Source organism: Sphingobium terrigena (assembly GCF_003591655.1).
Lineage (GTDB): Bacteria > Pseudomonadota > Alphaproteobacteria > Sphingomonadales > Sphingomonadaceae > Sphingobium > Sphingobium terrigena.
The window spans coordinates 1-110,110 of the sequence record NZ_QVRA01000008.1 but is presented as its reverse complement, the minus strand read 5'-3'; the positions used below and the strand labels follow the sequence as shown (position 1 = coordinate 110,110).

General features: G+C 64.8%; 114 protein-coding genes, 2 tRNA genes and 1 riboswitch (1 of these 117 cut by a window edge). Of the genes, 67 read left to right on the top strand and 49 right to left on the bottom strand.

Annotated features, from left to right (window positions below; translation table 11 throughout):
- From D0Z70_RS11025 to cobA, 7 genes are all read left to right on the top strand, one after another.
- On the top strand, positions 1-563 hold the 3' portion of the coding sequence (locus D0Z70_RS11025) for a CmpA/NrtA family ABC transporter substrate-binding protein (protein ID WP_119746277.1). Its footprint begins 652 nt before the window's first position; the window shows 563 of its 1,215 coding nt (coding positions 653-1,215); its start codon lies beyond the left edge, outside the window; its stop codon occupies positions 561-563.
- 213 nt (positions 564-776) lie between these two features.
- Positions 777-2,021 carry a nitrate/nitrite transporter gene (locus D0Z70_RS11020; RefSeq protein WP_119746275.1) on the top strand — a complete coding sequence of 415 codons (1,245 nt, stop codon included), beginning with the start codon at positions 777-779 and terminating at the stop codon, positions 2,019-2,021.
- Positions 2,022-2,109: 88 nt separating this feature from the next.
- Positions 2,110-3,330 carry an alginate export family protein gene (locus D0Z70_RS11015; RefSeq protein WP_119746273.1) on the top strand — a complete coding sequence of 407 codons (1,221 nt, stop codon included), beginning with the start codon at positions 2,110-2,112 and terminating at the stop codon, positions 3,328-3,330.
- Positions 3,331-3,533: 203 nt separating this feature from the next.
- Positions 3,534-6,056, top strand: a complete 2,523-nt coding sequence (gene nirB / locus D0Z70_RS11010) for a nitrite reductase large subunit NirB (RefSeq protein WP_119746271.1) — start codon at positions 3,534-3,536, stop codon at positions 6,054-6,056.
- Positions 6,057-6,061: 5 nt separating this feature from the next.
- Entirely contained in the window at positions 6,062-6,397 is a 336-nt protein-coding gene (gene nirD / locus D0Z70_RS11005) for a nitrite reductase small subunit NirD (protein ID WP_119746269.1), read from the top strand.
- A 119-nt stretch (positions 6,398-6,516) separates the two neighbouring features.
- A complete protein-coding gene (locus D0Z70_RS10995; RefSeq protein ID WP_119746267.1) occupies positions 6,517-9,126 on the top strand; it encodes a nitrate reductase in 2,610 nt (869 codons plus the stop codon).
- Entirely contained in the window at positions 9,113-9,895 is a 783-nt protein-coding gene (cobA, locus tag D0Z70_RS10990; protein ID WP_119746265.1) for a uroporphyrinogen-III C-methyltransferase, read from the top strand. Before D0Z70_RS10995 ends, cobA begins: the two co-directional genes overlap by 14 nt.
- An 80-nt stretch (positions 9,896-9,975) precedes the next feature.
- On the opposite strand, the gene mobA is transcribed toward cobA, so the two are convergent.
- Positions 9,976-10,497, bottom strand: a complete 522-nt coding sequence (gene mobA, locus D0Z70_RS10985; protein ID WP_119746263.1) for a molybdenum cofactor guanylyltransferase — start codon at positions 10,495-10,497, stop codon at positions 9,976-9,978.
- 45 nt (positions 10,498-10,542) lie between these two features.
- On the opposite strand from mobA, the gene D0Z70_RS10980 reads away from it, so the two are divergent.
- The 7 genes from D0Z70_RS10980 to D0Z70_RS10950 all read left to right on the top strand — a co-directional run bounded on the left by D0Z70_RS10980 (position 10,543) and on the right by D0Z70_RS10950 (position 19,814).
- Positions 10,543-11,445, top strand: a complete 903-nt coding sequence (locus D0Z70_RS10980) for a LysR family transcriptional regulator (RefSeq protein WP_119746452.1) — start codon at positions 10,543-10,545, stop codon at positions 11,443-11,445.
- A gap of 99 nt (positions 11,446-11,544) precedes the next feature.
- Complete coding sequence (locus tag D0Z70_RS10975) at positions 11,545-11,997, top strand: formate dehydrogenase subunit gamma (RefSeq protein ID WP_119746261.1); 453 nt, start codon at positions 11,545-11,547, stop codon at positions 11,995-11,997.
- A complete protein-coding gene (locus D0Z70_RS10970; RefSeq protein ID WP_119746258.1) occupies positions 11,994-13,628 on the top strand; it encodes a formate dehydrogenase beta subunit in 1,635 nt (544 codons plus the stop codon). The genes D0Z70_RS10975 and D0Z70_RS10970 overlap by 4 nt, the downstream gene beginning before the upstream one ends.
- Positions 13,625-16,471: a formate dehydrogenase subunit alpha gene (gene fdhF / locus D0Z70_RS10965; protein ID WP_119746256.1), complete on the top strand. Its 2,847-nt coding sequence runs from the start codon at positions 13,625-13,627 to the stop codon at positions 16,469-16,471. Before D0Z70_RS10970 ends, fdhF begins: the two co-directional genes overlap by 4 nt.
- Positions 16,472-16,481: 10 nt before the next feature.
- Complete coding sequence (locus D0Z70_RS10960; protein WP_119746450.1) at positions 16,482-16,715, top strand: formate dehydrogenase subunit delta; 234 nt, start codon at positions 16,482-16,484, stop codon at positions 16,713-16,715.
- Positions 16,712-17,506 (top strand): formate dehydrogenase accessory sulfurtransferase FdhD, encoded by a 795-nt coding sequence (gene fdhD / locus D0Z70_RS10955; protein WP_119746254.1) that lies wholly within the window; start codon positions 16,712-16,714, stop codon positions 17,504-17,506. The genes D0Z70_RS10960 and fdhD overlap by 4 nt, the downstream gene beginning before the upstream one ends.
- A 70-nt stretch (positions 17,507-17,576) precedes the next feature.
- Positions 17,577-17,797: riboswitch (cobalamin riboswitch) on the top strand.
- A gap of 172 nt (positions 17,798-17,969) precedes the next feature.
- A complete protein-coding gene (locus tag D0Z70_RS10950) occupies positions 17,970-19,814 on the top strand; it encodes a TonB-dependent receptor plug domain-containing protein (protein ID WP_119746252.1) in 1,845 nt (614 codons plus the stop codon).
- A gap of 37 nt (positions 19,815-19,851) precedes the next feature.
- Here the strand turns inward: D0Z70_RS10950 and D0Z70_RS10945 are convergent, their stop codons facing one another.
- Complete coding sequence (locus D0Z70_RS10945; protein WP_119746250.1) at positions 19,852-20,655, bottom strand: ABC transporter substrate-binding protein; 804 nt, start codon at positions 20,653-20,655, stop codon at positions 19,852-19,854.
- 119 nt (positions 20,656-20,774) lie between these two features.
- Here D0Z70_RS10945 and D0Z70_RS10940 point away from each other — a divergent pair, with 119 nt between their 5' ends.
- Positions 20,775-21,770 (top strand): FecCD family ABC transporter permease, encoded by a 996-nt coding sequence (locus D0Z70_RS10940; protein WP_119746248.1) that lies wholly within the window; start codon positions 20,775-20,777, stop codon positions 21,768-21,770.
- Positions 21,764-22,552: an ABC transporter ATP-binding protein gene (locus D0Z70_RS10935; RefSeq protein ID WP_119746246.1), complete on the top strand. Its 789-nt coding sequence runs from the start codon at positions 21,764-21,766 to the stop codon at positions 22,550-22,552. The genes D0Z70_RS10940 and D0Z70_RS10935 overlap by 7 nt, the downstream gene beginning before the upstream one ends.
- Positions 22,553-22,636: 84 nt before the next feature.
- Here the strand turns inward: D0Z70_RS10935 and D0Z70_RS10930 are convergent, their stop codons facing one another.
- Positions 22,637-23,842, bottom strand: coding sequence for a penicillin-binding protein activator (locus D0Z70_RS10930; protein WP_119746244.1), 1,206 nt, complete (start codon positions 23,840-23,842; stop codon positions 22,637-22,639).
- A gap of 11 nt (positions 23,843-23,853) precedes the next feature.
- On the opposite strand from D0Z70_RS10930, the gene rsmI reads away from it, so the two are divergent.
- The 4 genes from rsmI to D0Z70_RS10910 all read left to right on the top strand — a co-directional run bounded on the left by rsmI (position 23,854) and on the right by D0Z70_RS10910 (position 26,887).
- On the top strand, positions 23,854-24,696 hold the full coding sequence (gene rsmI / locus D0Z70_RS10925) for a 16S rRNA (cytidine(1402)-2'-O)-methyltransferase (protein WP_119746242.1): 843 nt from the start codon (positions 23,854-23,856) through the stop codon (positions 24,694-24,696).
- Complete coding sequence (locus D0Z70_RS10920; protein ID WP_239018877.1) at positions 24,693-25,061, top strand: YraN family protein; 369 nt, start codon at positions 24,693-24,695, stop codon at positions 25,059-25,061. Before rsmI ends, D0Z70_RS10920 begins: the two co-directional genes overlap by 4 nt.
- Before the next feature lie 134 nt (positions 25,062-25,195).
- Positions 25,196-26,170 carry a glutathione synthase gene (gene gshB, locus D0Z70_RS10915; RefSeq protein ID WP_119746446.1) on the top strand — a complete coding sequence of 325 codons (975 nt, stop codon included), beginning with the start codon at positions 25,196-25,198 and terminating at the stop codon, positions 26,168-26,170.
- A 117-nt stretch (positions 26,171-26,287) separates the two neighbouring features.
- Positions 26,288-26,887 (top strand): DedA family protein, encoded by a 600-nt coding sequence (locus D0Z70_RS10910; RefSeq protein ID WP_119746240.1) that lies wholly within the window; start codon positions 26,288-26,290, stop codon positions 26,885-26,887.
- On the opposite strand, the gene D0Z70_RS10905 is transcribed toward D0Z70_RS10910, so the two are convergent.
- Positions 26,884-27,777: a tyrosine recombinase XerC gene (locus D0Z70_RS10905; RefSeq protein ID WP_119746238.1), complete on the bottom strand. Its 894-nt coding sequence runs from the start codon at positions 27,775-27,777 to the stop codon at positions 26,884-26,886. The two genes, D0Z70_RS10910 and D0Z70_RS10905, sit on opposite strands and share 4 nt — an antisense overlap.
- 249 nt (positions 27,778-28,026) lie before the next feature.
- Here D0Z70_RS10905 and D0Z70_RS10900 point away from each other — a divergent pair, with 249 nt between their 5' ends.
- Genes D0Z70_RS10900 through nadA form a run of 3 tightly spaced genes read left to right on the top strand, consistent with a single transcriptional unit; the run spans position 28,027 to position 30,626 of the window.
- Complete coding sequence (locus D0Z70_RS10900) at positions 28,027-28,902, top strand: MBL fold metallo-hydrolase (RefSeq protein WP_119746236.1); 876 nt, start codon at positions 28,027-28,029, stop codon at positions 28,900-28,902.
- Positions 28,887-29,606 carry a DUF4230 domain-containing protein gene (locus tag D0Z70_RS10895; protein WP_119746234.1) on the top strand — a complete coding sequence of 240 codons (720 nt, stop codon included), beginning with the start codon at positions 28,887-28,889 and terminating at the stop codon, positions 29,604-29,606. Before D0Z70_RS10900 ends, D0Z70_RS10895 begins: the two co-directional genes overlap by 16 nt.
- Positions 29,607-29,639: 33 nt before the next feature.
- Positions 29,640-30,626, top strand: a complete 987-nt coding sequence (gene nadA / locus D0Z70_RS10890) for a quinolinate synthase NadA (RefSeq protein ID WP_119746232.1) — start codon at positions 29,640-29,642, stop codon at positions 30,624-30,626.
- 1 nt (position 30,627) lies between these two features.
- Here the strand turns inward: nadA and D0Z70_RS10885 are convergent, their stop codons facing one another.
- Both D0Z70_RS10885 and D0Z70_RS10880 read right to left on the bottom strand, forming a co-directional pair.
- Entirely contained in the window at positions 30,628-31,017 is a 390-nt protein-coding gene (locus D0Z70_RS10885; protein ID WP_119746230.1) for a type II toxin-antitoxin system VapC family toxin, read from the bottom strand.
- Positions 31,014-31,262 (bottom strand): type II toxin-antitoxin system Phd/YefM family antitoxin, encoded by a 249-nt coding sequence (locus D0Z70_RS10880; protein WP_119746228.1) that lies wholly within the window; start codon positions 31,260-31,262, stop codon positions 31,014-31,016. Before D0Z70_RS10880 ends, D0Z70_RS10885 begins: the two co-directional genes overlap by 4 nt.
- Positions 31,263-31,346: 84 nt before the next feature.
- Here D0Z70_RS10880 and nadC point away from each other — a divergent pair, with 84 nt between their 5' ends.
- Both nadC and D0Z70_RS10870 read left to right on the top strand, forming a co-directional pair.
- Complete coding sequence (gene nadC / locus D0Z70_RS10875; RefSeq protein ID WP_119746226.1) at positions 31,347-32,195, top strand: carboxylating nicotinate-nucleotide diphosphorylase; 849 nt, start codon at positions 31,347-31,349, stop codon at positions 32,193-32,195.
- Positions 32,188-32,892: a ribonuclease T2 family protein gene (locus D0Z70_RS10870; protein WP_119746224.1), complete on the top strand. Its 705-nt coding sequence runs from the start codon at positions 32,188-32,190 to the stop codon at positions 32,890-32,892. Before nadC ends, D0Z70_RS10870 begins: the two co-directional genes overlap by 8 nt.
- A 3-nt stretch (positions 32,893-32,895) precedes the next feature.
- Here the strand turns inward: D0Z70_RS10870 and D0Z70_RS10865 are convergent, their stop codons facing one another.
- The 5 genes from D0Z70_RS10865 to D0Z70_RS24910 form a co-directional block, all read right to left on the bottom strand.
- Positions 32,896-33,318: a DUF4112 domain-containing protein gene (locus D0Z70_RS10865; RefSeq protein WP_119746222.1), complete on the bottom strand. Its 423-nt coding sequence runs from the start codon at positions 33,316-33,318 to the stop codon at positions 32,896-32,898.
- A 26-nt stretch (positions 33,319-33,344) separates the two neighbouring features.
- The gene (locus tag D0Z70_RS10860; RefSeq protein ID WP_119746220.1) at positions 33,345-34,841 is read right to left on the bottom strand and encodes an ABC transporter substrate-binding protein; all 1,497 of its coding nucleotides are present in this window, start codon (positions 34,839-34,841) and stop codon (positions 33,345-33,347) included.
- Between the two features lie 63 nt (positions 34,842-34,904).
- Entirely contained in the window at positions 34,905-36,503 is a 1,599-nt protein-coding gene (locus tag D0Z70_RS10855) for an ATP-binding protein (protein WP_119746218.1), read from the bottom strand.
- Entirely contained in the window at positions 36,472-37,176 is a 705-nt protein-coding gene (locus tag D0Z70_RS10850; protein WP_119746216.1) for a response regulator transcription factor, read from the bottom strand. Before D0Z70_RS10850 ends, D0Z70_RS10855 begins: the two co-directional genes overlap by 32 nt.
- Entirely contained in the window at positions 37,173-37,403 is a 231-nt protein-coding gene (locus D0Z70_RS24910; protein WP_182913928.1) for a hypothetical protein, read from the bottom strand. Before D0Z70_RS24910 ends, D0Z70_RS10850 begins: the two co-directional genes overlap by 4 nt.
- Positions 37,404-37,443: 40 nt before the next feature.
- Here D0Z70_RS24910 and D0Z70_RS10845 point away from each other — a divergent pair, with 40 nt between their 5' ends.
- The 3 genes from D0Z70_RS10845 to D0Z70_RS10835 all read left to right on the top strand — a co-directional run bounded on the left by D0Z70_RS10845 (position 37,444) and on the right by D0Z70_RS10835 (position 40,462).
- Positions 37,444-39,048, top strand: a complete 1,605-nt coding sequence (locus D0Z70_RS10845; protein ID WP_119746443.1) for a phosphoenolpyruvate carboxykinase — start codon at positions 37,444-37,446, stop codon at positions 39,046-39,048.
- Between the two features lie 115 nt (positions 39,049-39,163).
- Positions 39,164-39,481, top strand: coding sequence for a hypothetical protein (locus D0Z70_RS10840; RefSeq protein WP_119746441.1), 318 nt, complete (start codon positions 39,164-39,166; stop codon positions 39,479-39,481).
- Positions 39,482-39,643: 162 nt separating this feature from the next.
- Positions 39,644-40,462 (top strand): ferredoxin--NADP reductase, encoded by an 819-nt coding sequence (locus D0Z70_RS10835; RefSeq protein WP_119746439.1) that lies wholly within the window; start codon positions 39,644-39,646, stop codon positions 40,460-40,462.
- Between the two features lie 155 nt (positions 40,463-40,617).
- Here D0Z70_RS10835 and D0Z70_RS10830 read toward each other — a convergent pair whose 3' ends face one another.
- Both D0Z70_RS10830 and D0Z70_RS10825 read right to left on the bottom strand, forming a co-directional pair.
- Complete coding sequence (locus D0Z70_RS10830; protein WP_119746214.1) at positions 40,618-42,447, bottom strand: DUF885 domain-containing protein; 1,830 nt, start codon at positions 42,445-42,447, stop codon at positions 40,618-40,620.
- A gap of 85 nt (positions 42,448-42,532) precedes the next feature.
- A complete protein-coding gene (locus tag D0Z70_RS10825) occupies positions 42,533-42,994 on the bottom strand; it encodes a hypothetical protein (RefSeq protein ID WP_119746212.1) in 462 nt (153 codons plus the stop codon).
- A 75-nt stretch (positions 42,995-43,069) separates the two neighbouring features.
- Here D0Z70_RS10825 and D0Z70_RS10820 point away from each other — a divergent pair, with 75 nt between their 5' ends.
- Both D0Z70_RS10820 and D0Z70_RS10815 read left to right on the top strand, forming a co-directional pair.
- Positions 43,070-43,297 (top strand): DUF4160 domain-containing protein, encoded by a 228-nt coding sequence (locus D0Z70_RS10820; protein WP_182913927.1) that lies wholly within the window; start codon positions 43,070-43,072, stop codon positions 43,295-43,297.
- Positions 43,294-43,746 (top strand): DUF2442 domain-containing protein, encoded by a 453-nt coding sequence (locus D0Z70_RS10815; RefSeq protein ID WP_119746209.1) that lies wholly within the window; start codon positions 43,294-43,296, stop codon positions 43,744-43,746. The genes D0Z70_RS10820 and D0Z70_RS10815 overlap by 4 nt, the downstream gene beginning before the upstream one ends.
- A gap of 166 nt (positions 43,747-43,912) precedes the next feature.
- Here the strand turns inward: D0Z70_RS10815 and D0Z70_RS10810 are convergent, their stop codons facing one another.
- From D0Z70_RS10810 to D0Z70_RS10800, 3 genes are all read right to left on the bottom strand, one after another.
- Entirely contained in the window at positions 43,913-44,983 is a 1,071-nt protein-coding gene (locus D0Z70_RS10810) for a type I restriction endonuclease (protein ID WP_119746207.1), read from the bottom strand.
- Positions 44,984-45,121: 138 nt separating this feature from the next.
- Entirely contained in the window at positions 45,122-45,559 is a 438-nt protein-coding gene (locus D0Z70_RS10805; RefSeq protein WP_119746205.1) for an NfeD family protein, read from the bottom strand.
- 169 nt (positions 45,560-45,728) lie between these two features.
- Positions 45,729-46,700: an SPFH domain-containing protein gene (locus D0Z70_RS10800; RefSeq protein ID WP_119746435.1), complete on the bottom strand. Its 972-nt coding sequence runs from the start codon at positions 46,698-46,700 to the stop codon at positions 45,729-45,731.
- A 77-nt stretch (positions 46,701-46,777) separates the two neighbouring features.
- Here D0Z70_RS10800 and D0Z70_RS10795 point away from each other — a divergent pair, with 77 nt between their 5' ends.
- Positions 46,778-47,593 carry an HpcH/HpaI aldolase/citrate lyase family protein gene (locus D0Z70_RS10795; protein WP_119746203.1) on the top strand — a complete coding sequence of 272 codons (816 nt, stop codon included), beginning with the start codon at positions 46,778-46,780 and terminating at the stop codon, positions 47,591-47,593.
- Positions 47,594-47,603: 10 nt separating this feature from the next.
- Here D0Z70_RS10795 and D0Z70_RS10790 read toward each other — a convergent pair whose 3' ends face one another.
- The 4 genes from D0Z70_RS10790 to D0Z70_RS10775 form a co-directional block, all read right to left on the bottom strand.
- Positions 47,604-49,037: an AcvB/VirJ family lysyl-phosphatidylglycerol hydrolase gene (locus D0Z70_RS10790; RefSeq protein WP_119746201.1), complete on the bottom strand. Its 1,434-nt coding sequence runs from the start codon at positions 49,035-49,037 to the stop codon at positions 47,604-47,606.
- A gap of 99 nt (positions 49,038-49,136) precedes the next feature.
- Positions 49,137-51,701 carry a bifunctional lysylphosphatidylglycerol flippase/synthetase MprF gene (gene mprF / locus D0Z70_RS10785; protein ID WP_119746199.1) on the bottom strand — a complete coding sequence of 855 codons (2,565 nt, stop codon included), beginning with the start codon at positions 51,699-51,701 and terminating at the stop codon, positions 49,137-49,139.
- 7 nt (positions 51,702-51,708) lie between these two features.
- The gene (locus D0Z70_RS10780; RefSeq protein ID WP_119746197.1) at positions 51,709-52,116 is read right to left on the bottom strand and encodes a DUF2147 domain-containing protein; all 408 of its coding nucleotides are present in this window, start codon (positions 52,114-52,116) and stop codon (positions 51,709-51,711) included.
- Positions 52,117-52,119: 3 nt separating this feature from the next.
- Positions 52,120-52,854, bottom strand: a complete 735-nt coding sequence (locus tag D0Z70_RS10775; protein WP_239018876.1) for a virulence factor — start codon at positions 52,852-52,854, stop codon at positions 52,120-52,122.
- A 130-nt stretch (positions 52,855-52,984) separates the two neighbouring features.
- On the opposite strand from D0Z70_RS10775, the gene D0Z70_RS10770 reads away from it, so the two are divergent.
- The 3 genes from D0Z70_RS10770 to D0Z70_RS10760 are packed head-to-tail and all read left to right on the top strand — an operon-like array spanning position 52,985 to position 55,428.
- Positions 52,985-53,404, top strand: coding sequence for a PDZ domain-containing protein (locus D0Z70_RS10770; RefSeq protein ID WP_119746193.1), 420 nt, complete (start codon positions 52,985-52,987; stop codon positions 53,402-53,404).
- Positions 53,373-54,053: a winged helix-turn-helix domain-containing protein gene (locus tag D0Z70_RS10765; RefSeq protein ID WP_119746191.1), complete on the top strand. Its 681-nt coding sequence runs from the start codon at positions 53,373-53,375 to the stop codon at positions 54,051-54,053. The genes D0Z70_RS10770 and D0Z70_RS10765 overlap by 32 nt, the downstream gene beginning before the upstream one ends.
- Positions 54,054-54,063: 10 nt before the next feature.
- Complete coding sequence (locus tag D0Z70_RS10760) at positions 54,064-55,428, top strand: sensor histidine kinase (RefSeq protein ID WP_119746189.1); 1,365 nt, start codon at positions 54,064-54,066, stop codon at positions 55,426-55,428.
- A 91-nt stretch (positions 55,429-55,519) separates the two neighbouring features.
- Here D0Z70_RS10760 and D0Z70_RS10755 read toward each other — a convergent pair whose 3' ends face one another.
- Both D0Z70_RS10755 and D0Z70_RS10750 read right to left on the bottom strand, forming a co-directional pair.
- Positions 55,520-55,702 carry a hypothetical protein gene (locus tag D0Z70_RS10755; protein ID WP_119746187.1) on the bottom strand — a complete coding sequence of 61 codons (183 nt, stop codon included), beginning with the start codon at positions 55,700-55,702 and terminating at the stop codon, positions 55,520-55,522.
- A 177-nt stretch (positions 55,703-55,879) separates the two neighbouring features.
- Positions 55,880-55,970 (bottom strand) — tRNA-Ser (locus tag D0Z70_RS10750).
- A 93-nt stretch (positions 55,971-56,063) separates the two neighbouring features.
- Here D0Z70_RS10750 and D0Z70_RS10745 point away from each other — a divergent pair.
- From D0Z70_RS10745 to D0Z70_RS10715, 7 genes are all read left to right on the top strand, one after another.
- A complete protein-coding gene (locus tag D0Z70_RS10745; RefSeq protein ID WP_119746185.1) occupies positions 56,064-56,954 on the top strand; it encodes a peptidylprolyl isomerase in 891 nt (296 codons plus the stop codon).
- 58 nt (positions 56,955-57,012) lie between these two features.
- Positions 57,013-58,128, top strand: coding sequence for an alanine dehydrogenase (gene ald, locus D0Z70_RS10740; RefSeq protein WP_119746183.1), 1,116 nt, complete (start codon positions 57,013-57,015; stop codon positions 58,126-58,128).
- A gap of 230 nt (positions 58,129-58,358) precedes the next feature.
- Entirely contained in the window at positions 58,359-59,189 is an 831-nt protein-coding gene (locus D0Z70_RS10735; RefSeq protein WP_119746181.1) for a sulfite exporter TauE/SafE family protein, read from the top strand.
- Positions 59,190-59,385: 196 nt separating this feature from the next.
- Positions 59,386-60,099 carry a response regulator transcription factor gene (locus D0Z70_RS10730; protein WP_119746433.1) on the top strand — a complete coding sequence of 238 codons (714 nt, stop codon included), beginning with the start codon at positions 59,386-59,388 and terminating at the stop codon, positions 60,097-60,099.
- A 7-nt stretch (positions 60,100-60,106) separates the two neighbouring features.
- Positions 60,107-61,459, top strand: coding sequence for a sensor histidine kinase (locus D0Z70_RS10725; RefSeq protein ID WP_119746431.1), 1,353 nt, complete (start codon positions 60,107-60,109; stop codon positions 61,457-61,459).
- A complete protein-coding gene (locus tag D0Z70_RS10720) occupies positions 61,452-62,018 on the top strand; it encodes a hypothetical protein (protein ID WP_119746179.1) in 567 nt (188 codons plus the stop codon). Before D0Z70_RS10725 ends, D0Z70_RS10720 begins: the two co-directional genes overlap by 8 nt.
- Before the next feature lie 122 nt (positions 62,019-62,140).
- Positions 62,141-62,509: a hypothetical protein gene (locus tag D0Z70_RS10715; RefSeq protein WP_119746177.1), complete on the top strand. Its 369-nt coding sequence runs from the start codon at positions 62,141-62,143 to the stop codon at positions 62,507-62,509.
- Positions 62,510-62,540: 31 nt separating this feature from the next.
- On the opposite strand, the gene D0Z70_RS10710 is transcribed toward D0Z70_RS10715, so the two are convergent.
- The gene (locus D0Z70_RS10710; RefSeq protein ID WP_239018874.1) at positions 62,541-63,731 is read right to left on the bottom strand and encodes a phospholipase D-like domain-containing protein; all 1,191 of its coding nucleotides are present in this window, start codon (positions 63,729-63,731) and stop codon (positions 62,541-62,543) included.
- A gap of 119 nt (positions 63,732-63,850) precedes the next feature.
- On the opposite strand from D0Z70_RS10710, the gene rpoZ reads away from it, so the two are divergent.
- Positions 63,851-64,195, top strand: coding sequence for a DNA-directed RNA polymerase subunit omega (gene rpoZ / locus D0Z70_RS10705; protein WP_026002539.1), 345 nt, complete (start codon positions 63,851-63,853; stop codon positions 64,193-64,195).
- A 137-nt stretch (positions 64,196-64,332) separates the two neighbouring features.
- On the opposite strand, the gene D0Z70_RS10700 is transcribed toward rpoZ, so the two are convergent.
- The 4 genes from D0Z70_RS10700 to D0Z70_RS10685 all read right to left on the bottom strand — a co-directional run bounded on the left by D0Z70_RS10700 (position 64,333) and on the right by D0Z70_RS10685 (position 68,042).
- On the bottom strand, positions 64,333-64,923 hold the full coding sequence (locus D0Z70_RS10700; RefSeq protein WP_119746173.1) for a histidine phosphatase family protein: 591 nt from the start codon (positions 64,921-64,923) through the stop codon (positions 64,333-64,335).
- Positions 64,924-64,927: 4 nt separating this feature from the next.
- Entirely contained in the window at positions 64,928-65,734 is an 807-nt protein-coding gene (gene kdsB / locus D0Z70_RS10695) for a 3-deoxy-manno-octulosonate cytidylyltransferase (RefSeq protein WP_119746171.1), read from the bottom strand.
- Positions 65,731-66,690 carry a KpsF/GutQ family sugar-phosphate isomerase gene (locus D0Z70_RS10690; RefSeq protein WP_420820379.1) on the bottom strand — a complete coding sequence of 320 codons (960 nt, stop codon included), beginning with the start codon at positions 66,688-66,690 and terminating at the stop codon, positions 65,731-65,733. Before D0Z70_RS10690 ends, kdsB begins: the two co-directional genes overlap by 4 nt.
- A 350-nt stretch (positions 66,691-67,040) precedes the next feature.
- Positions 67,041-68,042, bottom strand: a complete 1,002-nt coding sequence (locus D0Z70_RS10685) for an NAD-dependent epimerase/dehydratase family protein (RefSeq protein WP_119746427.1) — start codon at positions 68,040-68,042, stop codon at positions 67,041-67,043.
- Positions 68,043-68,214: 172 nt separating this feature from the next.
- On the opposite strand from D0Z70_RS10685, the gene D0Z70_RS10680 reads away from it, so the two are divergent.
- Both D0Z70_RS10680 and D0Z70_RS10675 read left to right on the top strand, forming a co-directional pair.
- Positions 68,215-69,357, top strand: coding sequence for a GNAT family N-acetyltransferase (locus tag D0Z70_RS10680; RefSeq protein WP_119746168.1), 1,143 nt, complete (start codon positions 68,215-68,217; stop codon positions 69,355-69,357).
- Complete coding sequence (locus tag D0Z70_RS10675) at positions 69,354-70,223, top strand: cupin domain-containing protein (RefSeq protein ID WP_119746165.1); 870 nt, start codon at positions 69,354-69,356, stop codon at positions 70,221-70,223. The genes D0Z70_RS10680 and D0Z70_RS10675 overlap by 4 nt, the downstream gene beginning before the upstream one ends.
- Here the strand turns inward: D0Z70_RS10675 and D0Z70_RS10670 are convergent.
- From D0Z70_RS10670 to D0Z70_RS10660, 3 genes are read right to left on the bottom strand one after another with little or no spacing between them, the layout of a single operon-like run.
- Positions 70,201-71,271, bottom strand: coding sequence for a GNAT family N-acetyltransferase (locus D0Z70_RS10670; protein ID WP_119746163.1), 1,071 nt, complete (start codon positions 71,269-71,271; stop codon positions 70,201-70,203). The two genes, D0Z70_RS10675 and D0Z70_RS10670, sit on opposite strands and share 23 nt — an antisense overlap.
- Positions 71,272-71,316: 45 nt before the next feature.
- On the bottom strand, positions 71,317-71,682 hold the full coding sequence (locus tag D0Z70_RS10665; protein WP_119746161.1) for an Mpo1-like protein: 366 nt from the start codon (positions 71,680-71,682) through the stop codon (positions 71,317-71,319).
- A gap of 58 nt (positions 71,683-71,740) precedes the next feature.
- Positions 71,741-72,730, bottom strand: coding sequence for a serine hydrolase (locus tag D0Z70_RS10660; protein WP_119746159.1), 990 nt, complete (start codon positions 72,728-72,730; stop codon positions 71,741-71,743).
- Between the two features lie 95 nt (positions 72,731-72,825).
- Here D0Z70_RS10660 and ung point away from each other — a divergent pair, with 95 nt between their 5' ends.
- From ung to D0Z70_RS10645, 3 genes are all read left to right on the top strand, one after another.
- Entirely contained in the window at positions 72,826-73,512 is a 687-nt protein-coding gene (gene ung, locus D0Z70_RS10655; protein ID WP_119746157.1) for a uracil-DNA glycosylase, read from the top strand.
- Positions 73,509-73,697 (top strand): hypothetical protein, encoded by a 189-nt coding sequence (locus D0Z70_RS10650; protein ID WP_119746155.1) that lies wholly within the window; start codon positions 73,509-73,511, stop codon positions 73,695-73,697. The genes ung and D0Z70_RS10650 overlap by 4 nt, the downstream gene beginning before the upstream one ends.
- A gap of 197 nt (positions 73,698-73,894) precedes the next feature.
- Positions 73,895-74,293, top strand: a complete 399-nt coding sequence (locus tag D0Z70_RS10645) for a hypothetical protein (RefSeq protein ID WP_119746153.1) — start codon at positions 73,895-73,897, stop codon at positions 74,291-74,293.
- A gap of 49 nt (positions 74,294-74,342) precedes the next feature.
- Here the strand turns inward: D0Z70_RS10645 and D0Z70_RS10640 are convergent, their stop codons facing one another.
- The 3 genes from D0Z70_RS10640 to D0Z70_RS10630 are packed head-to-tail and all read right to left on the bottom strand — an operon-like array spanning position 74,343 to position 76,180.
- Entirely contained in the window at positions 74,343-74,894 is a 552-nt protein-coding gene (locus tag D0Z70_RS10640) for an LptA/OstA family protein (protein WP_119746151.1), read from the bottom strand.
- Positions 74,894-75,541 (bottom strand): LPS export ABC transporter periplasmic protein LptC, encoded by a 648-nt coding sequence (locus tag D0Z70_RS10635; protein WP_119746149.1) that lies wholly within the window; start codon positions 75,539-75,541, stop codon positions 74,894-74,896. Before D0Z70_RS10635 ends, D0Z70_RS10640 begins: the two co-directional genes overlap by 1 nt.
- A 21-nt stretch (positions 75,542-75,562) precedes the next feature.
- Positions 75,563-76,180 carry a ribonuclease D gene (locus tag D0Z70_RS10630; protein ID WP_119746147.1) on the bottom strand — a complete coding sequence of 206 codons (618 nt, stop codon included), beginning with the start codon at positions 76,178-76,180 and terminating at the stop codon, positions 75,563-75,565.
- Between the two features lie 239 nt (positions 76,181-76,419).
- Between D0Z70_RS10630 and D0Z70_RS25665 the strand changes: the two genes are divergently transcribed.
- A complete protein-coding gene (locus D0Z70_RS25665) occupies positions 76,420-77,268 on the top strand; it encodes a cold-shock protein (RefSeq protein WP_119746145.1) in 849 nt (282 codons plus the stop codon).
- 454 nt (positions 77,269-77,722) lie between these two features.
- Here the strand turns inward: D0Z70_RS25665 and D0Z70_RS10620 are convergent, their stop codons facing one another.
- Entirely contained in the window at positions 77,723-78,361 is a 639-nt protein-coding gene (locus tag D0Z70_RS10620; RefSeq protein ID WP_119746143.1) for a hypothetical protein, read from the bottom strand.
- A 110-nt stretch (positions 78,362-78,471) separates the two neighbouring features.
- Positions 78,472-79,881 (bottom strand): helix-turn-helix domain-containing protein, encoded by a 1,410-nt coding sequence (locus D0Z70_RS10615; protein WP_119746141.1) that lies wholly within the window; start codon positions 79,879-79,881, stop codon positions 78,472-78,474.
- A gap of 141 nt (positions 79,882-80,022) precedes the next feature.
- Here D0Z70_RS10615 and D0Z70_RS10610 point away from each other — a divergent pair, with 141 nt between their 5' ends.
- Positions 80,023-80,217, top strand: coding sequence for a hypothetical protein (locus D0Z70_RS10610; RefSeq protein ID WP_119746139.1), 195 nt, complete (start codon positions 80,023-80,025; stop codon positions 80,215-80,217).
- Between the two features lie 141 nt (positions 80,218-80,358).
- On the opposite strand, the gene D0Z70_RS10605 is transcribed toward D0Z70_RS10610, so the two are convergent.
- The 4 genes from D0Z70_RS10605 to D0Z70_RS10590 all read right to left on the bottom strand — a co-directional run bounded on the left by D0Z70_RS10605 (position 80,359) and on the right by D0Z70_RS10590 (position 85,764).
- On the bottom strand, positions 80,359-81,357 hold the full coding sequence (locus D0Z70_RS10605) for an inorganic phosphate transporter (protein ID WP_119746137.1): 999 nt from the start codon (positions 81,355-81,357) through the stop codon (positions 80,359-80,361).
- Positions 81,358-81,378: 21 nt separating this feature from the next.
- Positions 81,379-82,494 carry a DUF47 family protein gene (locus D0Z70_RS10600; protein ID WP_119746135.1) on the bottom strand — a complete coding sequence of 372 codons (1,116 nt, stop codon included), beginning with the start codon at positions 82,492-82,494 and terminating at the stop codon, positions 81,379-81,381.
- A 74-nt stretch (positions 82,495-82,568) separates the two neighbouring features.
- The gene (locus D0Z70_RS10595; RefSeq protein ID WP_119746133.1) at positions 82,569-84,680 is read right to left on the bottom strand and encodes a TonB-dependent receptor domain-containing protein; all 2,112 of its coding nucleotides are present in this window, start codon (positions 84,678-84,680) and stop codon (positions 82,569-82,571) included.
- Positions 84,681-84,852: 172 nt separating this feature from the next.
- The gene (locus D0Z70_RS10590) at positions 84,853-85,764 is read right to left on the bottom strand and encodes a LysR family transcriptional regulator (protein WP_119746425.1); all 912 of its coding nucleotides are present in this window, start codon (positions 85,762-85,764) and stop codon (positions 84,853-84,855) included.
- Between the two features lie 110 nt (positions 85,765-85,874).
- On the opposite strand from D0Z70_RS10590, the gene D0Z70_RS10585 reads away from it, so the two are divergent.
- A tRNA-Gly gene (locus D0Z70_RS10585) sits at positions 85,875-85,948 on the top strand.
- A gap of 17 nt (positions 85,949-85,965) precedes the next feature.
- Here the strand turns inward: D0Z70_RS10585 and D0Z70_RS10580 are convergent.
- Positions 85,966-86,955 carry a LacI family DNA-binding transcriptional regulator gene (locus tag D0Z70_RS10580; RefSeq protein WP_119746423.1) on the bottom strand — a complete coding sequence of 330 codons (990 nt, stop codon included), beginning with the start codon at positions 86,953-86,955 and terminating at the stop codon, positions 85,966-85,968.
- A 96-nt stretch (positions 86,956-87,051) separates the two neighbouring features.
- Between D0Z70_RS10580 and D0Z70_RS10575 the strand changes: the two genes are divergently transcribed.
- The 6 genes from D0Z70_RS10575 (at position 87,052) to D0Z70_RS10550 (ending at position 92,755) form a co-directional block, all read left to right on the top strand.
- Positions 87,052-87,243: a DUF4169 family protein gene (locus D0Z70_RS10575; RefSeq protein ID WP_119746131.1), complete on the top strand. Its 192-nt coding sequence runs from the start codon at positions 87,052-87,054 to the stop codon at positions 87,241-87,243.
- A gap of 144 nt (positions 87,244-87,387) precedes the next feature.
- The gene (locus D0Z70_RS10570) at positions 87,388-88,317 is read left to right on the top strand and encodes a hypothetical protein (protein ID WP_239018873.1); all 930 of its coding nucleotides are present in this window, start codon (positions 87,388-87,390) and stop codon (positions 88,315-88,317) included.
- A 143-nt stretch (positions 88,318-88,460) separates the two neighbouring features.
- On the top strand, positions 88,461-89,678 hold the full coding sequence (locus tag D0Z70_RS10565) for an argininosuccinate synthase (RefSeq protein WP_119746127.1): 1,218 nt from the start codon (positions 88,461-88,463) through the stop codon (positions 89,676-89,678).
- 216 nt (positions 89,679-89,894) lie between these two features.
- Positions 89,895-90,554 carry an EF-hand domain-containing protein gene (locus tag D0Z70_RS10560; RefSeq protein ID WP_119746421.1) on the top strand — a complete coding sequence of 220 codons (660 nt, stop codon included), beginning with the start codon at positions 89,895-89,897 and terminating at the stop codon, positions 90,552-90,554.
- A gap of 132 nt (positions 90,555-90,686) precedes the next feature.
- The gene (locus tag D0Z70_RS10555) at positions 90,687-91,406 is read left to right on the top strand and encodes a response regulator (protein ID WP_119746124.1); all 720 of its coding nucleotides are present in this window, start codon (positions 90,687-90,689) and stop codon (positions 91,404-91,406) included.
- A complete protein-coding gene (locus D0Z70_RS10550; protein WP_182913936.1) occupies positions 91,406-92,755 on the top strand; it encodes a sensor histidine kinase in 1,350 nt (449 codons plus the stop codon). The genes D0Z70_RS10555 and D0Z70_RS10550 overlap by 1 nt, the downstream gene beginning before the upstream one ends.
- Before the next feature lie 36 nt (positions 92,756-92,791).
- On the opposite strand, the gene D0Z70_RS10545 is transcribed toward D0Z70_RS10550, so the two are convergent.
- The 5 genes from D0Z70_RS10545 to pyrE form a co-directional block, all read right to left on the bottom strand.
- The gene (locus D0Z70_RS10545) at positions 92,792-93,874 is read right to left on the bottom strand and encodes an AI-2E family transporter (RefSeq protein WP_119746120.1); all 1,083 of its coding nucleotides are present in this window, start codon (positions 93,872-93,874) and stop codon (positions 92,792-92,794) included.
- Positions 93,875-93,896: 22 nt separating this feature from the next.
- Positions 93,897-94,769: a signal peptidase I gene (gene lepB, locus D0Z70_RS10540; protein ID WP_182913926.1), complete on the bottom strand. Its 873-nt coding sequence runs from the start codon at positions 94,767-94,769 to the stop codon at positions 93,897-93,899.
- Between the two features lie 35 nt (positions 94,770-94,804).
- Positions 94,805-95,206: a holo-ACP synthase gene (acpS, locus tag D0Z70_RS10535; RefSeq protein ID WP_119746116.1), complete on the bottom strand. Its 402-nt coding sequence runs from the start codon at positions 95,204-95,206 to the stop codon at positions 94,805-94,807.
- A gap of 160 nt (positions 95,207-95,366) precedes the next feature.
- Positions 95,367-96,095, bottom strand: a complete 729-nt coding sequence (locus D0Z70_RS10530) for a pyridoxine 5'-phosphate synthase (protein ID WP_119746114.1) — start codon at positions 96,093-96,095, stop codon at positions 95,367-95,369.
- Positions 96,096-96,099: 4 nt separating this feature from the next.
- Entirely contained in the window at positions 96,100-96,681 is a 582-nt protein-coding gene (gene pyrE, locus D0Z70_RS10525; protein WP_119746419.1) for an orotate phosphoribosyltransferase, read from the bottom strand.
- A 283-nt stretch (positions 96,682-96,964) separates the two neighbouring features.
- On the opposite strand from pyrE, the gene coxB reads away from it, so the two are divergent.
- From coxB to D0Z70_RS10480, 10 genes are all read left to right on the top strand, one after another.
- On the top strand, positions 96,965-97,966 hold the full coding sequence (gene coxB / locus D0Z70_RS10520; protein WP_119746112.1) for a cytochrome c oxidase subunit II: 1,002 nt from the start codon (positions 96,965-96,967) through the stop codon (positions 97,964-97,966).
- A gap of 18 nt (positions 97,967-97,984) precedes the next feature.
- A complete protein-coding gene (gene ctaD / locus D0Z70_RS10515; protein WP_119746110.1) occupies positions 97,985-99,679 on the top strand; it encodes a cytochrome c oxidase subunit I in 1,695 nt (564 codons plus the stop codon).
- An 89-nt stretch (positions 99,680-99,768) separates the two neighbouring features.
- Positions 99,769-100,677, top strand: a complete 909-nt coding sequence (locus tag D0Z70_RS10510; protein ID WP_119746108.1) for a heme o synthase — start codon at positions 99,769-99,771, stop codon at positions 100,675-100,677.
- Positions 100,674-100,811: a hypothetical protein gene (locus D0Z70_RS24905; protein WP_182913925.1), complete on the top strand. Its 138-nt coding sequence runs from the start codon at positions 100,674-100,676 to the stop codon at positions 100,809-100,811. The genes D0Z70_RS10510 and D0Z70_RS24905 overlap by 4 nt, the downstream gene beginning before the upstream one ends.
- Positions 100,811-101,386, top strand: coding sequence for a cytochrome c oxidase assembly protein (locus tag D0Z70_RS10505; RefSeq protein ID WP_119746106.1), 576 nt, complete (start codon positions 100,811-100,813; stop codon positions 101,384-101,386). The genes D0Z70_RS24905 and D0Z70_RS10505 overlap by 1 nt, the downstream gene beginning before the upstream one ends.
- A 44-nt stretch (positions 101,387-101,430) precedes the next feature.
- On the top strand, positions 101,431-102,261 hold the full coding sequence (locus D0Z70_RS10500) for a cytochrome c oxidase subunit 3 (protein ID WP_119746104.1): 831 nt from the start codon (positions 101,431-101,433) through the stop codon (positions 102,259-102,261).
- A gap of 87 nt (positions 102,262-102,348) precedes the next feature.
- On the top strand, positions 102,349-102,747 hold the full coding sequence (locus D0Z70_RS10495; protein ID WP_182913924.1) for a DUF983 domain-containing protein: 399 nt from the start codon (positions 102,349-102,351) through the stop codon (positions 102,745-102,747).
- Positions 102,744-103,379 (top strand): SURF1 family protein, encoded by a 636-nt coding sequence (locus D0Z70_RS10490; protein WP_119746100.1) that lies wholly within the window; start codon positions 102,744-102,746, stop codon positions 103,377-103,379. The genes D0Z70_RS10495 and D0Z70_RS10490 overlap by 4 nt, the downstream gene beginning before the upstream one ends.
- 44 nt (positions 103,380-103,423) lie before the next feature.
- Positions 103,424-104,824, top strand: coding sequence for a threonine synthase (gene thrC / locus D0Z70_RS10485; protein ID WP_119746098.1), 1,401 nt, complete (start codon positions 103,424-103,426; stop codon positions 104,822-104,824).
- 111 nt (positions 104,825-104,935) lie between these two features.
- The gene (locus D0Z70_RS10480; protein ID WP_119746096.1) at positions 104,936-105,805 is read left to right on the top strand and encodes a class I SAM-dependent methyltransferase; all 870 of its coding nucleotides are present in this window, start codon (positions 104,936-104,938) and stop codon (positions 105,803-105,805) included.
- Between the two features lie 2 nt (positions 105,806-105,807).
- Here D0Z70_RS10480 and D0Z70_RS10475 read toward each other — a convergent pair whose 3' ends face one another.
- On the bottom strand, positions 105,808-106,554 hold the full coding sequence (locus tag D0Z70_RS10475) for a glutaminyl-peptide cyclotransferase (protein WP_119746094.1): 747 nt from the start codon (positions 106,552-106,554) through the stop codon (positions 105,808-105,810).
- Entirely contained in the window at positions 106,551-107,291 is a 741-nt protein-coding gene (ygfZ, locus tag D0Z70_RS10470; RefSeq protein WP_119746092.1) for a CAF17-like 4Fe-4S cluster assembly/insertion protein YgfZ, read from the bottom strand. The genes D0Z70_RS10475 and ygfZ overlap by 4 nt, the downstream gene beginning before the upstream one ends.
- 149 nt (positions 107,292-107,440) lie before the next feature.
- Here ygfZ and D0Z70_RS10465 point away from each other — a divergent pair, with 149 nt between their 5' ends.
- Positions 107,441-108,772: a dihydroorotase gene (locus tag D0Z70_RS10465; RefSeq protein WP_119746417.1), complete on the top strand. Its 1,332-nt coding sequence runs from the start codon at positions 107,441-107,443 to the stop codon at positions 108,770-108,772.
- Positions 108,773-108,861: 89 nt separating this feature from the next.
- Here the strand turns inward: D0Z70_RS10465 and rarD are convergent, their stop codons facing one another.
- Both rarD and D0Z70_RS10455 read right to left on the bottom strand, forming a co-directional pair.
- On the bottom strand, positions 108,862-109,728 hold the full coding sequence (gene rarD, locus D0Z70_RS10460; protein ID WP_275402212.1) for an EamA family transporter RarD: 867 nt from the start codon (positions 109,726-109,728) through the stop codon (positions 108,862-108,864).
- Between the two features lie 32 nt (positions 109,729-109,760).
- Positions 109,761-109,982: a hypothetical protein gene (locus D0Z70_RS10455; protein ID WP_119746088.1), complete on the bottom strand. Its 222-nt coding sequence runs from the start codon at positions 109,980-109,982 to the stop codon at positions 109,761-109,763.
- Positions 109,983-110,110 lie beyond the last annotated feature (128 nt).

Sequence of the window (110,110 nt, the reverse complement as noted above, 5' to 3'; positions counted from 1 at the left end):
TTCGCGAATCCTGGCTGGAGGAAAATCCGCACGCCGTCGACCGGCTGCTGCGCGCGCTGGTGCGCGCGGCGGCGTGGTGTGATGACCCGGCGCACAGGGATGACCTTGCCAATCTGCTCGCCCGGCCGGATTATGTCGATCAGCCTGCCTATCTGATTGAACGCGCGCTGTCGGGCGGCATCGTCGCGCGGGCGGGGGAGCCGCCGATCGTCAGCCCGGATTTCATGCTGTTCGGGCGGGAAGCGACGCCCTTCCCCTGGCGCAGTCAGGCGCTGTGGATCTATTCGCAACTGGTGCGCTGGGGCATGGTCGATCATGATGCCGCCACCGCGACACGGGCGGGAGCAGTGTTCCGTCCCGACATATTCCGCCGCGCACTGGCCGACAGCAATGTGCCGATGCCTGGCGCCAGTATGAAGCTGGAAGGGGCGGTCGCATCGCCATTGGCGGTCGGATCGCGCCGGGGCGAACTGACGCTGGGACCGGACAGCTTCTTCGACAAGCGGGTGTTCGACCCGGAACGAATCGATGACTTTCTGAGCGGCTTTGCGCCGCTGCGTTGATTTGGCGCGAAAAATTGTGCCTTGCAACATGACGCGAATCGCGAGATAAGATTGTAACCGCGCGACGATGCGCGTTTGACAGGAATGCGCCATCCCAAGGTCGGGACCGTCATTCCGACCTATCATACAGCAAAGCCGCTGACCGGACTCCCCATCGGGTGATGTCCGGCCTGCGGCTTTTTTTGTTCATTTTCGAGTCTGGGATGACCTATCATGGCAACTGCTTATTGGGATGGCGACAAGGAGGGTGAACTGGCCCCCGCCACGACCAGCTTCTGGAAGGCCGGCCACACGCCGACGCTGATCGCGGCCTTTCTCTATTTCGACCTGGCCTTCATGGTGTGGGTGCTGTTGGGGCCGCTTGCCCCGATGATCGCCAAGACGCTGATGCTGACGCCGGCCGAAAAGGGGCTGATGGTCGCCACGCCGACGCTGATGGGCGCGCTGCTGCGCGTCGTCAACGGCCTGCTGGTCGACCGCATCGGTCCCAAATTGTCGGGCGCGATCAGCCAGGTGATTGTCATCATCGGCCTGTTCACCGCCTGGGCCATGGGCATCGACAGTTTTGAAGGCACGCTGGCGCTGGGCGTCGTGCTGGGTTTTGCCGGGGCGAGCTTTGCGATTGCGCTGCCGCTCGCCAGCCGCTGGTATCCCGCCGAGCATCAGGGCAAGGCGATGGGTCTGGCGGGCATGGGCAATTCGGGTACCGTCCTGGCCGCCCTGTTTGCGCCGGGTCTGGCCAAATTGTTCGGCTGGAACGCGGTGCTGGGCCTCGCCTGCATCCCGCTCAGCATCGTTTTCGTCATCTATATGATCATGGCGAAGGACGCGCCCAACGCGCCGCAGCCCAAGAAGATGATCGATTATTTTCAGCCGCTCAAGCAGGCAGACGCCTGGCTGCTCATGGCCTTCTATGCCGTGACTTTCGGTGGCTTTGTCGGCCTGGCAGCCAGCCTGCCGATCTATTTCACCGACCAGTTCGGCCTGACCCCGGTAATGGCGGGCTATTGCACCGCAGGCTGCGTGTTCGCCGGGTCGCTGGTCCGTCCGATGGGGGGGGCGCTCGCCGACAGGATTGGCGGGGTTAAGGCGCTGATGATCGTCTATGTCGTGGCCGCAATTGCGCTGGCCGGTGTTGCTTTCGCCACTACGCTGGTGACGGCTCTTGGCCTCTTCGTCCTCGCCATGCTGGCGCTGGGCACAGGCAACGGGTCGGTATTCCAGCTGGTGCCGCAGCGGTTCCAGGCGGAAATCGGCGTGATGACCGGTCTGGTCGGCATGGCAGGCGGCATTGGCGGCTTCTATCTCGCCAGCTCGCTGGGCTTTGCCAAGCAGCTGACCGGCAGCTTTTCGGCCGGGTTCCTGATCTTTGCCGGGCTGGCGGTCATCGCCTTTGCAGGCCTTGCGATGGTCAAGGCCCGGTGGCGCGCGACCTGGAGCACGGGCGCCCGCATCTGATTAGAGTTTGGAGGGGCGGGGGCGGACCTTTACAGCAAGGCCGCCTCCTTAAATTGGTCGCAACATCATCCGAGGGGGGATGACTATCATGAAGTATCTATACGCAACGGCGGCCACATTGGTCGCCGCAGGGACCGCCATGTCCACGGCCCAGGCCCAGGACATCAAGCTCAAGCCAGTGGCCGAAGCGCGGTTGCGCTACGAACATGCCGATCAGGAAGGGCTGGCCACGGAAAAGTCCGACGCGCTGACCATCCGCGCCCGCGCCGGGCTGGTCGCGACCAGCGGGGCTTTGAGCGCCACGGTGATCGGGCAGGGCAATCTGGCAGTCGTCGACAAATATTTTGACGGGCTGAACGGGGCCGCGACCCGGCCGATCGTCGCCGATCCTGAAAATATCGCGCTCTATATCGCGCAGCTCCAGTACAAGACCAAGACGGTCACATTGACCGGCGGCCGGCAGAAGATCGCGCTGGATGACGAGCGTTTTGTCGGCAATGTCGCCTTCCGCAACAATGGCCAGACGTTCGACGCGGTGCGGATGGAACTCACCCCGGCAAAGGGGCTGAAACTGGACGTATCCTACGCCTGGAGCGTGCGCACCATCTGGGGCTTCCAGGGCAAGGGCGCACGGCAGCAGGCGGTGAGCGGCGACAATATTTTCGCCAACCTCTCTTATGTTACGCCGGTCGGCACGCTGACGGGCTTTGCCTATCTGGTCGATCAGGATGAAGCGGCGATGCAGGCCTACCGCCTGTCGAGCCAGACCTATGGTGTGCGGCTGGCCGGGACGCAGCCTTTGTCCAAGGTGGCGAAACTCTCCTATCAGCTGAGCTATGCCAGGCAGGCTGACCATCATGCCAACCCCAATAATTACAGCGCGGACTATTGGCTGGCGGACGCGACGCTGGATGTGAAGGGCTGGAAACTCAACGCCGGTTATGAAGTGCTGGGGGCCAGCAGCGGCGCGCCTTTTACCAGTTTCCAGACGCCGCTCGGCACCAATTTCAAGTTTCAGGGCTGGGCAGACAAGTTCCTGACGACGCCGGGGAACGGCATCCGCGACCTTTATGTCGGCGGGGGCTATGGCTGGAAACAGCTCGGCCCGCTCTCCGCTGTCGCGCTCCAGGTCGTCTGGCACCGTTTCGACAGCGACCGGCTGGACCAGCATTATGGCGACGAAATCAACCTTATCGCATCCGCGAAGGTGAAGAAGACGGCGCTGTCCGTCCGCTACGCCAAATATGATGCCAAGACGATGGCCACGGACACGCAGAAATTGTGGCTTCAGGCCGACTGGGCTTATTGATTGATCACGAACGGAATCGCTTGAGCCGTCAGGCGATTCCGTTTATGGTGCATTGCAAGAGGGCGATGTTGCCCTTCCAACCATAGCCGAAGCGATCCAGGGACGGATCGGCAAGGCGACTATGATGGCAAAGCCGCCATCCTGACTTTCGGTTCTCACCGGGGGTCAGGATGGCGGCTTTTTTGTTTTCCGGAGTGACGAGGATGGAATTTCAGGACGGATTGAGTCCGGTGACGGACAGCGAGGAGGAAATCCTCGTCCCCGCCGATGACGTGCGCGAACATCTGGTGGTGGTCGGCAACGGCATGGCCGGATGCCGCGCGGTCGAGGAATTGCTGGCGCGCGATGCCGGGCGTTATCGCGTCACCATCTTCGGCGCCGAACCGCATGTGAATTATAACCGGATCATGCTGTCCCCGGTGCTGGCGGGCGAAAAGACGTTTGATGACATCATCATCAACGACCGCGCCTGGTATGATGATAATGGCATCACGCTGATCACGTCCGATCCGGTGTCGGCGATCGACCGCACCCACAAGAGCGTCACGAGCCAATCGGGTCGCACCATCGGCTATGACAAGCTGCTGATCGCCACGGGGTCCGATCCGTTCATCATCCCGGTGCCCGGCAAGGATCTGCCCGGCGTCATCAGCTTCCGCGATATGAAGGATGTCGATTCGATGCTCGCGGCGGCTGAGGCGGGCAAGGCTGTGGGCGGTGGCGAAGCCGTGGTGATCGGCGGTGGGCTGCTGGGGCTGGAAGCGGCGCATGGCCTGACCCTGCGCGGCATGAAGGTGACGGTGCTGCACATCATGCCCACGCTGATGGAAAGGCAGCTCGATGAAGCCGCCGCCTGGCTGCTCAAGAGCGCGCTGGAAGGGCGGGGCCAGACGATCCTGACCGGTGCCGACACCGCCGAAGTATATGGGCAAGGCAAGGTCGAGGGCGTGCGCCTGAAGGATGGCACGCAAATCCCGGCCAGCCTGGTGGTGATGGCGGTCGGCATCCGCCCCTCGGTCGCGCTGGCGCGCGAGGCGGGTCTGGATGTCGGACGCGGCATCAAGGTCGACGACCATATGGTCACCAGCGATGCCGACATATTGGCCGTGGGCGAATGCGTCGAGCATGACGGCAATGTCTATGGTCTGGTCGCGCCGCTGTGGGACATGTGCCGCAGCCTGGCCGATGGCCTGACCGACCGGCATACGGGTTACAAGGGCAGCGTCACCTCCACCAAGCTCAAGGTCGCGGGTCTGGACGTCTTTTCCGCAGGGGACTTTTCCGGCGGCGAAGGCTGCGAGGATATCGTCCTGCGCGATGCGTCGCGCGGCGTGTACAAGCGGGTCGTGGTGAAGGACGACAGGGTCGTCGGCGCGGTCCTCTATGGCGATACGGCTGATGGCGGCTGGTATTTCGATCTCTTGAAGCGCGGCGAAAATGTCGCCGACATTCGCGACCTGCTGATCTTCGGCCAAGCCTTCGCCTCTGGAGGAGGCGCGATGGACCCTAAGGCGGCCGTTGCAGCGCTCTCGGATGATGCCGAGATTTGCGGCTGCAACGGCGTCAGCAAGGGCCAGGTCGTCGCCTGCATCGAAAAGGGGGCGTGCAGCCTGGACGCGGTGCGCGCGGGCTGCAAGGCTTCGGCCAGTTGCGGCAGCTGCACGGGTCTTGTGGAAAATATCCTGGCGCTGACGCTGGGGGACGATGTCCAGTCCGGCCCCAGGACGATGTGCAAATGCACCAGTTTCGGCCATGACGATGTCCGCCGCGAAATCGTGGCGCAGGATATGCGGTCGATCCCCGAAGTGATGCAGAAGCTGCACTGGTCCACGCCCGATGGCTGCTCCTCCTGCCGCCCTGCGCTCAATTACTATCTGCTGTGCGCGCTGCCCGGCGTCTATGTCGATGATCAGCAGAGCCGCTTCGTCAATGAACGGATGCACGCCAATATCCAGAAGGATGGCACTTATTCGGTCGTCCCGCGCATGTGGGGAGGCCTGACCAACCCGCGTGAATTGCGCGCGATCGCAGATGTGGTCGAGAAATATGACGCGCCGATGGTCAAGGTCACCGGCGGCCAGCGGCTCGACATTTTCGGCATCAAGAAGGAAGATCTGCCCGCCGTCTGGGCGGATCTGAACGCGGCGGGCATGGTGTCCGGCCACGCCTATGGCAAGTCGCTGCGGACGGTCAAAACCTGTGTCGGGTCCGAATGGTGCCGCTTTGGCACGCAGGATAGCACCGGCCTTGGCGTCAAGACCGAGCGGATGACCTGGGGGTCGTGGATGCCGCACAAGTTCAAGATCGCCGTGTCGGGCTGCCCGCGCAATTGCGCAGAAGCGACGATCAAGGATTTCGGCATCGTCTGCGTCGATAGCGGCTATGAACTGCATGTCGGCGGCAATGGCGGCATCCATGTTCGCGTCACTGACCTGCTGTGCAAGGTATCGACCGAGCAGGAAGCGCTCGATTATTGCGCGGCCTTCACCCAGCTCTACCGCGAGGAAGCGCGCTATCTGGAGCGCACCGCGCCGTGGATCGAGCGGGTCGGGGTCGACTATGTAAAGCAGCGGATCGTCGAAGATGATACCGGTCGCGAAGCGCTGCGCGCCCGCTTCCTGTTTTCGCAGCAGTTCATGCAGGACGATCCCTGGGCGGAGCGGGCGGCAGGTGCCAATAGCGACCTGCACCAGCATCTCGACCCTATCTCCATCGCGGCGGAGTGAGACATATGACCGACTGGATCGACATCGGCACGCTGGCCGACATTCCGCAGCGTGGTGCGCGCACCGTTCAGATTGGTGGCGAGAAAGAGATTGCGGTGTTCCGCACCGGCGACGACCAGATATTCGCGCTGGTCAATGAATGCCCGCACAAAAAGGGGCCGCTGAGCCAGGGCATCGTCCATGGCCACAGCGTCGCCTGCCCGCTGCACAATTGGAATATCGCTCTCAAGACCGGCGAAGCGCAGGGCGAGGATAAAGGCTGCACCCCGACGATCGCGGTGAAGCAGGAGGATGGCCGCATCCTGATCGCCCGGCCGGTAGCGACGAAGGCGGCGGCGTGAGGAAGCGCAACCAAAAGCCCCTCCCCTTCAGGGGAGGGGTTGGGGTGGGGGCGTGCTTCAGGCGCTGCGCTCGATGGATAGCCCCCACCCCCGTCCCCTCCCCTGAAGGGGAGGGGTGAATGGTAGATTCGATCCGCACCACCTGCGCCTATTGCGGCGTCGGCTGCGGCATCGCGGCGACGCCGACGGGTGGCCGCGCCGTGACGATCAGGGGGGATGAGGCCCATCCCGCCAATGCGGGCAAGCTCTGTTCCAAGGGCACGCATCTGGGCGAGACGGTCGGGCTGGAAGTCCGCCTGCTCCATCCCATGATCGGCGACAAGCGCGCCAGTTGGGACAAGGCGCTCGATCTGGTGGCGAAACGCTTTGCCGACACGATCGCCAGACATGGTCCCGACAGCGTCGCCTTCTATGTCTCCGGCCAGATATTGACCGAAGATTATTATGTCGCCAACAAGCTGATGAAGGGCTTTATCGGGTCGGCCAATATCGACACCAACAGCCGCCTGTGCATGTCGAGCGCGGTCGCCGGGCATAACCGGGCCTTTGGCGAAGATGTCGTTCCCGCCAGCTATGACGATCTGGACGAAGCGGACCTGATTGTCCTCATTGGGTCCAACACCGCCTGGTGCCACCCGATCGTCTATCAGCGGATACAGGCCGCCCGCGCCGCGCGCGGCACCAAGCTGGTGGTGATCGACCCGCGCCGCACCGAAACTTGCGAGGGCGCGGACCTGCATCTGGCGCTGCGGCCCGGCAGCGACGTCGCGTTGATGAACGGGCTGCTCGCCTGGATGGATCAGGGCAAGCTGCTGGACGCGGACTTTTTGGCGCGCAGCGTCAATGCGCCCGAAGGCTTCTGGGACCATATCCGCACCGGCCATGACCTGTGGACCACGGCCAGGGCGTGCGATGTCTCGCCCGCCGCGCTCCAGCAATTTTACGAACTGTTCGCCGCGACCCCGCGCACTGTCACCATGTTCAGCCAGGGGATCAACCAGTCGATCCGCGGCACGGATCAGGTCAATGCGATCATCAACGTCCATCTCGCCACCGGTCGTATCGGCAAGCCGGGCGCGGCGCCTTTCTCGATCACCGGCCAGCCCAACGCCATGGGAGGGCGCGAAGTTGGCGGCCTTGCCTCCACGCTGGCGGCCCATATGGATTTCGCACCGGACAATGTCGCGCGCGTGGGCCGTTTCTGGGCCGCGCCGACGATGGCGACCAAGCCGGGGCTGAAGGCCGTCGATATGTTCCGCGCCATCAACGAAGGCCGGATCAAGGCTTTGTGGGTGATGGCGACCAATCCTGCCGTGTCGCTGCCCGACGCCAACCGCGTCCGCGAAGCGCTGGAGAAGGTCCCTTTCCTCGTCGTGTCGGAGGTGATGGCCACCACCGACACCAGCGTCCACGCCCATGTCCGCCTGCCCGCCGCGGCCTGGGGCGAAAAGGACGGCACCGTCACCAATAGCGACCGCACGATCAGCCGCCAGCGCGCGCTGCTGCCGCTACCCGCCGAAGCCAAGCCCGACTGGTGGATCGTCACCGAAGTGGCCCGCCGTATGGGGTGGCGCAACGCCTTCGCCTATGATCGTCCCGCCGACATCTGGCGCGAACATGCGCGCCTGACCGCCTATCAGAATGACGGCGCGCGGCTACTGAACCTGCGCGCGCAGGCAACGCTGGGCAATGATGCCTATGAGGCGATGGCACCGTTCCGCTGGGGTGACACACCCTTTGCCGACGGGCGTTTTTCGACGCCCGATGGCAAGGCGCGGCTGTTGCCGGTCAGTCAAATGGATGTGCAGGGTCCGCTCAAGGACTGGCCGATGACGCTCAACACCGGGCGCTATCGCGACCAGTGGCACACGATGAGCCGCACTGGCCTCAGCCCCAAACTGGCGCGCCACCGGGAGGAGCCACTGGTCGAGGTTCACCCGCAAGACGCAGCCGCATTGGGCATTACCGATGGCGATCTGGCGCGCGTATCGACGCCGCAGGGCGACAGCCTGTTCCGCGCGCGGATCAGCGATGGCCAGCGTCCCGGCGAGGTGTTTACCCCGATCCACTGGACCGACCAGCAATCGACCGGCGGCCGCACCGGCCTGTTGCCGCGCCCGCTGGTCGATCCCCATTCGGGCCAGCCGGGGTTCAAATCCACCCCCGTCCGGGTCGAGAAGGTCGCCACCGAATGGAAGGGCTTTCTGATCCTGCGCGGGCCGGACCCCGTCCGCGTGCCATGCCTGTGGGCCACGCGCATCACCGTGCCGGGCGGCGCGCTCTATGAAGTCGCGGGCAATGGCGATCCGGCGCGGCTGGAAGCGTGCCTGCCCAAGGGCGACCGGGTCGAGGCGATCGACATGACGCGCGGCACCCGCCGCGTCGCGATCATCCGCGATGGAAAGCTGGCAGGGGTGCTGATCGTCACCCGCAGCGGCATATTGCCGACCCGCGACTGGCTGATCGGCCAGCTGGCGGTCGAAAGCGTCGGCGCATCGGTGCTGGCCGCGCGCGGGCCGGGCAATCAGCCCGACAAGGGCGCGATCATCTGCGTCTGCTTCGATATTGGCCTGAACAACATCGTCACGGCCATTCGCGAACAGCGGCTGGTCGATGTTCCCGCGATCGGTGCCGCTTTGGGGGCGGGGACCAATTGCGGGTCATGCCGTCCCGCGCTGGCCAACATATTGGCGCAGGCCCAACAGGAGACGCTCCATGCAGCCGAATGAATTGATCGCGCGGGGACAGGTGTGGCTGGTGGGCGCGGGGCCGGGCGACCCGGACCTGCTGACGCGCAAGGCGGAGAAGCTGATCGCCGCCGCCGACATCGTCTTTTACGATGCGCTGGTCGGGCGGCAAGTGCTGGACCTGATCCCCGCCGGGGTCGAGCGGGTGAGCGTGGGCAAACGCTCCGGGCGGCATAGCAAGCAACAGGAGAGCATCAATGACCTGTTGCTGGCAGCTGCCCGTGCGGGCAAGCGGGTGGTGCGGCTGAAGGGCGGCGATCCGTCGATATTTGGGCGGTCGGCGGAGGAAAAGGACCATCTGGGCGAGGCTGGCATAGATGTGCGCATCTGCCCCGGCATCACCACGGCGAGCGCGGCGGCGGCGAGCGGCCATGCCTCGCTCACCCTGCGCGGCAAGGCGCGCGGGCTGACTCTGGTGACGGCGCATCTGAAGGCGGGCGAACCGTTGAAACTCGACTGGGATGCGCTGGCGCGGCCGGGCGGGACGATCGGCATCTATATGGGCCGCGCGGCGGCGGGCGAGATTGCGCGCAACCTGATCGCGGCAGGGCGCGACCCGGAAACCCCGGTGATGGTGGCGGTCAATGTCTCGCTGCCCAGCGAACGGCTTATTCGTGGGAAGCTGTCGGCGCTCGCCTTTCTGGTGCAGACGATCAGCGACGAAGACCCCACCCTGCTGCTGATCGGGGAGGCTGTGGCGGGGACGCGCGTGCCTGTGGAAATGGCGGCGAGTGTGGCGCTGCCATTCTGACCTGATCCCATGTGTTCCCGCGCAGGCGGGAATCCAGTTGCAACGTCGGGACTGGGTTCCCGCCTGCGCGGGAACACGGGTCACAACCCCGCCAGATCCTCCGGCCGGTTGATATTGGGCAACACCAGCCCCGGCATCTCCACCACCCGCGCGCCGATGCGGTCGAGCCAGCCATGGATGGAGCGATTATTGTCCGCCGCCAGATGGGCGTCGAGTTCAGGCGCGAGAGATGCAGGCCACCAGCCGAGCAGTTGCTGACCCTTCAATATCGCCGCGCCCGTCCCCATCAGCGCCGCTGGCAGCTCCGCCGGATAGAGTGGCATGTCGCACCCCGTCGTCAAAACCCCCGCAAAGCCATGGTTCTGCGCATGATGCAGCGCGGCGTTCAGCCCGCCCAGCGGTCCCATGTCCGGCGCGGGCCGATCGGCCAGGCCATCGTCCCGCCCGCAAATCACGACCTGCGCGACATGGGGCGCAAGGCCCGCAACCGCATGGTCCAGCAAGGTCCGCCCGTCCGCCATCACGGCCAGCGCCTTGTCACTGCCAAAGCGGCTGGACCGGCCCCCCGCCAGCACCGCGCCCAATATAAGCTGTTCCGTCATGATGCTTCCTTGATAGCGCCCCTCTATCAGCCCTATAGCAAAGAGATGCAGACCCGCCTTGTCGAATATTTCCTGGCGCTGGAGCGTGAAGGCCATTTTGCGCGGGCGGCGGCGCTTTGCCATGTGTCGCAGCCCACATTGTCGGCGGGCATTGCTACGCTGGAATCGCAGCTGGGCAAGCGGCTGATCCGGCGCGACCGCAAATATGCCGGATTGACGCCGGAGGGCGAGGCGATTTTGCCATGGGCGCGGCAATTGGTCGCGGCGGCCGAAGCGCTGGGACAGGCGGCGGAAACGGCACGCGGGCCACTCAAGGGCGAGTTGCGGCTGGGGGCGATCCCCGCCGCCATGCCCGCGATCGGCTGTCTGGCGACCGCGATGCTGGAACGACATCCAGGGCTGAATATCTCCGTCCGCGCGCTGACGTCGCGCCAGATCGAGCGTGAACTGGCCGCGTTCGAGCTGGACGCGGGCCTCACCTATCTGGATTTCGAGCCGCCCGCCCATGCGCTGTCGGTGCCGCTCTATGCCGAGCGGGCGATGCTGGTGAGCGCGGTGGATGGCGTGCCGATTCCTGCTGTCGTCGATTGGGCCGACCTGGCCAGCCTGCCGCTCTGCCTGTTGCATCAGGGGATGCAGAACCGGCGGATATTGGACGCGCGGCTGGCCGATCGTGGGCTTGCGCTGCGGCCCTTGGTCACCGCCGACTCCTATGTCGCGCTGTTGGGGCTGGTGCAGCAGGGGCGGCTCTGTTCGATCATTCCCGACAGCCATGCCGCCTTGCTGGACGGTCTGCGCTGGGCGCGCACGACGCCACTGCCGGACATGGGGGAGGGCAGCCGGGTGGGCGTGATCGTGTCGGACAGCGCGCCGATGGGGCCGCTGGCGCAGGCGGTGCTGGCGGTGGCGCGCGGGTTGCGCCTGCCGCCCGGCTTCGGATCGCTTTGATAGAGTATCTCTATCAAGCATCGCTGGCTTCGATTTGACCGGCGCGCCCCGCTGCCGCACTATCCCGTCAAAATTGCGGCCATAAGGCAGGGTATCGGGATGGACGAGTTTATCGAAGGCTGGACGGCGCGCCACGGCGCGACGCGCGACCAGTTGCTGCCCCTGCTGCACGCAGTGCAGGAAGAGGCTGGCTATGTTCAGGACGCTGTCGTGCCGCTGATCGCCCGCGCGCTGAACCTGTCGCGCGCTGACGTGCATGGCGTCGTCACCTTCTACCATGATTTCCGCCGGACGCCTGCGGGCCGCCATGTCGTCAAGCTGTGCCGGGCCGAAAGCTGCCAGGCGCGCGGCGGCGCGGCGATCGAGGCAGCGGCGGCGCAACGGCTGGGCGTGGCGATGGGGGAGACGCGCGGCGATGGCGCGGTCAGTCTGGAGCCGGTCTATTGCCTGGGCCTGTGCGCGGTCGGCCCCAATGCGCTGGTCGATGGTCGCCCCATGGCGCGGATCGACACGGCCGCGCTGGATCGGATCGCAGCGGAGGTGGCGGCATGAAAATTTATGTGAGCCGCGACATGGCATCGGTCGCTTTGGGCGCGGATGATGTCGCGCAGGCTTTTGCCGACGCCGGGTGCGAGGTAATCCGCACCGGATCGCGCGGGCTGTTCAGCATCGAACCTTTGGTCGAGGTAGAGACGGCGGACGGCCGCATCGGCTATGGTCCGGTGGGGCCGTGGGACGTCGCGGCGGTGCTGGATGGCAGCCACCCCAACCGGCTGGGACCGGTCGATCAACTCTCCTTCTTCGCCGGGCAGCAGCGCTTCACCTTTGCCCGGTGCGGCGTGATCGATCCGGTCAGCCTGACCGACTATGCGGCGAAGGACGGCTGGAAAGGGCTGGACGCGGCGCGGGCGCTTGCACCCCAGGCCGTGGTCGATGCGGTCAAGGCGTCGGGCCTGCGCGGGCGCGGCGGGGCGGGCTTCCCGACCGGCATCAAATGGCAGACGGTGCTGGATGCGCCTGGTGCGCAAAAATATATCGTCTGCAACGCTGACGAGGGCGACAGCGGCACCTTTGCCGACCGGATGCTGATGGAGGGCGATCCCTATTGCCTGATCGAGGGCATGGCGATTGCCGCCCATGCCGTGGGCGGAACCCAAGGCTATATCTATATCCGCTCCGAATATCCCTTCGCGATCTACACGATGCGGCTGGCGATCGAGCGTGCGGCGCATCTGATCGCGCCCTTCACGCTGGAGGTGCGTGAGGGCGCGGGTGCCTATGTCTGCGGCGAAGAAACGGCTTTGCTCGATTCGATCGAGGGCAAGCGCGGCCAGGTGCGTGCCAAGCCGCCCTTGCCTGCGCTCAAAGGATTGTTCGGCCAGCCGACCGTCATCAACAATGTGCTGAGCCTTGCTGCCGTGCCGTTCATTTTGGCCGAAGGGGCAGAGGCCTATGCGGCGGTTGGCTTTGGCCGGTCGCGCGGGACGATGCCGGTGCAGCTGGCGGGCAATGTGCGGCATGGCGGGCTCTATGAAATCGGCTTTGGCATTACGCTGGGCGAACTGGTGAACGATATTGGCGGCGGCACCGCGAATGGCCGACCGGTCCGCGCAGTGCAGGTGGGCGGGCCGCTGGGTGCCTATTTCCCGCCAAGCATGTTCCATCTGCCGTTCGATTATGAAAGCTTCGCCGCTGCGGGTGGCCTCATCGGCCATGCCGGGATCACGGTGTTCGACGACAGCGTGGACATGGCGCATATGGCCCGCTTCGCCATGGAATTCTGCGCGGCGGAAAGCTGCGGCAAATGCACGCCCTGCCGCATCGGATCGACGCGCGGGGTGGAGATTGTGGATCGGATCATGGCGGCGCGGCCAACTCCCCCATCCGTCATGCCAGCGAAGGCTGGCATCTCACTTCCTGAAGGTGGCGCGGAAGAAAAGAGGGATCCCAGCCTTCGCTGGGATGACGGGGGTTTGAGCAAAGCCCTCTATTCCCGTTCCCCCGCCCGGATCGACACCTCGCTCGACGCGCAAACCACGCTGCTGCGCGACCTGTGCGATACGATGAAATATGGGTCGCTCTGCGCGTTGGGGGGCTTCACCCCCTATCCGGTGCTGAGCGCGCTCGATTATTTCCCAGAGGATTTTGGTGCGACCGCACCCATCAAGGAAGCTGCGGAATGACTTATACCCGCGAAACCGACCATGGCACCCCGGCAGCAATTGCGACCGGCAAGTCCGTCACCCTGACCATCGACGGGCAGGCCGTCACCCTGCCCGAAGGCACCAGCATCATGCGGGCCGCGTCGCTGCTGGGCGGTTCCATCCCCAAACTCTGCGCGACCGACAGTGTCGAGAGTTTCGGCTCCTGCCGCCTCTGCCTGGTCGAGGTGGAGGGGCGCAACGGTTATCCCGCCTCCTGCACCACCCCGGTGGCCGAGGGCATGGTCGTGCGCACCCAGACCGATCGGCTGAAAAAATTGCGGCGCGGGGTGATGGAGCTGTATATCTCCGACCATCCGCTCGACTGCCTGACCTGCGGCGCGAATGGCGACTGCGAATTGCAGGATCAGGCGGGCGCGGTCGGCCTGCGCGACGTGCGCTATGGCTATGATGGCGCGACCAATATGGGGCAGGCCAAGGACCAGTCGAACCCCTATTTCGATTTCGATCCTTCCAAATGCATCCTCTGCTCCCGCTGCGTGCGGGCCTGCGACGAAGTGCAGGGGACGTTCGCGCTGACGATCGAGGGGATGGGGTTCGATTCCAAAGTCTCCGCGTCGCAGGGCGAGGGATTTCTGGGGTCCGAATGTGTCTCCTGCGGTGCCTGCGTGCAGGCCTGCCCCACCGCATCGCTGATCGAAAAGAAGGTGGTCGAGGTCGGCACCCCGGACCGCGCCGTCGTCACCACCTGCGCCTATTGCGGCGTCGGCTGCACCTTCCGCGCCGAAATGCGGGGCGAGGAACTGGTGCGCATGGTGCCGTGGAAGGACGGCAAGGCCAATCGCGGCCATAGCTGCGTCAAGGGCCGCTTCGCCTGGGGCTATGCCCAGCATCAGGACCGCATCCTCAACCCGATGATCCGCGCGTCGGTGAGCGAACCGTGGCGCGAAGTGTCGTGGGACGAGGCGATCGCCTATACCGCGTCAGAATTCCGCCGCATCCAGGCCAAATATGGCACCCGCTCCATCGGCGGCATCACGTCCAGCCGTTGCACCAACGAAGAAACCTTCCTGGTCCAGAAGCTGATCCGGCAGGGCTTCGGCAATAATAATGTCGATACCTGCGCCCGCGTCTGCCACTCGCCGACCGGCTATGGTCTCAGCCAAACTTTTGGCACATCGGCAGGCACGCAGGATTTCGACAGCGTGATGCAGGCGGACGTGATCCTGGTCATCGGCGCGAACCCGACTGACGGTCACCCCGTATTCGCCAGCCGCATGAAAAGGCGGTTGCGCCAAGGGGCCAAGCTGATCGTCATGGACCCGCGCCGCACCGATCTGGTCAAATCCCCCCATGTCGAGGCGGACCATCATCTGCCCTTACGCCCCGGCACCAATGTCGCGATGCTGACCGCGATGGCGCATGTGATCGTGACCGAGAAGCTCTATGACGAGGCGTTCATCCGCGAACGCTGCGACGGGCAAGAATTTGCCGACTGGGCGGATTTTGTCTCCCAACCCGCCCGCTCGCCCGAAGCGATCGAGCCGCTGACCGGCGTGAAGGCGGACGAGGTGCGCGCCGCCGCCCGGCTCTATGCCACAGGCGGCAATGGCGCGATCTATTATGGCCTTGGCGTGACTGAGCATAGTCAGGGGTCATCGACTGTGATGGCCATCGCCAACCTCGCCATGGCGACCGGCAATGTCGGGCGAGAGGGCGTGGGCGTGAACCCGCTGCGGGGCCAGAATAATGTGCAGGGCGCCTGCGACATGGGCAGCTTCCCGCATGAATTTTCCGGCTACCGCCATGTGTCGGACACAGCCACGCGCAGCCTGTTTGAGCAGGCCTGGGGCGTGACGCTGGACGCCGAGCCGGGGCTGCGCATCCCCAATATGCTCGACGCCGCGACCGACGGCACGTTCAAGGGGCTGTTCGTGCAGGGCGAGGATATTCTCCAGTCCGATCCCAACACCCATCATGTCGCGGCGGGCCTTGCGGCGATGGAGTGCGTCGTGGTGCAGGACCTGTTTCTCAACGAAACCGCCAATTACGCCCATGTCTTTCTGCCCGGTTCGACCTTCCTGGAAAAGGACGGCACCTTCACCAACGCCGAACGCCGCATCCAGCGGGTGCGCAAGGTGATGGCGCCCTTGAACGGTTATGCCGACTGGGAGATCGTGCAACTGGTCGCCAACGCCATGGGCCTGAACTGGACCTATGATCACCCCTCCCAGATCATGGACGAGATTGCGGCGCTCACCCCCACCTTTGCCGGTGTCCATTATGACCGGCTGGAGGCGGAAGGATCGCTGCAATGGCCCGCCAATGACGCGGCGCCGGACGGCACGCCGACGATGCACATCGGCGGCTTCGTGCGGGGCAAGGGCAAGTTCGTCGTCACCGACTATGTCCCGACCGATGAAAAGACCGGCCCGCGCTTCCCGCTGCTGCTGACGACCGGGCGCATCCTGTCGCACTATAATGTCGGCGCGCAGACGCGGCGCACCGCCAACACCGCCTGGCACCCGGAGGACCGGCTGGAAATCCATCCGTCGGACGCCGAGAATCGCGGGATCAAGGAGGGCGACTGGGTTGCGCTGAAGAGCCGCGCCGGGGAAACCACCCTGCGCGCGCAAGTGACTGAGCGGGTTGCGCCGGGCGTGGTCTATACCACCTTCCACCACCCCGAAACGCAGGCTAATGTCATCACCACCGACTATAGCGACTGGGCGACCAACTGCCCGGAATATAAGGTGACGGCGGTGCAGGTCATGCCATCCAACGGGCCGAGCGACTGGCAGCGCGACTATGCCGATCAGGCCAAGATGAGCCGCCGCATTGCACCGCTCGAAGCAGCGGAATAGGGTGGCGGGCATGAGCGATGAAACCGAAGTCATGTCCACTGGCGACCGGCTGATCTATATGGCCAACCAGATCGCCCGCAATCTGGCGGCGCAGGGCGAGGGTGAGGCCGTGGCGTCCACCGCCAGCCATATCGCCAAATTCTGGGACCCGCATATGCGCGCGCGGATCGTGGCGCTGTCGGCCGAGCGGCCCGACGCGCTGTCGCCGATCGCGGCGCAGGCCGTGCGCGCGATCAGCGCTTGAGGCAGGCCAGCGACACGCTATCCTTCACCCGCCTGACCCCCGATGGACAGGGTGAGGGGGGCGAACGGATGCTGGCCGACGAAGTGCCGGTCGCGATCGAATTTAACGGCATTGGCTATGCCGTGCTGATGGCGACGCCGACCGATATTGGTGATCTGGTGCTGGGCTTTGCGCTAGCGGAACGGCTGATCGGACCGGACAATGCGCCGTTTGATGTCGATGTTCATGAAACCGCGCAAGGCATGGTCGCCCGCGCCACCCTGCCGCCATCACGGACGGACCTGCTACTGGATAGGGTGCGACACCGGGCGTCGGACTCATCTTGTGGCATATGCGGTATCGAAAATCTGGAACAGGCGATCCGGCCCCTGCCACAGGTAGCGGCGCGCTCGCGCGCCGACCGGGGTGCGATCTTTCGTGCGCTGGACGGGCTGGCACAGCATCAGCCGCTCAATGCCGCCACCGGCGCGGCCCATGCTGCCGCGTGGGTCAGCGCGAACGGGGCGATCCGTCTGGCGCGGGAGGATGTCGGGCGGCACAATGCGTTCGACAAGCTGATCGGCGCGATGAAGCGGGTGGGTGCGGACTGGGATGGCGGCTTTGCCCTGCTGTCGTCGCGCTGTTCCTACGAACTGGTCGAGAAAGCGGTGCTGAGCCAATGCCCCCTGCTGGTGACGATTTCCGCCCCCACCAGGCTGGCGGCAGAGCGCGCGGCGGCGGCGGGATTGCCGCTGGTAGTGCTGGCACGGCCTGATGCACTGTTGCATCAGGGCAACGCACCGCTGGCGTAGCGCAACTGGCCGCTTGGCATCGCGGTGCCTTTCCCCTAGAGCGCGCGGCGTGAGGGGGGCTAGGCTTTCCTTGCAGCTAGATCGCGCCGGTGTCCCTTTAGGGACTTAAAATGGGAATGCGGTGCGGGCGTGCAAGCGCCCAATTCCGTGGCTGTCCCTGCAACTGTAAGCGGTGAGCATGATGCACGCGGGTCGCAAGACCCGGCCACTGGACAGCCTATGTCTGGGAAGGTCCGTGCGTCATTGCCCTGACCCGCGAGCCAGGAGACCTACCGGCGTCTGGTCGCTCTTGCCCTGATCCAGGGGATGGTCATGGCACGGTGGTTTTCCGTCGAGCGACGCTGTGCGGCCGGGGCCGCATCGTGCTGTGCGGCGGGGGCTGGCGTTTGTCCCGCATCATGGCGCGACCGTTTGCGCGGACGCCCTGGCCTTGAAGTCGCATCCAGACGCTCAGGGTTACACTATGTTCAAAACAGGGATTTCTTTCATCGCGCTGCTGGCGGCAACGCCAGCTCTGGCGCAGGACGATAATATCGTCGTCACCGCGTCGGGCATCGAACAGTCGCGGGACGAGGTGGGGCAGGCGATCACCGTCATCGACGCGCAGACCATCCAGACGCGGCAGGCGGTCGATGTGGTCGATCTGCTGGCGACGACGCCGGGGGTGCGCTTCAACCGCAACGGTTCCACCGGTGGCGTGACCGGCGTGTCGCTGCGCGGCGCGGAAACGACGCAGACATTGGTGCTGATCGACGGGGTGAAGGTCAACGACCCCAGCGGCATTGGTGACGGCTATGATTTCGGCCATTTGCTGACCGGCAATATCAAGCGGATCGAGGTGCTGCGCGGTTCCAACTCGGTGGTGCATGGCAGCCAGGCGATCGGCGGCGTGGTCAATATCATGACCGGCGTGCCCGCCGACGGCTTCGGCGCCAACGCCTCGGTTGATTATGGATATAGCGATACGCTGAATGCGAAAGCAGATGTTTCCGGCACCAGCGGCATTGCGTCGGGTGGGGTGGGCGCGGCTTACTTCCGCACTGACGGCATTTCCTCGGCGGCGGGCGGCACGGAGAAGGATGGCTATGAAAATATCGCCACCAATGCCCGGCTGAAACTGGCGTTCAGCGATGCGCTGAGCCTGGACCTGCGCGGCTATTATATCCATGCGGATCTGGACTATGACAGCTTCTTCGGCGCGCCTGCCGACAGCAGCGATGTGAGCAAGCTCGACCAATATGTCGGCTATGCGGGCCTCAACCTCGCCCTGCTCGACGGCAAGCTGACCAACCGCGCGGCGGTCACTTATCTGCGCAACGACCGCGACTATTATTTCGTGCGCGGCACCGATCCTGACTATGGCTATTCCGGCACCAACCTGCGCTTCGACTATGAAGGCGTCTATGCCCCGGTCGATCAGGCCAAGCTGGTGTTCGGCTATGAACATGAGCGGCCCGATTATGATTTCTTCGGCTTCGGCAGCACGTCGACGGCGAAGATCAACATCGACAGCGTCTATGCCCTGGCGATCGTCAAACCCTTCACCGGCCTGTCCGTCACTGGCGGGGTGCGGCATGACGATCATAGCCAGTTTGGCGGCGCGACCACATTTGGCGCGAACGCAAACTACACGCCGAACGCTGGCGCGACCAACATCCGCCTGAGCTATGGCGAAGGGTTTAAGGCACCCTCGCTCTATCAGCTTTACGACATGTTCAGCGGCAACAGCGCGCTGCGTCCCGAACGCTCGAAAAGCTATGATGTCGGTTTCGACCAAAGCCTGGACGGTGGGCGAGCGACAGTGTCGGTCACGGCGTTCCTGCGCAATACCACCGACCAGATCAATTATGACAATGCGACCTTCAGCTACAGCAATCTGGACCGCACCCGCGCAAAGGGTGTGGAAGCCAGCATCGCCTTAAAGCCGGTGGACGCGCTGACGGTGACCGGCAGCTATAGCTATGTAGATGCGCGCGACCGGTCGGCGGGATCGGTCAATTTTGGCAGGCGTCTTTTGCGACGTGCGGCCAATGCGGTCAGCGTCTCAGCCGACTATGTGTGGTCTTTTGGCCTGTCGACCGGGGCTACCCTGACCATGGTGAGCGATAGCGACGACCTGAATGCCAGCCGGAGCCGGATCAAGCTCGACGGCTACGCGCTGGCCGGATTGCGCGCTTCGCTGCCGCTGGGCGAGCATCTCGAAGTCTATGGCCGCATCGACAATCTGTTCGATGAAGCCTACGCCACCGCCTATGGCTATGGCGTCTATGGCCGCTCCGCCTTTGGCGGCGTGCGTGTCCGCTTCTGATATGGCACAAGGGGGGACGGGCGCGCAGCCCGTTCCTTCATTTCGGCGCGTTCAGCCGCGTCGTGATCGCCCGCGCGGCCAGCACATAGGCGGGGCCGCCGCACACCGTCCAGCTTTGCGGCAGGCTGATGCGCGGGATGCTCTTGATCGCGGGATGCTGGAGCATCTCGGTCCCCTGATCGACGACCGCTTCGCTGCCGCTTTCGACGATCAGCCAGTCGGGCCGCGCCGCGACCATCGCCTCCAGCGGCACCTGCGCCAGCGCGGGCTTGCCGAGTTTTGCGGCCAGGTTGGTCAGCCCCATCCGGCGTATCAGGTCATCGACCAATGTGCCGGTGCCGGTCATGTAACCGCGCCGCTGATAATAGGCCGCCACGCCGCTACGCTTTGCTTTGGGCAGTGCCGCCAGATCGCGGTGCATCTGCGCGATCAGCCTTTCGCCCCGGTCAGGATGCCCGACCGCACGCGCCACCTGCCGTATCTGGTCCAGGATCGCGCCATAGCTGTCCGCACTGGCCAGGCCCAGCGTGGTCCATTGCCCCGGCGGCGCACCGGCGACCATATTCGGCCCGATGGGATAGCCCAATATCAGGTCGGGCCGGATCGCCAGCACCTCCTCCGAAGCGCGCCGCAGCACACGATAGGCCCGCGCCTTGTCCGCCGCCGCCGACAATTCAGGATCGCGCGCATTGCTGCTGAGCGCGGCGATCTGAGCGGGATCGGCCAACGCGACCAGATATTGGTCGGCGCAGACATTCAGCGACACGATCCGACGCGGCGTTGCGTGTGCCGTGCCGGAGAGTGTCAGGGCGGCAATGGCGAGGGTCAGCGGACGGATCATCGAGCCTGTCTTGTAGTAGGACGTGTTCCCGCGACGGCGGGAACCCAGTCCCGCGCTCAGAACTGGGTTCCTGCCTTCGCAGGAACACGTCGCTTTGCCAACCGCCAAGGCGCGCGTCCATGACCCCCCGCCGTCCCCCCCTGCTCATCCCGATCCTGCTGTTGCTCCTCGTCGCCGCAGCGCTCGGTTCAGTGATGCTGGGCGCGGTTGCGATCAGTCCGGCACGGATCTGGGCGGTGCTGACCGGGGGCGGGGACGACGTCGCCCGTGCCATCATCATCGACCTGCGCCTGCCGCGGATGCTGCTCGGCCTGCTGGTCGGTGCGATGCTGGGGCTGTCGGGCGCGGCGTTGCAGGGCTATTTGCGCAATCCGCTGGCCGAACCCTCTGTGCTGGGCGCGTCCAATGCGGCGGCCTTGGGCGCGGTGTGCGCGCTCTATTTTGGTTTGAGTGCCCTGCACCCGCTGATCCTGCCGCTGCTGGCGATCACCACGGCCCTCATCGCGATTGCCGGGCTGTTCCTGCTCGCCGGACCATCGGAAAGCCCGCTGACGTTGATCCTTGCCGGGATTGCCGTCGCGACGCTGGCGGGCGCGGGGATCAGCCTGTCGCTCAACCTGTCGCCCAATCCCTTTGCGGCGATGGAGATTATGAGTTGGCTGATGGGCAGTCTGGAAAATCGCAGCTATGTCCATGTCAGTGTCGCCTTGCCCTGCATCGCGATCGGCGCGACTTTGTTGCTGGCCGACGGGCGGACGCTGGACGCGCTGACGCTGGGGGAGGAAGGCGCGCAGGCGCTGGGCGCGAACCTCAACGCTGCGCGATTGCGGATGATGCTGGGCGTCGCCATCGGCGTGGGTGGCGCGGTGGCGGTGTCGGGGGCGATCGGTTTTGTCGGCCTGATCGTCCCGCATATCGTCCGCCCGCTAACCGATCGTTCGCCCTCGGCGGTGCTATGGCCGTCGCTGCTCGGCGGCGCGGTGCTGCTCACGCTGGCGGACATTGGCGTGCGGCTCATTCCGTCGGTCAATGAATTGAAGCTCGGCGTCGTCACCGCAATGCTGGGCGTGCCGGTGTTCCTGATCCACCTGATGCGGGAGCGAAGGCTATGGTGAGTCTGACGGTAGAAGGGCTGTCGGTCCGGCTTGGCCGTCATGCGGCGGTGCGCGATGTGAGCGTGACGCTGGCACCGGGCCAGCTGGTCGGCATCATCGGACCCAATGGCGCGGGCAAATCGACGCTGATCCGGGCGATGCTGGGGCTGGCCAGGCCGCAGGCGGGCCGGGTGCTGATCGACGGGCAGGATGTCGCGCGGATCGACCGGCGGAGCATCGCGCGCGCCATCGCCTATCTGCCACAGGGCCAGACATTGCACTGGCCGCTCAGCGTCGAGCGGCTGGTGGCGCTGGGGCGGTTGCCGCATCTGGGGCCACTCTCCCGCCTGTCGGACGAAGATGAGGCGGCGGTCGAGGCTGCGATGGCGCGGGCTGATGTGCTGCATCTGAAAGGCCGGATCGCCACCGAATTGTCGGGCGGGGAGCGGGCGCGGGTGCTGCTGGCGCGGGCGCTGGCGGTCGGCGCGCGGGGGCTGATCGCCGATGAGCCACTCGCGGCGCTGGACCCCGGCCACCAGATCGACGTGATGGATCTGTTGCGCGACGAGGCGCGGGGCGGGGCGCTGGTGGTGACGGTGCTGCATGACCTCAGCATGGCGGCGCGCTGGTGCGACCGGCTGCTGCTTATGGACGGTGGCGCGCTGGTCGCGGACGGCGCACCGATGGACGTGCTGACCGAGCAGGCGCTTGCCCATGTCTATGGCATTACCGCCTGCATTGATCCGGGTAATGGCTGGCCGCTGATCCTGCCGACCGGGCGGGTGAATACGCGCCGTATATAAGTACCGTTCGCCCTGAGCCTGTCGAAGGGTTCTTCTTCTTGAGAAGAAGGACAAGGCTTCGACAGGCTCAGCCCGAACGGGGATTTATTCCGCGAAGCTGCGAGGCGCTGGGGCGACCACGGTGACGCTGCCAGCCCCCACTTCGGACACTTCCAGCGCGCGTTCAGCGATGCCGGTGCGACCAAAACGGAACGCGCCGTCAATGCCGGAAAAGCCGCCCGAATCGCGCAGGCGCGCGGCCGGGAAGGGGCTGCCCGGCTTCCAGTCCTGCGCGATTCGCACGGTCAGCAGCACCGAATCATAGCCGAGCGAGGACAGGCGGAAGGGCGACGTGCCGTAACGGGCGCGATATTTGCCCGCGAGCTGGCCGTAGAGCGTGTCCGACACGCTGGCGAACCAGGCGCCGCGTAGCACTGGGCTGGCGGCCAGCGTGCCTTCGGTATTCCAAAGTTCCGTGCCGAGCAGCCGCGCAGTCGCACCGCCATTTTTGCGCACGATCGGCGCGACCTGGAGCGCGACCTTGCCGCTGTCGGCGATCAGCAGCGCGTCATAGCTGGAGGACGCCTGCAATTTCTTGACCGCTGCGGTGATCGAAGCGGGGCTGCGGTCGAAATTCTGCATCGACACGACCGTGCCGCCCGCCTGCTCGACCGCGCGCAGCAGCGCATTGCCCGCGCGTTCGCCATAGGTGCCGCGCGGGATGAGCGCGGCGAAGCGCGACAGCCCCTTGTCGCGGGCGAAACCGACGACCCGCTCGATCGACTGATTGGGGTTATAGCCCATGATATAGACGCCGCTGCCCGCTGCGCTGGCGTCGTTGGAGAAGCTGATCACCGGCACATTGGCGCGCGCCGCGATCGGCCCGATGATGCGGGCATCCTCGGCCAGCAAGGGGCCAAGGATCAGGCGGTTGCCTTCGGCCAGCGCGCGGTTCGCCGCCGCTGCTGCGCCAAGCGCCGTGTCATAGGTGGTGATGCGGATCTTGTCGGTTTTGGTGTCCATCAGCGCCAGCGTGGTCGCGTTGGCGATCGACTGGCCGACCCCGGCATTGGGACCGCTCATCGGCACCAGCAGCGCGACGCGGTGGCGTAGCGTGTCGGTCGGCAGGCCCTGGGTCACGTCCGGGCCGCTTGGCCCAACCGGGCCGGTCGGGGTGGTGGGTGCCGGTCCCTTGGGCACGATCGACTGGCAGGCGGCGAGCAGCAATGTACCCGCTGCAAAGGCGATTCGCGCGCCACGCTTCAATGAAGCGAACAAGTCCGCTTGCCGGGAGGCATCCGTCTCTGTCATCTGGCGTCCTTATGGAAACTCAATCTTCGGGTCTTGAACCTGGGCTTTATATCGTCGCGGGGCCGATCGGCAACCTTGGTGACCTTACCCCGCGCGCGGCGGAGGTGCTGCGGCTGGCGGATGTGGTCGCCGTGGAAGATACACGGGTGAGCGCGCGGCTGTTGCGCCATGCAGGGTCTGATCGGCCGATGCTGCCCTATCATGACCATAGCGGCGAAAATGTGCGGGCGCGGCTGGTGGAGCGGATGGCGGGCGAGTCGGTCGCCCTGCTGTCGGACGCGGGGACGCCGCTGATTTCCGATCCGGGCTATAAGCTGGTGCGCGATGCGCGGGCGGCGGGGCGGCGGATCACGACCCTGCCCGGCCCCAGCGCGGCGATTGCGGCGCTGACGCTGTCGGGCCTGCCGACCGATCGCTTCCTGTTCATGGGCTTCCTGCCGAGCAAGGCCAAGGCGCGCGGCGATGCGCTGGACGAGGTGGCCGGGCTGCGGGCGACTCTGGTCTTTTACGAAAGCGGCCCGCGCCTGTCGGAAAGCCTGTCCGCCATGGCCGCCCATCTGGGCGACCGGGAGGCGGCGGTCAGCCGGGAAATCAGCAAGACATTCGAGGAAACCGCCTGCGGGACGCTCACTGCATTGTCGGCGCGCTATGCCGATGCGCCGCCCAAGGGGGAGATTGTCGTGACGGTCGGCCCTCCGGGCGAAGCGCCACCCGCCAGTGCGGAGGATGCCGACGCGGCGTTGCTGGAGGCGCTGACCCGACTGTCGGTGTCGAAGGCAGCGGGAGAGGTGGCGAAGAAACTGGGGCTGGACCGGCGGACGCTCTATGACCGGGCGACGGAATTGAAGGGGTGAAGCGCCCAATTCCTGCCAGACCGGCCGCCGAACGACGCGGGCGTCAGGCCGAACGGATCGCTGCCTGGTGGCTGCGCTTGAAGGGCTGGCAGATTGTCGGGCGGCGGATGCGCACGCCAGCGGGCGAGGTCGATCTGGTCGCGCGCAAGGGCGCGATGCTGGCCTTTGTCGAGGTGAAGGCCCGCGCCACGGCGGCGGAACTGGACCTGGCGATCGACGAGCGGCGATTGCGCCGGGTCGCGGCAGCGGCGGAAATTCTCTGGCATGATCTGGGCAAAGCGGGGGACGATATGCGAATCGACGTCATCCTCCTTGCGCCGGGCCGCGCGCCACGCCATCTGGCCAATGTCTGGCATGGGGGGTGATGTGCCTCTCCCCAAAACCGTTCGGGCTGAGCGAAGTCGAAGCCCTCGCCTGAGCGCCAGCGAAGGCAAAGCACCTCGCTAACGCTCGGCGGAGCCCTTCGACTTCGCTCAGGGCGAACGGAAAAGGAATGAAGATGACCGAACTGAACCCCCTGACCGTCGCCGTGCAGATGGACCCGATGGAGGGCATCAAGATTGCGGGCGATTCGACCTTTCACATCATGCTGGCGGCGCAGGCGCGGGGACACAGGCTCTACCATTATCTCGCCCCGGACCTGACCTATCGCGATGGCCGGGTGCTGGCCAAGGCGCGGCCCGTGAAGGTCCAGAAGGTGGATGGCGACCATTTCGCTTTTGGCGAGGCGGAGATGCTGGATCTGGGCCGCGACGTCGATGTCGTGCTGATGCGGCAGGATCCGCCCTTTGACCTGAGCTACATCACCGCCACCCATTTGCTGGAGCGGGTGCAGGCCGAAACGCTGGTGGTCAATGATCCCGCCAGCGTCCGCAATGCGCCGGAAAAGCTGTTCGTGCTGGACTATGCCCGCTTCATGCCGCCGACGATGATCACCCGTGATCTGGCCGAAGTGCGCAGCTTCCTGGCCCAGCATGGCGAGATTGTGGTCAAGCCGCTTTATGGCAATGCGGGTAACGCCGTGTTCCATGTCGATGCCAAAGGATCAAATCTTTCCGCACTGGTGGAAATCTTCAACGCGTCATGGGTTGAGCCATTCATGGTACAGGCCTTCATCCCCGGCGTCGCCCAAGGCGACAAGCGTATCGTGCTGATCGACGGAGAGGTTGCGGGCGCGATCAACCGGATTCCAGGCGCGGGTGAGATACGTTCCAATCTGGCGGTTGGCGGTTCGGCGGCCAAGACCGTGCTGACCGACAAGGAACGCGAAATCTGCGCCGCGATGGGACCGGAACTCAAGGCGCGCGGCCTGCTGTTCGTAGGGATTGACGTGATCGGCGGTGAGTGGCTGACCGAGATCAACGTGACCTCGCCCACCGGCATCGTGGCGATTGATGCCTTTGACGGCACCGATACGGGCGGGCTGATCTGGGACGCGATCGACGCCCGGCTGGCGGCGCGGGCGGCGGCTTGATTTTGCTTCACAATCGTCATGCCAGCGGAGGCTGGCATCTCTCTTCTGTCTCCGCCGTGGGTAAGAAAAACGAGATCCCGGCCTTCGCCGGGATGACGGGGCGGGGATATTGAATCCATGACCGACTGGGTTCTCCGCCTGATCGACGCGGGCGGCTATTGGGGCATTTTCGCGCTGATGGTGCTGGAAAATGTCTTTCCGCCGATCCCGTCCGAACTGATCATGGGCATTGGCGGTATCCGCGTGGGGCAGGGCCGGATGGCGATGGAGTGGTTGCTGTTGGCGGGGACGCTTGGCACCACGGTCGGCAATTATTTCTGGTATATGGTTGGCCATGTGCTGGGCTTTGGCCGGCTGAAGCCACTGGTCGACCGCTATGGCCGCTGGGCGACGCTGGAGTGGCGCGACGTTGAGGCGCTGGACCGATTGTTCGGCAAATATGGTCAGATCGTCGTGTTCGTGTTTCGCTTCATGCCCGCGCTGCGCACGATGGTGTCACTGCCCGCCGGACTGTTCCGCATGGGGCATATGAAGTTTCTGGCGTGGACCGCGGGCGGCGCGCTGATCTGGAACATCATCCTGGCCTATGCCGGGTTCGTGCTGGGCAAGAATTTCAGCGAGATCGATAAGTATATCGGCCCCGCCGCGACGATATGCGTCGTGGGGGCGGTGCTGGTCTATCTGTGGCGGCTGGCGACCTGGCGGCCTAAGGGTTAGGCTCTGGGATGGGCGTTGCGATAGACGTCCATAAGATGCGCGGCGTCGACCTGGGTATAGACCTGGGTGGAGGACAGGCTGGCATGGCCCAGCAGCTCCTGCAGACTGCGCAAGTCCGCGCCGCGGCCCAGCAAATGGGTGGCGAAGCTGTGGCGCAGCGCGTGGGGCGTGGTGCGATCCGACAGGCCCAGGCGTCCGCGCGCGCCCTGCACCGCGCGGCGGATGAGGGCGGGGGAGAGCGGGCCGCCGCGTGCGCCGCGAAACAGCATCTCGTCGCGGGTCATGGGGTAGGGGCAAAGCGCCACATAGGCGTCGATCGCGGCGCTGACCTGTGGCAGCAGCGGGACGACGCGCATCTTGTTGCGCTTTCCCGTGACGCGCAGGGTTTCGCTTAAGGGCAGCACCGCGCCGGTCAGGCCCATCGCTTCGCCGATGCGCAGGCCCGCGCCATAGAGCAGCAGCAGCACCGCCCAGTCGCGCGCGCCGATCCACGGTTCGCGTGCGCCCTCGGCAATGTCCTGCGCCAGTGCGACGGCTTCGTCGGGGGAGATGGGGCGGGGCAGGCCGCGCTTGGTGCGCGGACCTTTGAGCAGCGGGACGCGGGCTTCCTCGCCCCCGATGAAGTGCAGGAAACCGCGCACGGCGGACAGTTCGCGCGCTGCCGACAAATTGCCGATCCCGTCCATCCGCCGCGCGGTGAGGAAGGCGCGCAAGTCGGCCTGGCTGATCTGCGCCAGCAGCGCGGCGGTGACTTGCTCGCCATGATGCGACTCCAGAAAGGCGACCAGCCGCTCTGCGGTCGCGACATAGGCGCGCACCGTATGGGTCGATCGCCGCCGGTCGAGGCTGAGATGATGACGCCAGCGTTCGATAAGGTCTGGGGAGGGCATTTGGTCAGTCTAGGACAGGCGCGGAAAAATAGGAAATGGCGGGCTTAACTTCGCATATTTCCCGGTGAATGCGACATAAAAGAACAATCTTGGGTCATTTTATGACTGTGCTGAGAGGTCTGGAACTGCCGGGTTAGAGGCAGGCCGGGGCCAACGATGGGAAAGAGCCGTAGCGACAGCATAGCAGCAACCGGGCCGATAGGACAGGCGCGGCCTTGAAATCCGGCAGGAAATGGGCACATGGGAAGCATGGCACCCCCTTTTGATCTGGCCGACCTGCCGACCGGCGTGGCGATGCCGCTGTCGCCGCTGGTCGCCCGCGTGCTGGCGCCCAATCCGTCGCCCTTCACCTTTACCGGCACCCAGACCTATGTGGTCGGGGCGGGCGACGTGGCGGTGATCGATCCCGGCCCGGACGAGGCGGACCATCTGGCGGCGCTGATGGCGGCGATTGCGGGGCGGCCTGTCGTGGCGATCGTCTGCACCCATACCCATCGCGACCATAGCCCGGCAGCGCGCCCCTTGAGCGCCATGACCGGCGCGCCGGTGATCGGCTGCGCGCCGCTGACGCTGGACGATGACGGGCCGCGCGCCGATGCGGCGTTCGATGCGGCCTATCGCCCCGACCGGGTGCTGGCTGATGGCGAGCGGCTGACGGGCGAGGGCTGGACATTGGAGGCGGTGGCGACGCCGGGGCATACGTCCAATCACCTCTGCTTTGCGCTGGTCGAGGAACAGGCGCTGTTCACCGGCGATCATGTCATGGGCTGGTCCACCAGCGTGATTTCCCCGCCCGATGGCGACATGGCCGATTATATGCGCTCGATGCAGCGGCTGCTGGAGCGCGAGGACGCGGTCTATTATCCCGCCCATGGCGAGCCGATCGACAATCCGCAGCGGCTGGTGCGCGGCATGATGGGGCATCGCAAGCAGCGCGAGGGGCAGATATTGCGCTTTCTGGAGCGCAATGGCGACAGCGTCATCCCCGACATGGTGGCCGAAATGTATAAGGGCGTCGATCCGCGCCTGCACCCCGCAGCCGGGCGATCGGTGCTGGCGCATCTGATCGACCTTGATCAGCGCGGGATCGTGCGCGCGGCGGACGGCCTGTGGCAGATGCGCTGAAACGCTATGCCGGGCCGGTTGCGGCCGGGCTGGTCCTGCTGTTCGTGGCCGGAGCGATGTGGCTGGGCTGGCAGCGCTATGACCGCGATTATGTCGTGGCGGTGGAGGAGGACGGGTCTGCCGTCACCAAGGTGATCGCGGCCAAGCTGTCCGGGGTTAGCAGCCTGAAAGTGTCCGAACTCAACGGCACGATCCAGAGCAGCGCGCAGGATGTGCGCGGCTTTGGTCTGCTGAAATCCGATCAGGTCGTCAAAATGCCCTTCTCGGTCGATTATTTCGTCGATGTGAGCAAGCTGGACGCGGGCGATCTGGAATGGAACGGGCAGACCCGCACGCTGATCGTCAACGCGCCCGACGTGATGCCGGGCAAGCCCAATGTCGATGAGAGCCGCCGCACTTTGGTGCAGACCAACGGCCTGTTCGTCACCCGGCAGGCGAGCGAGGCGCTGAGCCGCCGCGTGTCCGCCCATGCGCAGAGCCGCGCGCTGGCGACGGCGCGCTCGCCCGAACGCATGGCGCAGGCGCGCGATTATGGTCGCGCGGCGATCGGCAAGCTGATGACGGCGCCGCTCACCGCGGCGGGCTATGGCGATGCGCGGGTGATCGTCACCTTTCCGCCGGAACGAAAGGGGAGGAAGGACGAGCGGTGGGACGTGACCACGCCGATCAACGAGGTGCTGGCCAACCGGCAACGGCAGCGTTAGGGCGCTCATCAGGGACCGAGGAGTTTTAGGCATATGAACGCTTTTACCGGCATTCCGCAGGGCACCGACCTGCGCGCAGAGATTGAGCGGCTGCGCAAGGAGCGTAACGCCGTGATCCTGGGTCATTATTATCAAAGCCCTGAAATTCAGGACCTGTCCGATTTCGTCGGCGATTCGCTGGAACTGTCGCGCAAGGCGGCGGAGACGGACGCGGACGTGATCGCCTTTTGCGGTGTGCGCTTCATGGCGGAGACGGCCAAGATATTGTCGCCCGACAAGATCGTCGTGCTGCCGGATATGGATGCGGGCTGTTCGCTGGAGGACAGCTGCCCGCCCGCCCAGTTCAAGGCGTTCCGCGAGGCGCATCCTGATCATATTGCGCTCAGCTACATCAACTGTTCGGCCGAGGTGAAGGCGTTGTCCGACATCATCGTGACATCCTCCTCCGCTGAAAAGATATTGTCGCAGATCCCGAAGGATCAGAAGATCATCTTCGGGCCTGACAAGCATCTGGGCGGCTATCTGAAGCGCAAGCTGGGCCGCGACATGCTGCTGTGGCCGGGCGTGTGCATCGTGCATGAGGCGTTCAGCGAGACCGAGCTGCTGAAGCTCAAGGTGCAGCACCCCGACGCGCCGATCGCCGCGCACCCGGAATGTCCGCCCTATATCGTCGATCATGCCGATTATGTCGGATCGACCAGCGGCATCCTCGACTTCGCCAAGACGATGCCCGGCGACACGCTGATCGTCGCGACCGAACCGCATATCATCCACCAGATGGAAAAGGCGGTGCCGGAAAAGACGTTCATCGGCGCGCCCGGTGCGGACGGCAACTGCAACTGCAATATCTGCCCCTATATGGCGCTCAACACGATGGAGAAGCTGTACCTCGCGCTGCGCGATTTGCAGCCGCGCATCGAAATGGACGAGACGCTGCGGCTGGGCGCGAAGAAGAGCCTGGACCGGATGCTGGAAATGGCGAGTGCGACGGTGGGGTTGGGGGATTTGGGCGCGCGATAGGTCAGTCCCAAAGGGTTGTGCAGGGGAAGGCAACGAAGGCTGGGTCGCGCGTGAGCAGCGTGAGGCCTTCCAGTTCCGCTTGTGCGGCAAGCAGCCGATCGAACGGGTCTCGATGCTGGGCATCATAAGTGCCTGCCCTAACGGCGTGGGCCATTGTCACGTCCAACGCGACAAAGCCTTCGTTCGCGACCGCCGCCTCGAAGCCGTCGATCGGGACAGGCAGTTCCAGCCGCCCGCTGCGATATTTGGTGGCAATTTCCCATCCTGTGGCGGCGCTGACGAAAATGTCATTCATCGGATCACTCAGCAACGCGTGCGCGCGCGTGCCCAGAATCAACCGATATTGCGCCCACCACCAGATCAGGCCGTGGGTGTCGAGCAGCAACCTCAATCGTCGCGGCCTTCCCAGAGACGCAGCTCTTCTTCGGGCAGGGGATCGAAAAAGGCGGAATCATCTACAGTGAACATGCCTTTGAACCGACCGGCCTGCCGTTTTGGCCGTTCCTGCGGGATCGGAACCATTTTCGCGTAGGGCGTGCCTGCCTTGGCAATGATGATTTCCTCGCCCGCGCGGACGCGGTCCAGCAGCTTGGAGAGGTGCGTCTTGGCATCATGGACGTTAAAGATCGCGTTCATGGCAACAGAGTGGACTAACATAGTGGACTAAGTCAAGATCGGAATGGGTTGCGACGTCCCCGGTATCGCGGTTAGAGCGTGACCATGACCTTCTCCCTCCCCCATTTCGACCTTGCCGCTTTCGTTGCTTCCACCCTCGCCGAAGATCTCGGCCCGGACGGGCGCGATGTCACCAGCGAGGCGGTGATTCCGGCTGACGCGATGTTCGACGGGGTGATGGACACGCGCGATGCGGTGACGCTGGCGGGGTTGCCGGTGGCGGTGGCGTTTTTTCGCGCGCTTGATCCTGATGTGGTGATTGAACAACTGCGTCAGGATGGGGATCAGGTTGCGGCCGGGACCGACATTTTGCGGATTCGTGGGAAGGCGCGGGCGATGCTGACGGCGGAGCGGTCGGCGCTCAATACGGTCCAGCATCTGAGCGGCATCGCGACGATGACGCGGGCCTATGTCGATGCGATCGCCGGGACGGGCGCGACGCTGCTCGACACGCGCAAGACCATTCCGGGGCTGCGTGTCCTTGAGAAATATGCGACGCGGATGGGCGGGGCGACCAATCATCGCATGGGGTTGTGGGACGCGGCGATGATCAAGGATAATCATGTCGCGGTGGCCGGGTCGGTCGGCGAAGCGGTGTGCCGCGCGGTCGCTGCCGGGGTACAGCAGATCATTGTCGAGGTGGACCGGATCGACCAGATCGAACCAGCGCTGGCCGCCGGGGCGACGCATTTGCTGCTCGACAATATGGATGCGGCGATGCTGCGTCAGGCGACGGCATTGGTCGCCGGGCGGGTGCCGACCGAGGCGTCGGGCGGGGTGACGCTGGAGACGATCCGAGCGAAGGCGGCAACCGGCGTCACCTATATCAGCGTCGGGCGGCTGACCCAGTCGGCCCCTGCGGCGGACATCGGGCTGGATTTCGCTTATGCTTGAGCGGCTGGTCGTGCTGGCGCTGATCGCGATGCCGGGGACGGCGCTGGCGCAGTCGACCCAGTGCAGCCCGCCCGCGCGGATCGAACGGCCCGACATTGAAGGGCCGAGTGCCAAGGAACCCCGGCGCATCCTGCCGATCGGCAGCTATACGCTGGCGCTCAGCTGGTCGCCGCAATATTGTTCGACAGCAAAGGGTGGCCGCAGCGCGCTCCAGTGCGGGGGGCGCAATGGCCGGTTCGGCTTTACCCTGCATGGCCTGTGGCCCGATGGTTTTGGCAAGAAGTGGCCGCAATATTGCCGCGCGGCCGATTTGGTGCCGCGCGCGGTGATCCGGGACAATCTGTGCGCGACGCCATCGGTCCAGCTGATTCAGCATGAATGGGCCAAGCATGGCACCTGCATGACGAGCAAGCCGGCGCAATATTTCGACCGGTCGCGCGCCCTTTACCAGTCGATCCGCTATCCCGACATGGGGGCGCTGGCGCGGACCAGGAATTTGACCGTGGGGCAGTTCGCGCAAGCCTTCGCGCGCGCCAATCGGGGGTTGAAGCCGGACATGCTGCGCGTCACGACGATGCGGGACAATTGGTTGAGCGAAGTGTGGCTGTGCATGGACCGGGCGATGAAATTTGCCCGTTGTCCGCGGCACCAGGGGGGGGCGCCGGTCGCAAGCTATGTGCGGATTGCGCCCCGCTAATCGCTAGCCGTCGATCGTCACGGTCGAGGGATGATGCTTGTCCAGATGCTTGCGGATGATGCGCAGGTTGCGGCTGTTCGATCGGAAGGCAAAGTCGAACAGGTCGCCGACCAGCGGGATGGCGCCCAGCAGCGTGTCGATCCCGACATTGGCGGACATGCGGGTCAGCTGCCATTTCGACATGCCCAGATTGCGCGCTTCCCAGACCATCCATATGCCCATCGATGCGGTGATGACGTCGCCAATCACCGGCAACAGCCCGATGATGCTGTCCATACCGACCGGGCGGTTGATGCCAGGAACGACGAACAGCCGCTCCAGCACCTCCTCCATCGTTTCGACGCGACGGCGCACCGAAGCAGGGTCGCGGCCAAAGCCCGGCATGGCGCGGGCATCGGCCTTTGCGGGATCGGGCGAAATCGGCATGGGCAAGGCGTCTCCTGTTACCAACTCTAATTGGTGCGGCGGAACAGATGGTTCAATGGGTGGCGCGCGCGGGGCGAGGGGAGGAAGCCGTTGAGCCGCTTGGACACGAGCGACCAGCGGATCGGTGCGCCAAGCGGGATATAGCCATTATGCGCGACCATCAGTGCTTCGGCCTCGGCGATGCGGGCGGTGCGTTCCTCTGCTGAGCTGGCTAGGCTTGCCGCCTGAAGCTGGGCATCGGCTTCATTGCTGCAATGGATTTTGCGGGCGCAGCCAACCCGGCCGAGATACCAGAGCGCGCTGTCATAGGCGGCGACTTCGTCGATCAGCCGCAGGTCGGCGTCGCTGGTGAGGGGGACGCGGCGGACGGCCAAGCCGATTGCGCCAAGATCGCGGCGCAGCAGCCCGAACAGCAGGGTCGCGCCCGGACCCTGCGGCAGGGCGATGCGCAGCGGCGGCGGGTCGCCATGCTGGTCGCGCCAGATAGCCACAGCCGCACTCGCCCGACCGCGCCTCCCATCCAGCGACAGCGCGGCCCACTCCGGCTCGGTCGGTGGACGGCCAAGGTCAAGCTGGTCGGGGACGATGCGGTTGCTGGTTGCCCAGCCGCCGATCGGCAGCAGGGCGGGAATCTGGCTGCGGTCGATCGCCATGTTGATCGCGGCGCGCACCCCGTCATCGTCCAGCAATCGGCCCCGGCCGGTCACCGCCAGTCCCAGCAAGCCCTGCACCGGATCGGCCCGCACCGCATCGCGATCAATCCCCGCCGGCACGAGCAGCGGCAGGTCGGCGAGGCGTCCGCCCAGCACCAGCGCGGCCTGGCGTTCGCGGAAGCGTATGATCGCCAGCGCAGCCCGTTCGGAACGCACGACGCGCGTCTGCCAGGCGGGGACCGGCGTGTCTTCCGGCTCGTCTCCGCCGCTCAGCCGGTCGACCGGGGTCAGGATCACCGCCTTGCCCCATATCTTGCGCCGATAAGGGCCAGTGCCGCCGTCGCGCGAGAGGATGGCCATTTGCGGCTGGGCGAGCATCTGGAGGATATGGGGACGGGGCGCGGCGAGGCGGATTTCGATCACTTCGCCGGTCATCGGGATGACGGCCTGCACCGCGTCCAGCGGTCCGTCGGGATCGAAGCGGCGCAGCGATTCGATCCGCGCCATCAGCATCCGCGCGACGTCGGGCGCGGTGACGCGCGCACCATTGGCCCAGAAAGCGCGGCGCAGGCGGAAGATGTAGCTGCGCCCGTCATCTTCCACGATCCAGCGCTGGGCGAGGGCGGGCAATATGTCGCCACTGGCGTCGAACGCGACCAGCCCTTGCGCGGTCGCTTCCAGGATCAGCTTGGCACCGGGATCGGGCAGATGTTGCAAGGGCTTGGCGAAATCATCCCGGTCGCCCACCACGCTGACGACAACCGGGTCGTTGCTCTCGCTGGAGCAGCCGCCAAGGAGCGCAAGCAGGCCGGGCAGCGCGGCAAGGGCAAGGCGGTGGAAGCGCCGACGGGGGATGGGCACGGTCGACATGATGGCCCGCTACCCTAGCCCGCTATCGGGCCGTCGCCAACCGCCATGGCCGGGCGATGGCGATCATTCCGACACCATGCCGGGATCGCGCGCCACCGCCATGGGCAGGTGCAGGATGAAGCAGGCGCCGCTCTGGGCGTCCTGCCGGTCGGCGATGCTGATGCGGCCCTGATGGCCGTCGATGATGGAGCGGGCGATGGCCAGGCCAAGGCCGGAATGTTTGCCGAAACTTTCGCCTTCGGGGCGGACGCTGTGGAACCGGCGGAACACATGTTCGCGCTCCGATTCCGGGACGCCCGGTCCTTCATCCTCGACACTGACCAGCACCTGATCGTCCGCCACGGTCGCGACCACCTGAACCAGTCCGCCGTCCGGCGAGAAGGAAATGGCATTGTCGATCAGATTTTCCAGCACGCGCACCAGCCGCTGTTCTTCGCCCAGCACGACCGCGACATCCTTGCGCGGGCGGGCGAAGGCGAGGCGGACACCGCGCGGCACGCCGCGCGCTTCATGGGCGACAACGATCTTTTCGATCAGCTGGCCCAGATCGATCGGCTCGAACCGGGTGCGGGAGAGTTCGGCATCGACGCGGGAGGCTTCGGCAATGTCGGTGACCAGCCGGTCGAGGCGGCGGACATCGTCCTGCGCGATCGCCATCAGCTGCGCGCGCAGGTCGGGCCGCTCGACCCGGTCGAGTGCATCGAGGGCGGAGCGGAGCGAGGCGATGGGGTTTTTAAGCTCATGGCTGACATCGGCGGCAAAGGCGTCGGTCGCGTCGATCCGCTGGCGCAGCGCCTGGCTCATGTCCGACAAAGCGCGCGCCAGCATCCCGATTTCGTCCCGCCGTTCGGGCAGGCGCGGCACGGTGACCTGCCGCGCCCGGCCCAGCCGCACCCGCACGGCGGCGCGGGCGAGGCGCTGGAGCGGGAGCACGATGGTGCGCGCCAGGAACAGCGAGAGCAATACCGACGCCAGCGCCGCCACGGCCAGCACCATGCCCAGCCGCAGCCGTTCGGCGCGGACGGTGCGGGTGATGTCGCGGGCATTTTCGGTCGCCAGCAGGCTGGTGCCATCGCGCATCACCATGGCGGCCGAAATCACGAAGGTCCGGTCGGGGGCATAGCGGTTGACCGCCTGCGGTCGTCCGGTCTTGCGCGCCAGTTGCACTTCGGGCCAGGCATCGGCGCGATCGACGGTCGGTTCGGTAAAGTCGGGGGGACGGTCAGCCGACACGACCCGGTCCATCGCCTTGTCCAGGAAACGGGCAACATGGCGCTGCCAGCCTTCTTCCGACGGCTGGCGCAGGCGATAGCGCGGCGCGTCCATGGCGAAACTGTCGGACAGGCGGTGGCCATCGGGGGCGTAGCGGCGCACCCGGTCGCCGGTCTGGCGGGCATAGGCGGCGATCAGCTGGCCCTGCCGTTCGGGCGGCGCGCTTTCCAGCCCGATCGCCAGCAATTGCAGCTCCCGCGCGGACTGTTCCAGCCGGGCGTCGACGATGCGGGTGCGATAGCTGTCGAGATAGAAAAATCCCCCCGCCAGCAGCGCCAGCGCAAAGACGTTGACGGCCAGGATGCGCGGCGTGAGGCTGATCCGCCCGGACCAGCGCAGGCCGTCAGCACCCAGGCCGTCACTCTTCGGAGAAGCGATATCCGGCGCCATAGAGTGTGTCGATTGCGTTGAAATCGGAATCTACCTCGCGGAATTTGCGCCGCAGCCGCTTGATATGGCTGTCGATGGTGCGGTCGTCGACATAGACGTCATCCTGATAGGCGGCGTCCATCAACTGGTTGCGATTCTTGACCACGCCGGGGCGGGCGGCCAGCGTTTCGAGGATGAGAAATTCGGTGACGGTCAGGGTCACGTCCTGCCCGTTCCATTTCACCCGGTGGCGTGCCGGGTCCATTTCCAGCCGCCCGCGGATGATGGGGTCGGCGACCGGCTGGTCGGGGGTTTCGGGGGTGCGGCTGACTTCAGCGCGACGCAGGATCGCGCGGATGCGGGCGATCAGCAGCCGCTGGGAAAAGGGTTTGGAAATATAGTCGTCCGCGCCCATCGCCAGGCCCAGCGCTTCGTCCAGCTCGTCCGCCTTGGACGTCAGGAAAATGACCGGCATGGCGCTTTTTTCGCGCAGGCGGCGCAGCAGTTCAAGGCCGTCCATGCGCGGCATCTTGATGTCGAACACGGCCAGATCGGCGGGATTGTCGAGCAACGCTTTCAGCGCCCCTTCGGGATCGGAATAGACCCGCGTCATGAAGCCTTCGGTCTGGAGCGCGATCGACACGGACGTCAGGATATTCTTGTCGTCATCCACCAGGGCGATGGTTGCAGTCATGCGGTTTCCCAGCTGATCATGTGGGGCAGAGCGTTAGACCATGCGGCGCGCGCCTGCAAGAAAGGCGGTGACGACGGGGATGCGGCATAACCGTCGATATTCGGGACAGTATCCCCGGACGGGGATTTGACGATTTTGGTCCAAGCCTCTATTGCCCGTTTGTCTGCAAGAATGACGCTGCCCGACAGACCGGTGGCGCAGAGGGGCGGATCGGTCGCAAAAAACATCAAATGTGCGACACGACATTTTATATTCAGGAGCAAAGGCGTGCAGGCCAAATCCTCAATCACCCTGGCCGACCAGGGCATTTCCACCCATGCCACCCAGTTCTGGAATCTCGGTACTGCGCCTTTGGTCGAGGCGGCGATCCGCAACGGCGAAGGCATTTTGTCGAAGGACGGCCCGCTGGTGGTCAAGACCGGCAAGCATACCGGCCGCAGCGCCAAGGACAAGTTCATCGTCCGCGACGCCGAAACCGAATCGACGGTGTGGTGGGGCGATACCAATCGCGGCATGACGCCGGAGCAGTTCGCTGCGTTGAAGGCCGATTTCTTCAAGGCGCTGGGCGAGAAAGACACGCTCTATGTCGCCGACCTGTTCGGCGGTTCGCAGCCTGAACATCGCGTCAATGTGCGCGTCATCAACGAACGTGCCTGGCACAATCTGTTCATCCGCACCCTGCTGGTGCGTCCCACCGCCGATGAACTGGTGGACTTTGCCCCCGAATATACGATCATCGACCTGCCAACCTTCAAGGCTGATCCGGCGCGTCATGGCTGCCGCAGCGAGACGGTGGTGGCGGTCAACTTCACCGAGAAGCTGATCCTGATCGGCGGCACCGCCTATGCCGGTGAAATGAAGAAGTCGGTGTTCGGCATCCTCAACTATCTGCTGCCGGTGAAGGGCGTGATGCCGATGCATTGTTCGGCCAATATTGGTCCGAACGGCGACACGGCTGTGTTCTTCGGCCTGTCCGGCACGGGCAAGACGACCCTGTCGGCGGACGCCAGCCGCACGCTGATCGGCGATGACGAGCATGGCTGGTCGGACACCGCCGTGTTCAATTTCGAAGGTGGCTGCTACGCCAAGATGATCAACCTGTCGGCCGAGGCCGAGCCGGAGATTTTTGCCACCACCAAGCGGTTCGGCACGGTGCTGGAAAATGTCGTGATCGACGAGGAGACTCGCGAGATCGACCTGGACGACAATAGCCTGGCCGAGAATAGCCGCGGTTCCTACCCGATCGATTTCATCCCCAACACGTCGGAAAAGAATCTGGGTCCGGTCCCCAAGAATATCATCTTCCTGACCGCTGATGCCTATGGCGTCCTGCCGCCGATCGCGCGGCTGACCCCGGAACAGGCGATGTATCACTTCCTGTCGGGTTACACCGCGCGGGTTGCTGGCACCGAGATCGGCGTGACCGAGCCGACCGCGACCTTCTCGACCTGCTTTGGCGCGCCCTTCATGCCGCGTCACCCCAGCGTCTATGGCAATCTGCTGAAAGAGCGGATCAACAAGGGCGGGGTTACCTGCTGGCTGGTCAACACCGGCTGGGCCGGTGGCAAGGCGACGATGCCGGGGATCAAGCGGATGCCGATCAAGGTCACCCGCGCGCTGCTGAACGCCGCGCTCGACGGCAGCCTCAATCAGGCCGAATTCCGCACCGATCCCAATTTCGGCTTCGACGTGCCGGTGGCGGTCGCTGGTGTCGAATCGACCATCCTGGATCCGCGCGCGATGTGGGCGGACGCCAATGCCTATGACGAAACCGCCGCCGTGCTGGTCAAGCAGTTCGTCGACAATTTCGCGCAGTTTGAGGATCATGTCGATGAAGGCGTCCGCAGCGCGGCGCTGACCGTCGCCGCCTGATCCGGCGCAATCGTGAAAATCGGGGCCGGGGGGAGCGATCCTTCCGGCCCTTTTTCTTTTTGCACATGCGTAACGATGCTATGCTGCGCGCCGTGATGAAGCAGGAGTGACGATGATGGGCATGTTCGACGATCTTATCGGCAAGGTAGGCGGTCTGGAAGCGATCGCGGCGCAGATCGGCGTGACGCCGGAGCAGATGCAGGGCTTGATGACCGAAATCAGCGGCAAGATCGGGTCGGGCGAAACCAGCGTGGCCGCGCTGGCGGAGACGGCGGCGGAACATGGCGTGTCGGCGGACAAGTTACAGGAATTGCTGGGCCAGTTCGGCGGTCCCGAAGCGATATTGGGCAAGCTTGGCGGGATGTTCGATCGCGATGGCGACGGCAATCCGCTCAATGAACTGGGCGGCCTGGCCAAGGGGCTGTTCGGCTGAAATGCTGATGGCGGCGGGGGTCAGCTATCGGCCCCCCAAGTTTTTTTCGCCTTGCCTTCATGCGGCGTTGGCTCCATTCGCGGCTGATATCAGTTGTTGCGAACGATACGCAACTGGCGTTGTCCGCCTGGCGGGCGCGCATAGATGGCAAGGAAGAAGGTCTTGACCGACGTGACGATCGAAAAGCCGCACTTGGAACCCACCGGCGCGCTGAGCGTGGAAACGGTGCTGTCGGTGCGGCACTGGAACGAGCATCTGTTCAGCTTCCGCATCAGCCGCCCGGCCAGCTTCCGCTTCCGTTCCGGCGAGTTCGTCATGATCGGCCTGAAGGGCGAGAATGGCAAGCCGCTGCTGCGTGCCTATTCGGTCGCCAGTCCTTCGTGGGACGAGGAGCTGGAATTTCTGTCGATCAAGGTCGAGGATGGTCCGCTGACGTCCAAGCTCCAGCTGATCGAGCCGGGCGACCAGATTTATCTGGGCCGCAAGCCGACCGGCACGCTGGTGACCGACGCGCTGTTGCCGGGCAAGCGGTTGTTCATGCTGTCGACCGGGACGGGCCTTGCCCCGTTCCTCAGCCTGTCGCGCGACCCGGACGTGTATGAATTTTACGAGCAGGTCGTCGCGGTCCATTCGGTGCGCCGGGTGAGCGATCTGGCCTTCCGCGAGGAGCTGGACTCCAAATGGGCGGAAGATCCGCTGGTGTCCGAACAGGCGCCCGGCCAGTTCCATTATGTGCCGACCGTGACCCGCGAACCTTTCGATGGCCACACTGCGCGGATCGACAAGCTCGTCGAGAGCGGCGTGCTGTTCGAGGGGATTCCGGGCGCGCCGAAGTTCGACCCCGAAACCGACCGGATCATGATGTGCGGCAGCATGGAAATGATCAAGCAGTTCGCGGCCTGGTTCGAGGCCAATGGCTTTACTGAAGGCTCCAATGCGGCGCCGGGGCAGTTCGTGATCGAACGGGCATTTGTGGGGTAAAGCATAGCGCAGCAGCGTAGGACAGGGCCGGGGGAGCGATCCTCCGGCCTTTTTTCGTCATGGGGTTGAAACAGCGTGCTCCCGCACAGGCGGGAGCCCAGTTGAAACGGCGGGACTGGACTCCCGCCTGCGCGGGAGCACGTAGTTTCTAGATTTTAACCGCCCTTCCGCCCCTCGACCCATGCCTCGACATGGCCCGCCAGCACGGTCATCGGCACGCCGCCGCCCTTGACCACGGCGTCGTTGAACAGGCGGAAGTCGAAGCGGTCGCCCAGCGTGGCTTTCGCCATGGTGCGCAGGCGGTTGATTTCGCCATGGCCGACCTGGTAGCCGCAGGCCTGGCCCGGCCAGGCGCAATAGCGATCCACCTCGCCCTGCACATCCTCGACCGTCGAGCCGTTGGTGGTGGCGAACCAGTGGATGGCGTGGTCCCGCGTCCAGCGCTTGGCGTGGAGGCCAGTGTCCACCACCAGACGGCAGCAGCGATAGGCGATCGACTGGAGATAGCCCAGCCTTCCCGCGACATCGCCGTCATAGGCACCCAGCTCGTCGCCCAGCTGCTCGGCATAAAGCGCCCAGCCCTCGCTATAGGCGTTGAAGGCGAGCAGGGACCGGATCAGCGGCAGCTTATACGTATATTCGCCCTGCCAGATATGGCCGGGGATGCCTTCATGATAGGTGAGCGTCGGCAGGCCGTAGCGCGGCCAGATGCTGGTATCGCGCAGGTTGATATAATAATTGCCCGGCATCGATCCGTCGATGGAGCCGGCCCCGGCATAGGCACCGGGCGCGCCCGCCTCTATCTCCACCGGCACGCGCTTGACGATCAATTTGGCGGGGACCAGCGTGGCGAAGGCGCGGGGCAGGCGGGTGCGGATGTCGGTCAGGCGGCCATCAATATAGGCCAGGATCTGCGCCCGCCCCCTATCGTCATTGGGGAAGAGGTAGCGCGGGTCTTTGCCCATCGCGGTCATGCGTTCGCCGACGGTCCCCTGGGTCATGCCCAGACCCTTGAGCAGGCCGTCCATTTCGGACTGGAGCGCCGCGAGTTGCTCCAGACCTAGCTTATGCACTTCGTCCGGGGTCATGGTGGTGGTCGTCCCGGCTTTGAGCGCCCAGGCATAATAGGCCTCGCCCTGCGGCAGCTTCCACACGCCTGCGTCCATGGTGGCGGTGGCGCGCTGGCGTTTGAGTAAGGCGACCTGCGCGGCCAGCGCCGGGGCGACTTTGGTGCGGACGATCTGGAGCGCCTTCGCCGCATAGTCGCCGGGCATGGACGCAGTGCGGCGGGCGATGGAGGCGACCGGCACCCACTGGTCGAGCGGCAGGGCGCGCACCGCCTCCATCTGGGCGATGCTCTTGTCGAGCAGGAAGGCGGGAGCGGAGACGCCAATGTCTGCGTCATGGCGCAGCCGCTCCGTCTCGCCCGCCAGATTGGCGGCATAGGCGGTGAGGCGATCGAGATAGGCGTCGGCATCGGCGGAGGTGGCGATGGCGTGGTTGCTATCGAGGAAATCGGGGGTCTCGACAAAGCTGCCGGTGTTTTGCGCGACGGCATAGGGCGCGTTGCGGTAGGACCAGTTGCTGTTCATCATCGCCATGTCGCCAAAGGGGAAGGCGAACCCTTCCGCCGCCAGTTCGTGCGCGGCGCGGGTGACCTCCACATTGGTGCGGGTGACGGGGGAGAGCGGGGCAAGATCGATGGCGCGGAGTTTGCTCAGCCGATCGGTCACATGGGCGGCGATCTGCGCCTGACCCGCCGGGCTTTTATTGCCGAGCCGATGCTTGAGCGTGGCGCGGGGGCCGGTGTCGATGCCAAGCCCGCTGGCGCTTTCGGGCGCGTCGACCAGCATCGCTTCGGCCATGGTGGCGAGGGTCGCTTCGGCGCGGGCGTCTGGTGTTTCGGTGGCGGCGCGGGCGGGCAGGGCGGCCAGCGCGAAGGCGGAGGAACCGGCGACAAGGAAATCGCGGCGAGTGGCGGTCATGCAAATGCTCCGGGATAGGATATTCGCCGCTTAACTTCGCATATTTCCCGGTAAATGCGACATGATATTTCCTATTGGCGACAGATCATAACAAATGGCTGGGTGGCTGTTCCGCCGCTTCGCGCTGGTCGATCCGCAGGCGATGGGGCATGCGGGCGCGCTGCCCCTCCACGTCGCCCGCCAGCGACCGCAGCGCCGCGAACATGATGCGATGGTCCGGCCCGGTGCGATAGCCAACCTCCCGCCCGCGCCGGAAGAGCGGGCGCGGCGCGTCATCATGGATCAGCGCCATGGCGCGATCCCGCGCGGCGTCCAGCCCCATTTCGATCGCCCAGTCCCACGCGGCGGCGAAACTGTCCGCGCCGGGCCGCGCGCGCAGATGATAGGCCGAGCGTGGCGAACAGCCCACGCTGCGCGCCGCGTGCGCGACGATACCGCACTGGGCCAGCGCGGCGATAAATGCCGCCTGCGCATCAGGCGTCCAGCCGCGCGCGCGGCGCTGGAGCGGGACCGGGGTGAAGCGGAGAAGATCGGGAGAGTCGGGCATACGGGGAGCATGGCATGGGAGGCGGGTTGTAGGACAGGGGTTGATATGGTGCAATAGTTGCACTACCATGGACCTATGGTCACGATGTTTCGCGGTTCGCGCTGGAAGATTGCGGTCTATGGCCGCGACCATGGCGTGCCGCATTTTCACATCGAAGGCCCGGACTTTCGCTGCTCGGTATCGATCGCGTCCTTCGACCTGATCGTCGGCACGGTGCCAGCGGCGGTTTTGGCCGAGGCGCTGGATTGGGCGCGGCCCCATCAGGCGTTGCTGATGCAGACATGGCAGGAGTTGAACGGATGACCATCACCGACAAGAGCCGCACCATCACCGCCGTGCGCGCGACTGGGGCTGCGTCGCTGCATCTGGACTGGTCGGACGGCATAGCCGTTGACGTTGATCTTGGCCCCGTTCTGGGGGATCGCGCCTTTGCGGCCTTGCGCGAGGCTGATGCCTTTGCGCAGGTCGAAGTCGGCGATTGGGGCCATAGCCTGTCCTGGCCCTGCGGCGTGGAGATAGGGGCGGATTTTCTGTGGCTCGAAGCGCTGTCGGCCACCGGTCATGGCGATGCGCGCGCCTTCATCGAGTGGCGGATGCGCCATGGCCTGTCGCTGTCGAAAGCGGCGGACGCGCTGGGCGTGTCGCGCCGGATGGTAGCCTATTATTCCAATGGCGAGAAGAAGGTGCCGAGGGCGATCTTGCTGGCCTGTCGGGGGTGGGAAGTGAGCGAGGGGTTGGGGCGAGCGGCTTGAAGGGTGATGCGGAGAGAGCCGTTCTGCAAGCGACCATCAAACCGCGCCTAACAGCAGCCTTGAAATTCAGTTCCCCGGCGAAGGCCGGGGTCCAGTCCCACGGTCGGATCTGGACCCCGGCCTTCGCCGGGGAACTGCATGGTCGAACAGTTCGGTTATGTCTGAACTATGTGAGAATAGTCTCGTCAAGTTCACGCAGACGCGCTTCAATCTCGCCCATGAATTGATAGATACTGGTAAGATCAGGCACAAGATGCCGAGTTTCTTCCTTCCCCTGAAATGTACCAAAGTAGCGCGTTGTAGGGGAGTTGAACCACAATCTTGCGATCGTTTTGCGATTGTTATCATCAAGCAGGATCGCACAATATGATTTGCTGTCACGAATTACAATGCGTTTTGGATCGACAAGCCGTGAGGCTATGGCTTGGACGATATGAAAGCCACTCAGCTCTTCTTGTGTGGTGAGGATCGCTTCATCCGGCGCCGGTGGATCAGCCTCTTCGGGTTCAGCCATTGTGGGCGTGGAAGCATTCAATGCCGAAGCCAATCGCTCGTTAACCTTGTCCCTGATTATCGTCGCAATCGTGTTGGGCATTATCCGTGCAATATTTTCCTTCGCTGCTGGCGTCAGGCGTCCTTCAACCACGCGTGCAGCGAAAACCCTTACAAATTCATCCGATGGCTCAGCAAATTCTTGTTCAATCGCCTTACGGAGCAGCGATTGAAGTTTGAGATGGCCTGCTTCCAGAATGATCTTCTCGATGTCGAAATCCGCCTTGGCGAATTTTTCTAGCGTTCGAATATCAGAAGGCTTGATGGCTTCCATGCTGAACGTAAAAAATGGCCGCTCATCCATCTTGTTCGGCTTCTCGACGTCCGAGAAAAATTGATAATGCACACCGTTGGTCAGGATGGCGAGGCGGGCGTCCGTGACGCTGAAGTAACGAAATAGCTGCGACGCATGATTGACGTTTAGCTCGGCGGTAGATGGCTTGCACTCAATGAGAATGTTCACTTTGCCTTCTTGGCAGATGGCATAATCGACTTTCTCGCCTTTCTTAATTCCGACATCAGCTGTGAACTCTGGTACAACCTCTTTTGGATTAAAGACGTCGTAGCCAAGCGATTGGAGGAAGGGCATGACCAGCGCTGTTTTTGCAGCTTCTTCGGTCAGTAGTACCTCGCGATGCTCGATTGTGCGCTTTTGAAGCTCAGCTAAGCGAGAAGCGAAGTCCATCTGTTATTCCCCTGTGTTTCAATCAGATTGCCGATAAAATCATGGCTCGGCAAGTCGATGGAGCAACATATTTAAAAGTAATCTCTGGCCCGCGTATCGCTTGATGCGCATTCGACTTTTCAGGGCGAATATTCTTGTTCACTCCACCCGCAACACCGTCCCCTCAGCCGCGATCACGCGCACCCGTGTGCCGACCGCTGCGTCCGCGCCCGCCGCGGTCCAGACGCTGTCGCCGACTTTGACGCGGCCTTCGCCGCCCACAATCGGCTCCACCACGGTGACGGTCTGGCCGATCAGGCGGGCGGTGCGGTCGTTGAGGAGGGGGTCGGTGGAGGCGACGGGGTGGTCGGTGTACCAGCGGCGACCGGCCCAGACGGCGGCGATGCTCAAGCCTGCGAAGATCAGCAGTTGCAGGGGCAGGCCGATCGGCAGCGCCAGCGCGGTCAGACCGGTGATGGCGGCGGCGATGGCGATCCAGATCAGGAACACGCCGGGGATCATCACTTCGGCGATCCCCAGCAAGGCGGCGAGGACCAGCCAGGCCCAATGATCTTCGAGCAGGGTGGAGAGGGTCATGGGGTGGGGGTCCGGGGGTTGGGTTGGGGAGGACGTTTCAAGCCCCTCTCCTTCAGGGGAGGGGTTGGGGTGGGGGTTATCGTCGTAGAACTGCGTCTGGGGCACGCCCCCACCCCCGACCCCTCCCCTAAAGGGGAGGGGCTAAGAGCGTTGGCCGCACCCATCGCGCTTACCCTTGGCTCTGGCCGAAGGGGCCGCGTCTGGGCGCTGGGGCAGGGGGCGTTGGCGCATTGTCGCCGCCAAGCGCTTCCCTCGCCAGCGCGCCGATGCCGCCGAGCGTGCCGATCAGCTGGGTGGCCTCGACCGGGAAGAGGATGGTCTTGGCGTTCGGGCTGGTGGCGAACTGGCTGACGGCTTCGGTATATTTTTGGGCGATGAAATAATTGAGCGCCTGCGGGTTGCCGGCTGAAATCGCGTCGGAGACCATCTGGGTCGCCTTGGCTTCGGCCTCCGCCTCGCGCTCACGGGCTTCGGCGTCGCGGAAGGCGGCTTCGCGGCGGCCTTCGGCTTGCAGGATCTGGCCCTGCTTCTCCCCCTCGGCGCGCAGGATTTCGGCGGCGCGTGCGCCTTCGGCATCCAATATGTTGGCGCGCTTTTCGCGTTCGGCCTTCATCTGGCGGCCCATGGCGTTGACGATGTCGGCGGGCGGGCGGATGTCCTTCAGCTCTACGCGTGTGATCTTGATGCCCCAGGCGTTGGTGGCATGATCGACCACCGAGAGCAGCCGTGCGTTGATCTCGTCGCGTTTGGACAGGGTTTCGTCGAGGTCCATCGATCCCATGACGGTGCGCAGGTTGGTGGTGGCGAGCTGCATGATCGCGACATAGAGTTCGGAGACTTCATAGGCCGCCTTGGCCGCGTCCAGCACCTGGAAGAACACGACGCCATCGACCGACACCATGGCATTGTCCTTGGTGATGATTTCCTGCCCCGGAATGTCGACCACCTGCTCCATCATGTTGATCTTGCGCCCGACGGCGTAGAAGAAGGCGGGATAGAAATTGAGGCCGGGGCGGGCGACTTCGGTGAAGCGGCCGAACCGTTCGATCGTATATTGATAGCCCTGCCGCACCACCTTCACACTGACGGCGAGGTAGAAGAGGACGAGCGCGGTGAGGGTGAGGGCGAAGGTCGTCAGCATCATGGTCTCCCCGAAAGAGGCTTGGACTATGCGCCTTATTCGTTAACGGGGAAAGTCAAACCGAGGAGAGTCTGCCCATGTTGCTGCGCCATGCCCGTTCGCTGCTGTTCCTGCCCGCGTCCAACCCGCGCGCCATCGCCAAGGCGCGGACGCTGCCGTGCGACATGGTGATCCTCGACCTGGAGGATGCGGTGCCGGACGATGCCAAGGAAGCCGCGCGCGCCGGGGCCGTGGCGGCGCTGGCCGAGGGGTTCGGGCCGCGGCTGACCGGCGTGCGGATCAATGTCGAGGGGACGCCCTGGCACGGGGCCGAGATGGTCGCGATGAAGGGGGCGGCGGTGGACTATGTCGTGCTGCCCAAGGTGGAAAGCGCCAAACAGGTGCGCGATGTGTTCAGCGTGGCGCAAAAACCGGTGATCGCGATGATCGAGAGCGCCAAGGGCGTGCTGGCCGCGCCGGGAATCGCGGCGGGCGAGGGGTGCGCGGGGCTGTTCATGGGCGTGAACGACCTGCGCCGCGACCTTGGCATACCGGCGGGCGCGGGGCGCGAGGGGCTGAGCCATGCGATGCAGGCGGTGCTGCTGGCGGCGCGGGCGGCGGGGATCGCGGTGTTCGACGGGGTCTATAACCGGCTGGATGATCTGGATGGGTTGGCAGCGGAATGTGCGGCGGGCCACGCGCTGGGCTTTGACGGCAAGACGTTGATCCATCCCGCGCAGGTGGCGGTGGCAAACGGTGTGTTCGGACCGGACGCGCAGGCGCTGGCCGACGCGCGGCGGCTGATCGAGGCGGCGACCGGCGGGGCGGAGCGGTTCGAGGGGCGGATGATCGAGGCGATGCATGTCGAGGAAGCGCGCGCGCTGGTCGCACGGGCGGACGCGGTGGGGGGATAGGGCTTTCGCGTCACACCCTCTGTCGCGCTGACGGGGCCAGGACGATGGTGGCGAGCAGCGCGGCATTGCGTCCGAAATGATGGCCGCCCGGCACGATGATCTGCGTTGCGAAGCGGCGCGGAATGGCCGGGCAGGCGCTTTCTTCCTCCAGAGTGCCGCGGATGCAGCGGATGGGGAGGTCGCGCAGGCGCATGATCGCAGGCACGGTCGGCTGGGCCTGGGCCGAATCGAGGTTGAGCCATGAGGCGAGGTGGAACTGAAAATCGGCGGTCGGGCCAAGCCCCAGCAGCGACAGGCTGGCGATATGGTCGCGCGTCTGCGGGTCGAGCGTGCCGACGATCGCGGGCAGCACATCCGCGCCGAAACTGTAGCCGATCAGCATGACGCGGGGCCGGTGCCAGCGCGCGCTATAGGCCGCAATGAGGTGGCGCAGATCCTGCCCCGCGCCCGCTGGCGTGCGCTGGCTCCAGAAATAGGACAGGCTGTCGATGCCGACGACCGGGATGCTCTTGGCCGCCAGCTGGCTGGCGATGTCGCGGTCCAGCCCGACCCAGCCGCCGTCGCCCGAATAGATGACCGCCATCCTGTCGTCATGGTCGCCGCGCCTGGCTGGCGGCAAGACGGTCAGGGGCAGGTCGGCGACAGTGGCGGCGTCGACGGGCACACGCATCGGCCCCAGCGCGGCCATCAGGCGGGGCATCCAGCGGGTGCGGTCGGCAAAGCCATGATCGCCCTGGGGCAGGTCGATCAGGCGGGCGTGCGGCACGTCCGCGACGAAGCGCCGGGCAGCGGCAAAATCGACCACCGTGTCGCGCCGACCCTGAACCACGATCCAGGGCAGGCTGATCCGGCGGTTGGCGGCGAACAGCCAGCCGCGGCTGGGCTTTGTAATGGCGTGGGCGGTAAAGCCCGGTGCAGAACACCAGGGCTTGCGGCCCGGCATGTCCGCGCTGAAACCCAGCGATATGACGGCGCGGTAGGCGCCGTCGGGCCATTGCGCCAGACTGGCATAGGCAAGCGTCGCGCCTGCCGAATAGCCGATGATGATGGGCTTCATATAGGCCCGGACGCCAGCGCGATGCTGGACATCGCGCGCCAGTGCGACCAGCGCATAGTTGGGATTGATGCAGCGCTCCCGGCCCCGCTCCAGCGCGCGCAGGAAGGTGGGGGTGGATACGCCCGCCACCAATATGCCGCGCTCCGCCAGATCATGGGCGATGGCGGCCGTGCCTGCGTTCCACCCGCCATCCCCGGACAGGAACAGGGCCGTCGCGCGGGGTGGGTCGCCGGGGCGATAGAGGCGGATTCCGCCAAATGGTGCGAGGCTATCGGCGGACACCGTCACCCGCCTGTCCGCTAAAGCGCTGACCGGCGCGCCGACCCCGGTGGCGACCAGCAAGCCGCCGGCGATGAGGGAAGAGATGGTCCGAATGATCCTGCGCATGACCGGCAACCCCGTTTCAACCGGCAGGCATGATGGGCCGACGCAACCGTCCTGCCATTTACGGGCGGATGACAAGTTCGTCACTTATCGGTCTTTACCCTATCCGCCGCCGCTGCCGATCAGCGCCTGAAGATCGATCAGGGTGCGGGCGAAGGTCAGGCCCTGCGGTCCGGCGACGAAGCGCGCATCCCATTCGGGCGAGAATTTCTCCTTATAGGCGCGCAGGCCTTCAAAGCCGTAGAGCGCATTGCCATGCTGATAGAGCATCGCCCCCAGCCGCGACCAGAAGGGGGCCAGCCGCCGCGCGTCCAGCCCCGAAAGCGGCGCCATGCCAAGGTTGAACCAGGCATAGCCCTGCGCCTGCCCCCATTGCATCAGATGGATGAACAGAAAATCCATCGTGCCATAGGGCATGTCGTCGCGGTGGCGCATCAGATCGACCGACAGTTCCGACTGGTCCTGCGTTTTCCATATATTGGCGAAGGCGACGATCCGTCCCCGCACGCGCACGACTGCGCAATCGAAATGCGCCAGATAGGCGGGATCGAAGCGGCCGACGCTGAACCCCTTTTCCCGATGCCGCTTGGCAGCCAGCCAGTGCGCCGAAATCTCCGCCAGTTCGTCGATGATGTAAGGCAGGTCGGCGGCCGCGACGATGGCGAAGGTCGCGCCTTCGCGCGTTGCGCGCCGTTCGGCGTAGCGCAATGGCTTGGCGTCCGGCCCTTCCAGCGTGAAGCGGTCGAGCGGGACATGCGCCTCTTCGCCATATTTGGTGATCTGCAACCCCAGTTCGATCGCCAGCGGCAGGGCGGCGGCACTGATCTGATAAAGCAACAGGCGGCCCTGCGCGGCATCCACCTGTTCGCGCAGGGTCCAGAGCAGGTCGCTCCATTCCGCAACTGCGCCGACAGGATCGCCCATCACGATCCAGCTATGGCCGCGTATCTGATACATCAGGAAGGCCTGGCCCGTCGCCGACAGCAGGAAGCGCTTGTCGCCGGTCAGGGCCAGATTGGCGTCGGTCCGCTGGGCCAGCGCCATGGCCGCGTCACTTGGCGCGACGGCAGCGTTGACATCCTGCCGGGCGGGCGCGGCAGGCTGGAAAAGGCGCAGGAACGCGACGCCCGTCAGCAGGATCGCCACGGCAAAGCTGGCCCGCAGGAAACGCGACGCATCCCCACGGCGGGCAAATTGCCACCACAGGTCATTTTGATAATCGACATGCTTATAGGCGAAAAAGCCGATCCAGATCGACAGGCCGACCATCACCGCGACGGTCGCCAGCCAGCCCGGCGAGAAGGCTTCGGCCAGCAGGTGCGTTCGGCGATAAAAGGCGGGGCGGGTCCATTGCAGCGCGCCCGCGATGAGGAGCATTACGACCGCTTCCTCATAATCCAGCCCCTTGAGCAGCGAAAAGGCCGCGCCTGCGATCAACAACAGGCGCGTCAGCCAGAAGGCCCCGTCCAGCCGCCGATAAAGGCCAGACGACAGGATCAGCAGCGCCGCGCCCACGAGGCTGCCCGCGAGATGCGATATTTCGGTAAAGGGCAGGGGCAGCAGGGTGGAGAGCGTTGCGGCCCGGCCCGGCACGGTCGGCAGCGATCCCGACACCAGCAGCACCGCGCCGCCCAGAAAGACGAGCGCGGCCATCATCATGGGCGCAAGGCCGGATGCGACGGCCCGCATCCCGATCAGTGTGCGCGCGATCGGCCGGTGCCATCGGCTGCCCTCCTGCAACAGGACGATCATGATGGCGAAGAGCAAAGGCGCGACATAATAGATCAGGCGATAGGCGAGCAGCGCCGCGACCAGTTCAGGCCGTCCCGTGCCGGGCAGTGCGGCCAGCATCACCGCTTCGAACACGCCAATGCCGCCGGGCACATGGGTGATGAGGACGGCGATGATCGCCAGCGTATAGCCGATGAAGAAGGCGGGCCATTGGTCGAGGCCGATGCCGGGGACCAGGACGAACAGCGCGGCGCTGGCGGCGGCGAGGTCTATCGCGCCGATGCCGATCTGCGCCATGATACCCGTCGCGGGCGGGACCGGCGCGCTCCAGCCGCGCAGCCGGATCGTGCGTCCGCGCGGCCCTGTCCAGGCGACGAGGCCCGCCATCGCCAGCAGCAGCACGATGCCCAGCGCCCGCAGCAGCTCCGCCGATCCCGCCAGCGCGCCGATCGCCATGACCTGCGGACGCCACACCAGCATCGCGCCCGCCAGCACGAGCACCCCGCTCCAGAAGGTCGCGCTCGCGATCATCACCACGCGGGCGATATCGCTGAAGGGCAGGCCCGCCGCGCTGTAGATACGGTAGCGCGCCGACCCGCCGGTCAGCAGCGACAGGCCAAGATTATGGCTGAGCGTGTAGCTGGTGAAGGATGCCAGGGCGGCTGTGCGATAGGGGAGCGGTCGGCCGATCGCCCGCAATGCCGATACGTCATACAGCGTCAGCGTCAGATAGCTGATCGCCGTCAGCGCCCCCGCCGCCAGCAGGCTGGCGGTGGGCAGCATATGCCAGGCCAGCCGGACCTGATGCAGGCGGACATCCTGCAACAGATGGTCGAGCGCCACGAAACCCAAAGCGGCCAGCAGCAGAACGATGCCGACCGAGAGGGTCATGCGATACCGCTGGAACAGGCGGGTTGCCGTCATGCGATCGATCATGCTGTCCTCACCCCCTCTGTCGCGTCCAGATCTGGCTCTTGCACAGCCAGCCGCGCAGCAGGCAGCCCGATATCTTCAATCGATCGGCGTCGAGTTGCTCGATCGTCGAGGAAAAGCTGCGGCCCCGGTCGGGCACAAAGACATAGCCGGCCCATCGCCCCGGCCCGCGGGAATGATAATTTTGGAGCAATGCGGTGCCGACCAGATGGGTGACGCCCGCGTCGGCTGCATCGGCGGTGGCGTGGGCGTCGGCCCAGCGAACCCAGCCGCATAGCGCATCGCGGCAGGCGCCCGTCGTCACCACCACGCTGCCATGCGGGTTGACCCAATTGCCCTCGATCGGGGCCATGGCAATGGCAGCCTGCGGCAGCAGCAACGCTCCGGCGAAAATCAGCCACGGGCGGAGGCGCGGCATGGGTCACGCCCTTCCGATAAGGTGGGCGCGGATCATCGCCGCGCGCAACATGGCATAAACCGCATCGACATCGCCGTTCAGCCGATGGCCTCCGGGCAATGCGACCGACTGGGCGTTGGGTTGATGCAGCAAGGGACACAGGCTCGCCGTCTCGTCGCGCCCCTGAATACAGAGCAAGGGCGTCCAGCTCAGCTGACGCGCGGTCGGCAGCGCGTCGGACTCCGCCATGGCGAAGGTGAAGATTTCCGATGGCGATGCCCTATATTCGACCGCCGCCCCCGGCACCACCAGCGCCACCAGCCCGATCGATGACCGCTCGGCGCGCGGCAGCTGGCTGAGCGCAACATGCAGCATGTCCGCGCCATAGGATTGGCCGACCAGCATCAGATGCGCCCTGGGGTTGATCCTGTGCGCCTGGCCGATCGCCGCCTCCAGCAGGGCTGAGGCATCGGATGCTGTTCGGGTCGTGCGGAAATAGCGCAGCGAATTGACGCCGACGACCGGCACGCCGTCGGCGACCAGCCTGGCCGCGACATCGGGCGCCATCCCGACGCGAAATCCCATGTCGCCCGACCACAGGATCGCGACCGGTGCGCCCGGCCGGGGATGATAAGGGACAGGGCGCATCGGCGTGAAAAGACCACCCCCCAGATAGCCGATCCAGAGAAATTCCAGCAGGATCGCCACCACCAACGCGCCGACGGCCACCATCCATCGCCTGTTACGCCTGCGCATCATCGGTCGGACCTCTGCTCTGTTATCGTCGTCCTTCTGCGCCCCTCTATCCATCGGGTCGGTGACCTTTGCATGAACTCTATGTCATGTAGCGGACAGCGCGGCGACAGACGGTGGTGGCTAGAAGGGGGGCATGATCTGGTCCGCCCGCCCTTTCTACGCGGCCGCCATAGTGCTGGCGTCCTTTGCGCCGCTGTTGGCGACCCGGCTGGCGCGCGCGCCTTCATCCCCCACAGCCGTCAGCGATGCCATGGGCCTGACCTTGGGCGAGGATGACCGCCACCGCATCGTCGTGACCAGCCTGCGCAGCGGCGGCATCGCCGATCGCCATGGTATTCAGGTCGGGGACCAGCTGACCGGTATGGCGGGCCGACCGATGGTGACGCTGGAGGCGGCGCGCAAATTGGTGCGCGCGCCGGGCCATTGCACCATGCCGCTCATGCTCGACCGCCACGGCATTCCCTATCGGGCGATAATCTGGCAGTGCGGCAAGGCCAGCATTGGTGAGAAGGATCATTCCCATGGGTCGCAAGATTTTGCTGGTAGAGGATGACCGGACGACCGCCGACTTCATACGCAAGGGGCTGGCCGAACATGGCCATGTCGGCGACCATGCGGCCAATGGTCGCGACGGCCTGTTCATGGCGACCGACGGTGGCTATGACGCGATCATCCTCGACCGGATGCTGCCGGGCATGGACGGGCTGGCGGTGCTCGGCGCGCTGCGGGCGGCGGGGATCGAAACGCCGGTCATCCTGCTGTCCGCGCTGGGATCGGTCGATGACCGGGTGACGGGGCTGACCGCGGGATCGGACGATTATCTGGTCAAGCCCTTTGCCTTTGCCGAACTGCTTGCCCGCCTTGAACTGCTGATGCGCAGGCGGGGGAGCGGCACTCATGTCGAGACTGTCCTCACCTGCGCCACGTTGCGCATGGACCTGCTCAAGCGCGAGGTGAAGCGCGGCGAACGCGCCATCGACCTGCAACCGCGCGAGTTTCGCCTGCTCGAATATCTGATGCGCCATGCCGGACAGGTCGTCACCCGGACGATGTTGCTGGAAGGGGTATGGGATTATCATTTCGACCCCGGCACCAATGTCATCGACGTCCATATCAGCCGCCTGCGTCGCAAGGTCGATGCCGATAGCGACCAACCCCTGATCCATACCGTGCGCGGCGCGGGCTACCGGTTGGGCGAATGAGGCGGGCCGCATGACCGCAAACCGTGCCCTGCGCTGGCTGCGATCGTCCCATGCGCGCTTCATCGGCCTGATCCTGCTGTTGGAACTGGTCTTTGGCGGTGCGCTGTTACTGTCGGTCACGCAACTGGTCCACGCCAGTCTGGACGCAGCGGACAATGCCATCGCGCGCGATACGCGCGACACTTTGCTGGAAATCGAACGGCAGGAAGGCCGCCAGGCGCTGGCCAGCGCCGTCACCGCCCATGCGCAGGACGAAAGCGACGCCGTGTTGCTGCTGGCGCAAGCCGATGGCCGCCGGATCGCAGGCAATCTTTCGGGCTGGCCGCCGGTCATTCCCGCCGATACCGCCGGGGTCACGGCGAAGCTCTATCGCATCGGCGACACCGACGCTGCCCCCTATACGATCACCGCGACCCGGTTGCGGGACGGCGCTCGCCTGCTGGTGGGTGAAAGCACAGATGACAGCGACCAGATCCGCCAGACGGTGGAACGCACGCTGTTGACCGCATTGCTGATGGCGCTGCCCCTGGCCATCGTCGCCGCATGGCTTGTGGTCCATATCATCGACCGGCGGATCGGGCATATCGCCGCCACCGCCGCACGGGTTGGGGCAGGGGAGATCGACCGGCGCGTGCCGCTCGACGGATCGGGCGACAGTTTCGACACGCTGGGCCGCACGATCAACCGGATGCTCGATCAGATCGGCGCGCTGCTGGCCGAATTGCGCACCGTCACGGACAGCATCGCCCATGACCTGCGATCGCCATTGACCCGGTTGCGGACCCGGATCGACCGGGCGATGCAGTCGGACAATCCGGCGGTGCTGCGCGAGGCGATCGACGGGATCAGCCGGGAGGCCGACCAGTTGCTGGCCATGCTCGCCACCGCGCTGGAGGTCAGCCGGATGGAGGCGGGAATCGGGCGGGATCGCTTCGTCGCGACCGATCTGGCCGCCATGCTGATCGATATGGGCGAACTGTACGAACCAGTGAGCGAGGAACAGGGGCGTTTGCTGGCCATATCGATCGCGCATCCCGCAACGCTGCCGGTCCATCGCGAACTGCTGGGGCAGGCGCTGGCGAACCTCATTGACAATGCGCTCAAATATGGGGCGGGGACGATGACGCTGTATCTGAAGGGCGAAGGGGACGAGATTATCGTCGGGCTGGCGGACGAAGGGGCCGGCATCGCGCCCGAACGAGAGGCCGAGGCATTGCGCCGCTTCGGGCGTCTGGACCCTGCCAGGGGGATAGCAGGGGCGGGCCTCGGCCTCTCTCTCGTCGCGGCGGTGGCCCGGATGCACGGAGGGGACGTGCGCTTCGACCGTCGCGACGAATATTTTGCCGTGGAAATGCTGCTCAGGCGGCAGGCTTAGAGGCGGATAGCAGTAAGGCCATATCCGAGCGACGGGAGCCGGGGTCGGGTCAACAGGGGGACACCCGATGCCGACTCCCTGTCGGCAGGGCTTAGTTGGAGGCTGGCTTCGGTGCGGCTGTGGTGGTGGCGGTGCTCTTGGAGACCTTCTTGGCGGCCTTGTGCTTTGCGACATGATGCGTCGGCTTGGCCGCGGCAGTGGCGGCCGAGGCAGCGAGCGGGGTCGCGAGAACGGCCAGCGAAGCCAGGCTGGTGAGGATCAGGCGGGTTTTCATGGTTCAACTCCTATCAAGCGGTCCGTCCTGGACTGCCTGTTCCTTATGACGCCGACCCTCTGTCGCCAGCGTGACGGGAAGATGAACTTTCAGACAGACGCCATAGGAAGCATGGTCGCCCGCATATCCAGCGTCTGCGCGTCGATGTCAGAAAGTCTCTGTCATGGAATGACCAGGTGGCGGAGCGGCAGGGATTCGAACCCTGGATACGCTTTTGGCGTATACTCACTTTCCAGGCGAGCGCCTTCGACCACTCGGCCACCGCTCCGCATTGCACTGGAAGTCGCGCTCCCTATCGCGGCGAAGGCGGCTAGGCAAGGGGATGCTTTACTTTCCTGTGCGGTGGCGCTCTGATCGGCGCATGATCCGTTTTTTCGCGCCCGCGCTGCTCGCTTTTGTCCCCGCTTCTGCTGCCATCGCCGCTGATCCGCCTGCAACGCCCGCTGCTGTCGTGGCCGCAGCGCCGGCCAGCGCCTGGCGCGCGATCGCGGCGGAGGATCTGCTGGTCATGACGATCGAGGGGGGCAAGCGGGTGGTGATTCAGGTCGCACCGGCCTTTGCGCCGCGCCATGTCGCCAATATCAGGGCGCTGGCCAGGGCGCATTGGTGGGACGGGACCAGCATCAACCGGGTGCAGGATAATTATGTCGTGCAATGGGGCGATGTGACGGAAAAGAAGCCGCTGCCGCCCGGCCTGTCGCCGACCAGTTCTGTCGATTATGTCCGATCGATCGCCAATGTGCGGCTGGCGATCACGCCCTCGCCCTCGGTCGACGCCTATGCGCCCCAGAGCGGCTATGTCGATGGCTGGCCTATGGCGATGGACGGCGACGGGGCTTGGTTGCCGCATTGCTATGGCTTTGTGGGCGTAGGCCGCAATGTTTCGCCCGACGCGGGGACGGGGGCGGAGCTGTATGCGGTGAACGGGCAGGCGCCGCGCCAGCTCGATCGCAATATCGCCGTGGTCGGCCGGGTGATCGAGGGGATGGCGCATCTGTCCAGCCTGCCGCGCGGGTCGGGCGAGCTGGGTTTCTACACGGCGGACGAGAAGAAAGTGCCGATCCTGTCGGTGCGGCTGGCGAGCGATTTGCCCGACGTCGAAAGGCCGCGTTTTCAGGCGATGGATGTCGCCTCGCCGAGCTTTGCCGCCTATCTGCACCTGCGCGCCAACCGGAAGGATGATTTTTATGATCGTCCCGCTGGCGGGGTCGATCTGTGCAATGCGCCGGTGCCGGTGCGGGCCGCGCCTTAACGGAACATTCGTCGCGTCATCCGCGCTATAGCCGCAACAGGATAGCGGGAGAGAGCGGATGATCGTCGGCACCGTCAGGGAAATCAAGAATCACGAATATCGCGTCGGCCTGACCCCCGAAAGCGTCCATGAACTGACTGCGCATGGCCATGCCGTGCTGGTGGAGACGGGTGCAGGCGAGGGGATTGGCGCGCATGACGCGCTGTATGAGAAAGCGGGCGCGCGGATCGTCGCGACGGCGGAGGCGGTGTTCGCCAGCGCCGACATGATCGTCAAGGTCAAGGAACCGCAGGCCGATGAGCGGGCCATGCTGCGCGCCGGGCAGATCCTCTACACCTATCTGCATCTGGCCCCCGATCCCGACCAGACCCGCGACCTGATCGCCAGCCGCGCCATCTGCATCGCCTATGAAACGGTGACCGACGATCATGGCGGGCTGCCCTTGCTCAAACCCATGAGCCAGGTCGCGGGCCGCATGGCGATACAGGCGGGGGCGACGGCGCTGGAAAAGGCGCATGGCGGGCGTGGCGTGCTGCTGGGCGGCGTGCCGGGGGTGCTACCTGCCAAGGTCGCGGTGATCGGCGGCGGCGTGGTCGGCTTCAACGCGGCGCAGATGGCGGCGGGGCTGGGCGCGGACGTGACGATCCTGGATCGCAGCCCGGAAGTGCTGGAACGGCTGGGCATGTATTTCGAGGCGCGGGCCAAGACACGCTTTTCCAACCGCGCGAACCTCGCCGAATGTGTCGCGGACGCCGATCTGGTGATCGGCGCGGTGCTGATCCCCGGCGCGGCGGCACCCAAGCTGGTCAGCGCGGCCATGCTGAAAAGCATGAAGAAAGGCGCGGTGCTGGTCGATGTCGCGATCGACCAGGGCGGCTGTTTCGAGACCAGCCATGCCACCACCCATGCCGACCCCACCTATATCGTCGATGGCATCGTTCATTATTGCGTCGCCAATATGCCGGGCGCGGTGGCGCGCACCAGCACCTATGCGCTCAACAATGTGACGCTGCCCCACGCGCTGCGGATCGCCGATCTGGGGTGGAAGGATGCGTTGCGGACCGACCGGCATTTGCTGGCGGGGCTGAATGTGTGGGACGGCAAAGTCACCTATCGCGCGGTCGCCGAGGCGCTGGGGCTGACCTATGTGGAGGCGGCAGAGGCGGTGGCCTGAGAAGGGGTGCATTGCCCGCCCGCCAACTTTTGCCTGTTCCTGTTGCGGGTTAGCCGCGCCTGTTCGTCTAGCCAGACAAGGGACCGCTGATCCACGTCCCTTGTCCGGTTTCGCCGAAGAGAGGCATGGTTTCCCGTGATGATCGATTCCCCGTCATTCGCCCCCTTGACCTGCAAGGGCGTTCGCAACAGCTTGGCCATGGGTCAGGCACGGGAACAGGGAGCGCGGTGATGCAGGGCGATGTCATGACCTGGCTGGTGCCGCTGGTTTCGATGCTGGCCGCTGGCCTTGTGGCCGGTTTTGCCGCCGGGATTTTCGGCATTGGCGGCGGTTTCGTCGTCGTGCCGGCTTTGCTGGTGGTGCTGCCGCTGCTGGGTGGCACGCATGAGGCGATTGCCCATGTCGCGATCGGCACGTCGGCTGCGACCATCATCGTCACCTCGATCCGGTCGCTGCTGGCCCATGCCCGGCGCGGCGCGGTGGAATTTGAAGTGCTGCGTGCCTGGGCACCGTGGATCGTGCTGGGTTGCGGCGCGGGCGTGCTGCTGGCGGGCCATGTCAACGGCAATACACTCAAGATGATCTTCGCCACGGGCGTCGGGCTGATGTCGCTCAACTTCCTGTTGCCCAGCGTCAGCGGCAAGGTGGTCAGCGACACCATGCCGTCGGGCATATTGCGCATGGGGATTGCGGGCGGGCTTGGCACCTTTTCCTCCCTGCTGGGCATTGGCGGCGGCGTCATCGCGATCATGGTGATGACCCTGTGCGGCCGGACCATCCACCGCGCCATCGCCACCGCGTCGGGCATCGGCACGCTGATCGCCATTCCGACCACCATCGGCTTTGCCCTGATCGGCCTGAAGGAAGGCGGACTGCCCTGGGGATCGCTGGGCTATGTCAATATTCCAGCGACGCTGGCGATCGCGTCCATGTCGATGCTGACCGCGCCGCTGGGCGTGGCCGCCGCGCACAGCCTGCCAGCCTCACCGCTCAAGAAGATTTTTGGCATCTATCTGGTCGTGATTTCGGTCATCATGTTCCGGGGCGCGCTGCACGGCTGATCGCCGGGCGTCTGACATCAGGTTGAAACCCCTACCTCCGTTCGTTTCGAGCGAAGTCGAGAAACCTGTGTGCGGCGTTTCTCGGCTTCGCTCGAAACGAACGGGCTAAGGTGACGTCATTATCCCCAAACAGGCTGACCCCTAACAGATATTGTCACTGGCAGGCTTTCCCTCCATTCGTGTAGCGGGGGACATGATGGGGCAGACTGACCAGATTTCCGTGCTGCTGGTGGAGGATGACGCCGCCGCGCGCGCCAATATCGCTGCGATCCTGACCGGCGCGGGGATGACCGTGGAACAGGCGGAGGATGGCGCGACCGGGCTGACGCGCGCAGGCAGCGGCGGCCACGACGTGCTGATCCTGGACCGGATGCTGCCGCATTATTCGGGCATCGACATCGTCACCCGGCTGCGCGGCGCGGGGGTCGGCGCGCCGGTGCTGATGCTGTCGGCGCTGGGGCGCAGCGAACATCGGGTCGAGGGGCTGGAAAGCGGGGTTGATGACTATCTCGCCAAGCCGTTCGAGCCGGATGAACTGGTCGCTCGCGTCCGCGCGCTGTGGCGGCGGGCCAGCCGCCGCAATCATGATCCGGTGCTGCTCTTTGGCGATCTGGAATGTCATGTGAAGGCGCGCACCGCCTATCGCCAGGGGCGGCATCTGGCGCTGTCGCCCAAGGAATTTGAACTGTTCCGCTACCTGATGGACCATGCGGGCGAGGTGGTGACGCGCGAAATGCTGCTGCGCCATGTGTGGAAGCTGAATTTCGACCCCCAGACCAATGTCGTCGACGTCAATGTCGGCCGCCTGCGCCGCAAGCTGGAGGAAGGGTTTAACGGCCCGGTGCTGGAAACCGTGTGGGGTACGGGATACCGGCTGATCGCGGCGGGGGCCGGATCAGCCAGTGGCTAAAACCAAGTTGCCAAGGATCAATCTGTTCCACTCGGTATTTGGCCGGGTGACGCTGTCGGCATTGCTGGTCAGCCTGCTGTCCACATTGGCGCTGTTTCTGGTGGTGCAGAAGATCGTCGCCGATGATGGCCGGGCGATGCTGGCGCGGGAGGTCGATACCGATCTGGCTGGCCTAGCGGATATTTATGTGAGCGGCGGCGACGCGGAGTTGCGGGCGCGTATCGCCGATCGGCTGGCGGTCGAGCGGGAGGATGGCGAGCAGGGCTGGTATCTGTTGGCCGACGCGCAGGGTCGCCGCATCGCGGGCAATCTGGAACGCTGGCCGACATTATCCTCGCGCGTGTCCGAAGCGCGCTTTGTCACCCTGCCAGACGGGCAAAAGATGTTCGCGCGGGCGACCCGGCTTGGCCCGGCGGCGCAATTGCTGGTGGGACACAGCAATATGCGGGGGCAGGCGCTGCAGGCGCGGTTGGCCGTCGCCTTTGCCGTGGCGGGGGCGCTGATCGCGCTGCTCAGCCTGACGGCGGGCCATTTTGCCGCGCGCCGCCTGCGCGCGCGGGTGGAGGCGGTCAACGCGACCTTCGCTGCGGTCCGTGCCGGGCGGATCGCGGCGCGCGCGCCTGGCGCGGGGACGAGCGACGAACTGGCCGAACTGGCGGGCAATACCAATGCGATGCTGGATCAGGTCGAACGGCTGATCGAGGCGCAACGCGCCGTGTCGGACCAGACCGCGCATGAAATCCGCACCCCGCTGATGCATCTCGACACGCGCATATTGAAGGCGATGGAAGGGACGCAGGATGCGGCACTACTGCGCACGCTGGACCAGTCGCGCGGCGAGATTCGCGGGGTCGTGCGGCTGCTCGATTCGCTGCTCGACATAGCGGGCACGCAGGCGCTGCGCGGTGACCTGCGCGGGCTGGCGGAAGTGGATCTCAGTGACATTGCCGAGACGCTGGCGGACCTCTATGGCGCAAGCGCCGAGGAACTGGGCATCGGCTTTCATGCCCGGATTGCGCCGGGGGTCATGCTGCGCGCGGACCCGATGCAGATGATGCGGCTGATGTCCAACCTGCTCGACAATGCGTTCAAATATGTGCCGAGCGGCGGGTCGGTGGCGCTGGAGCTGTCGCCCGGCCCGCGCATCGTGGTGCAGGATGACGGCCCCGGCATCCCGGCGGCGGACCGCGCGCGCATTTTCGAACGCTATGTCCGGCTCGATGTCGGATCCGGTGGCGGGCATGGGCTGGGACTGGCGCTTGCCAGAGCGATTGCGCAGCGGCATGAACTGTCGCTGCATGTGGAGGATGCCGCGCCGGGTGCGCGGTTTGTCGTCCAGTTGGAGGATCAGGATGTTTAGGCTGTTGCTGCCCGCATTGCTGCTTGCCACGACGCCGGCCGCGCCGGCGGCCGACATGCTGCCCGCCGATCCGGTGTTGCGCACGCTGATGGAGGGGGACGCGGCGCTGGCCGGGGGCAATGCCGCGCAACTGATGGACACCGCGCAGGTTTTGAAGGCGCTGGGCGCGACTCCTGCCGAGGGGCAGGATGATCTCGCCGCGCTGTGGACGCAGGAGGCGCAGACGCGCGGCGTGACCCGGTCGACGCTTGCCTTTCGCGGGCGGGCGCTGGGTCCGGCCTATAGGCGCGGGTCGCTGGTGGCGGGCGGCAGCTTCACGATGCGGCAGCTGTTTCTGGCCGGACAACGGGCGCAGATTTCCATCGCGCCGGCGGGCGGGGCTGGGGGCGCTGGCCTGTCGATCCGCGTGCAGGGGTCCGACGGGGCGACGCTGTGCGCGAAGGCTGTGGGCGGGCCGCAGGCGGACTGCGCCTGGCTGCCGGTCTTTACCGAGCGCTATGATATCGTAATCGAAAATGGCGGTTCATCGCCTGCCGGTTTCTACCTGATCGTGCGCTGATCGCGGCTCCGTTCGTCGTTGCAAGGGCGCGTTTCATCCATTCTGTCAGTTCGTTCAGGCGAAAAAGGGCGGGGTCCCGGCGTTGTCTCCTTCGTGTTTCACGAGGAATGAGGAGAAACCCCATGACGCGTTCGTCTTTTCTGGCCGCTGCCGCCCTGCTCACCCTGACTTCCACCGCCGCGCTCGCGCAGGGCGAAGGCCCGGTCAGCTATGAGGAGCAACTGGCGCAGGTTGAAAACCAGCTGACCTATCAGGCCCCAATTGCCGGGATCGAGAATGATTATTGGTTCAACTATCAGACCGACCTTGCCGAAGCGCGCAAGGAACTGACCAAGGATCTGCGCGGTGCGTCCGATGCGGAGGATAATCGCGACGCCTGGGAAGAATATCGCGCCGAATTGGCCGATGCGCGCGGCGATTATGCCAAGGAAATGGCCGAGAAGGGCTATCCCGTCGGACAGGTCCGCGTGCTGGGTGATACGGGACGGTGATGATGCGGGGGAGGGGGCAACCCTTCCCCTGTCAATCGGCGTCGGGATCGCGGAAATTGAGCCGCCGCGTCACGGTATAATCGAGCACGCCGACCAGCAAATAGCTGATCCATTGCTTGGCCAGCGTCAATATGGTGCGGGTGGCGCGGTGGCTTTCCAGCGTTACGACGCGACTGTCCTGCGCCATCCGGTCGATCAGGCTGCGCACCGATGTGGCGAACCCGGCATCGTCGACCCGCAGCATGACTTCCAAATTGACGAACAGGCTGCGCATGTCGAAATTGGCCGATCCGATGAACACGGCATTGTCGATGACGATCAGCTTCATGTGCAGCTTGCGGGGCTGATATTCGGCAATCTCCACCCCGCGCTTGAGCAGTGGCCCATAGAGCAGCCGAGCCGCCGCGATCGTCGCGCCATTGTCGGACTTGGCGGGCAATATGATCCGCGCACCCTTGCGCCTTGTTGCGCGGGCGATCCGCTTGAGCATCCCGCGTCCGGGGGAGAAATAGGCCGCGACCATATCGACCCGCTGCGCCTGTTCCAGATCATGTTTCACCACCTGCGCCCAGGGGCTGAGTCGCCGGGTCGGTCCGCCGATCAGCCAGCGGAACGGATCGGCCGGATCATGATGGAGCGAGGGGTGCCAGTGGCGCACCATGGAGCGCAGGGTGCGGAAACGCTGCTTGCGCGTCGCGACCCAGCGCCAGAGCTGGCCATACCAGCGGCTCATCGCCTCGACCTGCGGCCCTTCGATCCACAGGCCAAGGTCGGCCCAACTGTCGTGCGGCGGGATGCCGAAATAGCTGTCCTCGACATTGAAGCCGCCGATCAACATCCGCGCATCGTCCGCGATCGCCATTTTCTGATGGTTGCGGATCAGGTAGCGGGTCGACCGGCGCGTGCCGAACCGACCGAAATGCCCGCCCGCCTCGACCAGTGGCGCAAAGAAAGCGTCGGGGGTGCGGGACGTTCCGAAGCCATCGACCATCAGCGTGACGGCGACTCCGCGCGCCTGCGCCGCGACCAGCGCGTTGCGTATCTTCGTGGCGCTGCCATCATCGGCAAAGATATAATAATAGAGTTTGAGCGAGGTGCGCGCGCCGGTGATCAGCGCCACCAGCGCGTCGAACAGGGCTGCGCCATCATCGATCAGGCGCAGATGATTGCCGTCCAGCATGACGGCGATGTCGGGCGCTTGGGCTTTCACGGGGGTCGCCATCGCGCCCTCATGCCGCCTTTTGGCCGGGTGCGCCACGGCTTTATGGCCTTTTCATTGACTTGGGACAGGGGCGCTGCTAACCGGCCCACTAATCATTCCATTTGTTGCAGGAGGCCCGTTTGGCCCGCGTTACCGTCGAAGATTGCGTCGACAAGGTTACCAACCGTTTTGACCTCGTCCTGCTCGCCGCCCAGCGCGCGCGGGAGATTTCGGGCGGCGCAGAGCTGACCGTGGATCGCGACCGGGACAAGAACCCCGTCGTCGCGCTGCGTGAAATTGCCGAGGAAACGGTGCTGCCCGCCGAACTGCATGATTCGGTCGTCGCTTCGCTCCAGAAGGTGCAGATTGACGATGACGATACGCCGGACGAAATCGGTTCGATCGCGCAGTCGGCCGAAGCCCTGCGCCTGACTGCCGCGGCCCCGCCGCGCAACCAGAATATCGGCGGCGATTACGACGGCTGATCCACCGGATTTGGTTTGGAGAGGGAAGAGGCCCGGCCTGCGCAAGCAGGACCGGGCCTCACTTTTTTGGTGGGGGGATGAGTGGTGTTCGCACAGTCACATCCGCCAATCCCGCGCAGGCGGCGGCCATCACCTATTCAGGGCCGCGCATCCCATTGGGCCAGCGTCACCCCGCCATCCGCATCCACCGCCAATTCCCCGAACGCCCCCGTCCGCAGCTTGAGCGATCCCAGCGGCAGGCCAGCCGCCAGCAAGGCGAAGCGGGCGGCACCGTTGCTGGTGACGAGCAGGTCCACCCCCTCCGCACCTTCAGCGAAATAAGTGCGCCAGGCAGCGATGCGCGCGTCGGCGTCCACGATCCAGTCGACAGGCGCAATAGCGCGTTCGTCCCAGTCGGCGATCGCCTGCGCACCGATGCGGGCCAGCACTTCTTCTTCGGGGCGGCCTTCGTCGGGACCATGGTCGATTTCGCCCAGCCAGTCGCGCGTGCCATCGGGCGCGTGGCCGATGGCGTCGGCGATCGCCTGCGCGGTTTGGCGCGCGCGCAGCAGCGGGCTGGTCAGCAGGCGGGAGATGGCAAGGTCCTGGCTTGCGAACCAGGCACCCAGCCGCTGTGCCTGCGCATGGCCGCTTTCGACCAGCGGCAGGTCGGTGCGCGATCCGATGCGGCAGGCCTGTGCGCTGCTGGCAAAGGTGTTGCCGTGGCGGATGATGAACAGGCGGCGCATGGGGTCAGGCTGGCGTCGGGTCGCCATGCTGGGCGATCAGCGCCTCGACCCGGCTGATGTCGGCTTCGGTGTCGATGCCGCTGCTGTCGAATAGCGGCGGATCGACCGCCACGGTTGTGACCGCGATGCCCAGTTCCAGCAGGCGGAGCTGTTCCAGCCCCTCCAGATTTTCCAGCGCCGTCGGCGGGCAGGCCTCAAACGCGCGCAGGGCGTCCAGTGCATAGCCATAAAGGCCGACATGCCGCCACACGGGTGAGACTGGCTGGCTGGCGCGCAGGGCGTCCTCGCCGCGGATGGCGGGGATGATATTTTTGGAGAACCATAAAGCCCGGCCATCGGGCGCGCGGGCGCAAGTGGTGCCGCTGAAAGGGGAACGGGTCTTGTGATCGCGCAAGGCATCGAGCGCGGCCCAGTCGAGCGCGATCACCGGGGTGGCGACCTGCGCGCCCGCTTCCAGCGCGGCGATCACCGCCCCCAGTGCGCCCTGCGGCTGGAAGGGCGAATCGCCCTGGAGATTGACGACGAAGCGCGGCGGGGTGGCCTGCGCCAGCGCGGCGGCCAGTGCGCGGCCTGATCCGGTGGCGATGGCGCTGTCGGTCATCACCGCGTCACAGCCTATGGCGCGGGCATGATTGGCGATTTCGTCATCGTCGGTCGCAACGACCAGCGCCACCCCATCGCGCGTGCCGATGGCGGCGCGGGCCATGGCAATGGTACGATGAAGCAAAGTGCGCCCGGCGATCAGGCGCAGCGGCTTGCGCGGCAGGCGGGACGACCCCGCCCGCGCGGGAATGACGACGAGCTGGTTCAGGCGACGCCCGCGTGCAGCAGGTCGTGCATATGGACCGCGCCGATCAGCTTACCCTTGTCGCAGACGAACAGCAGCATGACGTTGCGTTCGTGCATCAGGTGCAGCGCTTCCTGCGCCAGCTCTTCCGGGCCGACGGCCAGTGGCGTGGGGGTCATGAAACGCCCGACCGAATCGGTCAGATTCTGCTTGCCGGTAACGGTGCGACGCAGGTCGCCGTCGGTAAAGGCGCCGATCAGTCGCCCGTCGCGATCGACGACTGCCGTACCGCCCAGGCGCGCACGGGTCATTTCGATCGTCGCGTCGAGTAACGAGGCGTCCTCCTGCACGGACGGGACATCCTCCCCCTTCGCCATCAGCTCGCGCACCTTGACCAGCTGCGCGCCCAGACGGCCATTGGGGTGGAATTTGTGGAAATCATCAGCGGAAAAGCCGCGCATTTCCATCAGCGCAATCGCCATCGCGTCGCCAAAGGCCATCTGCACCGTGGTCGATGTGGTGGGCGCCAGCGAATTGGGGCAGGCTTCGGGGACGTCGGGCATCAACATGCAAATGTCGGCGGCGGTCGCGACAGTGCTGTGCGCCTGTGCCGTCATGCCCAGCAGGGGAATGGCGAAGCGTTTGCAATATTGGATGATGGGACCAAGTTCGGTCGATTCGCCCGAATGGGACAGCATCAGCACCACGTCGTCCGGCGTCACCATGCCCAGATCGCCATGGCCGGCGTCGGCGGGATGCAGGAAGATGGCCGGCGTGCCAGTGGAGGTCAGCGTCGCCGTCATCTTGCGCGCGACGATGCCGCTCTTGCCGATGCCGGTCACGATCACGCGGCCGCGGACATTCATGATGACGCCGATCAGCCGCACGAAAGTGGCGGCAAAGTCGCGTTCGGCAAATTGCGCTTCGAGCGCGTTGAGGCCCATCGCGGCGACAGACAGGCTGTGGCAGGCGGTCTTCACGATCCGTCCGCCCGAGCCGAACGGGACAATTTTCGAAGCAAGTGTTGACACGCGTTTGCCCTTTTCCCCGCTTGTCGCCGCCGGATATCCGGCTGGCACAGGCGGCGACGAACCATCGTATTCGATGCGTCGTCTTTCCCTTGTTCCGCGACCCCTGGCCGGCTTGACCACCGGCACACACCAACTGTTTACGCTGTTTCAGGCACTTATGGCAAATCATTTTGCAAGTGCGAAAAGAATTTCAACGCAGTTTTCCGTCACACCGTCGCCATTGAGCGAGGCAGAGCGAATGGGGCGAGCGACGAAGCGTGGAACTTTTCCTGGCTAATTGTGTGCGTTGCAACGTGAATTTACCGAGTCTGGTGATAGTCGCGATACCAGGCAACGAATCGCGGCACGCCCGACTCGATTCCCGTGGCAGGCGCGAATCCAATGTCTTGGGCGATGGCGCTGATGTCGGCAAAGGTCGCATGGACGTCGCCCGGCTGTATCGGCTGGAAATCGATCTGCGCCTTTTGCCCCAGTGCGTCCTCCAGCACCGCGATCAGGTGCATCAGCTCTTCGGGCTTGTTGTTGCCGATATTGTAGAGCCGGTGCGGCGCACGGCTGCCCCCCGGCTTGGGCGCGCCATCGTCGGCAGGCGGATGGTCGAGGCAGCCGATCACGCCGCTGACGATATCGTCAATATAGGTAAAGTCGCGCTGCATACGACCATGGTTGAACACCGGGATCGGTTCCCCGGCGAGGATCTTCTTCGTAAAGATCCACATCGCCATGTCGGGCCGCCCCCATGGCCCGTAAACCGTGAAAAAACGTAGTCCGGTCATCGGGATACGGAACAGATGGGCATAGGTCTCGCTCATCAGTTCATCCGCCCGCTTGGTCGCGGCATAGAGCGAGATGGGATGGTCGGCCCGGTCCTCGACCCGGAAGGGCAGGCTGTCATTGCCGCCATAGACCGAGGAGGAGGAGGCATAGACCAGATGCCGCACCCGCCGCTCGCGCGCCAGTTCCAGCATGTTGACATGGCCCGCCAGGTTGGAGCGGACATAGGCGTGCGGGTTGATCAGCGAATAGCGCACCCCGGCCTGCGCGCCCAGATGGACGATCGCCTCGATCACCTGATCGGCCAGTGCCGCGTGGAGCGCGTCATTGTCGGCGAAATCCAGCTCGTGAACGGTGAACAGCTTGCCATGCGCCGTTTCCAGCATGGCGATCCGGTCGCGCTTGAGCGACACAGGGTAATAATCATTCATATTGTCGATGCCGACTACGGCATGGCCCTGCGCCATCAGCCGGTCGGCCACCGCCATGCCGATAAAGCCGGCAACGCCGGTAACCAATATCGTCATGTCCTTCATTCTCCCACGCAAAAGCGCGCCGGCGGGCAGCGCGTCCTGTCAGTCACACCAAAGTGGCGGGGCATGTAAAGGCCTTTTTCCGCCTGTCCCGCGCCCGGTTCATCCCTCCATGGCGGACAAAGTTTAGGCTTTCCCTAATCTTTGCCATTTAAGGCGGAAAGCCATGGATATGGCATCGCATCCAGCGCCCCCCGTTCCCCTGCCACCGGGCCTGTCGCCCGGATCGCACCCGCGCGTCCGCTGGGCAGCGCTGGCGGAGGAGGCAGCCGAAGCCAATGCTTTCTATGCGCCCGACATGCTGGGTGCGGCGATCGACCATCTCGCCACCGACGGTCAGGTGCGATTGATCGAGGCGCGCGCGGGCGACAGGCTGATCGGCCTGCTGCCGGTGGTGGTGCAGCCGCGCCATGGCCGCCTGCCGATTGGCTGCGTTGCCAACTGGATGCACGATCATTGCTTCTTTGGTGCGCCGATGATCCGCGCGGGGCAGGAAGTGGCGGCGTGGCGCAGCTTCCTTGGTCAACTGGACGATGCCCCCTGGGCGCGGGGTTTCCTGCATATGGAGGCGCTGGACGCCGCCGGGGCCAATGCCGCCGCGCTGGAGGCATTGTGCGTCGAACAAAGGCGCGGGCGGCGCGAGATTCACCGTTACGACCGGGCGATGCTGCGGTCGGACCTGTCCGCCGAGGCCTATTGGGACGCCAATGTGCGGTCCAAGAAGCGCAAGGAAATCCGCCGCCTGCAAAAGCGGCTGGCGGAGCTTGGCACGGTGGAAACGCGGCTGCTGAGCGCGCGCGCCGATCTGCCGCACTGGTGCGCCGATTTTCTGGCATTGGAGGCGTCTGGCTGGAAAGGGCAGGAAGGCACGGCGCTGGCCTGCAAACCCGCCGACGCCGCCTTTTTCCGTGCCGCCTGCGCCGCCGCCTTTGATGCGGGGCGGCTGCACATGCTGCGCATTGATCTGGACGGCCGGGCGATCGCGATGCTGGCCAATTTCCGCCATGGCGCGGGTGCCTTCTCTTTCAAGATCGCCTTTGACGAGGCGCTCGGCCGCTTTTCGCCCGGCGTGCTGATCGAGATCGCCAATCTGCACGCGGTGCAGGATGATCCCGCGATCGGCTGGATGGACAGCTGCGCCGCGCCCGACCATCCGATGATCGACAGCCTGTGGGCGGAGCGGCGGACGATCGTGCAATATCGAATCGCCCTGCGCGGCGCCGGCCTGGCGCGGGTCCAGCGCGCCGCCGCCTTCGCCCTTGCCAACGGCCTTGAATCCCTGGCCAGCCTGATGAAAGGACAGCGATGACCGCCCATCGCCCGATTGCCGCCGCCGATGCGGCGACCTTCCCCGACTCTGCACGCGCGACCTTCGCCGCCGCCTATCCCGACCAGCCGGTTGCGCTGACCCATAATCTGGTTGGCCACACGCTGCTCAGCCTTGATGCGCTGGCGCTACTGGCGGAGCGTATGCCTGCGTCCAGCGTCGAATATAATCTGGGCAAGTTGCCGCTGGGCGTGCGGCCGGAGGATACGCCGTCCAACGGCCTGACGCTGGGCGAAACCATCCGCACGATCGAGAGCAATGGCAGCTGGGCGGTGCTGAAAAATGTCGAGCGTGATCCGGCCTATGCCGCGCTGCTCGACGCGGCGCTGGCCGAACTGGCACCGATCGTGGCGAACAAGACCGGGCCGATGCTCCACCGCGAGGCTTTCATCTTCCTGACCTCGCCCGGCAGCGTCACCCCGTTCCACATGGACCCGGAGCATAACATCCTGCTCCAGATCATGGGGTCCAAGGTCATGACCATCTTCCCCGCCCGCGACGAAGCGCTGGTTCCGGCGCAAAAGAGCGAGGAATTTCACGGCGGTGGCCATCGCAATCTGGTCTGGCAGGACGGGTTCAAGGCGCTGGGCACCCCCTTCCCGATGCAGCCGGGCGACGCGGTGCATGTGCCGGTCAAGGCACCCCATTTCGTCGAAAATGGCCCCGCCGTCTCGGTCAGCCTGTCGGTGACATGGCGGTCCGAACGCAGCGTGGCAGAGGGCGAATTGCACAGTTTCAACGCATTGCTGCGGCGGCGCAGCCTGCCGGTCGGCACGATCAGCGCCCAACCCGAAAAGCAGGGCGTGCGGCGCCTGGTCTATCGCGTCATGCGGAAGCTGGGCGTTTAAGCACGCGGCGCAGCAGCGCCTCGACCGCCAGACGCGGCGAAAAATGTTCGATCACCCACCATTCCAGAGTCTCTTCGCGCGTGGACAGGCTCTGCTTGTAGCGGTCCTTGCCCGCCAGCAGCGAATAGAGCGACAGGCCGCGCGCAGCATAATGATCGACCGCGGCGGCATGGCAGAGCAGGCCCGGCTTGTCCTTGCCCGTGCGCGGTTCGGCAAAGGCGGACTGATAGTTGAGTGCCTGTCCGCAATGGACGAAATTGACCAGCAGGCCCACGACCCCGCCCGCATCGGTAAAGCGCAGCAGGTCGACCGCGCCGCTGGCCCGCCCCTGCTCCACGATAGTCGCGACAAAGCCGCGAAAGGCCGGGTCATCCCACGCATTATCGGCATGACGCCCGCTGTTGAGTGCCGCCATCTCCGCCAGCCAGGGCGCGATCTCGTTCGCGCCCGCCCGCGCGACATGGGGTAGGCCACCGCCATGATCCTTGATCGCGCGGCGGATCTGGCTGCGCGTATTGGCGCTGAGCAGCGAGAGATAATCGCCCGCCGCGCCGCGCACCGCGTCGAGATCGACCTGATAGACGGGTGAGGCATCGACCCGGCGTTTGGTCGAGGCTGGCAGGTTGAGCAGCGCCGAATCGGGCGCAATCCCGCTCAGCCGCAGCGCCCGCCAGTCGCGGCGGCGGCCCAATGCAGCGATGGCAGCGGTCGCCGCTGCCGCCTCCTGCCCGCGCGCAGCGAGCAGGCCATTATATTCGACATAGGGCCGGTCGGCGTGCGCGTCGCCTGACTGGTTGAGGCTCAATGTCGCGACCCGCCCCAGCAGACGCGGCATCATCGCATGACCAACCAGCGCCAGCGCCACGTCCGCCCCCGCTTCATCGGTGACTGCCAGCAGTTCGGGTCGCACATCATAGCTGTCGAGCCATGCGCCCACCCAGGTCCAGCTGAGGAAAAAGGCACCGTCCGCCTGCGCTTCGAGCGCCTGCCAGCGAGCGGAAAGCGCCGCCCGGTCGGGCAGGGGCAGGAATTGCGCGGTAAGAGCCATGGCACCCTCTTGTGGCAGAGCGCCCGGTGCGGTCAAGCGGCTCTGCTAGGCGAATACGCGCCGGTCAGGATCGACCGTGCCATCGGCGCGGACCCCGGCGCGGGCCAGATCGCGGCGCATATGGCCGGTCAGATAGCGGTGCCACATGACGAAATCGGCGCGCAGCGACCAGAGCGGATAGCGGAAGGTGGCGGGCCGGTTGCGCTCGATCAGGCTGTGGCCTGCCCAGGCAAAACCATAGCCCACGATCGGCAGGGCCAGCGCCATCCACCAGCGTCCGGCGACCGGCGCCGCCGCCAGCAGCGCGACGACCAGACTGGTCCCCGCATAATGCAACGCGCGCGTGCCGGGACGCGCATGTTCCTGCAGATAATAGGGCCAGAAATCGCGAAATCGGGTGATGGCAGGCACGGCAATCCTCTCTGCCTTTACCTTATCCCAATGGCTGATCGATGTTAAGAGCGATGCGTCAAATCGTGCCGCGATCGGGCGCAAACAGGAAATAGTCATAGGTCGCCCGTGCTGCTTCCGCCATGATGCGGTCGCGCGTCGCCTGCCCCTTATGGTCCTGCATCACGAATACGGTGATGGCGAACAGCCGTCCGTCGGGCAGGGTGATGACGCCCGTATCATTGCCGGTGCCGTTGAGCGATCCGGTCTTGTGTGCGACCAGCGTGCCGGGCGGCAACATGCCCGGCAGGCGCGCCTTGCCGGTCCGGCACCGTTCCATGATCGACAGCAAGGCGACCGTGCTGCGCCCCGACAGCGCCTTGCCAGTGCGGATCGCGGCGACCAGATCGGTCATCGCGGTCGGCGTGGCGGTATCGCGCGGGTCCTGGGCAAAGGCGATATTGGGAATGTCGCGCGCATCGCGCTCACGCAGGGCCGGATCGGCGGCCATGGCGGCGGCGACATTACGGTTGAAATTGCCCGGCCGGGGGGCCAGCCCCATGGCGCGATACAGAAGGTCGGCGGTGTTGCTGTCGACCCGCAGGCCCCTGATCCCCAGCCCCGCGACCCAGTGATGCACCGCTGCCGGGCCGCCGGCGCGCGCGACCAGCAGGTCGGTCGCGTCATTGTCGCTGCGGGTCAGCATCAGGTCGACCAGCGTGGCGACCGACACCGGACCCGCCGGACTGGCCAGCCGGTCGTCCAGCGTCAACGCGCCTGCATCGATCATCGCAAAGATGCGCCCTGCCACCGCGACCTTATAGGCGCTGGCCATCGGGAAGAGCGTATCGCCGTTGAGCGAGAGCGTTTCCCCGGTGCCAAGGTCGCGCACGACGATGCCGACCGTGCCGTCGGTCAGGCTGGCAAAGCGCTGAAACTGGGCGATCAGCCGTGTCTCGGCAGTCTGCTGCACCGCTGTCTTGGCCGGGCCAAAGGCGTCGGCATCGGGCAGGGGGGCCAGAAACAGGCCAAGCGCGGCGAACATGGCGATGGGACGAAGCGGAACCATAAGCCCCATGTCGCCAATGCGCAGGCCGAGCGCAAGGCCATTTACCGCGATTCGCGCGTTGACAGGGCTTTGCCGCGCGGGCCATCACCCGCGCCATGACTAGCGCCATCAAGTTGCACGAAAGCTGGCTGACCCCGCTGGCCGACCAGTTCGCCACCCCGCATATGCAGGGGCTGAAAGCCTTTCTGGCGGCGGAAAAGGCGGCGGGCAAACGCATCTTCCCCAAGGGCCGCGACTATTTCCGCGCGCTCGACCTGACTCCGCTCGACCAGGTCAAGGTCGTGATTTTGGGGCAGGACCCCTATCATGGCGAGGGGCAGGCGCATGGCCTGTGCTTTTCGGTGCAGCCCGGCGTGCGCACCCCGCCATCCCTGGTCAATATCTACAAGGAGATGGAGGCGGACCTGGGCATCCCGCGCGCGTCCCATGGCTTTCTGGAACATTGGGCCAGGCAGGGCGTGCTGCTGCTCAACAGCGTGCTGACGGTCGAAATGGCCCGCGCGGCCTCGCATCAGGGCAAGGGCTGGGAATTATTCACCGACGCCGTGGTGCGGCTGGTGGCGCAGCAGGAAAAACCCATCGTATTCCTGCTGTGGGGCGCCTATGCGCAGCGCAAGGCGGCGTTCGTCGACCAGAGCCGCCATCTGGTGCTGAAATCCGCCCACCCGTCACCGCTATCGGCGCATAATGGCTTTCACGGATCGCGGCCCTTTTCGCAGGCCAACTCCTTTCTGGAGGCGCATGGGCGCGGGGCGATCGACTGGGCCTTGCCGCCGCTGTGAAAAGCACCCGCCTGCGCGTATGCAACGCCAAGCGGCGCTATCCGACGCAGGAGCAGGCGCGGGCAGCGGTGGAGCAGGCGACGATCATATTGCGCCCCTATCGCTGCGACCGCTGCGGACAATTTCACCTCACCAGCCGAACCAAGGGCAAGCGCATCGCGCGACCTGCGGATTCACCGACATAACTTCTTCCGTCATCCCCGCGCAGGCGGGGATCCATCTTGCCTCCGGCAATCGAGTGGTATGACGAGACGTGGCTTCCCGCGTTGGCCTGTGGCGGCCCTTCGGGTCACGGGAATGACGAAGTAGGGTGGTTAGTGGACGGTCGGCTCTCGGCGCCGGAATGCTGGAAAGCAGACACAGACATTGATAACATGGCGGTATGCTGTGCTATGTCAAATATACCGTACTGATCTCACTGGCCCTTACAGGATGCGCCAAGGCTTCACCACCTCCAGAACGACCTGCGCTGACCGCCCTTCTCAAACAATCGAAGTTCAAACCTGACGGCCATTACACTGGCGCGGACACTCCAGAGGATCGCAAGCCTCTACAAGACGCTGTTGACGCTGCGATTTTAGATATTCGCGCCATGCCTGATCCTCTTGATCGAGAAGCCGTGCGTAAACGCTTATCGAGTCTGTTAGGCGACGTGGATATGTTCGCCACCGAAGACCGCGATGAAGTAGGCCGCTACGCCATCCGCGTCTGGCGCGCTCTCGGCTTCAAGAAGGAGACAGGGCTCTTCTATATGTCCGATGATAGGGTTTTGCAGCAGTAGCTACCCTGTCCGCAACTGGTCGCCACACGGCCTTACCCAACCACAACCCTCAATTCTTGCGCTGCGGGACCGAGAATGTCCCCGTCACCCGGCCCCCGGCGCTGCCAGTAACGCCGGCACCGCCGCCCGATGCGCGGCCATCGACCGTCGAACGCCCGCTATTGAGGTCCATCACCAGTCGCCCGCCGGTCAACCGGTTCGCCCCCTGGGTCAGCGCGACATTGCCCAGCATGGTGATCAGCTTGCTGTTGAGGTCGTAGATGGCGACATTGCCGCGTGCGGTCTGGTCCGCCTTGGTCACCACGACATTGCCCGATGCGTCGATCCGGTCGATCTCCACCCCGCCAGCGCCGCCGCCCGGCTGGTTGCGATAGGCCACCGTCATGCGTGCGGCGTTGAGCGTCATGCCCGCCTGCGTCACTTCGACATTGCCCGACACGACGACACGGTCGGCGCGGTCCTGCACCTCGATCCGGTCGGCGGTGAAATTGACCGGCGCGTTGCTGTTATGATTGCCAACCAGTTGGGCGTCCGCGCTGGCAAACATCAGCCCGGCCGCGCCCAAACAGCCGATCGACAGCAGAAGATAAGAGCTTTTCATCAGTTCCGCCCTTTGAGGCCATTTTGTTCGATGCGCAAGCTGGCCCGGCCATTCAATGTCACCGTCCGTGCGCCCATATCCGCTTCCAGATGGTCGGCGCTGAACGTGCCGATCGGGATGCGCCCGTCGACCCGGCCCGCGCTGCGCATCCGCCGGGTTTTGAGGTCAATGCCAACGTCACGCGTGGTCAGGCGGTATCCGCCCGCCGCCTCGAACTGCACCGGCCCTTCGATCCCGACCCGCTCTGTCTCCATGTCGTAACGGCCCTTCTGCGCGCTCAGCACGGCGGGACCGTCCGACAGTAGGATGCGCGCGGACATGCTGTTCAAATCAACGATCGGCTCGCGCGAGCTTTTCTGCACAGCGGACCCGGCGCGCAGGGAAAAGGGCTGCCCCTTGCTGTCCTGCCCGCGATAGAGCGCCTCGGTCACGCGCATCCGTTCCTTGGCGACTTCCACCTTATTCTTGTCCAGCACGAAGCTGACCTTGTCGCCGCCGGTGAAGGGCGCGGTCGCCAGCAGTGCGCTCAGCACGCCGACCGCGACCGGCAGCCAGTTTTTGAGCGTGCCGACCAGCCGGTCATGGCTCCCCCCCGGCCGCGCCCAGTGGCGGCGCACATCGCGTTGCTGATCGGCCTGGACGGACATGATGACGACGATCCGATTCGCTTACATATGGGAGAAGATGTCGATCTCCGGCCATCCCGCCAGGTCGAGTTCGGCACGGTGCGGCAGGAAATCGAAACAGGCCTGCGCCAGTTCCATCCGTCCTTCGCGCTCCAGCCGCTTGTTCAATTCGGTGCGCAGCGCGTGGAGAAAGCGCACGTCGGACGCGGCATAATCCTTCTGCGCGTCGGTCAGGGTCGGGTTGCCCCAGTCGCTCGACTGCTGCTGCTTGCTGATGTCCTGCCCCAGCAATTCGCGCACCAGTTCCTTCAGCCCATGGCGGTCGGTATAGGTGCGAATGAGGCGCGACGCGATCTTGGTGCAATAGACAGGCGCTGCCACCACGCCCAGATAATATTTGAGCGCGGCAATGTCGAAACGCCCGAAATGATAGAGTTTCAGCCGTTCCGGGTCGGCCAGCACGGCGCGCAGATTGGGCGCGGCATAGTCCGATCCGGCGGCAAAGCGCACCAGATGTTCATCGCCCTTGCCATCGCTGATCTGCACCACGCAGAGGCGATCGCGGGGCGTGATCAGCCCCATGGTTTCGGTATCGACGGCGACCGGACCGGGGGCAAGCACGCCAGCGGGCAGATCTTCTTCATGGAAATGGACGGTCATGGCTTCCCCTCTATGGGCAAAGCGGGGATATCGCAATCAAAGGCTTTGCCGGTGGCGCGACAGGCGCGTGCGATCAGCCGAAGTCGTGCCTGAAAGCGAGCCTGTAAAAACATTCGCGCTCCCCCGAAAAGTTGATATAGTGATTCCCAAACCGCGCCTTTGCGGTGGATTGTGCATGTCATTCGCCCGACATGTTTGTCCGATTGGTCTTGGGGCGAAGCGAAAGTGACTAACAGGGCATGAGTTTTGACAGAGGTCGCCGCGGCGGGCGCGGCAAGGACAAGCGCGACGGTTTCGGCGACGACAATTTCTACGATCAGGGCGCTGGCGGCGGCGGTGGTCGCGGTGGTTTTGGTGGCGGCTTCGGTGGCGGTGACCGCTTCGGCGGCGGCGGCGGTGGCTTCGGCGGGGATCGCGGCGGCTTCGGCGGTGGCGATCGTCCTGCTGGCGGCGGCTTTGCCGGTGGTGGCAATCGCGGCGGCTTCGGCGGCGGTGGTGGCGGCTTTGCTGGCGGCGGCGGCGGTGGTCGCGGTATGCCCGCGCAGGTCGTTGGCGAAGGCACGGGCGTCGTCAAATTCTTCAACGGTCAAAAGGGCTTCGGCTTTGTCGTCCGTGATGACGGTGGCGAGGACGTGTTCGTTCACATCAGCGCGGTCGAGCAGGCAGGCCTGACCGGTCTGGCCGAAGGGCAGCAGCTTGGCTTCACCCTGGTCGATCGTGGCGGCAAGGTGTCGGCGACCGATCTCAAGATCGAAGGCGAACCACTCCCCGTCACCGATCGTGGCCCGCCGCGTGAACCGCGCGAACCCCGCGCTGGTGGTTTTGGTGCGCCCGGTGGCGATCGTGGTGGCCCGCAGCGTCAGCTGACCGGCGAACGCGCCAGCGGCACGGTCAAATTCTTCAACGCGATGAAGGGCTTTGGCTTCATTCAGCGTGATGACGGCCAGCCCGACGCCTTCGTCCACATCAGCGCCGTCGAACGCGCTGGCATGGCCGCCCTCAATGAAGGCGACCGTCTGGACTTTGAACTGGAAGTCGACCGTCGCGGCAAATATGCCGCCGTCAACCTCCAGCCCAAGGCCGACTGAACGGCCACACTTCCGCTTTCGCGGGAGAGGATAAAGAAGGGGTCGCCTGCCCGGCGGCCCCTTTTTTGTTGGGCTGTTGCGGCAACAGATTTATGCCATCGTTCGGCAAAGGGGGAAAACGGTTTTCCGCCAAAAAATTTACAAATACAAAGAGAGCGCAGTCCCGCCCGATCGAACGCAACGCGCTCTAGGTGCTGCATCCTCGACGATACCGCAAATTGTCAGGGTGGCGGTGGCGGCGGTGGGGGGCGTTTTCCAAACGGAGGGTGTCCGATCACCATCCACCAACCGCAAGTCAACTTGCTGTGTTTACGTCGGCAGTTTTCCCAGGGACTCACATTCTCCGCCGAATTGCGAGGCGATATGCGCGGCAGGTCTTGCGCGCTAACCGCGATCGGAACTGGCACAACCAATGCTGCTGCCAATACTCCCGCAATGCGCGTTCGAATAATTCTCATGCCTTCACTCCATCGTCCGGCAGGAAGTTTGATCCTAGCATGGCAACCAGATCGACAAACAGTATGAACAATAGGGCAAACGCTACGGTCGCGCAGCTCTGCCTAGGCGTTTGCAGGCAACGCGATCGTAATTCGCGCGGCATGTAGCGACCGATAATGAAGAGCTGGGTTGCAAGGTTGAACCAATTTGCCAAGGTCGTGAAGCGCTCGTCGCTGCCATAGAAATTATAGGCGACGGTTCGCGCCGTATAACTGACGAAATATCCGATGCTTGCCGCATAAGCGCCGCATAAGAAGGCCATCGGCACAACTGCTAGGGCGACCAGCATCGCTCCGCCTCTTTTGGCTCCGATTAGGTTCGCCAACAATTGAACGAACAGTGCGGTCGAAACCCAGAAGACGATCTGCCCGAGCGCTCGGTCAAGCCAGCCGATCTGATCAATCTTCAAGCCGGAGATATAGCTGTCTTGCAAGGTTACGCCGATGACGAGATACAGCACTGCAGAAGTCACAATCTGACGATCATCCCGATCGACTTCAACAATCGCTCCGTCGGCGCGGAAGAACGCCTTGAAGGCGCGAACTTCGTCGTCTAGGTAATCCTTCGTAAAAGTCAGGGCGTCGAACAGGTTCATTCGAATGCTCCCCTAAGCTATCCCAAACCTATAAGACCACAAAGTCCGAGCAAAGGCCATAGCGGCTCATGCGAGAGGATCGCTGTGCATCGCGTTCGGCCAGCCCCCCCTCACACCCGCCTAAACGGAAACGGCGCGCTCGTCCGCTCATAGCCATGCAAATCCAGCGCCCGCGTCACAGGGGGCAGCGCGCGGTCGGGGCAGGCGCGGCGTTCGCACAGGTGGCAGGTGGGGCCGACTTCGACTGCGTCGTCCTTGTCCGGGTCGATGCCGTCGGCATGGACGATCCGCGAAGCATGTTTCGCCTCGCACCCCAGCGCGATCACCGCGCGGCCGCGTGCACCCGGCGGCTGGGGCAGCGCCATGGCCAGCGTGACGAAGCGGCGCTCGTCCAGTGTCTCGATCAGTTGCACATTCACCTCATCGACCGCGCCTGCGTCGTGCGCGTCCCAGCGCGGGCAGGTGCTGCCATAGCGGGCGAAGGGCCAGGCTTCGCCGTCGAAGCGCTTGGATATGATGCCCGCCCGGTCCATCCTGACCATGAAAAAGGGGATGCCGCGCGCGCCGGTGCGGTTGAGGCTGGTCAGGCGGTGGGCCAGCTGTTCGCTCGACACGCCGAACCGGTCGCGCAGCACGGGCAGGTCGTGGCGGCATTGCTCCGCCGCCTGACGAATGCGGTCATAGGGCATGATCAGCGCGGCGGCGGCATAGTTGGTGAGCGCGATGGTGGCGAGGCGGCGGCTATCCTCGTCCGGCGGAGCTGCGCGGGCGACCTGCGCGGCTATCGCGTCGGCCAGTTCCTGCGCGCACAGATGATAGGCGATGGCGAACAGCCGCCCGGACGCGGCCAGTCGCTCGCTCAGCATCAGCCGCCGCCGGTGCATGTCATAATGGCGCAGCGTGCCTGCCAGCACATCGGCGCGCAGCACCTGTACCGCCATGCCATGCCGGTCGCTCAGCCGCGCGCGTAGCTGCGCCTGCAACAGCGCGGGATCATGGCTCAGCTGCGCGGCGATGGCCTCGGCACCCGCGTCAATCTCTGCAAAATGATTGCCTGCGCGCGCGATCGTCTCGCGCAGCCAGTCGATCGGCGCGACCAGCGGGGCGGGGCCGCGTTCGCCCGCCGCCGCTTCACCGGGCAGGCGGCGCAGGTCGCTGAGCGCGCGATAGAATCGGGCGATCGCTTCGCTGACGCCGGGATAATTTTCGGACACTTCCAGCACTTCGTCGCGGGCAATGCCGATGTCACGAACCAGCGCGTCGGACAAGATTTCGCTCAGTTCGCCCGATCCTCCGTCGGTCGCGCGCGCGGTAAAATCGCGAATGTCGATGTCATAGACATTGGCCAGCCGCAGCAACATCTGCGCGCTCAACGGTCGCTGGTTGCGCTCCAGATGGTTGAGATAGCTGGGCGAAACGCCCAGTTCCTCGGCCATGCGGGTCTGGTTCAGCCCCAGTTCGCGGCGCAGGACGCGCAGCTTGGGGCCAAGGTAAAGTTTGCGGTCGATTGCATCTGCCATAAAGTCATGATGTCATAGAATGACAATATGACCAAATCTTATCGTGACAAGCGGCCACTCATCGCCCTTCCGCATCGCGTCAATATGTCTAACTCACTGTCCATCGCCGCACGGACGGCTTGCAGACATAAGGACAGGATCATGACGACGGACACGATGGAAAATATGACTGAAACCGGCGGCCACCCCCAGCCCGCCCGCTCGCGCGCGGTTTTCTCGCCCGAAGATTTCGGCCTGATCCGCACCGCGATCGTCCATTATCTGCGCGAGATTCAGGACCAGCCGGAATCGGTCAAATACGCCAATCTCTACCACCGGCTCGGACGGGTTGCGTAACATTAAATCGCGATGATGGTGCTTCTTCTCCCCTCCCCTGCGGGGAGGGTTGATTGGAGTCACGTGCCTCCAATCAAGGGAGGGGGAGCGAGGCGAAGCCGAGCGTCTACGCTGGCGGCAGCGCACTCTTGCAGGAGAGGATCAGAAAAAGCGCGTAATCCAATAGAAACCCGCACCGATCAGCGCGGCGGCGGGCAGGGTCACGACCCAGGCGACGATGATGCGCGAGGCGATGTTCCAGCGCACCGCCGACAGCCGCCGCGACGCGCCCACGCCGACGATCGCGCCGGTGATGGTGTGGGTGGTGGACACCGGAATGCCCAGATGGGTCGCCATGAACAGGGTGATTGCGCCGCCTGTTTCCGCGCAGAAACCCTGCGCCGGGCTGAGCCGGGTAATCTTCGAACCCATGGTGTGGACGATCTTCCACCCGCCAAACAATGTGCCGAAGCCCATCGCCGCCTGGCAGCTGATCACCACCCAGAAGGGCACATGAAAGTCGCCCTGCAACATGCCTTGCGAATAGAGCAGCACGGCGATGATCCCCATCGTCTTTTGCGCGTCATTGCCGCCATGACCCAGCGAATAGAGCGAGGCGGAGACGAGTTGGAGCTTGCGGAACACCCCGTCCGCGCCATGGGGCGTGAAGCGGCGGAAGATCCAGCTGATGATCAGCACCAGCAGCAGCGCCAGCAGCAGGCCGATCGCCGGCGACATGACGATCGCCGCGCTGGTCTTGAACACGCCGGTCCAGATCACTGCGGGCAGTCCCGCCTTGGCCGTCCCCGCGCCCAGCAGCCCGCCGATCAGCGCATGGCTGGAGGAGGAGGGGATGCCCAGCGCCCAGGTGATGAGGTTCCACGAAATCGCCCCCATCAGCGCGCCGAAAATCACCTGCGGATCGATGATCGCGGCGTCGACGATCCCCTTGCCCACCGTGGTCGCGACGTGCAGGCCAAAGAAGAGGAAGGCGATGAAGTTGAAGAAGGCGGCCCAGGCGACCGCATATTGGGGCTTGAGAACGCGGGTCGACACGATGGTCGCGATCGAGTTGGCGGCGTCATGCAGGCCATTGAGAAAGTCAAAGGCAAGCGCGACGCCGATCAGCGCGACCAGCAGCGGGAAGGCAATGGGGTCCATGAACTCTATCCGGCGGGATCGTCAGGCGTGGTCGATGACCAGGCCGGAAATCTGGTTGGCGACATCCTCGAACCGGTCGGTGACCTTTTCCAGGTGGGAATAAATTTCCCGCCCGACGACGAAATCCATCGGATTGCCTTCGCGCGCGGCGGCATAGAGCGTCTTGAGGCCCGCTTCGTGCAAGATGTCGGCATGGCCTTCCAGCGTCACCAGACGTTCGGTCAGATCGTGCAGCCGCGTGGCGTTCAGGTTGAGCGAACGCAGCAGCGGCATCGCTTCGGCCGCCAGCCGCGCACATTCGACGATCAGCGCGCTCATATCCTGCATCTGCGGCGGAAATGTCTTGACCTCATACAGGGCGATCGCCTTGGCGGTCTGGTTCATCTGGTCGATCGCGTCGTCCATCACGCCGATCAGCCCGGTGATGGCGCTGCGGTCGAACGGGGTGACGAAAATGCGCCGGACATCCTGCAACACGTCGCGGATGATGTCGTCCGCCTCATGTTCGCGGTCGGAAATCTCCTTGATATGGACCATCATGTCCGGCCCGCCCTTGAGCAGCCGGGCCAGTGCATCGGCGCCGGCGACCAGCGTGGCCGCATGATTTTCGAATTGCTCGAAAAAGCGGCCCTGCTTGGGCATCAACGCATGAAACCAGGCGAGCATTCCAGTCCTTTCGCTTTGCTTGTCTTTGAACCACAGCAGCATCCGCACGAACCGGCCCGGATCGCGGGGCGGCTTGCGAAAGGCGGCGATGATTGCCTGAAGATCGGGTTCGGCGACCGCGCGTGCGGCCTCCGCCACGGGAAACCAGCGCAATTCACGCTGCCCCTGTTCGGGCCATTGCGACAATTGACCAGTCACGGCAAGGGGAAAGACCTCCACGGTCGCTTCCCGCGCGGCACCGTTGCGCTTGCGCTTGTCATAGCTGTAGCGGCCGAGCGAAGCGGGGCAGGCGATGCCGTGGATGCCCGCTTCCTCAAAGGCTTCCAGTTCGGCGGCGCGATGGCCGGCCAGCCCCTTGATCCGGTTGCCCTTGGGAATGACCCAGCGCCGCGTGTCGCGCGACGTGATCAGCAATATCTGCATCGATCCGTCGGCATGGGTCGTGTAGGGGAGGGCAGCAATCTGGCGCATTAGTCGCGCCTTGTAACGAAATTGTCACAATGTGCAATCGACCCCGTCGCGCGGCGCGACGGGGTCGAGTCGGATTAGATAGACAGGCGCGCAGTAATGCGGATGTCGCGCCCGGCCAGCGGGGCATAATCTTTGAGGAAACTGGCGTGGCGGCGGGCCTCCACGTCGAAGATATTATTGGCCGACAGCATGATGGTGGTGCGGTCATTGCCCTTGATCGGCTTCCACGCCAGCGATGCGTTGACCAGGGTGAAGCCGCCCGTTTCCGTCTCCGTGGCGGCGATCCGGTCCTGCGCGAAGCTATGTTCCACCTCGCCGCGCAGGCTCAGGCGATCGCCCTGCGCTTCCAGCCCGCCCAGCAGGCGCATCGGCGGGATGCGCGGGGCCGGGCCGGAGTCGGTCACGGTCGCGCGGACATAATCGGCAACGCCATCCAGGTTGATGGCATAGCCGCCGACTTGCGCCAGCTTGACCGTGGCTTCGGCTTCAAAGCCCAGATAGCGCGCCTTGGCCTGATTATATTGGTAGCAGGGAAATTCCAGATCCTCCCCACCATTGACCGCCATGCAGGCGTCATCGGCGACCTGCACGTCATAAATATAGCCGTCGAACCAGTTGTGATAGGCGGACAGGGCGAGGGTGTAGCCCGGCCCTTGTCCGCGCAGCGTGGCTTCCACGCCCCAGCTTTTTTCCTTGGCGAAATCGGGATTGCCCAGCTCGAACGCCTGCGTGCCCGCATGATTGCCGCGCGCAAACAATTCTTCGGCCGATGGCGCGCGTTCGGTGCGGGACAGGTTCAGCCCCGCGCGCCAGCCCGGCACGATCTCCCGGCTCGCGCCGATCGAGCCGGAGATGGTGTCGAAGCGGCGGTCATAGGCCGGGTTGAACAGGGTCGCGTCCGCATCCGCGCTGACATCGGTATGTTCATAGCGCCCGCCCACCTCGACGCGGGTTTTGCCCAGGTCAATCGACTGGAGGGTGAAGAGGCCCAATTGGGTGGTTTCGTTGCGGGGCAGGAATTTTTCTTCCCCCTCGACATGGAATTTGCGGGTGAAGAATTGCCCGCCGATCGCACCGTCCCATCCACCGCGATTGGCCTGGATCAGTTCAAGCCGCGATTCCATCGACTGGTTGTAGAATGTCGTGCCGACGTCGCCCGTATCCTCGATTTCCTGATGCTGATAATCGGCAAAACCGGCGCGGAAGCGGATCGATTCCAGAAAGCCGCCATTAACCGGCACTTCGGCGCGCATGTCGGCCCGGTCCTGCTTCATATGCAGCCGCACCTTCTCCGCCTCGCCGCCCGGCTCGACCGCGTAGCGCACCGGCACACCATAGAGATTGTCGCTATGGGTGACCGAAAAGCCCAGATTGCCGCCATCGGTGATCAAAGCCGCGCCGCCCGACACTTCCCATGTCTCCGCCGCGCTGTTGGGCAGTTTGCCGCGCAGCGTGGCCAGGCTGGCAATGTCCGCGTCGCCGCTGGCCGCGGCCTGCGCACGCAATGCGGGGGTCAATATGTAATTGCCCGTGTCCAGATCGCCCGACTTGGAATAGCTGCCGTCAAAATGAAAGACGAGCTTGTCGCCCAGCGGCACCTCGACCTCGCCCGATCCGGTCCGCTCGTTGGCGGCGCTGCCATAGGTGGTGATGGCGTCGATATGGACCGGCTCGTCCGGCACCCGGCGCGGGATGCGGCTGTCGATGACATTGACGACGCCGCCAATGGCCGACGATCCGTAGAGCAAGGCGGCGGGACCACGCAGCACCTCGATCCGGTCGGCGGTCAGCGGGTTGATGGCGACGGCATGGTCGACCGATGTGTTGGACACGTCAAAACTGCCGATCCCGTCGGTGAGGATGCGCACCCGCTCTCCCTGAAAGCCGCGCAGGATCGGGCGGGATGCGTTGGGGCCAAAGGATGTGGCCGACACGCCCGGCTGCCGCGCCAGCGTCTCGCCAATGGTCGACCGCATGTTGCGGGTCAGCTCCTCGCCGGTGACGACCGACGTGCCGGACAAGATGTCGCCCTGCCGCCGGGGGATGATGGCGGTGACGATGATGTCGGCGCGATTGTCATGATAGGCCTGATCGGCTGCATCGTCGGGAGTCTGCGCAAGGGCGGGGAGAGCAAGGCACAGGGCAGGCAGGGCGCAGCCAGCGCGCAGGAGCGGGGAAAGGAGCATGAAGCGGCATCATCCTTGGAACGAGACAGGTCTATGTGACCCTGTATCCAGAATGAGATATCATATCAAGTTCGGTTCATCGCCTTTTTGCTGCGGTGCGTCACTTGGTTACATTTGGGTCAAATCCCAACCTTCGCTCGAAACGAACGGACCAAGGTTAAGTTGTCCGACCCTAAAGAAACAGAAATTCCGCCAGCGCCTCGACCGCTGGTGTCTCCGCCGCGCGCGGTCCCAGCGCCTGGCGTACCTCGATCGCGGGCAATTGCGTGTCGAGCGGCAGCCGCCCGATCCCGTCCATCCGCCCCAGATCGCGCGCCAGTGCGCCAAAGGCAGCGAAGACGCCCTTGCCGGCCCGCAACGCCGTCATCACCGCGAACATATCGTCGCTTTCCAGCACCGGCGGGCCAAGCCGCACCCGCCCGCGCGCCAGCGCATCCTCGACGATATGGCGCATCGGATTATGTCGCTCCAGCGCCAGCATCGGTGTGACGGCCAGATCGTCGCGCGACACGCTGTCCGCCTGCGCCAGCGGATGGGCGGCACCGACATAGAGGCTGAGCGGCTCCGACCAGCCATAGCGGGAGGCGAAACCGGCCGGTTCCTCCAGCGCATAGAAATAGGCGATGTCCGCACGCCCCTCCCGCAGCGCGGCGGCTGCGTCGGTTACCGACTGGACCTGCAAGTCCAGCGTGATCGCAATATCCTCATTCGCCGCCTCGAACGCCGACAGCGCATCCTGAAAATGGCCGAAGATAGGGGCGGGGGCGGCCAGCATGATCGTCTGGCGCGGTGGAGCGGGCGGTGGGAGCGGCGCTTGGGCGGGCGCAGCCGTCTCGTCCCAATCCTCCGGCGCATCCTGCGACAACAAAGTCATCGCCTGCGCCGTCTTGCGCCCGGCAGGGGTCAGGCGGACGGTCCCGCTCATATCTTCGAACAGGCGATAGCCCAGCCGCATTTCCAGCGACCCGATGTCACGCGCAATATCGTCGGCAGAAACGCCCAGCATATCGGCGCAGCGGGCAATGCTGCCCGCCGCCACCATCTGCGCGAAAATATCCAGCTGGCGCAGGGAAGGGCTTTGCATCACCGCCTGATAGAGGAAATGCCGCGCCGGGTTAAGGGCGATCTTGGCGCAATTGCGCATTGCGATATTGACGAAGCCCCCAGGATGATGGCAGGGCGCTTCCCGGCCGGGCGGGTATAGCTCAATGGTAGAGCACTAGCCTTCCAAGCTTGTGATGCGGGTTCGATCCCCGCTACCCGCTCCAGCCCTTTTTGTCGCAGTTCAACCCGGCCCAGGCCCGCAGCTGCCCCGTTCCACCAGCGTGAACAGAAATTCCGGCGCGTCGAGCGGGCCGTTGGCGAGCGCGTCGATGACGGATCGGCCCATATCCTCCAGCGGCTGGCGGACTGTGGTGAGCGGTGGCCAGCTGGTGAGACTCGCAGGGGTGTCGTCGAAGCCGACTACGGACAGATCCTCCGGCACGCGCAGGCCGATGCGGTGGGCATGGGTCAGGACGCCCAGCGCCATGTCGTCATTGGTCGCAAAGATGGCGCTCGGTGGCTGGGGCAGGGCCAGCAGCGTTTCGCCAGCAGTGATGCCCGATGTGAAATCGAATCCGCCCGGCACGAACAGCGCTTCGTCGATCGGAATAGCCGCGGCGGTCAGGCCGTCGCGAAATCCCTCGACCCGGCGCAGTGCCGCGCGGTGCGAGGGCGGGGGGGTGATGATGCCGATCCGGCGGTGGCCGTGCGCGATCAGATGGTCGGCGACCATCCGCCCGGCGGCGCGTTCGGGGGTGTGGATGTTGAAGCTGGCCGCCACCACGGATCCTGCGATCCGCGCACAGGGCAGGCGCAGTTCCGCCAGCCGCGCCAACAGCGCTTCATCGTCCGATAAAGGCGGCACAAGCAGCACGCCGTCGGGCCGCAGCGCCGCGACCAGCCGATCGAGCACATCGAACCGCTCCTCGCCGCCCGGTGAGATCGGCTCCACCACCAAATGATAGCCCAGTTCCCGGCAGCGCGCCGCCGCGCCCGACTGGATGCCGCTGGTATAGCCGGGCGCGGGATTGCTGTAGAGATAGGCGATCATGAAGGACCGCCCCCCGGCCAGTCGCCGCGCCGACTGGTTGGGGCGATAGCCCAGCTGATCGATCGCCGCCTGCACCCGCGCGCGCAGGTCCGGGCTGACATTGGGGGCGTTGTTGACGACGCGCGATACTGTCTTGATCGAAACCTGGGCCAGGGCGGCGACGTCGTGGATGCTGGTCATAAGCGTGTCATGGAAGGGACAGGCCGCGCTTGGCAAGCCATGATCGCCGCCCCTATGATGCGATATGCGGCGCAATGGGGAAGGAACAGCCGGGACATGAGCAATGTCGTCAATCTGCGCCAGGCGCGCAAGGCGAAGGCGCGCGATGACAAGGCGCGCGCGGCGGAGGGCAATCGCGCGAAATTCGGCCGGACGAAGGCGGAGCGGATCGCGGACGACAAGGATCAGGCGCGGAAGGATGCCTTGCTGGACGGCGCCTATCGTGAAGGCCGCGGCTTAGACGACTGATAGTATTATTTTGTAAATCTGACGTTCAGGTGAAGATGAACGGTTGTTCAGGCCAATCATTCTGCCGCTGATCCGCCACCATCCATCCCGAAAGCGAGAGTCGGTCTGCGGTCAATCGAAGATGTCGCGGGTTCATCTTTCGCTATGACTGAACATACACGCTCCATTCGCCCCGCCAGGGCCGCGATCGCCGCTGTTCTGGCCCTCAGTGCAACCCCTTTGCTGGCGCAGGAACTCGCGCCGCCGCCGGTCGCCCCAACGGTCGCCGCACCGCCGGAGGCTGTAGCCGCGCCAGTCGCCGCGACCCCGGCGACGCCCAACTTCGCGACCAGCGCGCCGGTCGTACAGGCCACGCCATCGGTCGAGGAACGTCGCGCCGCAGCGATTGCAGCCGCTGAAGCCGAGGCCGCCGCTAAGCCTGCGCCTGCGCCGCGCCGCGCCGCATCGAGCCCCGTGGAACGGGTCGCTGCGCCAGTCGCGCCGGTCGCCGTCGCCCAAGCCGCTCCTTCTGTAGCACCGCCTGCTGCAACCCCGGCGCCGGTAGCCCCTGTGATCGCGCCGGAACCGGTTGCCGCAACGCCATCCGCGCCGGTAGTGGAACAGCAAGCCGCACGCACCGACAATGCCCTGCTCTTCGCCATGGGCGGCGCCGCGTTGCTGCTCGCAGGCCTGGGTGGTGCCGCGCTGATGCGTCGTCGTCGCCCGGTCGAAACGGTCGAGGAGGAGCAAATGGTTGCGCCGGTCGCCGAGCCGATGCCGGTCGAACCCGCTCCGGCGCCCGTTGCGCCCCGCTCCGTTTACACGCCTGCTGCGCCAGTGACGGACGAGGAGCGCACGATCGCGGCCATGGTCGCCGCGCCGCCCAGCCCGGAAAACCCCTTCCTAACCCACGCCAAGCGGGTGCGCCGGGCCAAGTTCCTGCTGGCCGAGCGTCAGGCGGTCGCCGCGCCGCCAGCGCCCCAGCAGGCTCAGCCGGTCTCCGCGCCCACCCCGGCGATCGACCGCAGCCAGACCGTTTATCGCTTTGACAATGACGGCGCGCGCACCCGTGTTCTGAGACCGCGCACCCACTAATCAATCCTGACGACATTGGGAAAAGGGACCGGAAGCACAGCGCTTCCGGTCCCTTTTCGCCTGTCCGGTTGCACTTTTGCACACTGGCTGATACGCGCCGCGCGCATCATCCGCGCCATCACTGCACAGAAGAGTCGCTAGCCATGTCAGACAAGATCAACCGCATCGTCCTTGCCTTTTCCGGTGGCCTCGACACCAGCGTGATCCTGAAATGGCTGCAACAGACATACCAGTGCGAAGTGGTGACCTTCACCGCCGATCTGGGGCAGGGCGAGGAACTGGAACCAGCACGGGCCAAGGCGCGGTTGATGGGCGTCAAGGAAGAGCATATCTTCATCGACGACCTGCGCGAGGAATTTGTGCGCGATTATGTGTTCCCGATGATGCGCAGCAATGCGCTCTATGAAGGCCTCTATCTGCTCGGCACCTCGATCGCCCGGCCGCTGATCGCCAAGCGCCAGATCGAGATTGCCAAGATGGTGGGCGCTGACGCGGTCAGCCACGGCGCGACCGGCAAAGGCAATGATCAGGTCCGCTTCGAACTGGGCTATTACGCCCTGTCGCCCGACATCAAGGTGATCGCGCCGTGGCGCGAATGGGATCTGACCAGCCGCACCCGCCTGATCGAATTTGCCGAGCAGAATCAGATTCCCATCGCCAAGGACAAGCGCGGCGAAAGCCCCTTTTCGACCGACGCGAACATGCTGCATACCTCGTCCGAAGGCAAAGTGCTGGAAGATCCGTGGGATGAAGTCCCCGACTATGTCTATTCGCGCACGGTGAACCCGGAGGACGCGCCCGACGCGCCCGAATATATCACGATCGATTTCGAGCGTGGCGATGGCGTGGCCATCAATGGCGTCGCCATGTCGCCCGCGACGTTGCTGGAAACGCTCAACGATTATGGCCGCAAGCATGGCATTGGCCGTCTCGACCTCGTTGAAAACCGCTTCGTCGGCATGAAGTCGCGCGGCATGTATGAAACGCCGGGCGGCACCATCTATCACCTGGCCCATCGCGGTATCGAGCAGGTGACGCTGGATCGCGGCGCGGCGCATCTGAAGGACGAACTGGCCCCGCGCTACGCCGAACTCATCTATAACGGCTTCTGGTTCAGCCCAGAGCGCGAGATGTTGCAGGCGGCGATCGACCATAGCCAGGAAAAGGTCACCGGGACCGTCCGGCTCAAGCTCTACAAGGGCGGTGTCTATGTCGTGGGTCGCAAGTCGCCTTACTCGCTCTACAGCGAAAAGGTCGTGACGTTCGAGGATGACGCAGGCGCCTATGACCAGCGCGACGCGGCGGGCTTCATCAAGCTCAACGCGCTGCGCCTGCGCCTGCTGGGTCGGCGGGATCGGTAACGCACCCCGTCACCCCAGCGAACGCTGGGGTCTCCCTTTTCTTTCAGCGTTGCAAGACAGTGAGATGCCAGCCTTCGCTGGCAAGACGGATCGCGCCGTTACAAATTGCGACAGTTTGCCTGTTGCGCTGACATAGTTGCGGGACAAGTCTTGCCCATAAGTGATGTCAAGGACGGCGACGCGCCGTTCATGGCAGTCATTTGGAAGGTACAGGACATGCTCGGTAAATTTTTTGGCACCGTGGCCCTTGGTTCGTTGTTTGTCGGCGGCCTTGCTGCCTCGCATCTCGCTTTTGCCCAGCCGGGCGGTGAGGGGCCGGGTCGTGGCGGTCGCGGCGGCATGATGGCCATGGCGGACACGAACAAGGATGGCGCGATCAGCAAGGCGGAACTGACCGCCGGGCTGGAAGCGCGCTTTGCCAGGATGGACGTCGACAAGGACGGCAAGCTGACCCAGGCCGATCGCGACGCGAAGCGCGCTCAGCGGCTCGACACCCGCTTCGCCGCGCTGGACGCTGACAAGAATGGCCAGGTCAGCAAGGCGGAATTTACCGCGGCGCATGAAGCCCGCGCCGACAAGCGCGCCGAGCGCCGTGCCGAAGCCGGCAAGCCTGGTGGCCCCGAAGGCCGCAAATGGACCGGTCGTGGCCATCATCGCGGTCCCGGCATGGGTGGTATGATGATGGGCGGGCGCGGTGACGCCAACAAGGATGGCACCGTCACCAGGGCCGAGTTCATGGCCGGGCCGATCGCCATGTTCGACAAGGCCGACGCCAACAAGGATGGCAAGGTCACCGCCGAGGAAATGAAGGCAGCCCGTCAGGCGATGCGCGGCGCGTGGAAGGACCGTAAGGCACCCCCACCGCCCGCAGGCTAAATACTCCCTTTCGCGGTCCGGCCCGGCATTCCCCCTGATGTCCCTGAACCGGACCGCGAATAGCCCGGAAGGGCGGAGGTTCCCCCTGCCTTCGCCCTTCCAACCTTTGTTCAGCCATGACAGACAGGCGCAATGAGCGAAAAACCCCATCTCCTGCTCGTCGATGACGAGCGTTCGATCCGCGAGCCGCTGGCGCAATATCTGTCCCGCAACGGCTTTCGCGTCACCGCCGTCGATAGCGCGGCGGAGGCGCGCATTCGCCTGAACGCCAATGCGATCGACCTGGTGATCCTGGACATCATGATGCCGGGCGAGGACGGCCTGTCGCTCTGCCGCTATATCCGCGAAACCAGCGAAATCCCGGTCATCCTGCTCACCGCCCGCACCGAGGAAACCGACCGCATCGTCGGGCTGGAGATGGGCGCGGACGATTATGTCCTCAAACCCTTTTCGCCCCGCGAACTGGTCGCCCGGATCAAGGTGATCTTCCGCCGCGTCGCCACGGGCGGCCAGCGCGTGACCGCGCCCGATGGCGCCAATTACAGCTTTGCCGGATGGCTGCTCAAGACGCAGGAGCGCACGCTGGTGGACAGTGAGGGCGTGTCGCTGCCGCTGTCCACTGCCGAATATAATCTGATGCTGGCCTTTGCGACCCGCCCCAACAGCGTGCTGAGCCGCGACCAGTTGCTCGACATCACCCAGGGGCGCGAAGCCAATGCGTTCGACCGGGCGATCGACAACCAGATCAGCCGCCTGCGCAAGAAGATCGAGCCGGACCCCAAAAACCCGACGCTGATCAAGACCGTCTGGGGCGGCGGCTACACATTATCGGCGGAAGTGCGCAAATTGTGATGGCGTGGAAGCGGTTGCGCCTATGGCCGCAAAGCCTGGTCGGGCAGATCATCCTGCTCGTCGCGCTGGCGCTGTTCGTGGCGCAGGCGATCAATTTCGCGCTGCTCTATCGCGAACGGACCCAGCTGGAACTGACGGGCCAGACGGCCCCTGCCGTCTATCGCGTCATCGATGCGCTCGACAACCGGCCCGATCGTCCGGTCCCGCCACGGATGCGCGCCCGCTTCGTCCAAGGCACACCGACGCTGAAAGGACAGGCGCGCCCCGATATCGAAAAGCGCGCCATGGCGATGTTCGGGGATATTGGCCTCAACATATTGAGCGTCCGCGTGGTGCAGGATGATAGCGTCATGCCCATGCGCCGCTGGGAGCGCATCCGCATCCGCGCCAATGGCGAACGCCCGCACGACCATCGCGTTGCCCGGCTGACGCTGGCGGCGGAATATGAACCGGGCAAATGGGTGGTGACGCAGGCGCGGACCGGCGACCGGCCACAGCGCTTTGGCGGCTGGCTGGTCGGCCAGACGCTCATCCTCTACGTCATCGTCCTGCTGCCCCTGCTCTGGGTCGGAAGTCGCCTCGCGCGACCGTTGAAGCAGCTCACCGGCTCCGCCCAGCAATTTGCCCGCACCGGCTCTGCCGACCCCGTGGACGAACGCGGTCCCGGCGATGTGCGCGACCTCACCATGGCATTCAACGCCATGCGATCGCGCATCATCGCGATGCTTGATGAGAAAGACCGGATGCTCGGCGCGATCGGCCATGACCTGCGCACGCCGCTCGCATCGCTGAGGGTCCGGGCCGAATCGGTCGAGGATGATGGCGAACGGGCGCGTATGTCCGAAACCATCGATGAAATGAACCGGATGCTGGAGGATATCCTCTCGCTCGCCCGCGCCGGACGCAGCACCGAAGCCGCGCAGAAGGTCGATCTCGCTTCTCTGGCCGACGCGGTGGTGGAGGATTTCATCGAACTGGGATCGCCGGTCGACATGACCGACAGTGACCGCGCCGTCGCCTTCGTCCGCCCCCAGCAGATCCGCCGCGCGCTGCGCAACATCATCGAAAACGCCATCGTCTATGGCGATCGCGCCCATGTGTCGGTCAATCGCGAAGGCGGCATGATCCGCATCATTGTGGCCGATGAAGGGCCGGGCATTGCCGAGGACCGGATGGACGAAATGCTCGAACCCTTCACCCGGCTGGAAGGCTCGCGCAACCGGGAGACTGGCGGGGCCGGGCTGGGGCTGGCGCTGGTGCGTGCGATCATGGCGGAGCATCAGGGGACGTTGCGGCTGGCCAACCGACCGGGCGGCGGACTGGAAGCGAGTCTGGTGCTGCCGGGCTGAGTCGACGGGGTAATTCATGCCGACTGCGGCAAACCCTCAAACCCCCAGCTGCTCCGCCACTCGCGCCGCGCGTTTCTCTTCCAGCCGTTTGGACCGTTCCTCCAGATACACCTTGATCATCGCGACGATCGGGTCGGCCAGAAACAGCCCCATGATGCCGAACAGTGCGCCGAACAATATCTGCGCCGCCAGCACCAGCGCTGGGGCGAGATCGGTGGCCTTTTTCGCCACCATCGGCACGATCAGATAGCCATCTACAATCTGCACCGCCAGATAGACGCCAAAGGCATAGAGGCCGGTGTCGGTGCCGCCCGAAAAGCCGACCAGAATGATCAGCACGCCCGAAAGGATCGACCCGATATTGGGCAGGAAGGCGAACAGGCCGGTCAACAGGCCCAGCAGCCCTGCCATCGGCACCCCGCCCGTCCAGAGCAGCAGCCAGGTGCCGACCCCTTCGACGGCCATGCCGATCAGCCGCCCGGCCATCAGCCGCCGCAGCGTCCAGCCCATCTTGTCGGCGATGGCGTAGAAATGGCTGCGCTTTTCCATCGGCAGCATCCAGGCGACGCCGCGTTCATAGAGTTTGGGATCGACCGCGATGAAGATCGCCAGCACCAGCATCATCACCCCGCTGGTGATCGCGCCGACCGCGGTGCCGACCGCTGCAGTCACCCGCCCCATCGAACTCATTGCCTGGCTGGCGAGGCTTTTCAGATCCTCCGGCGTGGTGGACACGCCCATCTGCTGCATCCAGCCGCCCACGCGCGCGACCTGTGTTTCCACGATGGTCCGCATCGCCTGCGCCTGCTCCATCAGGCTCGATCCGGTAAGGTAGAAGGTCCACACCATGAAGGCGACGGCGCTGAGCAGCACGATCGTCAGTCGCCAGCCCCGCGCGATCGGCAGCACGCGCTTCAACAGCCGCGCCCCGCCATCCATCATCGTCGCCAGCACCAGCGCGCCCAGCACCAGCAGGATCGGCTGCGCCAATAACGCGATCAGCCCGATGACGATGGCCAGCGCGAACCAAACGCCTGCGCGCTGCAACTCCTGGGCCACCAGCGGGCTGCGCACTTCGCTGGGACCGGGTTCCTCGACATGATCTTGCGTGTCGCTCAAACCCGATACCCCTTATATCCGTTTATTCCGGGGCAGTAACGCTCGCTGGCCGCAGGCTGTTCCCGGCGCGGTCGCTGCGCAGCGACCGGACCCAGCTGAGCGGATTCCATGTCGTATCACCATCCAGGCTGAAGGTGATGAACTCGGCCCGCCCGCCAATCGCTTCCCACGGCACCGGCCCGCCAAGCCCATTTTCCTCCAGCGGCGCGCGGCTGTCGGCGCTATTGTCGCGATTGTCGCCCATCAGGAACACATGGTTGGCAGGCACCCTGACCGGTCCATACCAGTCGAGCGCGCTCGGCCCCATGTCGATCGTCAGGTACGTCTTGCCATTGGGCAGGATTTCCTGCCGCACCGGCAATTCGCAATAGTCCTTGCCGTCCACGCCACTGACCCGCGCACCGGGGAACTGCATCGGCGAACAGGGCGCATTGGCATCCACGGGCAGGCGCAGCGGCTTCAATGGCTTCTGCTTCACCGCTACGCCGTTCAGCACCACCTGACCGCCGCGCACCTCGATAATGTCACCGGGCAGACCGATCACCCGCTTGATATAATCCTCGCGCCGGTTCTGCGGCGACACGATGACGATATCGCCCCGTTCCGGCAGCCGCCCGAACAGCCGTCCTTTCAGGAAAGGCAGGGGATGGAAGCTGGGCGAGACATAGGACCAGCCGTAGGGGAATTTGCTGACCACCAGCCGGTCACCGGTCAGCAGCACCGGCATCATCGATTCGGACGGGATGTAAAAGGGCTTGGCGACGAAACTGTGAAAGGCCAGCACCGCCAGGATCAGCAGCGACAGGCTTTTGACCTCCTGCCACCAATTGACCCACGGCGCGGGCGTTTTCGTTTCGAGGGCAGGCGTCTCGTCGCTCAGGTCGGCTGCGGTCATAGGAGTCTGCTCGCTGGGGTCGGGGGGCAGGGCGCTCACAGCGGCACCGCCTCTATGATGACGAAGGCCTGCGCCCATGGATGATCGTCGGTGAGCGTCAGATGAATGACCGGCTTGTGGCCCGCAGGCACCATGGTTTCCAGCCGCGCCAGCGCACCGCCGGTCAGGGCCAACGTCGGCGCGCCCGACGGCGCGTTGACCACGCCAATATCCTTCATAAACACGCCGCGCTTGAACCCGGTCCCGACCGCCTTGGAAAAAGCCTCCTTGGCGGCAAACCGCTTGGCCAGCGTCCCCGCCTTGGTAAAGGGGCGGCGATTGGCCCTGGCCTGCTCGACATCGGTGAACACACGGCTCTCAAACCGCGCGCCGAAGCGATCGAGCGAATTCTGGATACGCTCGATATTGCAGAGGTCGGAGCCGAGGCCGATGATCACCTTGAAAGCCCCTCCCCTTCAGGTTCAAACGAGTCACGTGCCTCGTTTGAAGGGTTGGGGTGGGGGCGTGCCGCAGACGCGGTGCCAAGACGATGGCCCCCACCCCCGTCCCCTCCCCTGAAGGGGAGGGGTGAAGAATCGCCGCGATCGATATCTTGGCTCACCGCGCCAGATCCATCTGCCGCCGCATCTCTCTGATACTGCCTTCAAGCCCGCCGAAGATCGCCTCACCGATCAGGAAATGGCCGATATTGAGTTCGGCGACCTGCGGGATGGCGGCGATCGGCGCGACATTGTCGAAGGTCAGGCCGTGGCCGGCATGAGGCTCGATCCCGTTTTTCGCCGCCAGTGCAGCGGCATCGGCCAGCTTGCGCAGTTCCGCCGCGCGCGCCTCGCCATGCAGATGGGCATAGGCACCGGTATGAAATTCCACCACCGGCGCGCCCAGCCGAATCGCCGCGTCGATCTGGCGCGCGTCCGCCTCGATGAAGAGGCTGACGCGAATCCCGGCGTCACCCAATGCCTGCACAATGGGCCTCAGCGTCTCAAACTGTCCCGCCGCGTCCAGCCCGCCCTCGGTCGTGCGCTCCTCGCGCTTTTCCGGCACGATGCAGGCGGCGTGGGGCTTGTAGCGCAGCGCGATGTCCAGCATCTCCGCCGTTGCTGCCATTTCCAGATTGAGCGGGACGTTCAGCGCCGCCATCAGCGTGGCGACATCCTCGTCGCGAATATGCCGCCGGTCCTCGCGCAGATGCGCGGTGATTCCGTCCGCCCCCGCCTTCACCGCCAGCAACGCCGCCTTGACCGGATCGGGATGATCCCCGCCCCGCGCGTTGCGGATGGTCGCCACATGGTCGATATTGACGCCAAGGCGCAGGGGCGTGGTCATGGCTCTATATCTTCCGGCTGCCCGGCTTGATCGCCGGGATCGCCGCCAGCTCAGGCGGCACCGCATCGGCTTCATAGACCGGGAAATTGATCGACACGAGCGGATAGAAGGGGACGCCCAGCTCCACCTCGCCCGCCGACCGGTCGACCAGCGCGGCTTCGGCGATGACGATGCCGCCTTCTGCCGTCACTGCCTCGATCGCCTGGCGCGATGACAGGCCGGTGGTCACGACATCCTCGACCATCAGCACTTTCTGTCCCGGCGATATGGCAAAGCCCCGGCGCAGCTCGAACGTCCCTTCGGGCCGTTCCAGAAACACGGCGTCCTTGCCCAGCGCGCGGCCGACTTCATGCCCGACGATCAGCCCGCCCATGGCTGGCGAAACCACCAGGTCAATCTCCTGCCGCAATTCGCGCGGCAGTTTCTGCACCATCGCGCGGGCGAGTGTCCCGGCGCGCTCGGCATTCATCAGCACGCGGGCGCATTGCAGATAATTGGCGCTGCGGCGACCCGACGACAATATGAAATGTCCTTCCAGCAATGCACCTGCTGCCCGGAATTCCGCCAAAACCTCTTCGTCGCTCATGCCGTTCATCTATCCTGTCGCGGGCCATGCGGGCGCTCTGCCCCCCATCATATCCCTGTAAACATGACGCACGCGACGCGCCATGATCGCGCCCCTGTGCGCGCTGCTGCGAAATAGGCGGCCAAAGGGGACGTTGCAACAGCGAAGAAAATCTGGTCATGGAAGCTTGAGGCATGAAAAAACCATGCCTATAAGCCGCGGCAGAACCGACCGGGCGGGGGCGATGCGCAGACGCGCGTCTTCGTTGCAGCGGCGCCAAGGGGTTACGGGGTAAGAATACGCTATGAACAAGGTGAAATCGCTCGTTCTCGCCGGATTGCTGGCCTTCGCGCCATCGATCGCGATGAACGGTCAGGCGCTGGCGCAGGACAATGTCGCCGTCGCCGCGCCAGCTGCGGACAATGCCGCCGCTCCGGCTGATTCGGCTGCCAACGCCGCCGCACCGGCCGCCGAGGCTGCGCCCGTGGCCAAGGTCGCCGCGCCGCCGCGCATGAAGCCGACCGAAGGCATTGGTATGCCAAAGCCGGGCGAAGTCACGCTGCAGGAGCAGTTCACGTCCACCGGCCACACCGCCCGCTGGCTGCATGACAAGATGCTGCTGCCGCTGATCTTCGCGATCTCCATCCTCGTCCTTGCCCTGATGCTCTATGCCATGTGGCGTTTCCGGGCGAGCGCGAACCCGATCCCGTCCAAGACGTCGCACAACACCTTCATCGAAGTGGTGTGGACGGTGCTGCCGGTGCTGATCCTTCTGGTCGTCGCGGTGCCATCGATCGGCCTGCTGGCCGACCAGTATAAGCCCGCGCCCAAGGATGCGCTGACCGTCAAGGTCACCGGCTATCAATGGTATTGGGGTTATGAATATCCCGATGCGGGCATCCCCGAATTCGTGTCGAACATGCTGACCGAGGAACAGGCCAAGGCCAGCGGCGAACCGCATCAGCTGGCCGCCGACAACCGTCTGGTCCTGCCCGCCGGTCGCCCGATCAAGCTGATCATCACCGCCGCCGACGTCATTCACAGCTTCGCGGTGCCTTCGCTCTGGGTCAAGATGGACGCCGTTCCCGGCCGCCTGAATGAAAAGAGCTTCACCATCCTTGAGCCGGGCGTCTATTACGGCCAGTGTTCGGAACTGTGCGGCGCGCGCCACGGCTTCATGCCGATCGCGATCGAGGCACTGCCGCCTGCGCAGTTCGACCAGTGGGTACTCTCGCAGGGCGGCAAGCCCGCTGGCGCGGCCCCTGCCGTTGCCGCCGCCGCGCCCGCCGCTGACGCCAAGCTTTGATGTAAGGGCAGAACCGCCATGACCACCATTACCGCAGATCATCATGGCGACCACGCCCATGATCATCACGATGCCGATCACAAGCCAGCCTTTTTCCAGCGCTGGTTCATGTCCACCAATCATAAGGACATCGGCACCCTCTACCTGATCTTCGCGATTTTCGCGGGCGTCGTGGGCGGGGCGATTTCCGGCCTGATGCGCGTCGAACTGGCGCAGCCGGGCATCCAGTATCTCCAGGGCTGGGCCAATATCCAGCATTCGCTGCTGGGCGCTGAGCCTGCCAGCCTCGACCAGGCCTATCACCTGTGGAATGCGCTGATCACCGCGCACGGCCTGATCATGGTGTTCTTCATGGTGATGCCCGCCATCATCGGCGGCTTTGGCAACTGGTTCGTGCCGATCATGATCGGCGCGCCGGACATGGCCTTCCCGCGCATGAACAATATCAGCTTCTGGCTACTCATCCCCGCCTTCGCGCTGCTGCTCGGCTCGGCCTTCGTGCCCGGCGGCACCGGCTATGGCGCCGGCACTGGCTGGACCGTCTATGCCCCGCTCTCGACCAGCGGTTCGGCTGGCCCGGCGGTCGATATGGCGATCCTGTCGCTGCACATTGCGGGCGCTGGCTCGATCCTGGGTGCGGTCAACTTCATCACCACCATCCTCAACATGCGCGCGCCGGGCATGACCCTGCACAAGATGCCGCTGTTCGTCTGGTCGGTGCTGGTTACCGCCTTCCTGCTGCTGCTGGCGCTGCCGGTTCTGGCCGCGGCGATCACCATGCTGCTGACCGACCGCAACTTCGGCACCACCTTCTATGACGCAGCCGGTGGCGGCGATCCTGAACTCTACCAGCATCTCTTCTGGTTCTTCGGTCACCCCGAAGTCTATATCATGATCCTGCCCGGCTTCGGTATCGTCAGCCAGATCATCTCGACCTTCTCGAAAAAGCCCGTGTTCGGCTATCTCGGCATGGCTTACGCCATGGTCGCGATCGGCATCGTCGGCTTCGTCGTCTGGGCGCACCATATGTTCACCACCGGCATGTCGGTGAATGTGAAGATGTATTTCACCGCCGCCACCATGGTCATCGCGGTGCCGACCGGCATCAAGATCTTCTCGTGGATCGCGACCATCTGGGGCGGTTCGATCAGCTACAAGACTCCGATGGTCTGGGCGCTGGGCTTCATCTTCCTGTTCACCGTGGGCGGCGTCACCGGCGTCGTGCTGGCCAATGGCGGCGTCGATGACGTGCTGCACGACACCTATTATGTCGTCGCGCACTTCCACTACGTCCTCTCGCTGGGTGCGGTGTTCTCGCTGTTCGCGGGCTTCTATTACTGGTTCCCGAAAATGTCGGGGCGCATGTATAATGAATTCCTCGGCCAGCTGCATTTCTGGGTGTTTTTCGTCGGCGTGAACCTGCTGTTCTTCCCGATGCACTTTCTGGGCCTGTCGGGTATGCCGCGTCGTTACCCCGACTATCCCGCCGCCTTTGAAAAGTGGAACCAGGTTGCGACCCATGGCTATGAAATCATGGCTGTCGGCATGGTGATCTTCTTCATCAACGTGTTCTGGTCGCTGGCGGCTGGCAAGAAGGCCGCTGGCAATCCCTGGGGCGAAGGCGCGACCACGCTGGAATGGACCCTGTCCAGCCCGCCGCCCTTCCACCAGTTTGAAACCCTGCCCGTGATCGACGATGCCGCGCATCACTGATTATCGGACATACTGACATGATCGAGGGGGCGGGTGCCAAGCCCGCCCCCTCATGCTATATGCCCCCGACTGGTGGGGCAGGAACCGATATGACGACCGCTATGCTGACCACCGCTCCGATCACGGCCCACTGGCGCGACTTCCTCGCGCTGACCAAGCCGCGCGTCATGACTTTGGTGGTGTTTACCGGCTTGTGCGGTCTGCTGGCGGCCCCCGGCCATATCCACCCGGTGCTGGCCTTCACTGCCATCCTGTGCATTGCGCTGGGCGCAGGCGCGGCGGCCACGCTCAACCAATGGTATGAGGCGGATATCGACGCCAAGATGAAGCGCACCGCCAACCGTCCGCTGCCCGCCGGACGTATGGACCGCACATCGGCGCTGCACTTTGGCGTTGGCCTCTCCTTCTTCTCTGTCATCCTGATGGGCATGGCGACCAACTGGCTGGCGGCGGTCGTGCTTGCCGTCTCGATCCTGTTCTACGTGTTCGTCTATACCATCTGGCTCAAGCCCCGCACGGCGCAGAATATCGTCATCGGCGGCGCGGCCGGTGCCTTTCCACCGGTCATCGGCTGGGCGGCAGTGACCGGGGACGTAACCGCACTGCCGGTTGCATTGTTCATGCTGATTTTCTTCTGGACGCCACCCCATTTCTGGGCGCTCGCCCTGTTCGTCAAAACCGATTATGCCGCCGCGGGCATCCCGATGTTGCCGGTCGTTTCGGGCGAAGTGGCGACCCGTCGCCAGATCTGGTTCTACACGGCGATCATGGCGGTTGCGGCGATGGCCCCGGTGCTGTTGCGCCTCACCGGCCTGCTCTATGGCACCGTGGCGTTGCTTGGCACATTGCTGTTCGCCGTCTTTGCCTTCCAGGTCTATCGCCGTCGCGAAAGCGATCCGGCGCGGATGGGACCGGAGCGGCGTCTGTTCAAATATTCGATCCTCTATCTTTTCCTCCTCTTTGGAGCAGTGGTCGTCGACCGCTGGCTACTCGCATGACCCCGGACGAAGAAAAGCTGATCCGCGCCCGGCAAAAGTCGCGCGCACTGGTGACGGGCCTCATTCTGGCGGCGCTGGTGATTCTGTTCTATGCCATCACCCTGGCGAAGATCGGCGGGAGCAGCGCGATCTGATGGCGACGCTGCCGCCTTCTCCGTTCGACCGCGACCGGCGCAACCGCCGCACGATGATCGCCATGGCGGGCGTCGGCCTGTCGATGCTGGCGCTCGGCTTTGCCTCGGTCCCGCTCTATCGTATCTTCTGCGAACAGACCGGCTTTGGCGGCACCACCATGCGCGCCGACGCCAATGTGCAGGTGCGCGAAGCGGCGGGCCACACCATGTCGATCCGTTTCGATTCCAATGTCCAGCCGGGAATGCCCTGGCAATTCTACCCCGAACATCGCACTGATACGGTGACCGTGGGCAGCAAGGACATGGCAATCTTCATCGCGAAGAACATGTCGGACAAGCCGGTCACCGGCACCGCCAGCTTCAACGTCACCCCCAGCCAGGCGGGTGCCTATTTCACCAAGATTCAATGCTTCTGCTTCACCCAGCAGACCTTGCAACCGGGACAGGAGGTGCGGATGCCCGTCCTCTATTTCGTCGATCCCAGGATCCTGAAAGACCCGGATAACAAGGATACGCAGCAAATTACCTTGAGCTATACCTTCTACCCTGTTGAGCAGGACAAGAAGCCAAGCTAAGGCACGAGTTAAGAACACGGACAAGCGAACAGGGAAGAGCAGTCATGGCAGGCGCCAAGAATCACGATTATCATATTCTCCCGCCCAGCATCTGGCCCTTGTTTGGCGCCATGTCGGCGCTGGTCATGGCCTTTGGCGGGATCATGTGGATGCACCCCGACGCGCTGCCCGCTGGCGGCGGCTGGGTGTTCCTGCTCGGCCTGGCCGGCGTATTGTTCACCTTCTACAGCTGGTGGGCCAATGTCGTGGCCGAAGCCCATGCCGGCGATCACACCCCGGTGGTCCAGCTGCACCTGCGCTACGGCATGATCCTATTCATCGCATCGGAAGTGATGTTCTTCGTTGGCTGGTTCTGGGCCTTTTTCGACTTCTCGCTGTTCCCCAGCGCGCTGCCCCCGATCGACGGCCTGTTCCCGTCGAAGGGCGTGGAAGTCATGAACGCCTTTGAGCTGCCCCTGCTCAACACGCTGATCCTGCTCTGCTCCGGCACCACCGTCACCTGGGCGCACCATGCGCTGATCCATGGCGACCGGGACGGCCTGATCAAGGGTCTGTGGTGCACCATCATCCTGGGCGCGATCTTCTCCTGCGTGCAGGCCTATGAATATGCCCATGCCCCGTTCGATTTCGGCGGCAACCCCTATAGCTCGGCCTTCTACATGGCGACCGGCTTCCACGGTTTCCACGTTCTGGTCGGCACGATCTTCCTGATCGTCAATCTGGTCCGTGCCTATAAGGGCCACTTCACCCCGCGCCAGCATTTCGGCTTTGAAGCCGCTGCCTGGTACTGGCATTTCGTCGACGTGGTGTGGCTGTTCCTCTTCGTCGCCATCTATGTCTGGGGTGGCTGGGGCGCGCCGATCCACGGCGGCTGATCGCCCGGCGATCGCTGACACTATGAATAACGGCCGGGCTTGTCCCCGGCCGTTTTCTTTTGGGCCGCCGCCCGCTATGCCAGCCCCATGATAACCCCCGTTGAACCCGTCCGCCCTGCCGCACCGCTTCTGGTCGATGCCGCGCGTGGTGCCTGCCCCAAATGCGGCGCGGCGACCCTGTTCGACGGCCCGGTCCGATTCGCACCCAGCTGTCGCGCCTGCGGTCTCGACTATGTCCAGTTCAATGTCGGCGACGGCCCCGCTGCCTTCCTGACGCTGATTGTGGGTACGTTGATGGTGGTGCTGGCGCTGGCGCTGGAGCTCAATCTCCACCCGCCGCTCTGGGTGCACATCCTGCTCTGGACCCCGCTCACCACGATCGCCGTGGTCGCCAGCCTGCGGGTTGCCAAGGGAGCGCTGCTGACGCTGGAATATCGCAACCGCGCGCGCGAAGGCCGCATCGTTGCCAAAGGCCCCGACGCATGAGCAAGCCGCGCATCCCCGTCATCCCGACCATCATCGTCGTGGCCGCCGTGCTGGTCATGATCGGCCTTGGCATCTGGCAGTTCCAGCGCCGCGCAGAAAAGGCGCAGGCGCTGCAACTCGCCGCCAGCAACCCGGCCCGCCCCCCGGTCGCCTTCCCCCAATTGCCGCCGGTGTCGCCCGAAATACTCTTCCGTCCCTCGTCGGTTCAATGCCTGCGCGTTGTCGGCTGGCAGGTCGAGGCAGGGCGCGCCGCCGATGGTTCGACCGGCTATCGCCACATCGCCCAATGCGCCACCGGGGCGGAGGGGCCAGGCGCGCTTATCGCCCTCGGCGTCACGGAACGCCCAGACGCCAAGATCGCCTGGACCGGCGGGCAGGTCGCAGGCTGGATCAGCGAGGAACCCGACCATCGCGCGCTGCTGACCCGCATCGGCGGCAAGGCGATGCCGCTCCGCCCGATGCTGATCGCGCGGACGGCACCTGCGGGCCTCAAACCCTCAGCCCCGCCCAGCGCCGCCGACGTCCCCAACAATCATCTCGCCTATGCGGTGCAGTGGTTCTTCTTCGCGATTGTTGCCGCGATCATCTATATTCTCGCCTTGCGCCGCCGCAACGCGCCCAAATCGCCCTAAAAGCTTGCCCACAAGCGCGCGCATCGCTACCGCGCTTCCCCATCATGCAATATGTCAGCACCAGGGGTAGCGCACCGGCGCTCGGTTTTGAGGATGTCACGCTGGCGGGCCTCGCGTCCGATGGCGGGCTATATGTGCCGGAAAGCTGGCCGTCCTTCTCGCCCGACGACATTCGCGCCCTGTCCGGCCTCTCCTATGTCGAAACCGCCGTCCGGGTCATGGCCCCGTTCGTCGCCGGATCGCTCGATGAGGCTGAACTGCGCGAATTGTGCCAGGCCGCCTATGGCCGTTTCAGCCATCAGGCGGTCGTGCCTTTGGTCCAGCTTGACCATCGCAACTGGCTGCTCGAACTTTTCCATGGGCCTACGCTGGCGTTCAAGGATGTCGCGCTTCAATTGCTCGGCCAGTTGTTCGAGCGCTTCCTGTCGCGGCGCGACGATCACCTGACTATCGTTGGCGCGACGTCGGGCGACACCGGCTCTGCGGCGATCGACGCGGTGGCGGGGCGTGAGAAGATCGACATTTTCATGCTCCATCCCGAAGGCCGCGTGTCCGACGTGCAGCGGCGGCAGATGACCACGGTGCGCGCGCCCAACGTCCATAATATCGCGATCGAGGGCAGCTTCGATGATGCGCAGGCGATGGTGAAACGGATGTTCAACGACGCCGATTTCAAGCGTCGCTTCAACCTGTCCGCCGTCAACTCGATCAACTGGGCGCGGTTGATGGCGCAGGTCGTCTATTATTTCTACGCCGCCGTGCGCCTGGGCGCGCCCGAACGTCCGGTCGCTTTTTCCGTACCCACCGGCAATTTCGGCGATGTGTTCGCTGGCTATGTCGCGGCGAAAATGGGCCTGCCGGTCGCGAAACTGATCGTCGCCACCAACGTCAACGACATCCTCCACCGCGCGCTGTCGCAGGGCGATTATAGCCAGGGTCAGGTCGTGCCGACTGCGACCCCCAGCATGGACATCCAGGTCAGCTCCAATTTCGAACGGCTGCTGTTCGACGCGGGCGGGCGTGATGGGCTGGCGCTGGCCGCGCAGATGGGCGGCTTTGAAGCGACCCGCGCGATGCGCCTGACCAATGCGCAGCGCGAGGGCGCGGCAGGGCTGTTCACCTCCGCCCGGATCGATGCCGACGGCATGACAATGGCGATGCGCTGGGCCTATGATGCGGCGGGCCAGATCATCGACCCGCACAGCGCCATCGGCCTGGCCGCGGCGCAGGCGACCGATCTCGACCCGTCGATCCCGGTCGTCACGCTGGCCACCGCCCACGCCGCCAAGTTCCGCGACGCGGTCGAGCGCGCCACTGGCACCCGCCCGCCGCTCCCCGCGCGTGTGGGCGACCTGTTCGCGCGCGAGGAAAGCTATGTGAAGCTGCCCGGCACGTTCGAGGCAGTGACCGCCTATGTCGCCGAACGCGCGACGCCGCGCGCTTAAATATTTCCCGTTCGCCCTGAGCCTGTCGAAGGGCTCGGCCGAACGTAGTGAGGCCTTCGCTGTCGCTCAGGCGGGGGCTTCGACTTCGCTCAGCCCGAACGGAGAGTTGCTATGATCCTTCAAACCCTCATCGGCGAACCCTGGGCCGATTATGGCCTGATCGATTCGGGCCATGGTCGCAAGCTGGAGCGCTATGGCCGCTTCCGCTTCATCCGCCCCGAACCGCAGGCGATGTGGGCGCCCGCGACCGAAAGCTGGAAAGCGGACGGCGAATTCGTCCCCGGCTCGGATGAGGAGGGCGGGGGCCGCTGGTTCTATGAAAAGCCGGTGCCTGCCGAGGGCTGGCCGCTCACATGGAAGGACGTGACCTTCCAGTCGAGCTGCACCCCCTTCCGTCATCTGGGCTTCTTCCCGGACATGGCCCCGGTGTGGGACTGGATGCGCGAACGCACCGCCGACAAAGCCGACGCCGAAGTCATGAACCTGTTTGGCTATACCGGGGTCGGCACGCTCGCCATGTCGGCCAGCGGTGCGCGCATGGTCCATGTCGATGCCTCGAAAAAGTCGGTCGCGCAGGCCCGTGCGAACGCTGACCTGTCGGGCATGGCGGACCGGCCCGTGCGCTGGATCGTCGAGGATGCGGCGAAATTCGTCGCTCGCGAAGTCCGGCGCAACCGCCGCTATGACGGCATATTGCTCGATCCGCCCAAATATGGCCGCGGTCCCGACGGCGAAGTCTGGCGGCTGGAGGAAGATCTCCCCGCGCTCATCGCCAATTGCCGCCAGTTGCTCGACGCCGACAGCCGTTTTCTGTTCCTGACCGTCTACGCCGTGCGCATGTCGGCCCTCGCTATCGGAGAACTGCTGCGACAGGCCTTTGCCGACCTGCCCGGCGAGGTTGAAGTGGGCGAACTGGCGGTGCGGGAAGAAGCGCGCGGGCTGTTGCTCCCCACCGCCATCTGGGCGCGCTGGAAGCGGTAAGCCTACTTCCCCACCCGTATCTCAAACAGCTTCGGCCAATATTTGCCCGTGATAAAGACCCGGTCCTTCGCCGCGTCATAGGCAATGCCGTTCGCCACCGCCTCGCTATCGCGCACCCCGGCGGCCTTCATCAGCCGCGCAACATCGATCCAGTCGATCACTGCGCCGGTCGCGGGATCGATCCGTGCGATCTTCGTCTCATACCAGATATTGGCCCAGATTTCGCCGCGCACCCATTCCAGTTCGTTGAGCCGCTCGACCGCGCGCCCGTTCCACGTCACGGTGATGCGGCGTTGCTCGGCGAGGCTTTCAGGATCAAGGAAGCGCAACTGCGCGCTGCCATCGCTCTGGATGATATGTCGCCCGTCCTGCGTCAGCCCCCAGCCTTCGCCCGCATAGCGAAAATCCCCGACCGGCGCGAAATCGGCCAGCTTCCAGACGAAACCCTGCCCATGGCGCCAGGTCAGACTGATCAGCCGGTCACCCCAATTGACGATCCCCTCGCCAAAATAGCGCGGCTCCAGCACGCGCCGCTGGATCACCTTGCCATCCTTCAGCCGCACCTTGCGAATGTCCGACTGCCCCTCCAGTCCGGTGCTTTCATACAGCGCGCCGTCATGGAAAAAGAGCCCCTCGGTAAAGGCGGCGGGATCATGCGGGTAGGTTTTGAGCAGCGTCCAAGGGGTGTCGGCGAATGCCGGGGTGGCGAAGGCCAGCGCGCCCAATAGCGTGAGCAGCAGCCGCTTCATTCCGCCGCGGCCTGCGCCGCAACCGCCGCCGCCAGCCAGTCGGGCAGGGTAGCGGGATCGAGCGTTTCCACCCGCCGCAGCTCGATCGACAATCCCATGTCCGGCAATGCCGCCCGCTGCCTTTTCTCGTCGGCTTGGCGGAGCGGCACCGCGACCAGCCGCCGGTTCACCTTGGCGCGATAATGCATCCGCGCGGTATTTTCCTGCCCGACATAGCAGCCCTTGTCATAATCGACCCCGTTCAATTCCCCGGCATTGGTTTCCAGCCACAGCGTCTGGTCCTGCCCCAACTCGCCTGCCCCCTCGAATACGCCAAGCGCCAGCCGATGCGCGCGAAACGTCGCTGCCGCGTCGCCATCCCCCGGCGCAGCAATCCAGCGATGCCCCAGAGCGGGCAGGCGCGGATCGTGCGGCCTGTCCGCCGCCTCCAGCGCCCAATGCACCGCCAGCGACTCATCGCGCGCAATCACGACCTTCCGCCGCAACCGATACAGCGTCAGCCGCTTCGCCAGCGCATCGGCTTGCGCCGCCTCACAGTCGATCAGCACGTCGTCGCCATCGGCCCAAAGGATCATGTCGAACAGCGCTTTCCCCTGTGCGGTCAGCAGCGCGGTCCAGCGCGGCGCACCGGGTGCCAGCGTCAAAACATCGCGCGTCAGCAGGCCTTGCAGAAAGGGCCGCGCCTCCTCGCCTGAAATTCTGAGGATCGCGCGGTCGGTGAGGGTGGTGCCGGTCATCGGCTTTAGGTAGGACAGATGCACCCAATTACCAACCCGTTCGGGCTGAGCGAAGTCGAAGCCCTTGCCTGAACATCGTGAAGGCCTCACTGCGTTCGGCATGGCCCTTCGACTTCGCTCAGGGCGAACGGTTTTTCACGGAGCGCACCATGTCCGAAACTTTCGACCTGATCCTGAAGAACGGCACCATCCACACGCCGGGCGGCGCGGAGCAGGCCGATGTCGGCGTGCGCGGCGGCAGGATCGTTGCGATCGGCACGGGCCTTGGCGACGCAGGCGAAACCATCGACTGCACCGGCCTCGACGTGCTGCCCGGCTGCATCGACAGCCAGGTCCATTTTCGCGAGCCGGGGCTGGAGCATAAGGAAGATCTCGAATCGGGCAGCCGCGCCGCGGTGCTGGGCGGCATCACCGCCGTGTTTGAAATGCCCAACACCAATCCCAACACCGACACGGCCGAGCGGGTGCATGACAAGCTCAAGCGCGCCCACCACCGCATGTGGTGCGACCATGCCTTCTATGTCGGCGCGACGGCGGACAACGCGGAGCATCTGCGCGATCTGGAACGCATCCCCGGCACCGCAGGGGTCAAGATTTTCATGGGCGCGTCGACCGGCAGCCTGCTGGTCGATGATGACAATGCGCTCGCCCGCGTGCTGGCCAGCGGCACCCGCCGCGTCGCCATCCATGCCGAGGATGAGACGCGGATGAACGCGCGCAAGGGCCATGCGCTGGCCGGCGACCCGTCGTCGCACCCGGTCTGGCGTGACGATGAAAGCGCGATGATCGCCACCAAACGCATCATCGGCCTGGCCCGCGCCGCGCGCCGCCGCATCCACATATTGCACATCACCACGCCCGCCGAACTCGCCTATATCGGCCAGAACAAGGATATCGCGACCTGCGAGGTGACGCCCCAGCATCTGACGCTGGCGGGGGAGGAGGCCTATCCGCGCCTTGGCACCTATGCGCAGATGAACCCACCGATCCGGTCGGGCGCGCACCGCGACGGGCTGTGGCACTGGCTCAATCAGGGCGTACCTGACGTGCTGGGCAGCGATCACGCCCCCCACACGATCGAGGAAAAGGCCAAGCCCTATCCCACCAGCCCCAGCGGGATGCCCGGCGTCCAGACGCTGGTGCCGCTGCTGCTCAACCATGTGGCGGAGGGGCGGCTGACGCTGCGCCGCTTCATCGAACTGACCTCGTCCGGCCCGCAGCGCGTATTCGGGTTGGTCGGCAAGGGGCGGATCGCGCTTGGCTATGACGCCGACTTCACCGTGGTGGACCTAAAAAAACGCTGGACCGTGGGCAGCGACTGGCTTGCCTCCCGCTGCAACTGGTCCCCGTTCGAGGGGATGGAACTGACCGGCAAGGCGATCGGCACCATCATCCGCGGCCATCGCGTGATGTGGGAAGATGCGCTGGCCAATGACGCTGTCGGCGAAGCGGTGCGCTTCGAGGCGACCGAGTTCGCGTAAAACACCAAAGCCCGTTCGTTTCGAGCGTGTCGAGAAACGCAAACACTGCACCAACGTTTCTCGACACGCTCGAAACGAACGGAGTTTGACTAAACCGTCGCCACCCGGTTCCGCCGGGCCATGCGCACGCCATCGGTCGCAAACAGGATCAGGGCGATCCAAATGAGGCCAAAGCTCAGCATCTGGCCCTGGCTCAATGTCTCACCGAGCAGCACGACGCCGCAGAAAAATTGCAGCATCGGGGCCAGATATTGCAATATGCCCAGCGTCGCCATGGGCAGCCGTTGCGCCGCCATGGCGAACAGCACCAGCGGCACAGTTGTCACCGCGCCGGAAATCACCAGCAGCGCCGTCGTCCCGGCATCCTGCCCGAAACTCACCCCGCCATGGCCCGCTTCCCAGATCAGGTAAGCAATGGCTGGCGGCGTCAGCAGCAGCGTTTCGACTCCCAGGCCCGTCATCGGCGCGACGGGTGTGATTTTGCGCAACAGGCCATAGAAAGCAAAGCTGATCGCCAGCGTCAGGCTGATCCACAACGTCGTCAGCGCCGCCGCCGCCAATATGGCAACACCTACCGCCGCCACGCCGATCGCCAGCATTTGCGGCCGCCGCAGCTTTTCCTTCAACACCAGCACGCCCAGCGCGACATTGACCAGCGGGTTGAGGAAATAGCCAAGGCTCGTAGCGATGACATGCCCTTCATTGACCGCCCAGACATAGGTCAGCCAGTTGATCGCGATCATCAGCGCCGAAGCGGCCAGCGGCACGATCAACCGCCGTTCGCGCAACGCCGTCATCAGCGGGGCCAAGCCCCGTCGCGCCGCCAGCAGCGTGACGATCAGCAGCAGCGACCACAAGACCCGCTGGGTGACGATCTCGATCGGATCGACATGATGGACCAGCCGAAAGAAGAGCGGGAGCAGCCCCCAGGCGGTATAGGCGACAATCGCAGCGATCAGGCCATTGCGCGCATGATTATGCGTCGGGCTCAGAAAATCCCCCCGCCCAGGAACAGCCGCAACGCCCCGAACGCCGCGACGATCAGGCAGAAATTGCGCCCGCCATTGCGCGAAGAGATCATGCCGATCACCGCGCCGAACAGCGCCATGGGCACCAGCAGCCAGTTCAGTGCGCCCAGCAACGGAATGAAGGCTGGGATCATCAGGACCAGGGTGACAAGGCCGATAAAGCCGGATAATATATTTAGCATCCAGCCTAAGGCTTGTGGGGATTTAGGATTCCCATTTGGAGTGAGATGTGATTCACACTCCGGATGGAACGTTTTGTATTGACCGACGCCCAGTGGGCAAAGATGGAACCGCACTGTCTGGGCAAGCC

What these genes read in the sequence shown, in the direction of transcription:
- D0Z70_RS10730 (WP_119746433.1), top strand. Translation starts at nt 59,386, where the DNA reads ATGGGGCAGACTGACCAGATTTCCGTGCTGCTGGTGGAGGATGACGCC.
- D0Z70_RS10675 (WP_119746165.1), top strand. Translation starts at nt 69,354, where the DNA reads ATGACCGCCCATCGCCCGATTGCCGCCGCCGATGCGGCGACCTTCCCC.
- nadA (WP_119746232.1), top strand. Translation starts at nt 29,640, where the DNA reads ATGAACGCTTTTACCGGCATTCCGCAGGGCACCGACCTGCGCGCAGAG.
- D0Z70_RS10830 (WP_119746214.1), bottom strand. Translation starts at nt 42,447, where the DNA reads ATGACCGCCACTCGCCGCGATTTCCTTGTCGCCGGTTCCTCCGCCTTC.
- D0Z70_RS11020 (WP_119746275.1), top strand. Translation starts at nt 777, where the DNA reads ATGGCAACTGCTTATTGGGATGGCGACAAGGAGGGTGAACTGGCCCCC.
- mobA (WP_119746263.1), bottom strand. Translation starts at nt 10,497, where the DNA reads ATGACGGAACAGCTTATATTGGGCGCGGTGCTGGCGGGGGGCCGGTCC.
- D0Z70_RS10775 (WP_239018876.1), bottom strand. Translation starts at nt 52,854, where the DNA reads ATGATGCGCAGGCGTAACAGGCGATGGATGGTGGCCGTCGGCGCGTTG.
- D0Z70_RS10795 (WP_119746203.1), top strand. Translation starts at nt 46,778, where the DNA reads ATGTTGCTGCGCCATGCCCGTTCGCTGCTGTTCCTGCCCGCGTCCAAC.
- D0Z70_RS10580 (WP_119746423.1), bottom strand. Translation starts at nt 86,955, where the DNA reads ATGACCAGCATCCACGACGTCGCCGCCCTGGCCCAGGTTTCGATCAAG.
- D0Z70_RS10555 (WP_119746124.1), top strand. Translation starts at nt 90,687, where the DNA reads ATGAGCGAAAAACCCCATCTCCTGCTCGTCGATGACGAGCGTTCGATC.
- rsmI (WP_119746242.1), top strand. Translation starts at nt 23,854, where the DNA reads ATGGAAACTCAATCTTCGGGTCTTGAACCTGGGCTTTATATCGTCGCG.
- cobA (WP_119746265.1), top strand. Translation starts at nt 9,113, where the DNA reads ATGCAGCCGAATGAATTGATCGCGCGGGGACAGGTGTGGCTGGTGGGC.
- D0Z70_RS10995 (WP_119746267.1), top strand. Translation starts at nt 6,517, where the DNA reads ATGGTAGATTCGATCCGCACCACCTGCGCCTATTGCGGCGTCGGCTGC.
- D0Z70_RS10480 (WP_119746096.1), top strand. Translation starts at nt 104,936, where the DNA reads ATGATCCTTCAAACCCTCATCGGCGAACCCTGGGCCGATTATGGCCTG.
- D0Z70_RS10700 (WP_119746173.1), bottom strand. Translation starts at nt 64,923, where the DNA reads ATGCGCCGCCTGTTCATCATCCGCCACGGCAACACCTTTGCCAGCAGC.
- thrC (WP_119746098.1), top strand. Translation starts at nt 103,424, where the DNA reads ATGCAATATGTCAGCACCAGGGGTAGCGCACCGGCGCTCGGTTTTGAG.
- fdhF (WP_119746256.1), top strand. Translation starts at nt 13,625, where the DNA reads ATGACTTATACCCGCGAAACCGACCATGGCACCCCGGCAGCAATTGCG.
- D0Z70_RS10465 (WP_119746417.1), top strand. Translation starts at nt 107,441, where the DNA reads ATGTCCGAAACTTTCGACCTGATCCTGAAGAACGGCACCATCCACACG.
- D0Z70_RS10660 (WP_119746159.1), bottom strand. Translation starts at nt 72,730, where the DNA reads ATGGTTCCGCTTCGTCCCATCGCCATGTTCGCCGCGCTTGGCCTGTTT.
- D0Z70_RS10490 (WP_119746100.1), top strand. Translation starts at nt 102,744, where the DNA reads ATGAGCAAGCCGCGCATCCCCGTCATCCCGACCATCATCGTCGTGGCC.
- D0Z70_RS10980 (WP_119746452.1), top strand. Translation starts at nt 10,543, where the DNA reads ATGCAGACCCGCCTTGTCGAATATTTCCTGGCGCTGGAGCGTGAAGGC.
- D0Z70_RS10610 (WP_119746139.1), top strand. Translation starts at nt 80,023, where the DNA reads ATGACGACGGACACGATGGAAAATATGACTGAAACCGGCGGCCACCCC.
- D0Z70_RS10800 (WP_119746435.1), bottom strand. Translation starts at nt 46,700, where the DNA reads ATGCTGACGACCTTCGCCCTCACCCTCACCGCGCTCGTCCTCTTCTAC.
- D0Z70_RS10630 (WP_119746147.1), bottom strand. Translation starts at nt 76,180, where the DNA reads ATGACCGTCCATTTCCATGAAGAAGATCTGCCCGCTGGCGTGCTTGCC.
- D0Z70_RS10825 (WP_119746212.1), bottom strand. Translation starts at nt 42,994, where the DNA reads ATGCCCGACTCTCCCGATCTTCTCCGCTTCACCCCGGTCCCGCTCCAG.
- D0Z70_RS10530 (WP_119746114.1), bottom strand. Translation starts at nt 96,095, where the DNA reads ATGACCACGCCCCTGCGCCTTGGCGTCAATATCGACCATGTGGCGACC.
- ctaD (WP_119746110.1), top strand. Translation starts at nt 97,985, where the DNA reads ATGACCACCATTACCGCAGATCATCATGGCGACCACGCCCATGATCAT.
- D0Z70_RS10670 (WP_119746163.1), bottom strand. Translation starts at nt 71,271, where the DNA reads ATGGCTCTTACCGCGCAATTCCTGCCCCTGCCCGACCGGGCGGCGCTT.
- D0Z70_RS10550 (WP_182913936.1), top strand. Translation starts at nt 91,406, where the DNA reads ATGGCGTGGAAGCGGTTGCGCCTATGGCCGCAAAGCCTGGTCGGGCAG.
- D0Z70_RS10560 (WP_119746421.1), top strand. Translation starts at nt 89,895, where the DNA reads ATGCTCGGTAAATTTTTTGGCACCGTGGCCCTTGGTTCGTTGTTTGTC.
- D0Z70_RS10715 (WP_119746177.1), top strand. Translation starts at nt 62,141, where the DNA reads ATGACGCGTTCGTCTTTTCTGGCCGCTGCCGCCCTGCTCACCCTGACT.
- D0Z70_RS10855 (WP_119746218.1), bottom strand. Translation starts at nt 36,503, where the DNA reads ATGGCGCCGGATATCGCTTCTCCGAAGAGTGACGGCCTGGGTGCTGAC.
- lepB (WP_182913926.1), bottom strand. Translation starts at nt 94,769, where the DNA reads ATGACCGCAGCCGACCTGAGCGACGAGACGCCTGCCCTCGAAACGAAA.
- D0Z70_RS10505 (WP_119746106.1), top strand. Translation starts at nt 100,811, where the DNA reads ATGGCGACGCTGCCGCCTTCTCCGTTCGACCGCGACCGGCGCAACCGC.
- D0Z70_RS10905 (WP_119746238.1), bottom strand. Translation starts at nt 27,777, where the DNA reads ATGCCCTCCCCAGACCTTATCGAACGCTGGCGTCATCATCTCAGCCTC.
- D0Z70_RS10765 (WP_119746191.1), top strand. Translation starts at nt 53,373, where the DNA reads ATGGGTCGCAAGATTTTGCTGGTAGAGGATGACCGGACGACCGCCGAC.
- D0Z70_RS10720 (WP_119746179.1), top strand. Translation starts at nt 61,452, where the DNA reads ATGTTTAGGCTGTTGCTGCCCGCATTGCTGCTTGCCACGACGCCGGCC.
- ygfZ (WP_119746092.1), bottom strand. Translation starts at nt 107,291, where the DNA reads ATGACCGGCACCACCCTCACCGACCGCGCGATCCTCAGAATTTCAGGC.
- D0Z70_RS10770 (WP_119746193.1), top strand. Translation starts at nt 52,985, where the DNA reads ATGATCTGGTCCGCCCGCCCTTTCTACGCGGCCGCCATAGTGCTGGCG.
- D0Z70_RS10815 (WP_119746209.1), top strand. Translation starts at nt 43,294, where the DNA reads ATGACCATCACCGACAAGAGCCGCACCATCACCGCCGTGCGCGCGACT.
- D0Z70_RS10510 (WP_119746108.1), top strand. Translation starts at nt 99,769, where the DNA reads ATGACGACCGCTATGCTGACCACCGCTCCGATCACGGCCCACTGGCGC.
- D0Z70_RS10870 (WP_119746224.1), top strand. Translation starts at nt 32,188, where the DNA reads ATGCTTGAGCGGCTGGTCGTGCTGGCGCTGATCGCGATGCCGGGGACG.
- nadC (WP_119746226.1), top strand. Translation starts at nt 31,347, where the DNA reads ATGACCTTCTCCCTCCCCCATTTCGACCTTGCCGCTTTCGTTGCTTCC.
- coxB (WP_119746112.1), top strand. Translation starts at nt 96,965, where the DNA reads ATGAACAAGGTGAAATCGCTCGTTCTCGCCGGATTGCTGGCCTTCGCG.
- D0Z70_RS24910 (WP_182913928.1), bottom strand. Translation starts at nt 37,403, where the DNA reads ATGTTTTTTGCGACCGATCCGCCCCTCTGCGCCACCGGTCTGTCGGGC.
- ald (WP_119746183.1), top strand. Translation starts at nt 57,013, where the DNA reads ATGATCGTCGGCACCGTCAGGGAAATCAAGAATCACGAATATCGCGTC.
- D0Z70_RS10940 (WP_119746248.1), top strand. Translation starts at nt 20,775, where the DNA reads ATGACCCCCCGCCGTCCCCCCCTGCTCATCCCGATCCTGCTGTTGCTC.
- nirB (WP_119746271.1), top strand. Translation starts at nt 3,534, where the DNA reads ATGGAATTTCAGGACGGATTGAGTCCGGTGACGGACAGCGAGGAGGAA.
- D0Z70_RS10935 (WP_119746246.1), top strand. Translation starts at nt 21,764, where the DNA reads ATGGTGAGTCTGACGGTAGAAGGGCTGTCGGTCCGGCTTGGCCGTCAT.
- D0Z70_RS10805 (WP_119746205.1), bottom strand. Translation starts at nt 45,559, where the DNA reads ATGACCCTCTCCACCCTGCTCGAAGATCATTGGGCCTGGCTGGTCCTC.
- D0Z70_RS10635 (WP_119746149.1), bottom strand. Translation starts at nt 75,541, where the DNA reads ATGTCCGTCCAGGCCGATCAGCAACGCGATGTGCGCCGCCACTGGGCG.
- D0Z70_RS10790 (WP_119746201.1), bottom strand. Translation starts at nt 49,037, where the DNA reads ATGCGCAGGATCATTCGGACCATCTCTTCCCTCATCGCCGGCGGCTTG.
- D0Z70_RS10910 (WP_119746240.1), top strand. Translation starts at nt 26,288, where the DNA reads ATGACCGACTGGGTTCTCCGCCTGATCGACGCGGGCGGCTATTGGGGC.
- D0Z70_RS10710 (WP_239018874.1), bottom strand. Translation starts at nt 63,731, where the DNA reads ATGGCGACCCCCGTGAAAGCCCAAGCGCCCGACATCGCCGTCATGCTG.
- ung (WP_119746157.1), top strand. Translation starts at nt 72,826, where the DNA reads ATGACTAGCGCCATCAAGTTGCACGAAAGCTGGCTGACCCCGCTGGCC.
- D0Z70_RS10755 (WP_119746187.1), bottom strand. Translation starts at nt 55,702, where the DNA reads ATGAAAACCCGCCTGATCCTCACCAGCCTGGCTTCGCTGGCCGTTCTC.
- D0Z70_RS10455 (WP_119746088.1), bottom strand. Translation starts at nt 109,982, where the DNA reads ATGCTAAATATATTATCCGGCTTTATCGGCCTTGTCACCCTGGTCCTG.
- D0Z70_RS10780 (WP_119746197.1), bottom strand. Translation starts at nt 52,116, where the DNA reads ATGCCGCGCCTCCGCCCGTGGCTGATTTTCGCCGGAGCGTTGCTGCTG.
- D0Z70_RS10685 (WP_119746427.1), bottom strand. Translation starts at nt 68,042, where the DNA reads ATGACGATATTGGTTACCGGCGTTGCCGGCTTTATCGGCATGGCGGTG.
- D0Z70_RS10810 (WP_119746207.1), bottom strand. Translation starts at nt 44,983, where the DNA reads ATGGACTTCGCTTCTCGCTTAGCTGAGCTTCAAAAGCGCACAATCGAG.
- D0Z70_RS10745 (WP_119746185.1), top strand. Translation starts at nt 56,064, where the DNA reads ATGATCCGTTTTTTCGCGCCCGCGCTGCTCGCTTTTGTCCCCGCTTCT.
- D0Z70_RS10575 (WP_119746131.1), top strand. Translation starts at nt 87,052, where the DNA reads ATGAGCAATGTCGTCAATCTGCGCCAGGCGCGCAAGGCGAAGGCGCGC.
- D0Z70_RS10645 (WP_119746153.1), top strand. Translation starts at nt 73,895, where the DNA reads ATGCTGTGCTATGTCAAATATACCGTACTGATCTCACTGGCCCTTACA.
- D0Z70_RS10865 (WP_119746222.1), bottom strand. Translation starts at nt 33,318, where the DNA reads ATGCCGATTTCGCCCGATCCCGCAAAGGCCGATGCCCGCGCCATGCCG.
- D0Z70_RS10970 (WP_119746258.1), top strand. Translation starts at nt 11,994, where the DNA reads ATGAAAATTTATGTGAGCCGCGACATGGCATCGGTCGCTTTGGGCGCG.
- D0Z70_RS10590 (WP_119746425.1), bottom strand. Translation starts at nt 85,764, where the DNA reads ATGCAAAGCCCTTCCCTGCGCCAGCTGGATATTTTCGCGCAGATGGTG.
- nirD (WP_119746269.1), top strand. Translation starts at nt 6,062, where the DNA reads ATGACCGACTGGATCGACATCGGCACGCTGGCCGACATTCCGCAGCGT.
- D0Z70_RS10495 (WP_182913924.1), top strand. Translation starts at nt 102,349, where the DNA reads ATGATAACCCCCGTTGAACCCGTCCGCCCTGCCGCACCGCTTCTGGTC.
- D0Z70_RS11015 (WP_119746273.1), top strand. Translation starts at nt 2,110, where the DNA reads ATGAAGTATCTATACGCAACGGCGGCCACATTGGTCGCCGCAGGGACC.
- D0Z70_RS10500 (WP_119746104.1), top strand. Translation starts at nt 101,431, where the DNA reads ATGGCAGGCGCCAAGAATCACGATTATCATATTCTCCCGCCCAGCATC.
- D0Z70_RS10615 (WP_119746141.1), bottom strand. Translation starts at nt 79,881, where the DNA reads ATGGCAGATGCAATCGACCGCAAACTTTACCTTGGCCCCAAGCTGCGC.
- D0Z70_RS10860 (WP_119746220.1), bottom strand. Translation starts at nt 34,841, where the DNA reads ATGTCGACCGTGCCCATCCCCCGTCGGCGCTTCCACCGCCTTGCCCTT.
- D0Z70_RS10760 (WP_119746189.1), top strand. Translation starts at nt 54,064, where the DNA reads ATGACCGCAAACCGTGCCCTGCGCTGGCTGCGATCGTCCCATGCGCGC.
- D0Z70_RS10850 (WP_119746216.1), bottom strand. Translation starts at nt 37,176, where the DNA reads ATGACTGCAACCATCGCCCTGGTGGATGACGACAAGAATATCCTGACG.
- D0Z70_RS10945 (WP_119746250.1), bottom strand. Translation starts at nt 20,655, where the DNA reads ATGATCCGTCCGCTGACCCTCGCCATTGCCGCCCTGACACTCTCCGGC.
- D0Z70_RS10880 (WP_119746228.1), bottom strand. Translation starts at nt 31,262, where the DNA reads ATGAACGCGATCTTTAACGTCCATGATGCCAAGACGCACCTCTCCAAG.
- D0Z70_RS10960 (WP_119746450.1), top strand. Translation starts at nt 16,482, where the DNA reads ATGAGCGATGAAACCGAAGTCATGTCCACTGGCGACCGGCTGATCTAT.
- D0Z70_RS10620 (WP_119746143.1), bottom strand. Translation starts at nt 78,361, where the DNA reads ATGAACCTGTTCGACGCCCTGACTTTTACGAAGGATTACCTAGACGAC.
- D0Z70_RS10475 (WP_119746094.1), bottom strand. Translation starts at nt 106,554, where the DNA reads ATGAAGCGGCTGCTGCTCACGCTATTGGGCGCGCTGGCCTTCGCCACC.
- D0Z70_RS10640 (WP_119746151.1), bottom strand. Translation starts at nt 74,894, where the DNA reads ATGAAAAGCTCTTATCTTCTGCTGTCGATCGGCTGTTTGGGCGCGGCC.
- D0Z70_RS10900 (WP_119746236.1), top strand. Translation starts at nt 28,027, where the DNA reads ATGGCACCCCCTTTTGATCTGGCCGACCTGCCGACCGGCGTGGCGATG.
- D0Z70_RS10840 (WP_119746441.1), top strand. Translation starts at nt 39,164, where the DNA reads ATGGGCATGTTCGACGATCTTATCGGCAAGGTAGGCGGTCTGGAAGCG.
- D0Z70_RS10735 (WP_119746181.1), top strand. Translation starts at nt 58,359, where the DNA reads ATGCAGGGCGATGTCATGACCTGGCTGGTGCCGCTGGTTTCGATGCTG.
- mprF (WP_119746199.1), bottom strand. Translation starts at nt 51,701, where the DNA reads ATGATCGATCGCATGACGGCAACCCGCCTGTTCCAGCGGTATCGCATG.
- D0Z70_RS10820 (WP_182913927.1), top strand. Translation starts at nt 43,070, where the DNA reads ATGGTCACGATGTTTCGCGGTTCGCGCTGGAAGATTGCGGTCTATGGC.
- D0Z70_RS10565 (WP_119746127.1), top strand. Translation starts at nt 88,461, where the DNA reads ATGTCAGACAAGATCAACCGCATCGTCCTTGCCTTTTCCGGTGGCCTC.
- gshB (WP_119746446.1), top strand. Translation starts at nt 25,196, where the DNA reads ATGACCGAACTGAACCCCCTGACCGTCGCCGTGCAGATGGACCCGATG.
- D0Z70_RS10600 (WP_119746135.1), bottom strand. Translation starts at nt 82,494, where the DNA reads ATGCGCCAGATTGCTGCCCTCCCCTACACGACCCATGCCGACGGATCG.
- D0Z70_RS24905 (WP_182913925.1), top strand. Translation starts at nt 100,674, where the DNA reads ATGACCCCGGACGAAGAAAAGCTGATCCGCGCCCGGCAAAAGTCGCGC.
- D0Z70_RS10570 (WP_239018873.1), top strand. Translation starts at nt 87,388, where the DNA reads ATGACTGAACATACACGCTCCATTCGCCCCGCCAGGGCCGCGATCGCC.
- pyrE (WP_119746419.1), bottom strand. Translation starts at nt 96,681, where the DNA reads ATGAGCGACGAAGAGGTTTTGGCGGAATTCCGGGCAGCAGGTGCATTG.
- D0Z70_RS10950 (WP_119746252.1), top strand. Translation starts at nt 17,970, where the DNA reads ATGTTCAAAACAGGGATTTCTTTCATCGCGCTGCTGGCGGCAACGCCA.
- D0Z70_RS25665 (WP_119746145.1), top strand. Translation starts at nt 76,420, where the DNA reads ATGAGTTTTGACAGAGGTCGCCGCGGCGGGCGCGGCAAGGACAAGCGC.
- D0Z70_RS10975 (WP_119746261.1), top strand. Translation starts at nt 11,545, where the DNA reads ATGGACGAGTTTATCGAAGGCTGGACGGCGCGCCACGGCGCGACGCGC.
- D0Z70_RS10595 (WP_119746133.1), bottom strand. Translation starts at nt 84,680, where the DNA reads ATGCTCCTTTCCCCGCTCCTGCGCGCTGGCTGCGCCCTGCCTGCCCTG.
- D0Z70_RS10930 (WP_119746244.1), bottom strand. Translation starts at nt 23,842, where the DNA reads ATGACAGAGACGGATGCCTCCCGGCAAGCGGACTTGTTCGCTTCATTG.
- D0Z70_RS10605 (WP_119746137.1), bottom strand. Translation starts at nt 81,357, where the DNA reads ATGGACCCCATTGCCTTCCCGCTGCTGGTCGCGCTGATCGGCGTCGCG.
- D0Z70_RS10680 (WP_119746168.1), top strand. Translation starts at nt 68,215, where the DNA reads ATGGATATGGCATCGCATCCAGCGCCCCCCGTTCCCCTGCCACCGGGC.